106 protein-coding genes and 1 pseudogene are annotated in these 115,343 nt (G+C 57.9%); 53 read left to right on the plus strand and 54 right to left on the minus strand.

Translation table 11 applies throughout. The annotated features are described in order from the left end of the window. Positions 1–61 precede the first annotated feature (61 nt). The 3 genes and pseudogenes from I9184_RS21145 to I9184_RS18180 form a co-directional block, all read right to left on the minus strand. Positions 62–667 (minus strand): TOPRIM nucleotidyl transferase/hydrolase domain-containing protein, encoded by a 606-nt coding sequence (locus tag I9184_RS21145; RefSeq protein ID WP_348539551.1) that lies wholly within the window; start codon positions 665–667, stop codon positions 62–64. Positions 668–835: 168 nt separating this feature from the next. After that, positions 836–1,978, minus strand: a pseudogene (locus tag I9184_RS21150) (ATP-binding protein); the annotation flags it as partial. A gap of 470 nt (positions 1,979–2,448) precedes the next feature. Beyond that, positions 2,449–4,731, minus strand: coding sequence for an adenosylcobalamin-dependent ribonucleoside-diphosphate reductase (locus I9184_RS18180; protein ID WP_209835353.1), 2,283 nt, complete (start codon positions 4,729–4,731; stop codon positions 2,449–2,451). 129 nt (positions 4,732–4,860) lie between these two features. Between I9184_RS18180 and I9184_RS18185 the strand changes: the two genes are divergently transcribed. Continuing rightward, positions 4,861–5,292 (plus strand): DUF1489 domain-containing protein, encoded by a 432-nt coding sequence (locus tag I9184_RS18185; RefSeq protein WP_171119093.1) that lies wholly within the window; start codon positions 4,861–4,863, stop codon positions 5,290–5,292. Positions 5,293–5,390: 98 nt separating this feature from the next. Continuing rightward, on the plus strand, positions 5,391–5,774 hold the full coding sequence (locus tag I9184_RS18190; protein WP_209835354.1) for a hypothetical protein: 384 nt from the start codon (positions 5,391–5,393) through the stop codon (positions 5,772–5,774). Here I9184_RS18190 and hisG read toward each other — a convergent pair. Genes hisG through hisS form a run of 3 tightly spaced genes read right to left on the minus strand, consistent with a single transcriptional unit; the run spans position 5,771 to position 9,042 of the window. Continuing rightward, positions 5,771–6,466 carry an ATP phosphoribosyltransferase gene (hisG, locus tag I9184_RS18195; RefSeq protein ID WP_171637052.1) on the minus strand — a complete coding sequence of 232 codons (696 nt, stop codon included), beginning with the start codon at positions 6,464–6,466 and terminating at the stop codon, positions 5,771–5,773. The two genes, I9184_RS18190 and hisG, sit on opposite strands and share 4 nt — an antisense overlap. Then, positions 6,463–7,551 (minus strand): ATP phosphoribosyltransferase regulatory subunit, encoded by a 1,089-nt coding sequence (locus I9184_RS18200; RefSeq protein WP_209835355.1) that lies wholly within the window; start codon positions 7,549–7,551, stop codon positions 6,463–6,465. The genes hisG and I9184_RS18200 overlap by 4 nt, the downstream gene beginning before the upstream one ends. A gap of 3 nt (positions 7,552–7,554) precedes the next feature. Then, on the minus strand, positions 7,555–9,042 hold the full coding sequence (gene hisS / locus I9184_RS18205; RefSeq protein ID WP_209835356.1) for a histidine--tRNA ligase: 1,488 nt from the start codon (positions 9,040–9,042) through the stop codon (positions 7,555–7,557). 129 nt (positions 9,043–9,171) lie between these two features. Here hisS and I9184_RS18210 point away from each other — a divergent pair, with 129 nt between their 5' ends. After that, on the plus strand, positions 9,172–9,366 hold the full coding sequence (locus I9184_RS18210; protein WP_152460143.1) for a SlyX family protein: 195 nt from the start codon (positions 9,172–9,174) through the stop codon (positions 9,364–9,366). A 293-nt stretch (positions 9,367–9,659) separates the two neighbouring features. Here the strand turns inward: I9184_RS18210 and I9184_RS18215 are convergent, their stop codons facing one another. Continuing rightward, positions 9,660–10,028 (minus strand): DoxX family protein, encoded by a 369-nt coding sequence (locus I9184_RS18215; RefSeq protein ID WP_171637055.1) that lies wholly within the window; start codon positions 10,026–10,028, stop codon positions 9,660–9,662. After that, positions 10,025–11,056, minus strand: coding sequence for an AraC family transcriptional regulator (locus I9184_RS18220; protein WP_209835357.1), 1,032 nt, complete (start codon positions 11,054–11,056; stop codon positions 10,025–10,027). Before I9184_RS18220 ends, I9184_RS18215 begins: the two co-directional genes overlap by 4 nt. 224 nt (positions 11,057–11,280) lie before the next feature. On the opposite strand from I9184_RS18220, the gene I9184_RS18225 reads away from it, so the two are divergent. From I9184_RS18225 to I9184_RS18240, 4 genes are all read left to right on the plus strand, one after another. Beyond that, complete coding sequence (locus I9184_RS18225) at positions 11,281–12,759, plus strand: amidohydrolase family protein (RefSeq protein ID WP_209835358.1); 1,479 nt, start codon at positions 11,281–11,283, stop codon at positions 12,757–12,759. A 71-nt stretch (positions 12,760–12,830) separates the two neighbouring features. After that, positions 12,831–14,189: an amidohydrolase family protein gene (locus tag I9184_RS18230; protein WP_171637059.1), complete on the plus strand. Its 1,359-nt coding sequence runs from the start codon at positions 12,831–12,833 to the stop codon at positions 14,187–14,189. A gap of 90 nt (positions 14,190–14,279) precedes the next feature. Continuing rightward, positions 14,280–15,110: a hypothetical protein gene (locus I9184_RS18235; RefSeq protein WP_171723869.1), complete on the plus strand. Its 831-nt coding sequence runs from the start codon at positions 14,280–14,282 to the stop codon at positions 15,108–15,110. 20 nt (positions 15,111–15,130) lie between these two features. Further along, positions 15,131–16,432, plus strand: coding sequence for an alpha/beta hydrolase (locus I9184_RS18240; protein ID WP_209835359.1), 1,302 nt, complete (start codon positions 15,131–15,133; stop codon positions 16,430–16,432). A 307-nt stretch (positions 16,433–16,739) separates the two neighbouring features. On the opposite strand, the gene I9184_RS18245 is transcribed toward I9184_RS18240, so the two are convergent. Next, a complete protein-coding gene (locus tag I9184_RS18245) occupies positions 16,740–18,578 on the minus strand; it encodes an amidohydrolase (protein WP_209835360.1) in 1,839 nt (612 codons plus the stop codon). Positions 18,579–18,746: 168 nt separating this feature from the next. Beyond that, complete coding sequence (gene dnaE / locus I9184_RS18250; protein ID WP_209835361.1) at positions 18,747–22,247, minus strand: DNA polymerase III subunit alpha; 3,501 nt, start codon at positions 22,245–22,247, stop codon at positions 18,747–18,749. On the opposite strand from dnaE, the gene I9184_RS18255 reads away from it, so the two are divergent. The 8 genes from I9184_RS18255 to I9184_RS18290 all read left to right on the plus strand — a co-directional run bounded on the left by I9184_RS18255 (position 22,246) and on the right by I9184_RS18290 (position 31,975). Continuing rightward, positions 22,246–22,410 (plus strand): hypothetical protein, encoded by a 165-nt coding sequence (locus I9184_RS18255; RefSeq protein ID WP_209835362.1) that lies wholly within the window; start codon positions 22,246–22,248, stop codon positions 22,408–22,410. The genes dnaE and I9184_RS18255 overlap by 2 nt on opposite strands. Positions 22,411–22,590: 180 nt before the next feature. Beyond that, on the plus strand, positions 22,591–23,952 hold the full coding sequence (xdhA, locus tag I9184_RS18260; RefSeq protein ID WP_209835363.1) for a xanthine dehydrogenase small subunit: 1,362 nt from the start codon (positions 22,591–22,593) through the stop codon (positions 23,950–23,952). Continuing rightward, the gene (xdhB, locus tag I9184_RS18265) at positions 23,949–26,351 is read left to right on the plus strand and encodes a xanthine dehydrogenase molybdopterin binding subunit (RefSeq protein WP_209835364.1); all 2,403 of its coding nucleotides are present in this window, start codon (positions 23,949–23,951) and stop codon (positions 26,349–26,351) included. Before xdhA ends, xdhB begins: the two co-directional genes overlap by 4 nt. Then, entirely contained in the window at positions 26,351–27,286 is a 936-nt protein-coding gene (gene xdhC, locus I9184_RS18270; protein WP_209835365.1) for a xanthine dehydrogenase accessory protein XdhC, read from the plus strand. Before xdhB ends, xdhC begins: the two co-directional genes overlap by 1 nt. After that, positions 27,283–28,800, plus strand: coding sequence for an ABC transporter ATP-binding protein (locus I9184_RS18275; RefSeq protein ID WP_171723876.1), 1,518 nt, complete (start codon positions 27,283–27,285; stop codon positions 28,798–28,800). Before xdhC ends, I9184_RS18275 begins: the two co-directional genes overlap by 4 nt. A gap of 63 nt (positions 28,801–28,863) precedes the next feature. After that, a complete protein-coding gene (locus I9184_RS18280; RefSeq protein WP_171637078.1) occupies positions 28,864–29,946 on the plus strand; it encodes an ABC transporter permease in 1,083 nt (360 codons plus the stop codon). Between the two features lie 3 nt (positions 29,947–29,949). Then, a complete protein-coding gene (locus I9184_RS18285; protein WP_171232333.1) occupies positions 29,950–30,870 on the plus strand; it encodes an ABC transporter permease in 921 nt (306 codons plus the stop codon). A 31-nt stretch (positions 30,871–30,901) separates the two neighbouring features. Next, complete coding sequence (locus tag I9184_RS18290) at positions 30,902–31,975, plus strand: BMP family ABC transporter substrate-binding protein (protein ID WP_209835366.1); 1,074 nt, start codon at positions 30,902–30,904, stop codon at positions 31,973–31,975. Between the two features lie 124 nt (positions 31,976–32,099). Here I9184_RS18290 and I9184_RS18295 read toward each other — a convergent pair whose 3' ends face one another. Genes I9184_RS18295 through I9184_RS18305 form a run of 3 tightly spaced genes read right to left on the minus strand, consistent with a single transcriptional unit; the run spans position 32,100 to position 34,152 of the window. Continuing rightward, positions 32,100–32,897, minus strand: coding sequence for a metal ABC transporter permease (locus I9184_RS18295; RefSeq protein WP_171637225.1), 798 nt, complete (start codon positions 32,895–32,897; stop codon positions 32,100–32,102). Next, positions 32,897–33,637 (minus strand): metal ABC transporter ATP-binding protein, encoded by a 741-nt coding sequence (locus tag I9184_RS18300; protein WP_171637082.1) that lies wholly within the window; start codon positions 33,635–33,637, stop codon positions 32,897–32,899. Before I9184_RS18300 ends, I9184_RS18295 begins: the two co-directional genes overlap by 1 nt. 2 nt (positions 33,638–33,639) lie before the next feature. Continuing rightward, positions 33,640–34,152, minus strand: a complete 513-nt coding sequence (locus I9184_RS18305; protein ID WP_171119062.1) for a Fur family transcriptional regulator — start codon at positions 34,150–34,152, stop codon at positions 33,640–33,642. Between the two features lie 57 nt (positions 34,153–34,209). On the opposite strand from I9184_RS18305, the gene I9184_RS18310 reads away from it, so the two are divergent. Continuing rightward, positions 34,210–35,301, plus strand: coding sequence for a zinc ABC transporter substrate-binding protein (locus I9184_RS18310; protein ID WP_209835367.1), 1,092 nt, complete (start codon positions 34,210–34,212; stop codon positions 35,299–35,301). A 254-nt stretch (positions 35,302–35,555) separates the two neighbouring features. Here the strand turns inward: I9184_RS18310 and I9184_RS18315 are convergent, their stop codons facing one another. The 10 genes from I9184_RS18315 to I9184_RS18360 form a co-directional block, all read right to left on the minus strand. Continuing rightward, positions 35,556–36,317 carry a Phenylacetic acid catabolic protein gene (locus tag I9184_RS18315; RefSeq protein ID WP_171637085.1) on the minus strand — a complete coding sequence of 254 codons (762 nt, stop codon included), beginning with the start codon at positions 36,315–36,317 and terminating at the stop codon, positions 35,556–35,558. Positions 36,318–36,330: 13 nt separating this feature from the next. Further along, positions 36,331–37,404 (minus strand): 1,2-phenylacetyl-CoA epoxidase subunit PaaE, encoded by a 1,074-nt coding sequence (paaE, locus tag I9184_RS18320; protein WP_209835368.1) that lies wholly within the window; start codon positions 37,402–37,404, stop codon positions 36,331–36,333. Between the two features lie 13 nt (positions 37,405–37,417). After that, positions 37,418–37,876 (minus strand): 1,2-phenylacetyl-CoA epoxidase subunit PaaD, encoded by a 459-nt coding sequence (gene paaD, locus I9184_RS18325; RefSeq protein ID WP_171118426.1) that lies wholly within the window; start codon positions 37,874–37,876, stop codon positions 37,418–37,420. A 6-nt stretch (positions 37,877–37,882) separates the two neighbouring features. Then, the gene (paaC, locus tag I9184_RS18330; protein ID WP_209835369.1) at positions 37,883–38,641 is read right to left on the minus strand and encodes a 1,2-phenylacetyl-CoA epoxidase subunit PaaC; all 759 of its coding nucleotides are present in this window, start codon (positions 38,639–38,641) and stop codon (positions 37,883–37,885) included. Beyond that, positions 38,641–38,925: a 1,2-phenylacetyl-CoA epoxidase subunit PaaB gene (gene paaB, locus I9184_RS18335; RefSeq protein WP_171118424.1), complete on the minus strand. Its 285-nt coding sequence runs from the start codon at positions 38,923–38,925 to the stop codon at positions 38,641–38,643. The genes paaC and paaB overlap by 1 nt, the downstream gene beginning before the upstream one ends. Positions 38,926–38,948: 23 nt before the next feature. Then, positions 38,949–39,926, minus strand: a complete 978-nt coding sequence (paaA, locus tag I9184_RS18340) for a 1,2-phenylacetyl-CoA epoxidase subunit PaaA (RefSeq protein WP_171118422.1) — start codon at positions 39,924–39,926, stop codon at positions 38,949–38,951. A gap of 15 nt (positions 39,927–39,941) precedes the next feature. Next, positions 39,942–41,144 (minus strand): 3-oxoadipyl-CoA thiolase, encoded by a 1,203-nt coding sequence (gene pcaF, locus I9184_RS18345; RefSeq protein WP_209835370.1) that lies wholly within the window; start codon positions 41,142–41,144, stop codon positions 39,942–39,944. A 234-nt stretch (positions 41,145–41,378) separates the two neighbouring features. After that, entirely contained in the window at positions 41,379–42,194 is an 816-nt protein-coding gene (locus I9184_RS18350; RefSeq protein WP_209835371.1) for a PaaX family transcriptional regulator C-terminal domain-containing protein, read from the minus strand. A gap of 168 nt (positions 42,195–42,362) precedes the next feature. Further along, entirely contained in the window at positions 42,363–43,394 is a 1,032-nt protein-coding gene (locus tag I9184_RS21155) for a sterol desaturase family protein (RefSeq protein WP_209835372.1), read from the minus strand. A gap of 304 nt (positions 43,395–43,698) precedes the next feature. Next, positions 43,699–44,664, minus strand: a complete 966-nt coding sequence (locus I9184_RS18360; protein ID WP_171637095.1) for an NAD(P)-dependent oxidoreductase — start codon at positions 44,662–44,664, stop codon at positions 43,699–43,701. Between the two features lie 132 nt (positions 44,665–44,796). Between I9184_RS18360 and I9184_RS18365 the strand changes: the two genes are divergently transcribed. Further along, positions 44,797–45,672, plus strand: coding sequence for a LysR family transcriptional regulator (locus I9184_RS18365; RefSeq protein WP_171637097.1), 876 nt, complete (start codon positions 44,797–44,799; stop codon positions 45,670–45,672). A 44-nt stretch (positions 45,673–45,716) separates the two neighbouring features. On the opposite strand, the gene I9184_RS18370 is transcribed toward I9184_RS18365, so the two are convergent. Continuing rightward, positions 45,717–46,622, minus strand: a complete 906-nt coding sequence (locus I9184_RS18370) for a LysR family transcriptional regulator (RefSeq protein ID WP_245218210.1) — start codon at positions 46,620–46,622, stop codon at positions 45,717–45,719. A gap of 89 nt (positions 46,623–46,711) precedes the next feature. On the opposite strand from I9184_RS18370, the gene I9184_RS18375 reads away from it, so the two are divergent. The 4 genes from I9184_RS18375 to I9184_RS18390 are packed head-to-tail and all read left to right on the plus strand — an operon-like array spanning position 46,712 to position 52,321. Then, positions 46,712–47,887 carry a pyridoxal phosphate-dependent aminotransferase gene (locus I9184_RS18375; protein ID WP_209835373.1) on the plus strand — a complete coding sequence of 392 codons (1,176 nt, stop codon included), beginning with the start codon at positions 46,712–46,714 and terminating at the stop codon, positions 47,885–47,887. Further along, on the plus strand, positions 47,884–49,086 hold the full coding sequence (locus I9184_RS18380; protein WP_171170247.1) for an acyl-CoA dehydrogenase: 1,203 nt from the start codon (positions 47,884–47,886) through the stop codon (positions 49,084–49,086). Before I9184_RS18375 ends, I9184_RS18380 begins: the two co-directional genes overlap by 4 nt. A gap of 11 nt (positions 49,087–49,097) precedes the next feature. Continuing rightward, the gene (locus tag I9184_RS18385; protein ID WP_209835374.1) at positions 49,098–51,287 is read left to right on the plus strand and encodes a thiamine pyrophosphate-dependent enzyme; all 2,190 of its coding nucleotides are present in this window, start codon (positions 49,098–49,100) and stop codon (positions 51,285–51,287) included. Then, complete coding sequence (locus I9184_RS18390) at positions 51,284–52,321, plus strand: ACP S-malonyltransferase (protein ID WP_209835375.1); 1,038 nt, start codon at positions 51,284–51,286, stop codon at positions 52,319–52,321. Before I9184_RS18385 ends, I9184_RS18390 begins: the two co-directional genes overlap by 4 nt. Positions 52,322–52,419: 98 nt before the next feature. On the opposite strand, the gene I9184_RS18395 is transcribed toward I9184_RS18390, so the two are convergent. Together I9184_RS18395 and I9184_RS18400 are read right to left on the minus strand one after the other, a co-directional pair. After that, complete coding sequence (locus I9184_RS18395) at positions 52,420–53,292, minus strand: amidohydrolase family protein (protein WP_209835376.1); 873 nt, start codon at positions 53,290–53,292, stop codon at positions 52,420–52,422. Next, the gene (locus I9184_RS18400; RefSeq protein WP_348539546.1) at positions 53,289–54,290 is read right to left on the minus strand and encodes a nuclear transport factor 2 family protein; all 1,002 of its coding nucleotides are present in this window, start codon (positions 54,288–54,290) and stop codon (positions 53,289–53,291) included. The genes I9184_RS18395 and I9184_RS18400 overlap by 4 nt, the downstream gene beginning before the upstream one ends. A 164-nt stretch (positions 54,291–54,454) precedes the next feature. Here I9184_RS18400 and ugpC point away from each other — a divergent pair, with 164 nt between their 5' ends. The 15 genes from ugpC to I9184_RS18475 all read left to right on the plus strand — a co-directional run bounded on the left by ugpC (position 54,455) and on the right by I9184_RS18475 (position 69,151). Further along, complete coding sequence (gene ugpC / locus I9184_RS18405) at positions 54,455–55,501, plus strand: sn-glycerol-3-phosphate ABC transporter ATP-binding protein UgpC (RefSeq protein WP_209835377.1); 1,047 nt, start codon at positions 54,455–54,457, stop codon at positions 55,499–55,501. Between the two features lie 75 nt (positions 55,502–55,576). After that, a complete protein-coding gene (locus I9184_RS18410) occupies positions 55,577–56,788 on the plus strand; it encodes an extracellular solute-binding protein (RefSeq protein WP_209835378.1) in 1,212 nt (403 codons plus the stop codon). 66 nt (positions 56,789–56,854) lie between these two features. Then, complete coding sequence (locus tag I9184_RS18415; protein ID WP_152460108.1) at positions 56,855–57,877, plus strand: sugar ABC transporter permease; 1,023 nt, start codon at positions 56,855–56,857, stop codon at positions 57,875–57,877. 1 nt (position 57,878) lies between these two features. Next, positions 57,879–59,033, plus strand: a complete 1,155-nt coding sequence (locus I9184_RS18420; RefSeq protein WP_171637115.1) for a carbohydrate ABC transporter permease — start codon at positions 57,879–57,881, stop codon at positions 59,031–59,033. Between the two features lie 127 nt (positions 59,034–59,160). Continuing rightward, positions 59,161–59,691 (plus strand): ester cyclase, encoded by a 531-nt coding sequence (locus I9184_RS18425; protein WP_171637117.1) that lies wholly within the window; start codon positions 59,161–59,163, stop codon positions 59,689–59,691. Positions 59,692–59,702: 11 nt separating this feature from the next. Then, complete coding sequence (gene hisD / locus I9184_RS18430; protein WP_171170235.1) at positions 59,703–61,034, plus strand: histidinol dehydrogenase; 1,332 nt, start codon at positions 59,703–59,705, stop codon at positions 61,032–61,034. Next, positions 61,031–62,083 (plus strand): ester cyclase, encoded by a 1,053-nt coding sequence (locus I9184_RS18435; RefSeq protein ID WP_209835379.1) that lies wholly within the window; start codon positions 61,031–61,033, stop codon positions 62,081–62,083. Before hisD ends, I9184_RS18435 begins: the two co-directional genes overlap by 4 nt. Then, on the plus strand, positions 62,083–62,847 hold the full coding sequence (locus I9184_RS18440; protein ID WP_171723893.1) for an SDR family oxidoreductase: 765 nt from the start codon (positions 62,083–62,085) through the stop codon (positions 62,845–62,847). Before I9184_RS18435 ends, I9184_RS18440 begins: the two co-directional genes overlap by 1 nt. Further along, on the plus strand, positions 62,847–63,890 hold the full coding sequence (locus I9184_RS18445) for a LacI family DNA-binding transcriptional regulator (protein ID WP_209835380.1): 1,044 nt from the start codon (positions 62,847–62,849) through the stop codon (positions 63,888–63,890). The genes I9184_RS18440 and I9184_RS18445 overlap by 1 nt, the downstream gene beginning before the upstream one ends. Next, the gene (locus I9184_RS18450; protein ID WP_171723894.1) at positions 63,887–64,876 is read left to right on the plus strand and encodes an ester cyclase; all 990 of its coding nucleotides are present in this window, start codon (positions 63,887–63,889) and stop codon (positions 64,874–64,876) included. The genes I9184_RS18445 and I9184_RS18450 overlap by 4 nt, the downstream gene beginning before the upstream one ends. Positions 64,877–65,067: 191 nt before the next feature. Next, the gene (locus tag I9184_RS18455; protein WP_171723895.1) at positions 65,068–66,033 is read left to right on the plus strand and encodes a cupin; all 966 of its coding nucleotides are present in this window, start codon (positions 65,068–65,070) and stop codon (positions 66,031–66,033) included. Beyond that, on the plus strand, positions 66,030–66,632 hold the full coding sequence (locus I9184_RS18460; protein ID WP_171723896.1) for a class I SAM-dependent methyltransferase: 603 nt from the start codon (positions 66,030–66,032) through the stop codon (positions 66,630–66,632). Before I9184_RS18455 ends, I9184_RS18460 begins: the two co-directional genes overlap by 4 nt. Before the next feature lie 10 nt (positions 66,633–66,642). Further along, positions 66,643–67,767 (plus strand): cobalamin-independent methionine synthase II family protein, encoded by a 1,125-nt coding sequence (locus I9184_RS18465; protein WP_209835381.1) that lies wholly within the window; start codon positions 66,643–66,645, stop codon positions 67,765–67,767. Continuing rightward, complete coding sequence (locus I9184_RS18470) at positions 67,764–68,459, plus strand: alpha/beta fold hydrolase (protein WP_171637129.1); 696 nt, start codon at positions 67,764–67,766, stop codon at positions 68,457–68,459. Before I9184_RS18465 ends, I9184_RS18470 begins: the two co-directional genes overlap by 4 nt. Further along, the gene (locus I9184_RS18475; protein ID WP_209835382.1) at positions 68,456–69,151 is read left to right on the plus strand and encodes an RraA family protein; all 696 of its coding nucleotides are present in this window, start codon (positions 68,456–68,458) and stop codon (positions 69,149–69,151) included. The genes I9184_RS18470 and I9184_RS18475 overlap by 4 nt, the downstream gene beginning before the upstream one ends. Positions 69,152–69,431: 280 nt before the next feature. Here the strand turns inward: I9184_RS18475 and I9184_RS18480 are convergent, their stop codons facing one another. Then, positions 69,432–72,893, minus strand: a complete 3,462-nt coding sequence (locus I9184_RS18480; RefSeq protein ID WP_209835383.1) for an indolepyruvate ferredoxin oxidoreductase family protein — start codon at positions 72,891–72,893, stop codon at positions 69,432–69,434. Positions 72,894–73,020: 127 nt separating this feature from the next. On the opposite strand from I9184_RS18480, the gene I9184_RS18485 reads away from it, so the two are divergent. After that, positions 73,021–73,488, plus strand: coding sequence for an Lrp/AsnC family transcriptional regulator (locus I9184_RS18485; protein WP_171637228.1), 468 nt, complete (start codon positions 73,021–73,023; stop codon positions 73,486–73,488). A gap of 459 nt (positions 73,489–73,947) precedes the next feature. Here I9184_RS18485 and I9184_RS18490 read toward each other — a convergent pair whose 3' ends face one another. The 5 genes from I9184_RS18490 to I9184_RS18510 all read right to left on the minus strand — a co-directional run bounded on the left by I9184_RS18490 (position 73,948) and on the right by I9184_RS18510 (position 81,229). Beyond that, on the minus strand, positions 73,948–75,612 hold the full coding sequence (locus I9184_RS18490) for a Na/Pi cotransporter family protein (RefSeq protein WP_171723900.1): 1,665 nt from the start codon (positions 75,610–75,612) through the stop codon (positions 73,948–73,950). Positions 75,613–75,852: 240 nt separating this feature from the next. Beyond that, complete coding sequence (locus I9184_RS18495) at positions 75,853–77,205, minus strand: aspartate aminotransferase family protein (protein ID WP_209835384.1); 1,353 nt, start codon at positions 77,203–77,205, stop codon at positions 75,853–75,855. A 106-nt stretch (positions 77,206–77,311) separates the two neighbouring features. Further along, positions 77,312–78,760: a phosphonoacetaldehyde dehydrogenase gene (gene phnY / locus I9184_RS18500; RefSeq protein WP_209835385.1), complete on the minus strand. Its 1,449-nt coding sequence runs from the start codon at positions 78,758–78,760 to the stop codon at positions 77,312–77,314. A gap of 18 nt (positions 78,761–78,778) precedes the next feature. Beyond that, entirely contained in the window at positions 78,779–80,023 is a 1,245-nt protein-coding gene (gene phnA, locus I9184_RS18505) for a phosphonoacetate hydrolase (protein ID WP_171637143.1), read from the minus strand. 18 nt (positions 80,024–80,041) lie between these two features. Beyond that, a complete protein-coding gene (locus I9184_RS18510; protein WP_209835386.1) occupies positions 80,042–81,229 on the minus strand; it encodes a 2-aminoethylphosphonate--pyruvate transaminase in 1,188 nt (395 codons plus the stop codon). Between the two features lie 120 nt (positions 81,230–81,349). On the opposite strand from I9184_RS18510, the gene I9184_RS18515 reads away from it, so the two are divergent. Continuing rightward, positions 81,350–82,240: a LysR substrate-binding domain-containing protein gene (locus tag I9184_RS18515; protein ID WP_171118368.1), complete on the plus strand. Its 891-nt coding sequence runs from the start codon at positions 81,350–81,352 to the stop codon at positions 82,238–82,240. A 24-nt stretch (positions 82,241–82,264) separates the two neighbouring features. Here the strand turns inward: I9184_RS18515 and I9184_RS18520 are convergent, their stop codons facing one another. From I9184_RS18520 to glyA, 7 genes are all read right to left on the minus strand, one after another. Further along, positions 82,265–84,286: a putative 2-aminoethylphosphonate ABC transporter permease subunit gene (locus tag I9184_RS18520; protein WP_209835387.1), complete on the minus strand. Its 2,022-nt coding sequence runs from the start codon at positions 84,284–84,286 to the stop codon at positions 82,265–82,267. After that, the gene (locus I9184_RS18525; RefSeq protein WP_209835388.1) at positions 84,283–85,398 is read right to left on the minus strand and encodes a putative 2-aminoethylphosphonate ABC transporter ATP-binding protein; all 1,116 of its coding nucleotides are present in this window, start codon (positions 85,396–85,398) and stop codon (positions 84,283–84,285) included. The genes I9184_RS18520 and I9184_RS18525 overlap by 4 nt, the downstream gene beginning before the upstream one ends. 132 nt (positions 85,399–85,530) lie before the next feature. Further along, positions 85,531–86,550: a putative 2-aminoethylphosphonate ABC transporter substrate-binding protein gene (locus I9184_RS18530; RefSeq protein WP_209835389.1), complete on the minus strand. Its 1,020-nt coding sequence runs from the start codon at positions 86,548–86,550 to the stop codon at positions 85,531–85,533. A gap of 269 nt (positions 86,551–86,819) precedes the next feature. Then, positions 86,820–87,659 (minus strand): hypothetical protein, encoded by an 840-nt coding sequence (locus I9184_RS18535; RefSeq protein WP_209835390.1) that lies wholly within the window; start codon positions 87,657–87,659, stop codon positions 86,820–86,822. Further along, the gene (locus tag I9184_RS18540; protein ID WP_210093096.1) at positions 87,656–88,060 is read right to left on the minus strand and encodes an FAD-dependent oxidoreductase; all 405 of its coding nucleotides are present in this window, start codon (positions 88,058–88,060) and stop codon (positions 87,656–87,658) included. The genes I9184_RS18535 and I9184_RS18540 overlap by 4 nt, the downstream gene beginning before the upstream one ends. 57 nt (positions 88,061–88,117) lie before the next feature. Further along, positions 88,118–88,873 (minus strand): DeoR/GlpR family DNA-binding transcription regulator, encoded by a 756-nt coding sequence (locus tag I9184_RS18545; protein WP_209835391.1) that lies wholly within the window; start codon positions 88,871–88,873, stop codon positions 88,118–88,120. 161 nt (positions 88,874–89,034) lie between these two features. Next, entirely contained in the window at positions 89,035–90,300 is a 1,266-nt protein-coding gene (gene glyA, locus I9184_RS18550; protein WP_209835392.1) for a serine hydroxymethyltransferase, read from the minus strand. A 109-nt stretch (positions 90,301–90,409) separates the two neighbouring features. Between glyA and I9184_RS18555 the strand changes: the two genes are divergently transcribed. From I9184_RS18555 to pqqE, 10 genes are all read left to right on the plus strand, one after another. Then, positions 90,410–91,294, plus strand: a complete 885-nt coding sequence (locus tag I9184_RS18555) for a LysR family transcriptional regulator (RefSeq protein ID WP_209835393.1) — start codon at positions 90,410–90,412, stop codon at positions 91,292–91,294. A 220-nt stretch (positions 91,295–91,514) separates the two neighbouring features. After that, the gene (locus tag I9184_RS18560; protein ID WP_209835394.1) at positions 91,515–92,261 is read left to right on the plus strand and encodes an ABC transporter ATP-binding protein; all 747 of its coding nucleotides are present in this window, start codon (positions 91,515–91,517) and stop codon (positions 92,259–92,261) included. Beyond that, on the plus strand, positions 92,258–93,049 hold the full coding sequence (locus I9184_RS18565; protein WP_171363233.1) for an ABC transporter permease: 792 nt from the start codon (positions 92,258–92,260) through the stop codon (positions 93,047–93,049). The genes I9184_RS18560 and I9184_RS18565 overlap by 4 nt, the downstream gene beginning before the upstream one ends. Beyond that, positions 93,046–94,647: a HAMP domain-containing sensor histidine kinase gene (locus I9184_RS18570; RefSeq protein WP_209835395.1), complete on the plus strand. Its 1,602-nt coding sequence runs from the start codon at positions 93,046–93,048 to the stop codon at positions 94,645–94,647. Before I9184_RS18565 ends, I9184_RS18570 begins: the two co-directional genes overlap by 4 nt. A 4-nt stretch (positions 94,648–94,651) precedes the next feature. Beyond that, positions 94,652–95,335 carry a response regulator transcription factor gene (locus I9184_RS18575; RefSeq protein WP_171637164.1) on the plus strand — a complete coding sequence of 228 codons (684 nt, stop codon included), beginning with the start codon at positions 94,652–94,654 and terminating at the stop codon, positions 95,333–95,335. A 102-nt stretch (positions 95,336–95,437) separates the two neighbouring features. Beyond that, complete coding sequence (pqqA, locus tag I9184_RS18580) at positions 95,438–95,539, plus strand: pyrroloquinoline quinone precursor peptide PqqA (protein WP_117873022.1); 102 nt, start codon at positions 95,438–95,440, stop codon at positions 95,537–95,539. A 23-nt stretch (positions 95,540–95,562) separates the two neighbouring features. Continuing rightward, complete coding sequence (gene pqqB / locus I9184_RS18585) at positions 95,563–96,459, plus strand: pyrroloquinoline quinone biosynthesis protein PqqB (RefSeq protein WP_209835396.1); 897 nt, start codon at positions 95,563–95,565, stop codon at positions 96,457–96,459. Continuing rightward, entirely contained in the window at positions 96,456–97,205 is a 750-nt protein-coding gene (pqqC, locus tag I9184_RS18590; protein ID WP_209835397.1) for a pyrroloquinoline-quinone synthase PqqC, read from the plus strand. The genes pqqB and pqqC overlap by 4 nt, the downstream gene beginning before the upstream one ends. Further along, entirely contained in the window at positions 97,205–97,477 is a 273-nt protein-coding gene (gene pqqD, locus I9184_RS18595; RefSeq protein ID WP_171637167.1) for a pyrroloquinoline quinone biosynthesis peptide chaperone PqqD, read from the plus strand. Before pqqC ends, pqqD begins: the two co-directional genes overlap by 1 nt. Then, entirely contained in the window at positions 97,477–98,589 is a 1,113-nt protein-coding gene (gene pqqE / locus I9184_RS18600; protein WP_209835398.1) for a pyrroloquinoline quinone biosynthesis protein PqqE, read from the plus strand. Before pqqD ends, pqqE begins: the two co-directional genes overlap by 1 nt. Before the next feature lie 2 nt (positions 98,590–98,591). Here pqqE and I9184_RS18605 read toward each other — a convergent pair whose 3' ends face one another. The 7 genes from I9184_RS18605 to I9184_RS18635 are packed head-to-tail and all read right to left on the minus strand — an operon-like array spanning position 98,592 to position 103,765. Then, positions 98,592–99,188 (minus strand): ATP-binding cassette domain-containing protein, encoded by a 597-nt coding sequence (locus tag I9184_RS18605; RefSeq protein WP_209835399.1) that lies wholly within the window; start codon positions 99,186–99,188, stop codon positions 98,592–98,594. Then, positions 99,185–99,934, minus strand: coding sequence for an ABC transporter permease (locus I9184_RS18610; RefSeq protein WP_209835400.1), 750 nt, complete (start codon positions 99,932–99,934; stop codon positions 99,185–99,187). Before I9184_RS18610 ends, I9184_RS18605 begins: the two co-directional genes overlap by 4 nt. A 6-nt stretch (positions 99,935–99,940) precedes the next feature. Beyond that, on the minus strand, positions 99,941–100,906 hold the full coding sequence (locus tag I9184_RS18615) for an ABC transporter substrate-binding protein (RefSeq protein WP_209835401.1): 966 nt from the start codon (positions 100,904–100,906) through the stop codon (positions 99,941–99,943). Between the two features lie 20 nt (positions 100,907–100,926). Then, the gene (locus I9184_RS18620) at positions 100,927–101,175 is read right to left on the minus strand and encodes a PepSY domain-containing protein (RefSeq protein WP_171723916.1); all 249 of its coding nucleotides are present in this window, start codon (positions 101,173–101,175) and stop codon (positions 100,927–100,929) included. A 15-nt stretch (positions 101,176–101,190) separates the two neighbouring features. Next, positions 101,191–101,628, minus strand: a complete 438-nt coding sequence (locus tag I9184_RS18625) for a hypothetical protein (protein WP_171170174.1) — start codon at positions 101,626–101,628, stop codon at positions 101,191–101,193. A 19-nt stretch (positions 101,629–101,647) separates the two neighbouring features. Further along, positions 101,648–102,619: a YVTN family beta-propeller repeat protein gene (locus I9184_RS18630; protein WP_171205913.1), complete on the minus strand. Its 972-nt coding sequence runs from the start codon at positions 102,617–102,619 to the stop codon at positions 101,648–101,650. A gap of 12 nt (positions 102,620–102,631) precedes the next feature. Further along, positions 102,632–103,765 carry an ABC transporter substrate-binding protein gene (locus I9184_RS18635; RefSeq protein WP_209835414.1) on the minus strand — a complete coding sequence of 378 codons (1,134 nt, stop codon included), beginning with the start codon at positions 103,763–103,765 and terminating at the stop codon, positions 102,632–102,634. 366 nt (positions 103,766–104,131) lie between these two features. Between I9184_RS18635 and I9184_RS18640 the strand changes: the two genes are divergently transcribed. Genes I9184_RS18640 through I9184_RS18650 form a run of 3 tightly spaced genes read left to right on the plus strand, consistent with a single transcriptional unit; the run spans position 104,132 to position 106,417 of the window. After that, positions 104,132–104,671 carry an SRPBCC family protein gene (locus I9184_RS18640; protein WP_209835402.1) on the plus strand — a complete coding sequence of 180 codons (540 nt, stop codon included), beginning with the start codon at positions 104,132–104,134 and terminating at the stop codon, positions 104,669–104,671. Beyond that, complete coding sequence (locus I9184_RS18645) at positions 104,658–105,602, plus strand: YncE family protein (protein ID WP_348539547.1); 945 nt, start codon at positions 104,658–104,660, stop codon at positions 105,600–105,602. Before I9184_RS18640 ends, I9184_RS18645 begins: the two co-directional genes overlap by 14 nt. Beyond that, positions 105,599–106,417 (plus strand): quinoprotein dehydrogenase-associated SoxYZ-like carrier, encoded by an 819-nt coding sequence (locus tag I9184_RS18650; protein WP_209835403.1) that lies wholly within the window; start codon positions 105,599–105,601, stop codon positions 106,415–106,417. The genes I9184_RS18645 and I9184_RS18650 overlap by 4 nt, the downstream gene beginning before the upstream one ends. 1 nt (position 106,418) lies before the next feature. Here the strand turns inward: I9184_RS18650 and I9184_RS18655 are convergent, their stop codons facing one another. The 7 genes from I9184_RS18655 to I9184_RS18685 form a co-directional block, all read right to left on the minus strand. Further along, positions 106,419–106,973, minus strand: a complete 555-nt coding sequence (locus I9184_RS18655) for a PQQ-dependent catabolism-associated CXXCW motif protein (RefSeq protein WP_209835404.1) — start codon at positions 106,971–106,973, stop codon at positions 106,419–106,421. Then, on the minus strand, positions 106,970–107,812 hold the full coding sequence (locus I9184_RS18660; RefSeq protein ID WP_348539548.1) for a substrate-binding domain-containing protein: 843 nt from the start codon (positions 107,810–107,812) through the stop codon (positions 106,970–106,972). The genes I9184_RS18655 and I9184_RS18660 overlap by 4 nt, the downstream gene beginning before the upstream one ends. After that, positions 107,796–108,299, minus strand: coding sequence for a c-type cytochrome, methanol metabolism-related (locus tag I9184_RS18665; protein WP_171637183.1), 504 nt, complete (start codon positions 108,297–108,299; stop codon positions 107,796–107,798). Before I9184_RS18665 ends, I9184_RS18660 begins: the two co-directional genes overlap by 17 nt. Before the next feature lie 69 nt (positions 108,300–108,368). Further along, on the minus strand, positions 108,369–110,171 hold the full coding sequence (gene xoxF5, locus I9184_RS18670) for a lanthanide-dependent methanol dehydrogenase XoxF5 (protein WP_171637184.1): 1,803 nt from the start codon (positions 110,169–110,171) through the stop codon (positions 108,369–108,371). Positions 110,172–110,305: 134 nt separating this feature from the next. Further along, positions 110,306–110,695 carry a cytochrome c family protein gene (locus tag I9184_RS18675; RefSeq protein ID WP_348539549.1) on the minus strand — a complete coding sequence of 130 codons (390 nt, stop codon included), beginning with the start codon at positions 110,693–110,695 and terminating at the stop codon, positions 110,306–110,308. Between the two features lie 22 nt (positions 110,696–110,717). Next, positions 110,718–111,551, minus strand: a complete 834-nt coding sequence (gene fghA / locus I9184_RS18680; protein WP_216598307.1) for an S-formylglutathione hydrolase — start codon at positions 111,549–111,551, stop codon at positions 110,718–110,720. A 1-nt stretch (position 111,552) separates the two neighbouring features. Continuing rightward, positions 111,553–112,665: an S-(hydroxymethyl)glutathione dehydrogenase/class III alcohol dehydrogenase gene (locus tag I9184_RS18685; RefSeq protein WP_209835406.1), complete on the minus strand. Its 1,113-nt coding sequence runs from the start codon at positions 112,663–112,665 to the stop codon at positions 111,553–111,555. A 165-nt stretch (positions 112,666–112,830) separates the two neighbouring features. Between I9184_RS18685 and I9184_RS18690 the strand changes: the two genes are divergently transcribed. Together I9184_RS18690 and I9184_RS18695 are read left to right on the plus strand one after the other, a co-directional pair. Further along, positions 112,831–113,445 carry a hypothetical protein gene (locus I9184_RS18690; RefSeq protein ID WP_171637189.1) on the plus strand — a complete coding sequence of 205 codons (615 nt, stop codon included), beginning with the start codon at positions 112,831–112,833 and terminating at the stop codon, positions 113,443–113,445. A gap of 30 nt (positions 113,446–113,475) precedes the next feature. Next, on the plus strand, positions 113,476–114,255 hold the full coding sequence (locus I9184_RS18695) for a pentapeptide repeat-containing protein (protein ID WP_171637191.1): 780 nt from the start codon (positions 113,476–113,478) through the stop codon (positions 114,253–114,255). 5 nt (positions 114,256–114,260) lie between these two features. On the opposite strand, the gene I9184_RS18700 is transcribed toward I9184_RS18695, so the two are convergent. Next, positions 114,261–115,292, minus strand: a complete 1,032-nt coding sequence (locus I9184_RS18700) for a quinoprotein relay system zinc metallohydrolase 2 (RefSeq protein WP_209835407.1) — start codon at positions 115,290–115,292, stop codon at positions 114,261–114,263. Positions 115,293–115,343: the final 51 nt, after the last annotated feature.

Genomic DNA, 115,343 nt, shown 5'->3' on the forward strand with positions numbered 1-115,343 from the left:
AAGGCCGGTCATGCACTAACAATCAACTTGGACCACACAAGTGGGGCTGATCACTATCGCATTAACTTTTTTCGCTTGGAAGGTTTGAAACCGTTTGGAGCAAGCTGCCATCGATGATTTTGTCGACCATCGTTCCTAGCCGTTCGAACCTACACCCTTTATCCCAAGCGACCTGCATCATCGCCGCTATGAAAATGGGATTCTTTCGGCAGTCCTTAAGATGACCGGCTGCGCGTCTACCGGCTTCCAAGCACTCTTCTCGTAATGCTCCTAGATCTTCGTCCATCGCATCTTCGATGTTTGTTTTCCATGCAGTAAACCGCTCATTGTAGACATCGTCTTGGGGAAAGGCGTTAGCGGTTTTGTGCCCCACTAGCCCGAAAGCCGTCAGGTTATCTTTGCTATGGCGAGTACGCTTTCCAGCGTCTAGCTCCTGACCGTCGCAATCAAAGACCAGATAGTATGGGATAGAAAACTGCCGCGCGAGCAACTGCAGCATAATAATCGGACTTTTCCCGCCTGCTTCAACGATGTTGCAGCCTCGCCTTTGGAATGTTTTCAACTTATCAGAGAGCGAGAGATACGAATATATGCACGCTTGGTCGGATACGCCCTCTACGAGTACCACGTAGTCGGAGAAGAAAATCTCATTGGTTTTGGGTTGCATCTGAATGCTGAGCTTTGCCCGCAAAGCCTCGATCTTTCGTTCCGCATCATCGAAATGAGTGTTGTATGCTTCGGTGATCGCCTCGATGCTGCCCCCATGCGTTTCCGTGAAACCCTTGTGGTTTTGGGTTTTTCGCAATCCTGTCAGCGAACTTACATCAACAAAATAAGGGCTATGGGTGGTTAGGATGATCTGTGCTTGACCCTTGGAAAGCTGGGAGAGAACCGACGCTAGGTGCCGCGCTTGAGGCGGATGTTGATAGAGCTCTGGCTCTTCACAACCGAGAATAAGCGTCGGTGTTTCATCGCTCGCCGAGCGCAGCAACTCTTGCAAGATCACGAGTAAGAAAGCTCGTTGAAGGCCATGCCCGAACTTACTGACATCCCCCTTGAACCCTTTGTCTTCCAATTGGACGGCGGCACTTGGTTAATTAACAGCAACCGATTTGTCATCTGAACGCCATTTGAGTTCGATACCGGCGTCTGATGTAACACTACCCTTCAACCGCTCGCCAAGCCTGTCTTGGAGGTCGCGTAGGTGGTGCTGTTGCTCCTGAAGCAGTAGGTCGTAGCGTTCCCTGGCATCGGCTCTGATTTTAGCAAGCTCTTCTTCGTAGTTCATTGATGAGCGAACGGTGTGCTGGATCAGTTGCCCAAGATGGGTGTTCTTTCCCTCTTCCGACTCAGTGGATGCGTCCTTGACGGCCGGAACGTAGACCCAAGTAATAAATTGCCTAAATCTGTCCGACCCTTTGCTGACGCCAAAAAACTCATCGGCGCTTCGCAGCACTTCCTTTTCGTTCTCCGGCATTGCTTCTTCGAACTTTCGAAGAGCGGCTTCCATGGCCGCGCCAGAGCTCTCTTTGGGCAGACCTTCGAATTTCCGTCGAAGGGTCTCGTACATCTCTTTTCGTTTGCTGACAGGCGACTTTGGTAAATCAAAGAACTTTGCGAAATCTGGGTTGACGAGCCGCTCCCCCAACATGGTTAGTTGGAAACCGCTCTCTACACTACGATTAACTTGCGCAGTAACTGTCATCGCCCCATGTCGGATGTAATGCTTAAAAACATCTTCTGCGGCCTTTGAAAAGTCGCTGAAAGTTACTGTTATTTCGATTGGCTTCGTAGTGTCCCGATTCCAAAAGTCGTCTTCTGTGAAGTTGCGAATTTCACCAAAGAATACATTTAGTGCATGCAGGAAAGTAGATTTGCCTGAGCTATTAGGGCCGACAAAAACATTGTAGTTTTGGAATTCTATGTCCGAACACTTAATTGAGCGAAAGTTTCTGATCTTTAATCTTTGAATTTGCATTATTATAAACTCTAAAATTTGGGTTGTTCTTCACGTGGGACCGGAGGCTCGTTTTTCTGGTTGCTGGGAGAGACCTTAGCAATCCAACGATCATCGCACTATCGGATTCCGATAGTGCGTAAGCGACTCCACGACTTCAGGCATCAAACACCTATGAGCGGTTTACTGATGCATATTTATCAAGTTGAAGGGCCTGCAAGCTGCCTCAGGCAACCTGCTGTAAGTCTGCTTTGCGTCTGATGGAAACACTCGTCGCACATGCCGCAAACTTTCGCTTTCCGCCCCTCGTATCAAAGCCTGATAATGCCTTCCGCCCAGCGCCATCTCATTCGTCTGTCCCTGTCAGACTTGGGAACGGCCCCGGGAGAAATCCGAGGCCGTTTTCTCATATCACCAGCCAAAATGATCTATTGAAACGTTTAGGTCATGTCGCATGAAACGCCACAACATCAAAGCACCCACCCCCAGCGTCAACCACATTTCGAATGCCCGCAGCTGCGGCAGGTCATGCAGCCCTCAATCATCACCATGTCATACTGGCCGCAGGACGGGCAGGCCCTGCCGCGGGGGGCGTCCATGTTGACCACCTGCGCCTGCGGGTCGGATTTCAGCCCCATCCCTTCGCCTTCGAGGAACCCGATCGCGATCATGTGCTGCTCGATCACGCCGCCGATTGCCGCCAGGATCGAGGGGATGTATTTGCCCTGCACCCAAGCCCCACCGCGCGGGTCGAAGACGGCCTTCAGTTCCTCGACCACGAAAGACACGTCACCACCGCGCCGGAACACGGCCGAGATCATCCTGGTCAGGGCCAGCGTCCAAGCGTAATGCTCCATGTTCTTTGAGTTGATGAAAACCTCGAACGGACGGCGGCGGCCCCCGATGACGATGTCGTTGATGGTCAAATAGATCGCGTGCTCGCTGTCGGGCCATTTCAGCTTGTAGGTCGAACCCTCAAGCGATTGCGGCCGATCCAGCGGTTCGGACATGTAGATGACATCGCCGCCATCCACCTCGTGCGGGGCATCCGCGCTTTCACCCGGCACCTTGTCGTCGCTTTCCGAGACGGTCAGAACCGAGCCGGTCACGTCGTTCGGGCGATAGGTGGTGCAGCCCTTGCAGCCCTGATCCCAGGCCTGCATATACACGTCCTTGAAGGCGTCGAACGAGATGTCCTCGGGGCAGTTGATCGTCTTCGAGATCGAGCTGTCGATCCATTTCTGTGCCGCGGCCTGCATCTTGACGTGCTCGGCCGGGGTCAAGGTCTGGGCGTTCACGAAAAAGTCGGGCAACTCGACATCGCCGAACTTGTCGCGCCACATCTGAACGGCATAGTCCACCACCTCTTCCTCGGTCCGCGAGCCATCCTTCTGCAAAACCTTGCGGGTGTAGGCATAGGCAAAAACAGGCTCGATCCCCGACGACACGTTCCCCGCGTACAGAGAGATCGTCCCAGTGGGCGCGATCGAGGTCAGCAGCGCGTTGCGGATACCGTGTGCACGGATGGCTTCGCGGACATCGTCATCCATCTGCTGCATCGTGCCGCTGGCCAGGTATTTCTCGGCATCGAACAGGGGGAACGCCCCTTTTTCCTTGGCCAAGTCGACCGACGCCAGATACGCGGCGCGGGCGATCGCGTGCAACCAGCGCTCGGTCTGACGCGCCGCCTCGTCGGACCCATAACGCAGGCCCAGCATCAACAGCGCATCCGCCAGTCCGGTCACGCCCAGCCCGATGCGGCGTTTGTCCTGCGCTTCTGCCTCTTGTTCGGCCAGTGGGAATTTTGACACATCAACGACATTGTCCATCATCCGGACAGCCGTGGCGACAAGTTCTTGCAGGGCCTTTTCATTCAAACGGGCTTTTGCCTCAAACGGTTCAACCACCAAACGCGCCAGATTGATCGAACCCAACAGGCAGGCGCCATAGGGCGGCAATGGCTGTTCGCCGCACGGGTTCGTGGCCGCGATGGTTTCAACATAGCTTAGGTTGTTGGCCTGGTTGATCCGGTCGATGAAGATCACGCCCGGTTCGGCATAGTCATAGGTGGCCTGCATGATCTTGTTCCACAGATCACGCGCCTGAACCGTGTGATATACCTTGCCGTCAAAGATCAGATCCCATGAGGCATCGGCCTTGACCGCTTCCATGAACGGATCGGTCACCAGAACCGACATGTTGAACATGCGCAGGCGGGCCGGGTCGGATTTGGCGGTGATGAACTGTTCTAAGTCCGGGTGGTCACAGCGCATGGTCGCCATCATAGCGCCCCGACGCGAGCCCGCCGACATGATCGTGCGGCACATGGCGTCCCAGACATCCATAAAGCTCAACGGCCCCGACGCATCCGCCGCAACGCCTTTCACGTCAGCACCACGCGGGCGGATGGTCGAGAAATCATAGCCGATCCCCCCGCCCTGCTGCATGGTCAGCGCGGCCTCTTTAAGCATGTCGAAAATGCCGCCCATGCTGTCGGGCACCGTACCCATGACAAAACAGTTGAACAGGGTCACCTGACGCGCGGTGCCGGCACCTGCTGTGATCCGCCCGGCAGGCAGGTATTTGAAATCTTCCAGCGCCTCATAGAATTGCTCTTCCCAGTGCCCCGGGTCGTTTTCCACCCGCGCCAGATCACGGGCGATGCGCCGCCAACTGTCTTCAACCGTCTGATCGATGGGGGTGCCATCCGCCTGTTTAAAGCGGTACTTCATATCCCAGATCTGCTCGGCGATGGGGGCGGCAAAGCGGCTCATTGGTGATTCCCTGTGCTGAAAGAGGTATCCAGACTACCTCAAATCACATGCGCACCACAACACCTTGATGACATCTGGAACCAAGCTACAATATAAAGATGATCCTAGGGACGACTCTGTGGGAAAGCTGTGGATAATTACGTAAACCTCATAAAACTGTCCGTTGGTTCGGAAAGCGTCGACACGCTGATGGCCTGGCAGGACAGCTATCGCCAGCGGTTCGCCGATGGCCTGCCACGCCACGTCACCCGCATGTGGCCCAAGCGCGAAGCCGAAATTCTGAACGGCGGATCGATCTATTGGGTCATCAAGGGCGTAATCCAGTGTCGCCAACGGATCCTGCGGCTGGATGAAGTGATCGGAGACGATGGTATCCGCCGCTGTGCCATTGTGCTGGACCCCAAGCTGCACCGCACACAGAACGCCCTGAAACGCCCGTTTCAGGGATGGCGTTATCTCAAGCCTGAAGATACCCCTGCCGATTTGCCGAAAAACCGCGAGCAGGACGATGCCCTACCCGATGATCTGAACCGCGCCCTGGCGGAAATCGGGGTTCTGTAAAGGCCGGCACCAGACCATCCGCAATGTGATGCTTTGAGGATGCCAACAAAATCGCATAGAATATTTACTTGATTTTATTAAGTTAACGAGGGCAATCTATGATGATTGGACAATTTCGAACAATCGTATTGGCGGCTGTATTTGTAGCAGGTGGAACAAGCGTTCTCGCCGCCCCAAAGGATGGAACCTATAGCCTGACCGTGCCGTCCAAAAATCCGTTCCCGGTGTCGGTTACAATTATCGGCGGCAACATTGCAGGCATCACATCCTCAACGCTGCACAATATCAACGGCGCCAGCGTTTCGGGGAACAGCAAAAAGCAATCCATCAGTTTCAACTTCGACAGCGCGAACTGCGGAGGCGGCAACACCGGCACCATGACATTCGACCTGAGAAAGAATGTCGTGTTCAAAAAATGGAAAGGGACGTGCGGGTCAAAACGTTTTGACATCAGCAAATCAGTGACCGCTGCCCCTGATTAAGTTTTGCTCACCCGGTCCATTACTTCCGCAAGCACCCGCTTGTCATCAGGCAAATAACTGGCCACCCGACTGCGCCACAGCGTGGCCTGCGATTGCAGGATCAGACCGTCCGAGAGGATCTTCAGGTGGTTCGCGCGCAGGGTCTCTCCGGTCGAGGTGATGTCGGCAATTGCTTCAGCGGTTTCATTCATCACCGTGCCTTCAGTCGCGCCCTGACTGTCGACCAGCGTGTAATCGGCCACGCCCGCTTCTGTCAGGAATTCCCGAACCAGACGGTGGTACTTGGTGGCGATCCGCAGCCGGTGGCCATGGGTTTTGCGAAACGCAGCTGCTGCCGCGTCCAGATCATCAAGCGTATCGACATCGACCCAACATGCCGGGATTGCGACGATCAGATCAGCCTTGCCGAATCCAAGCTGCGAAACCTCTTCAACCTGCTGTTCCCAGCGCGGCAGTTTCTCGTGCACCAGATCGATCCCGGTGACGCCCAGATGAATCCGCCCCGCCGCCAGTTCACGCGGGATTTCCCCCGCCGACAGCAGGATCAGAGAGACACCGTCGATCCCTTCGACCTTGCCCGCATATTCCCGGTCCGACCCGCTGCGTGACAAGGTGATGCCGCGTTTTTCGAACCACGAGAAGGTCTTTTCCATCAACCGGCCCTTCGAGGGCACACCCAGTTTCAGGCTCATACAGCACCCTCCTCGATCTCCAGCATCAGGTCGGGGCGCAACACGCCGCCGACAGCCGGGATTTCTTCTCCACGGCCCAATTGCCGTGTCAGTGCGTCATAGCGCCCGCCCGTGGCGATCGGAGGCAGATCAGGCCGACCTTCCGCGTAAAACCCAAAAACGAAACCATCGTAATATTCCATTGATGTCCGACCATAGGCGGCCTCGAAATCCAACCGCTCGACATCGACTCCACGTGCTTGCAGTGCAGCCACACGCGCCTCCAGCCGGTCCAGGGCGGGCGTGACCTGCGGCAGATCCACCGCCACGTCGCGCAGCTGTTCCAGCGCAAATGGCATGGTCTCGCGCACATTCAGCAACGTTTCCAGCCCGGCCAGCTCATTGTCGGAAATCGGCGGCGTATCACGGTCTTCGCGCAGGGCTTCAATGCGCGCTGCGATTTCGGCCTTGCGGCGCTTGCCGATCATAGGGGCATCAAAGGCCATCGGATCGGCAGCGTCCAGCAGCGCGGTTCGCCCTTCCGAGGGCGCCTTGCGACCCGCAAACCGATCCAGCAAGATACGGAATCGGCGCGGTCTCCACAGGTGCCGCATAAGAGCGGCCTTGCGGCGCTCGGTCGTACGCAGCCCTTCGACCGCGGCGGTGAGGATACCGATATCCCCGGTTGCCGCACGCAAGGGCAGCCCGCGCAGTTGCAGCGCCATCAGCGAAAACACTTCGGCATCGGCACCAGCGGGATCTTCGCGGTCAAACACCTCATACCCCACCTGAATATACTCGTTCGAGCGGTCCGGGTCGTGTTCCTGACGGCGGAACACCTCACCTGAATAGGTATAGCGCGCTGGCTCGGCCCCGTCCCGCATGTGCATCTGAACAACAGGCAGGGTGAAATCCGGGCGCAGCATCTGCTCGCCCCGCAGCGCGTCCGAGGTGACGTAGGCACGGGCGCGGATATCCTCGCCATAGAGGTCCAGCAACATTTCAGCGGGTTGCAACAGCGGGGTATCCACCACCTGCGCGCCCGCAGCCTCGAACCGGACACGCATCATCGCGGCACGGGCCTGTATCTGGGAACGGTTGGGCATGGGTCAGTCCTGACTGTTCAGAATTTCACGCACTTTCGCGACCAGATCAGCGCGCGATACTTCGAACTGGCTGGGGCGTTCTTTCCATTCCTCCAGCGTGGCGCTTTCGGCGATCTTGGCCCCAAGGATCAGGTCCTTGATCTGCACGATGCCTTTTGCCTTTTCGTCCCCGCCTTCGATCACCGCAACCGGAGAGTTGCGCTTGTCCGCGTATTTCAACTGATTGCCAAAGTTCTTGGGATTGCCCAGATACACCTCGGCCCGGATGCCCGCATTGCGCAGCTCGGCCACCATCGCCTGATAATCAGCCATCCGGTCGCGGTCCATCACGGTGACGACAACGGGGCCTTTGGCCTGGGCGCTGATCCGACCCTTTTCGCGCAGGGCCGCCAGCAGGCGGTCAACACCGATGGAAACGCCGGTCGCGGGCACTTCCTGTCCGGTGAAACGCTTCACCAGATCGTCATAGCGCCCGCCGCCCGATACGGACCCGAACTGCCGCTTGCGGCCTTTCTCGTCAAAGATCTCAAAGGTCAGTTCGGCCTCATAGACCGGCCCGGTATAATAACCCAGACCGCGCACGACCGAGGGATCGATCTGGATGCGATCAGCGCCATAGCCGCCCGCGGCCAGCAACTCGCCGATCTGTTCCAATTCCGAAATGCCTTCGGCGCCGATTTTACTGTCACCCACGGCCGCTCGCAGGTTGGCCAGCGTTCCAGCGGCATCATCGGCTTTGGAGGTCAGGAAGGCGATCACCGGCTCGGCCTGATCGTCGGACAGGCCCACACCGTCGATGAACGCGCCCGAGGCATCCAGCCGGCCCTTGGTCAGCAACTCGCGCACGCCCTGCCCGCCAACTTTGTCGAATTTGTCGATGGTGCGCAGAACGTCGTCCCGCGCTGCCGCGTCTTCACCCAAACCCATCGCTTCGAGCACGCCGTTCAAAACCTTGCGGTTGTTGACCCGGACCAGATAATCGCCGCGTGGAATGCCCACGGTTTCCAGCGTATCCGACAGCATGGCGCAGATTTCGGCGTCCGCAGCCATGCTGGCCGTCCCCACCGTATCCGCATCACACTGATAGAATTGGCGATACCGCCCTGGCCCCGGCTTTTCGTTGCGCCAGACCGGACCCATCGCATAGCGGCGATAGGGCGTGGGCAAATCGTTGCGGTGCTGGGCATAGACCCGGGCCAAAGGTGCTGTCAGATCATAGCGCAGCGCCATCCAATCGCCGTTGCCGCCCTCGTCAAACTCCTGCCACGCAAAGACGCCCTCGTTCGGGCGGTCCACGTCGGGCAGGAACTTGCCCAGCGCCTCGACGGTCTCGACCGCACTGCTTTCAAGTGCGTCGAACCCGTAACGATGATACACGCCCGCAATCGTCCGCAGCATCTCGGTGCGCTGCGTGACTTCCTCGCCGAAATAGTCACGGAACCCTTTCGGCGTGACGGCCTTGGGGCGGGGCTGTTTCTTGGGCTTGGCCATGTGGGGCGTCCTTGGGAGTGTCCTTGTTCCGCGCGCGGTCTATCCCATGGTCCGCATCGGGGCAAGGCGCGCTTTCTCTGGCCTTGGGCCGACTGTGTCGCTATGACCAGCGCAAGACAGGAGTTCCCCATGCAGCATCTGGAAGAAGAGATCGCCCATCTGACCCGTACCGTGGACGAGCTGAACACGGTCGTCACCAGACAACAGTCGGAAATCGACCGGCTGACCCAACGGGTTGAAATGCTGTTGCAGCGCGAAGCAGAACGGGCGCAGGAAGGATCAGGCGGCGTTGTCTTTGGTGACGAACGCCCGCCGCATTATTGAGTGGCCGGGAGGCCGTTTCTTCCGTTTTGTACAGGCGCTTGGGGCTTGGTAGTCCGTTTTGTACGAAACGTCTCAGGGCCGAACCGTCACACTCGGACAGAAACCGCGTTGGGTAACGGCGCCGGGTATGAGTCAGTTGTCAGTAGTGCGGACAAACCCGCCGCCCGGCCCAATGGCGTCAATTGGCGCTTCCGGCGCTTAATTGCTATTTCCATGGACATCCATGAACGGCAGCTTTCTGCATTAAAACCTTCCGAACAGTCTGCTTGGGACAACCAAATAGACCCTGCGGTTCACGTGAAGACCGAACTTATGCTGCTCCAACCGTGCCAAAGCACAGATGCAGAAACAGCCGCGGTTATCATTGCGGGGATTCCGTCTTTCCAGGAGTCAAATATCAGGTGACAGAAGATGGCTCCGACGGATGTTGCCAAAAGTGCTGCTGCTCCGAGCGGACCCAGCCAGGACTGTTGGAACCAGATTGTGACGGCTCCGAACAATTCAATGAGACCCACCAAGAACATGGCCTGCCGATTGAGGCCATAGCTTTCGAACATTGCGAGCTGTGTTTCGAAGATCTTCCTTTGCCAACCCGCAAGTTTGATTGAGCTCGCGAGCAGGAAGAACGCTGACAGGAGCGCAATGACTATCGTTAAGGTCATTCTTCTGGTTCCGTGTAAGAGCGCTTGAAAGCCTGTGGGGACTGACCAGTCCACCTCCGGAACGCCCGTGAGAATGCAGTCGGGTCGGAAAACCCGAGTTGCTGAGCGGTGTCAGTGACCGAGCAGGATTTCACACCCAACAGTTCAATCGCTTTCTCTCGTTTCATGCGTGCAATGACCTTGGATGTTGTCTCGCCACGTTCCGACAGACGCGCATTCAGGGTATTTGGATGCAAACCGACCGTGCGCGCGGCCTCTACCGCTGTAAACGCCGGATCAGCCAGTCGAGACCGGACGATGTCTTCGAACCCGGCCAAAAAATCGAGCGGGGCCGCAAGTTCCATGACTGATGGGTGATACTCGGGGTTGTTCTCCATCATGTCCTCTGAGAGGCGATGGTTCAGCCAGATGGATGGGAAGCGTATCGAAAACCCTCGATCGTCGCAGGGAATGCCAGTGACCCCGTAAAACTGTTTGGGCAAAACGTTAGGGTTGGCCAGTTGCAGTACGATCTCACGCGGATCCCAACGGAAATCGATCACTCGGTGCAGCAAAGAAATCCAGATCCCGATCATGAAGCCATCGGCTTGGGCAGGTGACACTGACGAGCGAAAATGCCGCCGGGCCGCAAAGTAGGCATATTCGTCTTCTACGACCAAGGACTGAGTGACTGCATTTGACTCCTTCGAAACAATCTGGGTGAAGCGTGTGAACAAACCACCCAGAGTAAAGGCTTCTGTAAGTTCCTGCCCTTTTGGTAGGAAGCGCCTGAGATCAACAGACTGGCCGACCCGAGTGCAAAAATCTGTTCCTTCAGCTTCAGATGCGGCATTGAAGGCTGCATATACAGTTTCATGTGAGAGAAATTGCTCAGGTGCGATCATCGTTGCCGCGTCAAAACTCAGATGTGCGAAGACATCATCAGCATCCTGCCCCCGCGCGCGTAACGCCGCGACGACCGGCGCCAGTACTGTTGCCCGCACCAATGGCAGATCAGAGTCTTTTGGTGTTTTGCGATTCCCGAACATATTTGCTCCCTCTACTGGGACTCGTGCCTGCGCCACGGCGTGCTTTCCAGAAAAAAGTTCAATAACCTGACCAAATTCTAACCGAAAAATCTCTAACCTTAGGATACGGTCAAGCATTTTCCAAATGAAGGTGTCATATTCATAAAATGAAATGAACTAGTCGACATCGATCACGCAGCTAGGGATTTGACATGGCAAGATATTGCAAAAGAGTTTTCGCTGCCTTGACATTTGTAACGCTGACGCTGTCCACCTCGACTGCATTTGCTCAGCAGGAAGCGCCATCAGTCACCTTGTTCAAAAACGTGAAAGTTTTTGATGGGAACACCGATGGTCTTCTGGACCTGGATGTTCTTGTTGTCGGCAACAAGATCCACAAGGTCGCCGAAGACATTCCAGAGACCGGTACATGGGAAGTGCAAGCTGGTCCGAGTGGGCCATTGTATTCAGAAATACATAGCGGCAGCAGTGGCTACACTTTCATCATCGAGGGCGAAGAAGGGACGCAGACAGTCGAACTGTCGCCCAATGTCATTGACGGCGGGGGACGCACCTTGATGCCGGGCATGATTGATAGCCATACGCATTTTAACCTTTCTATGGACGGCGGGCGTCCGGGCATGGAAATGGCCAGGTGGGACTATATGGCGGGACATGCCTCGTCTGCCGCATTGGAGTGGTTCTACGATGGCTTCACGACAGTGCGTGATATGGGGGGCATGGCCGACGGATTGCGACGTGTCATCGACAACGGCCTAATGGAAGGACCTCGCATCTACAGCGCTGCCGGGATGATCAGCCAAAGCGCTGGTCACGGTGATCTCTTGTTTGAAAGCCAGACAAGTCCCCAACAGAGTAGCACCTGGCGCAATGGCATATACCACATTGCAAACAGCCCTGATGAAGTTCGAGCAGCCGTTCGCAGGAACTTTAATGCGGGCGCCACCCATATGAAAATCATGATGGCCGGTGGTGTTGCCAGCAACAAAGGTCCCTTTGAGGCCTCTCAATACACCGACGCTGAAATTATCGCCGCAGTAGAAGAAGCTGCAACGCGTGGAACCTATGTTGCAGCGCACCTTTATCTTGATGAAGCCATTCGCCGTGCGCTCGATTTGGGTGTCATGTCGATTGAACATGGACAGTTCCTACAGGAAGACACGGCCATGTTGATGAAGGAAAAAGGTGCCTTCATTTCTCCTTACATTGCAGCCGTCATGAGCGAAGACATCCTGACCCATCCGGTCTATGGCAATCCTTCAACATTTGAGTACGCCAGAACACTTATGATGAAAGAGGGAACAAAAAACTTCGCTGAAGTCATCAAAAAGGTGAAGCCGAACATTGTGTTCTCAATCGACATCGTGAGTACCAATGGCATGGCCGCAAGACACCACCGGGACCATGAGAAATGGATATTCGCAGATACATTTGGCAACTATGAAACACTGAAAGCAATGACGTCCACTGGCGGCAAGCTTGCCGCCTTGACCGGTGGCAGCAACCCTTACCCCGCACCTCTTGGTGTCATCGAGGAAGGCGCATACGCCGACATTCTGCTTGTCGATGGAAATCCGCTTGAGGACATCACTGTTCTGGGCGGAAACCCTTCATGGTTCAACGCAGAACCGCGTCCGCGTGGCATCAAGACCATCAACCTCATCATGAAGGATGGCGTGATCTACAAGAACACTCTGCAATAATCCCTCGGGAGGCGGGGCTTCGGCCCTGCCTTCCATTGTTAAGAGAAAGAGTTGTGATGAAGATCAAAACAATGACTTCCCTGAGAGCAGTACTGGCCTTGTCGCTGACCTGCTCTGCCGCTCTTGCGCAGGACGACGCGCCGCCACGGACCCTGTTCACCAATGTTCATGTCTTTGACGGCATGAACGAGGCGCGGATCGAGAATGCCAGCGTTCTGGTCGAGGCCAACCTTATCAAGCAGGTCTCGGCAGAGACCATCGACGCGCCGGATGCTACGGTTATTGACGGTGGCGGGCGCACACTGATGCCAGGTATGTTGGATATGCACGTTCATATCTCGACCTTCGGGCCCGTGCAAACGCAATCGCGCGACGGGCTGCATCCCTACGCTCATGGTGCGTTGGCCGCAGATCGTGCCGAAGGGATGCTGATGAACGGATTTACCACAGTACGGGATCTGGGTGGTCCGTCAAATTTCATGCGTCTAATCATCGACGAGGGCGTCATGGTGGGGCCTCGCATCTATCCCACGGAAAACTGGATCACCACAACATCCGGTCATGGCGATTTCCGTGAATTGAATGACTCCCACCCGAATATCGCTGGCGGACGGCAACATTTCTACGAAGATTATGTTACGATTATCGCTGACGGGCGGGCGGAAACCCTGCGCGCGGCGCGTGAAGCATTCCGTCGCGGTGCGGTACAGCTCAAACTGTTCACCGGAGGCGGTGTAACAAGTTTGTTTGATCCACTTCATTCGGGCCCTCTTGATGAAGAGGTCCAAGCAGTCGTTGAGGTGGCGGAGCGCTGGGATACCTATGTCGCGTCTCATGCACACACCGCTGCTGCGCTTCAGCAGGCTATCGACAATGGCGTGATGTCGATTGAGCACGCACCCTATCTGACCGATGAGCAGGCCAAGACGATGATTGAAAACGGCATGTTTCTGTCCACTGCGTTTTCGCCAGTGTTTTCAATCTCAGTGGAACAAGCTGAAAAGGCTTATCCACCAGAAAGCTTTGCAAAGTGGAGCGTTATTCGGGACGCATCGGCAAACTTGCTGGAAGTCATGAAAAACAACCCTGACCTGAAAGTGGTTCTTGCATCAGATCATATTCCCCAATGGAATACTGGTCGCGAATATGATGATCGCGCGCTAGATGAGTTCGAGTTTTTCTCAGAAGCTATTGGCAACTTCCGGACACTAAAGTCGTTTACCTCGACAGCCGGAGAACTGAATGCTCTGACCGGCCAGATGAATCCATACCCAGAAGGCCCGTTGGGCGTCATTCAAGAAGGCGCCTATGCAGACCTATTGCTGGTCGATGGCAATCCTCTGGAAAACATCGAGATCATGAAGGATCCGGACACAAATCTAAAAATCATCATGAAGGACGGCGTGATCTACAAGAACACGCTGAACTGAGCGATGGGCGGGATGGTTCACCTCGTCCATCCCGCCCGTTTGTAAAAACCATTAGAGGAACCAAAAAACGGACATAGGAGAAAGAGACCCGTGGCAAGAAAGCTTTTGCAAGCCACACTGATCACAACCTTGCTTTGCGCGGCCGTAGTGAACGCACAGAGCAGTGGTCCGGGGGTTTTCAGTGCGGAAGGAGAAGGAGTGGTTGTGCCAGCCAAAAGCTGGGATGTGTCGGCAGCCGCCGAAAACCAGATCGACACTGTCCACTTTATTGAAGGTCAATTCGTCAAAGAAGGTGATCTACTGGTGACTTTCGACCAGGTCTTCAAGCAATGGGATGCCAAAATCGGTGAGTTGGCTCACCAGCAGGCCGTGGCTGAACTGGAGTTGGCCCAGGCTGACCTGTCCAGAAAGAAGCGGTTGGGCACCAATTCTGTGTCTGAAGTTGAGATTGCGCAAGCTGAAGCGCGTGTCAAAATCGCCGAAGCGACCGTTGAGACAAAGAGGCTCAATGCGGAAAAGGCCAAGGCTATCTCAGATCTCCAGCTCATCCACGCACCGTTCGACGGCCAGATGAGTGCGCCGCGGTTTCGCGATAATGCAAACGTCGTCGCCGACTCGCCCGAAATCGGAACCCTGTATCAACTGGATCCGATCCACGTTCGCGTGGAGGGAACGTACGAGAAGCATCAGGAACGCATCCTCGCGGGCGAAAGCCACGACAGTGTAATGGGCAGCCTGACTCTGGTGCTGGAACTGCCGGGAGGGAGTGAATTTCCACATCACGGACGCCTTATCTCAACGCCGTTTGAATTCGATCCGGAGACAGGGATTGGCTACAGCATCGCCGAATTCCCCAATCCTGAATTCCTATTGCGCCCCGGCATGAAGGTATTGGTCACGTCTTATGAAAACTCGAAATGATCCAAAGAAAGGGATATCAAATGAAAACTTGGACATCTCCGTTTCTGGCTTCAGCTGCATTGGCGGGACTTGCTACGGTTGCCGCTTCTGAAGCAGCAGACCACGGATCGCACTGGAATTTGATGTCTGACGCTTATGCTCGCGTCGGCGAGATTCTGAAATCTGAGGAAGGCACCACTGCCGTCGAGCGCTTGAACGAAGAATTGTCCGCGCTGAAAGAGGCGTGCGATAAGTTGGAAGTGAAAAGTCAGAACGCGCCATGTCACGAAGATGTACGGCGTCTTCTTTCCATTGCGACCTTCAACGCTGACCCCAATGATCCAAATCGAAACAAGACATTTCCAACGCATATTCCCGATTTTGTCAGCCCGGAAATGCGTGAGGTGATGGTTAACTGGACGCCCAATTGGCTCACCAGCAGTTGGGAAGGCTACCCAGACCCAACGGACTACGGTGCATGGCAGTCGTTGCACGATGAATTGATCGATCCGATGGAGGCCGCCGGCAAACAACTTTTAAAGACTTACAACTTGTCGACCGAGGAACGTGAGATAGGTGGTGTTAGAACGGTCATTATCAGTCCGAGCGAAAACCGCCATCCGGGAAAGATACTCATTCATGCACATGGTGGTGCCTTTTACGGAAACACTCCGGAAACAACGTTTGACCGGACAGCACCACTTGCCAATCATATGGGCATCGACATTGCCTCCGTCGATTACAAATTGATGCCAGCCCCCGACTGGGACATTTTGGACCAGCGGGATCAGGTGATCGCCGTTTTTGATGCACTGACCGGAGAGGGCGGTGGCTATAAACCAGAGAACGTCGGAATTTACGGTTGTTCCGCGGGCGGTGGATTGGTGGCAATGGCGACAAATGCCATGTCGCATCGCGGAGGAGCGCTGCCTGGTGCGGCCGTAATGCAAAGCCCGCAGACTGATTTCTCGTTCAATAGCGATTCGACATGGACGCTGCGGTACGACGATCCACGCACTAACGTAGATCACTTGATCGACTCAGTCTGGCCGATGCTGGGAATTACTGAAGAGAAAGCACAAGATCCGCGCTACTCAACTGTGTACGACAATTTCGAGGGGCGAGATTTCCCTCCGACGATGGTACAGACTGGGTCTAAGGAAATTCAGATGAGCGACGGCATACGCATGTACGGAGTCCTGCGTAGTGCGGGCCACGAGGCAATTCTGGATGTTCACGACGCCATGCAACACTGCTTCCACGGTCATTCCGAGACACCGGAATCCGCTGAAGCTGTTCGCCGCGTCGCTGTGTTCCTAGAAGAGCATCTTGGTTCGGAATGAGAAAAATGGATCGCTGAAAGGAGGGGGCGAGTGGCTTGGAGAGACGCTTTGAAGCCGCTCGCCCATATTGAAAAACGTAAGAAAATGGACGTTGTCAAGTCTCAGCGGATCGAGGCCGTTTTCCGCATTCGGGACCTATGATCCGAGCGCCGTGAACAGCCGATGTCCGCCCTTCGCGCTGATGCTGCACAAAATACGCATGCGCACAATGGGCTCATAGCTGCCATCCCGGCGATTGAAGGCAAAGCCCCCGCTTCTCGCTACGGATCCTCGACCGACTACACCCGGTCCAGCTCGATTCCCGAATTCATTCCAACCGGAACATCAGCTGCTGAAGCCACGGCCTCTCCACACCGGTTGCCTGATACATCGCGTGAAGAAAGTTGTGCGCTGACACCGGGTCGCTCATGAAGGGCGAAGAGCGGATTTCGCCCTTCTTCACCTCGTCGCGCGCCTCGTAGATCACCGTGTCTTCCTTGATCGTCGCCATGATCCTGACGGCGTCCAGCGTCTCGGGGTCGATGGCGGTGGGATCTTCGGAGAGGAGCACGAAATCGGCAAGCTTGCCCGCCTCGATCGACCCCTTGTCGTTCTCCTCGAAATGCTGCCAGGCGGGCCAGATCGTCAGCGCCTTGAGCGCGGTCGCGACGTCGACCCGGTGACGGGGGCCAAGAATGTCACCCGATCGCGTGCGCCGGGTCACGGTGGCATCCAGTATGCGCATGCTGTCAGGCAAGGCGACCGGCGCGTCGTGATGCGAGCCGAACATCATGCCCCGCTCGAGCAGCCAACCAGTGGGCGAAATGTTCTCGGCATTGACCGGGCCCACGGTGTGGTCGCGGTGCCAGTCGCCCCAATAGAAGGTGTGCATCGGGAAAAGGGACATGAACACGCCCAGCCGCTTGTAGGCGTCGACCTGGTCCTCGCGCAGGAACTGGCCGTGTATCAGTGCGGGTCGGTTGCCCGGATCGCCATACTTGTCCTGCGCAGCCTGAAGCGCAGCAATGAGCATGTCCGACGCGCCTTCGCCATTGGAATGGGTGATGATCTGGATGCCATTCTCGTAACACCAGTTCACGGCATCCTGCACCTGCTCGATGGTCACCGCCGAGTACCCCTTGTAGCCTGCGGGATAGTCGCCAACCGGGTCATAGTAGGGACGGTCGCGGAGCGCGGTAAAGCCTTGCGGCGAGCCGTCGATCGTCAACTTGCAACCGCCCACGCGAATACCGTTTTCATATTCTTTCGAAACATTGTCGCCGATATAATCCCTGGCTTCCAACACATCGGGATAGGCCACGACGTCAATCGGTATCCTGCCGTCGGCCGCCATGGCCTTCAGCGACTCGACGGCAAACCCCGAGGACCGGCCGTCCTGCCCCGTGGTGTAGCCAAAACGCGCCCAGAGTTTGGACCCGGCAACCGCGAATTCCGCGAAGGCGTCCGGACCGAGTTGCTTCAGGACGGGGACGAGCGTCCCGAAAAACGCGTATTCCTCGAGAACCCCGTTCGGCGCGCCATCGGCTTCCCGCCGAATCTTGCCACCGGCCGGGTCCTGCGTCGATGCATCGTAGCCGACAATCTCAAGCGTCTTCGAGTTCGCCACGCCGAGATGGCCGGACTGGTGGACAATCACGATGGGAAGCTCCTGAGAGATCGCGTCAAGGTCTTCGCGGGTCGGGTGGCGCTTCTCGGCTAGCTGGGCGTTGTCATAGCCGAAGCCGATGATCACTCCGGCCTTCTCGACCGCATCCCTGTTTGCATCGATCCAGTCGCGCAGCGCCTGTTGCAGGCTGGCAATGTCCGTGACCCCGCCGTCCGGCGGCGAAAGAAGGTTCGCCGACAAGGCTTGCAGGCCACCGAAAACCACGTGCCCGTGACTGTCGACAAAGCCCGGCAGCATCGCCCGGCCGTCAAGATCGAACAATTCCGTCGCGTCGCCCCGGTGCGCCATGATATCCGCAAGCGCGCCGACGGCGAGGATACGCCCGTTCTTAACCGCGACGGCCTCGGCGGTCGGCTGCGCATCGTTGATCGTGAGGATCGGTCCGCCAGTATAGATCGTGTCGGCGGCCTCCTGCGCGGTCGCGGCGCTGGTTGACATGGCAAAACCCGCCAGCCAGACAAGATTCAGCAAACGTGACATCAGGAATACCCTCTTAAATACATCGGAAGACAAACAAATGAATAATGGTCGTGTCTATCGTGGCTAAAGCGTATTGCCCGACAGACACGCATTGCAAGATTTTTCGGCCAGCCAGAGGTGTCCGCAAGCCGCCATCCCGGCGACTGAAAGCGAAGCCCCGGCTTCCTGCTACAGTTCCTCGACCGACAGCACCCCGTCCAGCGACTTGATCGCGCCCTTGATCTGCGGGTTGATCGGAAAGTCCTGGCCCAGATCCATCTCGACATCGCCCGGCAACCCCGGCGCCATCAGGCAGAGCTGGATCGGCCCCTTCGAGGCCCCGCGCGCCGCCCCGGCGGCGTCCTCGAGCACCTTGGCGACCGTTGGTACGACCTGCGCTTCGTCAACAAAGATGCGCAACCCGGTTGCTCCGGCTTCGGCCACAAGGGAATCCGCAGGGCCAACCGAGCGGCCCAGCAGCTTGAGCTGATCGGCTTCCATCGTCGCCTCGGCGGTCAGAACCACCTGCGCGCCGGTTTCCAGAAACTCGCGGCACTTCTCCAACGTGTCCGAAAACAGCGTGACCTCATAGGCGCCGGTGGGATCAGACATTTGAACGAAAGCAAAGCGGTTGCCCTTGGCCGATTTCCGCTCCTGCCGCCCGGCGACAACCCCGGCCATCTTGGCGATGAACGGACCAGACCGGGCCTTTTCCGTCACCTCGTCCAGCGTCATCACCTGTTTGCGCTTCAGCGCGGGCATGTAATCGTCCAGCGGATGCCCCGAGAGATAGAAGCCGATGGCCTTGAATTCTTCGCTGAGGCGTTCGGCCGGCAGCCAGTCCGGCGTCGGCGACAGGCGCGGTTCGGGCAGGTCGTCGCCTGCCTCGCCGAACAGAGACACCTGATTGGAGTTTTTCTGTTCATGGATCGCCGCCGAATACTGCACCAGACGGTCAAGGCTTTCGAACACGCGGCGACGGTTCTTGTCGAGCTCATCAAAAGCGCCGGCACGCGCCAGCATTTCCAGCGGACGTTTGCCGACCTTCTTCAGGTCGACCCGGCGGGCGAAGTCAAAGAGGTTGACGAACGGTTTGTCTCCCCTGCCCTGCACCACCAGATTCATCGCCTCGACGCCCACGTTTTTCAGCGCGCCGAGCGCATAGACCAGTTGGCCATCCACCACGTCGAAGGTCGCCAGCGAGCGGTTCACGCAGGGCGGCACGTTGGGCAGGCCCAGCCCCTTGCGGACCTCTTCGAAATACACCGCCAGCTTGTCGGTCAGGTGGATATCGCAGTTCATGACCCCGGCCATGAACTCGACCGGGTGGTTCGCCTTGAGCCAGCCGGTCTGATAGCTGACCACCGCATAGGCCGCCGCGTGGGACTTGTTGAAGCCGTAGTTGGCGAATTTCTCCAAGAGGTCGAACACCTCGGAGGCCTTCTTGGCGTCCACGCCGTTCTTGGCCGCGCCGGCCTCGAATTTCGGGCGTTCGGCGTCCATCGCCTCTTTGATCTTCTTGCCCATCGCGCGGCGCAGCAGGTCGGCGCCGCCAAGGCTGTATCCCGCCATGACCTGCGCGATCTGCATCACCTGCTCCTGATAGACGATGATGCCCTGCGTTTCTTCCAGGATATGATCGATCAGCGGGTGGACCGAGGTGATCTCGCGCTGGCCGTTCTTGACCTCGCAATAGGTGGGGATGTTTTCCATCGGGCCGGGGCGGTAGAGCGCCACAAGCGCCACGATATCCTCGATGCAGGTGGGCTTCATGCGCTTGAGCGCGTCCATCATGCCCGAGCTTTCCACTTGGAACACCGCCACGGTTTTGGCCGCGGAATAAAGCTTGTACGTCGCCTCATCATCCAGCGGGATGGCGTTGATCTGGTTTTCAGCCCCCTCGGCGGGCTCATAAAGTTCGGTGCCATCGGCGGCGATGTGCAATGGGCGCCCGGATTTGAAAATCAGGTCCATCGCGTTCTGGATAACGGTCAGGGTCTTCAGACCCAGAAAGTCGAACTTTACCAGCCCGGCCTGTTCCACCCATTTCATGTTGAACTGGGTCGCGGGCATGTCCGAACGCGGGTCCTGATAGATCGGCACCAGCGCATCCAGAGGACGGTCGCCGATCACCACGCCTGCCGCGTGGGTCGAAGCATTCCGCAACAGCCCCTCGACCTGCTGGCCATAGGTCAGCAGGCGGTCGACCACCTCTTCCTCGCGCGCGGCCTCGCGCAGGCGGGGTTCGTCTTTCAGCGCCTTTTCGATGGAAACAGGTTTCACCCCCTCAACCGGGATCATCTTGGACAGGCGGTCCACCTGCCCATATGGCATTTGAAGCACCCGCCCGATGTCGCGCACTGCGGCCTTGGACAAGAGCGCGCCGAAGGTGATGATCTGACCCACTTTGTCGCGGCCGTATTTCTGCTGCACGTAACGGATCACCTCTTCGCGGCGATCCATGCAGAAGTCGATGTCGAAGTCGGGCATCGAGACCCGTTCGGGGTTCAGGAAGCGTTCGAACAGCAGGCTGTAGCGCAGCGGGTCAAGGTCGGTGATCGTCAGCGCATAGGCCACCAGCGAGCCCGCGCCCGAGCCCCGCCCCGGCCCGACCGGAATGTCGTGATCCTTGGCCCATTGGATGAAATCCGCGACGATCAGAAAGTAGCCGGGGAAACCCATGCTTTCGATGATGCCCAGTTCGAAATCCAGACGTTCCTGGTATTCCTCGGGCGTCACCGCATGCGGGATCACGGCCAGACGTTTCTGCAAGCCCTCATTGGCGATGCGCCGCAGCTCGGCCACCTCGTCATCCGCGAATTTCGGCAGGATCGGGTCGCGTCGATAGGCCATGAACGCGCAGCGTCTGGCGATCTCGACGGTGTTTTCGATGGCCTCGGGCAAGTCGGCGAACAGGGTCGCCATCTCTTGTTGTGACTTGAAGTAGTGCTGCGCCGTCAGACGACGGCGGCCTTCCTGCTGGTCGACATAGGCCCCTTCCGATATGCAGATCAGCGCGTCATGCGCTTCGTACATGTCCGGCGTCGGGAAATAGACGTCATTCGTGGCGACCAGCGGCAGGTTCTTGGCATAGGCCATCTCGACATGGCCGCGTTCTGTCAGGCGCTCGGCCTCGGGTTGGCCATCTTCACCCGGATGGCGCTGAAGCTCGATATAAAACCGGTTGGGGAACATTGCCGCCAGCCGATCGACCAACGCTTCGGCCGCCGGGCGCTGACCCTGTTGCAGCAGCATTCCCACCGGGCCGTCAGGTCCACCGGACAGGCAGATCAACCCTTCAGATCGGTCGGCCAGTTCTTCCAAAGTGACCTGAGGCAGTTGCCCGCCCTTGTCCACGTAGAGACACGTGCTGAGTTTCATCAGGTTTTCGTACCCGGTCTCGGACTGCGCCAGCAGCACCAGAGGCGCGGGCATCTTCGGCTTCTCGCCCGGCTGGGCCTGGACATAGGTCAGATCGACCTGGCACCCCATGATCGGCTGTACCCCGGCGCCGCTTGCGGTGACCGCGAATTCCAGCGCCGAAAACATCGAATTGGTATCCGTCACGGCGACCGCCGGCATTTCCATCTTCTCGCACAGGCCCGGCAGCTTTTTCAGCCGCACGGCGCCTTCCAGAAGGGAATATTCAGTGTGAACGCGGAGGTGGATGAATCGTGGAGAACTGCTCATGACGCCCAAGCTACCCCAGCCGGCTGCGCGGCAAAAGACTGAACCGCGTTGCGTTTGCCGCAAAAAAATCGCCATTGATTATTCGGCTTTTTCAGAAGGTGCTTCGGGATTGACTGGGCGTCGCAATCAAAAACCGCTTTATTTACAAGTGGCTGCCCATTAATCAGAAAAGGCGGTCTCAGGCCGTATACGTCTAATGGTGTATAACAGAGGCGGTTTTTCTTGCCAGACAAGCCGCGCTGTTTCTAACATCTCATGGCAAGCAATTCGCCCGCCACTCTTTCTACGTCGCATCGAAGGAGGGCCACAAGGGCGCAACCGGGTAAGGCGACGGGTTTCTCGAATGAACATCACGTTTCTTCTGAACGGAGAGACAGTGGAGTTGGCTGATATCGATCCGACAGCCACCCTGCTGGATTGGCTGCGCGAAGACCGCGGCCTGACCGGCACCAAGGAAGGCTGCAACGAAGGCGATTGCGGGGCTTGCACCGTGATGGTGACGGATGACGAAGGCGCCAAGGCACTGAACTCGTGCATTCTGTTTCTGCCGCAGCTGCACGGCAAAGCGGTGCGCACGGTTGAAGGCGCCAGCGGCCCGAATGGCGAAGCGCACCCGGTTCAGCAGGCAATGGTTGATCTGCACGGTTCGCAATGCGGCTTCTGCACACCCGGTTTCGTCATGTCGATGGTGGCCGGGCACACGAACGGTGCAACGGACCATGACACTTTGCTAGCAGGCAACCTGTGCCGCTGCACCGGCTATGCGCCGATCATTCGCGCAGCGAAAGCGGCCGAGGAACAGCCCGTTCCGGTTTGGGTCAAAGATAAACCACCTGCAACGATTGCCGCTTCGCGCATGCTGCCAACCTCATCCGACGAATTGGCCGCCGTGTATGCCGAGAACCCGAATGCGACACTGGTCGCTGGTGCGACCGATGTGGGCCTTTGGGTCACCAAGCAACTGCGCGAACTGGACCCGGTGATCTTCCTTAACCGCTGTGATGATTTGAAGAAGATCACGCTCAGCGGTGAAGAAGTCCGCTTTGGCGCAATGGTCGACATGAATCGCATGGGCGCGGCGATGGCCGATCTGCATCCGTCCTATGCCGAGATGATCCGCCGCTATGCCAGCGTTCAGGTCCGCCATGCGGCCACCGTGGGCGGCAATATCGCAAACGGCTCGCCCATCGGGGACAACCCGCCCGCGCTGATCGCGCTGGGGGCGACGCTGCATCTGCGCAAGGGCGACGAGCGGCGGTCGATCCCGCTGGAAGAGTTCTTCATCGACTACGGCAAACAGGATCGGGTTCCGGGCGAGTTTGTGGAAGCCGTCAGCTTCCCGCGCCAGCCAGATCGCCTGAAGGTTTATAAGCTCAGCAAACGGTTCGATCAGGATATTTCGGCCGTCTGCGGCTGTTTCAACATAACCGTTTCGGAGGGCAGCGTCACACAGGCGCGCATCGCCTATGGTGGCATGGCTGCTATCCCGAAACGGGCAACCCATGTCGAGACCGCTTTGGTCGGCAAACCGTGGACGCGCAAGACCGTTGACGCCGCGCTGCCATCCTTTGCCGACGACTTTTCGCCACTCACGGATATGCGCGCCTCGGCCCTGTATCGACTGGAAACCGCCAAGGCGATGCTTCAACGGTATTTCCTGGAAGATCAGGGCGAGATCACCAATGTGCTGGAGGTGTCAGCATGAGTGTGACGCAAGCCCTGCCCCACGACGCCGCCCCTTTGCACGTTTCGGGCGCGGCGCGGTACGTGGATGACATCCCGACACCCAAGGGCACGCTGCACCTGGCCTTTGGCCTGAGCCCGATCGCCAAGGGCAAGATCACCGCAATGGATCTGTCGGCTGTCAAAAACGCCGAGGGTGTCGTGATGGTTATGACGGCAGAGGACCTGCCTTTCGCCAACGATGTCTCGCCCTCGATCCACGATGAGCCGCTGCTGTCGGACGGCACGGTGCACTATATAGGCCAGCCCGTGTTCCTGGTTGTCGCCACCAGCCATCTGGCCGCCCGCAAAGCGGCGCGATTGGGCAAGGTCGACTATGCCGAGGAAACGCCGATCCTGACGATCGCGGACGCCTTGGCCGCCGACAGCCGGTTTGAAGACGGTCCACGCATCTATGCCAAGGGTGATGCGGATGCGGCCATTGCCAGTGCGCCGCATGTGATCGAAGGTTCGTTCGAATTGGGCGGGCAGGAGCATTTCTATCTGGAAGGTCAGGCCGCGCTGGCCGTTCCGAATGAAGGTGCGGATATGCTGGTGCATTCCTCGACCCAGCACCCGACCGAGATTCAGCACAAGGTGGCCGACGCACTGGGTGTTCCGATGCACGCCGTCCGGGTCGAGACCCGCCGCATGGGCGGAGGGTTTGGCGGCAAGGAAAGTCAGGGCAACGCTTTGGCAGTGGCCTGCGCCGTGGCCGCCCGCGCAACCGGCAAGGCCTGCAAGATGCGCTATGACCGAGACGATGACATGATCATCACCGGCAAGCGCCACGCTTTCCGCATTTCGTACAAGGCCGGGTTCGATGAGCATGGCCATATTCAGGGCGTCTCATTCCACCACTATGCGATCTGCGGCTGGGCGCAGGACCTGTCGTTGCCCGTGGCCGACCGGGCGATGCTGCACTCGGACAACGCCTACCTTTTGCCGAACGCCCGGATCGAAAGCCACCGCTTGAAGACCAACACCCAATCTGCCACCGCCTATCGCGGGTTCGGCGGCCCGCAAGGCATGGTCGGCATCGAACGGGTCATGGACCATGCCGCGCATACGCTGGGTTTGGATCCCGTCGAACTGCGCCGCCGGAATTACTATGCACCCGCGCACGCCGTGGCCGAGAGCACACCGACAGAAAAACCACTGGGGCATCCCGATCCGCACGAAGACCTGACCAGCCGCGGCGCCGTTGAAATGGGTGACGCACCGGTGCGTCCTCTGCCTGCCGGCGGCAACACCACACCCTATGGGATGGAGGTCAGCGATTTCGAACTGCACGGCATGACCGAGGCGTTGCTGAAATCCAGCGACTATGCCGCGCGCAAGGCCGCTGTCGCGAAATGGAATGCCGAGAACAGTGTAATCAAAAAGGGCATCGCCTTTTCCCCGGTCAAGTTTGGTATCTCGTTCACGCTGACCCACCTCAATCAGGCGGGTGCGCTGGTGCATGTCTATCAGGACGGATCAGTCCACTTGAATCACGGTGGCACCGAGATGGGCCAGGGCCTGTTCCAGAAGGTCGCACAGGTCGCAGCGTCGCGCTTTGGCATACCGTTGGAGATGGTGAAAATTACCGCAACCGACACGGCGAAAGTACCGAACACGTCTGCGACGGCGGCATCTTCGGGAAGTGACCTGAACGGTATGGCGGTGAAGGCCGCATGCGACACGATCCGTGATCGGATGGCCGCCTATATTGCGGAACGTCATCAGGCCGATCCATCAACGGTCACGTTCTCGGATGGGCATGTCTCGGTCTCAGAAGAGCGCTACACCTTCGCCGAAGCCGCCGCACTGGCCTATCAAGGGCGCGTCAGCCTGTCGGCGACCGGGTTCTACAAGACGCCCAAGATCGAGTGGGACCGGATCGCCGGGCGCGGTCGCCCTTTCTTTTACTTTGCCTACGGCGCTTCCGTTACCGAGGTGGCGGTGGACACTCTGACCGGTGAAAACCGAATTCTGCGAACGGATATCCTGCATGACGCGGGCGCGTCGCTGAATCCGGCTTTGGACATAGGTCAGGTTGAGGGCGGCTATGTACAGGGTGCAGGGTGGCTGACGACCGAAGAGCTGGTCTGGGATGACACGGGCAACCTGCGCACGCACGCGCCTTCGACCTACAAGATTCCGGCCTGCTCGGACCGGCCGGACATCTTCAACGTCAGGCTTTGGGATGGCGAAAACCGCGAGGACACGATCTATCGTTCGAAAGCTGTGGGCGAGCCGCCTTTCATGCTGGGGATCTCGGCCTGGCTGGCGCTGTCGAACGCGGTTGCCGCCTGCGGAGACAGATACCCGGCCCTGAACGCTCCGGCCACGGCCGAAGAGGTTTGGCGCGGGGTCCAGAGGATGAAGGGAGGCACCTGATGGGATTTGACCTTGAGGCTTTGAGGGAGGCGGTCAAAACCCACGGGAAAGTGGTTCGGGTGGTCATCGCCGGGATCAAAGGGTCGTCCCCGCGCGAGGTGGGTGCTGCGATGCTGGTCTGGAAGGACGGGCAAAGCGGAACCATCGGTGGTGGTACGCTGGAATACCAGGCCGCAGAGGCCGCACGATCGCAAACAGTCGCCACGCGCCTGACGCATCACACGCTGGGACCGGACATGGGCCAATGTTGCGGCGGAGCGGTCTCGTTGTTCAGCGAAGTCTATGATCTCAAGAAGGTTGAAAAGCTGGATGATACGATCATTGCACGATCAGCATCCGGTGGTGCCGTGCCTCTTTCGGTCAAGCGAGTGCTGGCGGCAGCACGCAGTCAGGGTATTGCACCCGAAACACGCCTGATCGACGGCTGGATGATCGAACCGGTGCATAAACCGGCACGAAACCTGTGGATCTGGGGCGCAGGTCACGTCGGACGGGCGCTGGTGGATGTTCTGTCCCCCCTGCCCGATCTTGCGATCACTTGGGTCGATACCGGCCCCGAGCGCTTTCCGGACGTGATTCCTGCAGGCGTGACCGATCTGCCAGCGACGAAACCGGTCGAACTTGTGCGACATGCACCGCCCAATGCCGAGCACCTTGTGCTGACTTATTCACACAATCTGGATTTAGAATTGTGCAACAGGCTGCTTTTGCACGATTTCCGCTTTGCGGGACTGATCGGCTCGACTACCAAATGGGCGCGGTTCAGATCGCGGCTGGCGGCTCTTGGGCATCCGCCCGACCGGATAAGCCGGATTACCTGCCCGATTGGTGACCCGTCGCTGGGCAAACACCCGCAGATGATCGCCGTGGGCGTCGCAGCGCAACTGCTGCGCCCGGCCCGGCAGAATGAGTTGAAGAAGGACCTGAGCGCGTGACCACTCCATTGCTGAGCCTGCAAGGGTTGACCAAAGCCTATCCCGGTGTCGTGGCCAATGACCAGGTGTCCTTTGATATCGGTGAGGGCGAAGTTCACGCCTTGTTGGGGGAAAACGGGGCCGGGAAATCCACGTTGGTCAAGATGATCTATGGGCTGGTGAAACCTGACAGTGGCACCATGCTGTTACGCGGTCAGCCCTTTGCGCCGCCTGAACCCCGCGCCGCGCGGGCTGACGGAATTGCGATGGTGTTCCAGCATTTTTCGCTGTTTGACGCGCTGAACGTGGCCGAGAACATCGCCTTGGGGATGGAAAATCCGCCGGCCATGGGTGATCTGGCCTCGCGCATCCGCGAAGTGTCCGAAACCTATGGCCTGCCGCTGGATCCGTTCCGCACTGTCGGCGATCTGTCCGCCGGGGAACGCCAGCGTGTTGAAATTATCCGTTGCCTCCTGCAAGACCCGAAACTGCTGATCATGGACGAACCGACCTCGGTGTTGACCCCGCAGGAGGTCGAGATCCTGTTCGAGACGCTGAACAAGTTGCGGTCCGAAGGCACGTCGATCCTGTATATCTCGCACAAGCTGGAAGAGATACGGACCCTGTGTGATCACGCCACGATCCTGCGTCTGGGCAAGAATGTGGGCGAGTGTGTCCCCTCTGAGACCTCGGCCCGCGACATGGCCGAGCTGATGGTGGGAACGGCCCTGCAAACCCCGGAACGTTCGGAGCGTGAATTTGGCGCAGTGACGCTGGATGTCAGCGGGCTGTCGGTGCCTTCTCCGTCAGAATTCGGTACCGCATTGCGCAACGTTCATTTGACCGTCCGCAAGGGCGAGGTTCTTGGCATTGGCGGCGTTGCGGGCAACGGGCAGGATGAATTGCTGGGCGTTCTGTCCGGCGAAATCCTGACATCTGCCGACGCGATCAAGTTCAACGGTCAGGCGATCGGCAAGCTGGGTCCGACCGCGCGACGCAAACTTGGCGTGTTGACCGCGCCCGAAGAGCGGCTGGGCCATGCCGCCGCCCCGAACATGAGCCTGACCGAAAACGCCCTGTTGACCGGGTCGGTTCGAGAGGGTCTGGAAAGCAACGGCTTTCTGAAATGGGCCGAGACCAAGAGCTTTGCGGAGAAGATCATCGAGATTTTTGACGTCCGGACACCCGGCCCGGACAACGCGGCGCGGTCCTTGTCCGGGGGGAACCTGCAGAAATTCGTGATCGGACGCGAAGTGCTGCAAAACCCGGATGTGCTGGTGGTGAACCAGCCAACCTGGGGCGTGGATGCCGCAGCGGCGGCGGCCATCCGGCAAGCCATTCTCGACCTGGCGGCAAAGGGAACGGCGGTTGTCTGCATCTCTCAGGATCTGGATGAGTTGATGGAAATCTCGGACAGCTTTGCTGCGCTGAACGAGGGCCGCCTGAGTGCACCACGTCCGACAACCGGACTGACAGTGGACGAAATCGGGCTGATGATGGGCGGTGCCCACGGAATGGAGGTGGCGCATGTGTGATCTGTTGGGCCGCCTTCGGCGAGAGTATTTGAGAAAAGATGAAGAAGTCAGGGGAACGAGCTGATGATTGTGCTGGAGAAACGTCCTCAGCCTTCCAGGGTCTGGTCTTATGCGACGCCGTTGATTGCAGTTTTGGCGACGATGTTTTTTGGCGGAGTACTGTTCGCCATACTGGGCAAGAATCCGGTTGAGGCCATCGGCACCATCTTCTGGGAACCTCTTTTTGGTGAATTCGCCTTTTATTACCGCCCGCAGCTGCTGGTGAAAGGCGCTCCGCTGGTGCTTATCGCCATCGGTCTGTCGCTGGGCTTTCGTGCAGGCATCTGGAACATCGGGGCCGAGGGACAGTATATCATGGGCGCCATCTTCGGGGCGGGTGCCGGGCTGGCCTTTTACCCTTTGGACGCCTTCTATATCTTTCCGATCATGGTGATTGCCGGCGCCTTCGGCGGCTGGTTGTGGGCGATGATCCCCGCCTTCCTGAAGGTGCGTTTCGGCACCAACGAAATTCTCGTCTCGTTGATGCTGGTCTACGTGGCCGAGCAGATGCTGGCCTCGGTTTCTCTGGGTTTGCTGAAGAACCCCGAAGGGTTCGGCTTTCCGGGGTCCCGCAATCTGCAATCCTATGACAGTGCGCACAATGCCGAGTTGATCGCAGGTTCCGGCATGCACTGGGGTGTTGTGACCGCGTTGATCGCAGTGATCTTTGCCTATGTCCTGCTGAACCGGCACATGCTGGGCTTTCACATCCGCCTGACCGGTGAAGCACCGCGCGCCGCGAAATTTGCGGGTGTGAACCCGGCCCGGTTGATCCTGTTCTGTCTGGGTTTGTCCGGCGCGCTTGCAGGACTTGCAGGCATGTTCGAGGTTTCCGGCCCTTCAGGCGTGGTCAGCATCGATTTCAACGTGGGCTACGGTTTCACTGCCATCATCGTGGCTTTTTTGGGCCGTCTGCACCCTGTGGGCATTCTGCTGGCCGGTGGACTGATGGCGCTGACCTATATCGGTGGTGAAATCGCGCAGTCTCAGCTGGGCCTGCCTGCCGCTGCCATTCAGGTGTTCCAGGGCATGCTGCTGTTCTTCCTGCTGGCCTTCGACCTATTGACCAACTACCGCATCCGTGCGGCCCGTAACGAGGTGGCGTGACCCATGGACCTTGGTGAAATCAATCCCGTACTTCTGGTCGCTTCACTGATGGTGGCCGCGACCCCCTTGCTGCTTGCCGCGATCGGAGAGCTGGTCGTTGAGAAAGCAGGCGTTCTGAACCTCGGCGTCGAAGGCATGATGATTGTTGGTGCGATCAGCGGCTTCGCGATTTCGGTCGAGACCGGCTCGCCCTGGCTGGGCTTTGTTGCTGCTGCGATCGGCGGCGCTGTTCTATCGCTGCTGTTCGTCTTGCTCACGCAGTTTGCGCTGGCCAATCAGGTGGCCAGTGGTCTGGCACTGACCCTGTTTGGTCTGGGGTTCAGCGCGTTGATGGGGCAAAGCTATGTGGGGATCAAACCCCCCAGTATGGGCGACATCCATATTCCGCTGATCAGCGATATTCCGGTTGTCGGTCCGATCCTGTTTCAACATGACCCGATCCTGTACGTGGGCATCGCAATCACGGCGGCCGTCTGGGCGGTGCTGAAATACACCCGTCTTGGCCTGATCCTGCGGGCAGTCGGTGAAAACCACGATGCCGCGCATGCGCTGGGCTACAAGGTGATCAAGATCCGCATTCTGGCCATCATGTTTGGCGGCGCCTGCGCTGGTCTGGGCGGGGCCTATATCAGCCTGATCCGCGTGCCGCAGTGGACCGAGGGCATGACCGCCGGTGTCGGCTGGATCGCATTGGCCCTTGTTGTCTTTGCAAGCTGGAAGCCGTGGCGTGTCCTGCTGGGTGCCTATTTGTTCGGCGGCATTACCGTGTTGCAGCTTAATTTGCAGGCGGCAGGCGTTGCCATTCCCGTCGAGTATCTGGCAATGTCGCCCTATATCATCACGATCCTTGTGCTTGTGATCCTTTCGGCCGACAAGAGCAGCGCACCTGCCTCGCTGGGCCGGACCTTCCATGCCTCACACTAGGGGCCAACAGTACCAACTTGGGGAGTAACACATGAAATTCACTGCACTTCTGACGAGCGCCGCCATGGCGCTGGGTCTGGCCTCGGGGGCCATGGCCGAAGACAAGACCAAGGTCGGTTTCGTCTATGTCGGCCCGGTCGGCGATGGCGGCTGGACCTATGAACATGACAAGGGCCGGCAGGCCGTTGAAAAAGAGTTCGGCGACAAGGTTGAAACCGTATTCGTTGAATCCGTTCCCGAAGGCCCGGATGCCGAGCGTGTGATGACCCAGATGGCGCTGGAAGGCGCGGATCTGATCTTTACCACCTCGTTTGGCTACATGGACCCGACCATCAACGTGGCCAAGAAATTCCCGGACGTGAAGTTCGAGCACGCAACCGGCTATAAAACCGCCGACAACGTCTCGGTCTACTCGGCCCGTTTCTACGAAGGTCGCGCGGTTCAGGGCCACATCGCCGGTAAAATGACCAAGTCGAACATCATCGGCTATATCGGCTCCTACCCGATCCCCGAGGTGATCCGCGGCATCAACTCGGCCTATATCCACGCCAAGAAGGTGAACCCGGATGTCGAGTTCAAGATCGTCTGGGCCTACACATGGTTCGACCCGGCGAAAGAAGCTGACGCCGCCACTGTTTTGATCGAACAGGGCGCGGACGTAATCCTGCAACACACCGATTCGACAGCGCCGCAAGCAGCAGCGCAAGAAGCCGGCAATGTGATCACCTTCGGTCAGGCGTCGGACATGAGCGAGTACGCACCGCTTCCGCGTGTGTCATCGATCATCGACAACTGGGCCCCCTATTACATCGCGCGGACAAAAGCGGTAATGGACGGGACCTGGACGTCTTCCAACACCTGGGACGGTATCGGAGCAGGAATGGTTGAAATCGGCGAGATTTCGGACGCGGTTCCCGCAGATGTCAAGGAAGAGGCGCTGGCCCTGAAGGCGGCGCTTGCAGATGGCAGCTATCACGCGTTCACCGGTCCGCTGATGAAGCAGGACGGCAGCGACTGGCTGGCTGAAGGCGAAACCGCTGACGACGGCACGCTGGCAGGCATGAACTTCTATGTCGAAGGGCTGGAAGGCGAAATTCCGCAGTAAGCTGTATCGTTAAGGAACGGAAAGGGCCCGCAATCCGTGTGCGGGCCCTTTTTTGTGCTGTGCGCACCTGAAGTGCCGAACAACGAATGAGTTTACCTCGTCAGCGCAATCGAGCTCAGATCCATCACGCCCTGCCCTGCCTTCGCCACCCCACCACGCTGAGACAGGCAAACAAGACTGCGGCGACGCAGACAATCGATGGCCCCGCCGGAGTATCGAACACATAAGCTGCCCGTAACCCCGCAACTGAGGAAATCGCGCCTATTGCTGCCGCTATCAACGCCATTGATTCGGGCGATCGGGCCAGATTTCGTGCCGCTCCCGCGGGAATGATCAGCATCGCCGCAATCAGCAATACCCCCACGACCTTGATCGCAACAGCCACGGTTACCGCCAGAGACAGAGTCAGAATCAACTGTTCCCGCCTCGGGTCGAACCCACTGGCATAGGCCAGTTCCTCATTCAATGTGGCCGTCAAAAGCTGAGCCCATCGCCAAGCGATCAGCGCCACGACAAGCGCCGCGCCGCCCCAGATCACAAGCAGATCCGAACGGGATACCGCAAGAATATCGCCGAACAGATATGCCATCAAATCAATGCGGACGCCGGACAAAAACGAAACGGCGACCAGACCGAAAGCCAAGGCGGAATGCGCCATAACCCCCAGCAGCGTGTCCATCGCATAGCCACGACCCGCCAACAAAGTGACCGTCAGCGCCATAATCAACGCAACAGCCAGCGCACCGGTGAAGATCGACATCTGAAAGGTCAGTGACAGGGCCACGCCCAGAATCGCGGCATGTGCGGTTGCATCACCGAAATACGCCATGCGGCGCCACACTACGAAACATCCAAGAGGTGCCGCCGCAAACGCAACGCCAATACCTGCAAGCGTTGCACGCATCATGAAATCGTCAAGCATCATTCCGCCGCTTCCTGAGGATCTGCATCATGGTCGTGGTGGTGATCATGCTCGTGCCGGTACAGGGCAAGCGCACCGCCTGTTCCCGTTCCGAACAAGGCCCGGTATTCGGGTGCCGAAGCGACCACCGCCGGCGATCCTTCACAGCACACATGGCCGTTCAGACAAATCACCCGGTCCGAGGCGCTCATGACCACGTGCAATTCGTGACTGATCATCAGGATTGCACATCCGGTTTCGCGGCGCACGGCCTCAATCTGCTGATAGAAACTCGCCGATCCGCGCTGGTCCAGCCCCTGGGTTGCCTCATCCAGCAGCAGGAGGTCAGGCTGGTTGATCAACGCCCGCGCCAGCAACACACGCTGAAACTGCCCGCCGGACAGTTGCGACATCTGACGTTTCAACAGATCCGGGACGCCCGCTTTTTCCAATGCCTCGACGCACTGACGGCCGGAGACACGGTCGGTCAGTCGCATGAATCTCTCGACCGAGATTGGCAACGTGGGATCCACGTGCAGTTTCTGCGGCACGTACCCGATCTTCAATCCGGGTTTCAGCGATACATGCCCGGCACTTGGCCTGGTCGCACCGATGATGGCGCGCAACAGGCTGGTTTTGCCCGACCCGTTCGGCCCGACGATGGTGACGATCTCGCCGGGTTCGACAGCCATGTCCACATGGCTGAGAACAATGTTTGAACCATAGCGAACACTGAGATTCTCGACTGAGACGAGCGTCATTTTCAGGCCTTTTCGGTGCAGTCGGGGCAAAGTCCCTCGGCTTCTACAACCGTTCGCTCGATCTCGAAACCCGCTGCGCGCGCAGCGGCACCCAGAACACCTTTGGCCGGCGTGGACTGCGCCTCGGCAACAGCATCGCATTTTCTGCAAATCATGAATGCCGGCGAATGCGACGCGCCGGGATGAGAGCAGGCAACAAATGCATTCAGCCGCTCGATCTTGTGAACGAACCCGTTTTGAACAAGGAAATCAAGCGCCCGATAGGCGACCGGAGGTTGAGACCCGAACCCTTCCTCTCGCAGGCGGTCAAGAATTGCATAGGCACCAAGGGCCCGATGCTCTTGCAGCAGCATTTCCAAGACCTTGCGGCGAACCGGCGTCAGGCGCAGCCCCTCGCCCTTGCAGCGCGCCTCGGCGGATACCAACGCAGTTTTGACGCAACTCTGATGGTCATGTTCCTGAAACCCGACCGGGGCCGCCTCATCGACAGAGACAGGATTCGTATCGCTTGTCATGTTATTTCATATCATGTATTGCCACTCGTAACGTTATAAAATCACACAGAGGGTCTGATGTCCAGAAAGCTTCTTCCAGTTTCGATCACGGTTGCATTGATGGGAGGAACGGCCATCGCGGACGTTCCGAACGTCGCGGTTGATATCGCACCGATCCACTCGCTCGTTTCCCGGGTTATGGACGGCGTCGGAACACCGGCCCTGATCGTCGCACCCGGTGCCTCGCCCCATGAATACAACCTGCGCCCGTCCGAGGCGGCCGCATTGCAGGATGCCGATCTGGTGTTCTGGTTAGGAGAAGACCTAACACCTTGGATGGAAAGTGCCATCGAAACCCTTGCCGACAGTGCGACGGTCACGTCCCTTCTTGACGCGGATGGTACGGTTCTTCTGGAGTTCCGCGAAAGCGCTGTTTTCGAGGCACACGATCATGGCAGCGAAGACGAACATGATCATGATGATGAGCACATCGAAGACGACGGGCACGATCACGATGATCATGAACATAGTCACGACGACCATGCAAAGGATGATGACCACGAGCATGATCACGACGACCACGCCAAGGATGATGATCACGGTCACGAAGAACATGCAGATCACGAAAAGCACGATGAGCATCATGATCACGCGCATGGCGCGCACGACCCACATGCGTGGCTTTCACCGACGAATGCAGAAACCTGGCTGAACCTGATCGCCGCGCAGCTGTCGTCTGCCGACCCGGACAATGCTGGTGCATATTTTTCCAATGCCACAGCCGCGCGCGCTGAAATGGCCGCGCTGTCTGAACAAGTGGCCGAGACGCTTGGACCGGTTCGCGGAGGAAGCTTCGTCGTATTCCACGACGCCTACCAGTATTTCGAGGATGCATTTGACTTTCCGGCCGCAGGTGCGATTTCCATCGCCGACGCCGCGGACCCGAGCCCGGCTCGTATCGCCGAGATTCAAAGCCGTATCCGCGAAGAAGGTATCAAATGCGTTCTCGCCGAGCCGCAGTTCAACCCCGGCATCGTCAAAACCGTGCTGGACGGGACCGAGGCCAAAACGGGCGTAATCGATCCGCTGGGCTCTGATCTGGAACCCGGAGCCGATCTCTACCCGCAAGTCATTCTCAACATGGCGAGAACCTTGGCCGAGTGTCTCTAGCCCTGTTGCAAACCCGGCTCAGGTTGAGAAACTGGCCGGGTTCAACCTTTCAGGAGACGGGGCGGATCAACTCGGCGACCGAAAAAAACGGCAACCTCTTCATGCTCAACGGCGGTGCCAAGGAAACCGGGCACTGCCGCCTTTCCGACCAAGCGTGTTGCGACCAAACAAACCTTCAGGAACACGTCGCAATCACCAACGTGCTTGTCGGATCGCCTCGGAAACTGATTGGTCTCGCGCCTTGAGAAGTTCTTTCAGGAAGGTGATTTCAAACCCAACCTTTTCAGGGCTGCCTCCGCGGCCCGCGTCCACCGTTCCCGTAGGGCAGCGTTGGTGCTGTGGCGCAGGCCAAGTGATCTCAGATGCTCAAATCGTTTCGGGTCATCCTTCCCGAAAGACACCGCTACGCGTGGCCACCAATAGTCCGCTGCGTCTTGCATGTCTTGCGACTCTCCGTTTTCAGCCAGCTTCACGGCACCTTCCAACGCCAGTTCTCCGTGATGCGCCTCGATCGGTGCAATCCGCCGGAAAGCCTCGGCCAGTGGCTGGTAAGAGACCGTCGAGAACTCGGCCAGTTGCTCTGCCACGGCACGGCTCATCAGCAGGTTCATGACGACGGCATCAGTCCAACCGGAAATCGGATAATTGAACACCGCAAGCCGCATGTCATGTTCGCTGCGGGTTGCGCCGATATCCGCTTTTCGATCCAACCGGGCAGTCCACGGGTGATGCGTGGCATAACGATCCGTGTCGGCGCCGAACTCACCCATGATTTTCAGAACCCGGTCCGCATGGTCCGTCTTTTCCAGCACGATCTTCGCCGCCGCGATGCGTTCCTTTATGCCGGGGCCCTGGTTGATGACATCAGCAAAGCCTGCGGCACCTGCGAGTTCGCTGTCCACAAACGTAGCCATCAGTTTCATCAGCTCGGCGCGGTAGCGCGGGGGTACGTTGGTCGGATTGGTCAGCACTCCGCCTGCGGCCAGATAGCTGTCAAGTGTCATGGCGTCGGTCATTGATCCTCTCCCTTTACTGGTCGTAGTCCACGACCACGCGGTCGGTCACCGGGTAAGCCTGACAACTCAGCACGTAACCTTTTTCGACCTCGTAATCTTCCAGCGCGTGGTTGGCGAGCATCTCGACTTCGCCCTCAAGAACACGGCAGCGGCAGGTTGAACAGACCCCGGCCTTGCAGGCGTAAGGTGCATCCATGGCGTTTTCCAGGGCGGCATCCAGAATGGACTGATCCTTCGGCAAGGTGACGGTCTGCGTCGCGCCGTCCAGTGTGATCGAAGCACTGGTCTGGTTTGCCTGCGTGCCTGCGTCAGCCGCGTCTGCCCTGCGCCTGGCCCGACCTGGCTGGGCGCTGGCGAAGAGTTCGAACTTGATCTGGCTGTCCTCAAGACCGTGTTCCCGCAGAGCGGCGGCAATACCCAGCATCATCGGCTCTGGTCCGCAGATGAATGCGGTGTCTGCATTCTTGACATCGATCCAGTGCTTGAACAGCTCGCGGCATTTTTCCTGCGTTACCAGACCGGTGAACAGGTCAATCTCCTGCGCGTCGGTTTCCAGAATGTGGATGACGTTCAGCCGACCCATATAGAGGTTTTTCAGATCCTCAAGTTCCTCACGGAACATGATCGTGTTGATGCCCTTGTTGGCATAGATCAGCGTAAATCGGGATTTGGGTTCGCGGGCCAACGTGGTTTTGAGGATCGACAGAACAGGCGTGATCCCCGATCCGCCGGCGAAGCCAAGGTATTGTTTTTCCGCATCCGCATCGATGGGCACGTGGAAATTGCCCATGGGCGGCATCGCCTGCACGACGTCACCTATGTTGAGCTCTTCATTTGCCCAGCTTGAGAACGCGCCACCCTCGACACGTTTTATGCCAACCTGAAGAACACCGTCATCCTTGCCGGCACAGATGGAGTAGGAGCGGCGCAGTTCTTCACCGTCGAATTCGCGCCGGAACGTCAGGTACTGGCCGGCGGCGAAGTCGAACTGTTCCGCTGCGCCGTTAACGGGTTCAAGCGTAACGACAACCGCATCGCGGATGGTTTTGTGGATGTCGGTGACTTTCAGGTCGTGAAAACGTGCCATCCGGTGCTCCTCCTCAGATGCACTTGAAATAGTCAAAGGGTTCTAGACAGTCCGCGCAGCGCCAATGGGCCTTGCACGGGGTCGAGCCGAACTGGCTGACCTTTTCGACTGCTTTACTGCCGCAATGGGGACAGCGATCCGGGCCGCCCGCGGGTTGCGGCGGCGCAATTCCATAGTCTTCCAGCTTGGCGCGGCCTTTTTCGCTGAGCCAATCGGTGGTCCAGGCGGGTGAAATGCTGGTTTCTATGCGCAGATCCCCGATGCCGTGATCGCGCAGGGCGGTTTCGATATCCATACTGATGATGGATGTCGCCGGGCAACCGGAATACGTTGGCGTGACGGTTACGACCAGCGTGTCAGCGTCCCAGCGCACATCGCGCACAATGCCCAAATCCACGACGGAAATCACCGGGATTTCGGGATCGGGCACGGCATCCAGCCAGCTCCATATCTGGTCAGTCGAGACCCGCATCCGCTTTTACCACTTTGCTCCGGGATAGGCGCGTTGCAGCCATTGCATCTGCGTCAGCAGATGGCCCAGATGTTCGGTATGCATGCGCCCGTTGCGGCCGCCTTTATGGGCAAAACGGCTTTCCGGAATGGTCAGCGTCGCCTGATTGAGGACCCGCTCAACCAGAGCGTCGTATTCCTCTCGCAAATCCGCCGGGTTCGGCGCGATCCCTGCGGCGACCATCTGGGCGTCCACCTCGTCGCTGGCAAACATCTCGCCCACATAGGGCCACAGGTAATCCAGTGCGTCCTGCATCCGTGCATGACTTTCCTCGGTTCCGTCGCCAAGCCCGACAACCGTGTCGCCCGAACGTTCCAGATGGTAGGTCACTTCCTTGCTGGCCTTGGCGGCGATTGCCGCGACCCGCTCGTCCGAGGAAGCCATCAGCCGCCCCAGCATGATCGAGTGCCACGCATCGAACAGGAATTGACGCATCAGCGTACGGCCGAAATCGCCGTTCGGCACCTCGACCAGCAACACGTTGCGGAAATCCCAGGCGTCGCGCAGGAAGGCCAGATCGTCGGCGCTTTTGCCACCATCGGCCTCTCCGGCAAGGCCCAGCCACATCTGGGTCTGACCAATCAGGTCCAGCGCGGTGTTGGCCAGCGCTATGTCTTCTTCCAGAACCGGCGCATGGCCGCACCACTCACTGACACGATGGCCGAGGATCAGGGTGTTGTCCCCCATCCGCAGCAGGAATTGCAGAAATGCCTCGTCCCGGGTCATCACATTGCCCCCACTTCATCGGGAATGTCGAAGAAAGTCGGGTGGCGGTACACTTTGCTTTGGCTTGGTTCATACAGCGGGCCTTTGTCGCTGGGCGACGAAGCCGAGATGTTGTTGGCTTCGACCACCCAGATCGAGACGCCTTCGTTGCGGCGGGTGTAAACATCGCGCGCGTTCTTGATTGCCATTTCCGCGTCAGGGGCATGTAGCGAACCGACATGTCGGTGGCTCATCCCATGCTGACCGCGGATGAAGATTTCCCACAGGGGCCATTCGGTATTCATCGGGTATCCTCCTCAGGGTAAGCTTATTCAGCAGCCAGATTGCCGGCCTGTTTCTTGCGGGCGTGGGCCAACAGCCCGTCACGAACCCACTTGCCGTCGTCCCATGCCTTGTTGCGCGCGGCCAGCCGATCCACGTTGCACGGGCCGTTGCCCTTGATCACGTCAAAGAATTCCGACCAGTCGGGTTCCGTAAAGTCGTAATGCCCCCGCTCTTCGTTCCACTTCAGATCCGGATCAGGGATTGTCAGACCCAGATATTCAGCCTGCGGCACGGTCTGGTCGACGAATTTCTGGCGCAGCTCGTCATTGGTGTTGATCTTGATCTTCCACGCCATCGACTGGGCCGAATGCACCGAGTCCTTGTCGGACGGACCGAACATCATCAGTGACGGGTACCAGAAGCGGTTCATCGCATCCTGCGCCATCTTGCGTTGCTCGGGCGTACCTTCGGCCATCTTGCGAATGGCATCGTAACCCTGACGCTGGTGAAAGCTCTCTTCCTTGCAGATGCGGATCATAGCTCGCGAATACGGCCCGTAGGACGTTCTTTGCAGCGGCACCTGGTTCATGATCGCCGCCCCGTCAACCAGCCACCCGACGGCACCGATATCGGCCCAGTTCAAGGTCGGGTAATTGAAAATCGACGAATATTTCATGCGGCCATCCAGCAGCATCTCGGTCAGTTCATCGCGGCTGACACCCAACGTTTCGGCGGCACAATACAGGTAAAGACCGTGCCCGGCCTCGTCCTGCACCTTGGCGAGAAGGATCGCCTTCCGCTCCAGCGTCGGCGCGCGCGTGATCCAGTTGCCTTCCGGCAATTGGCCCACAATCTCGGAATGAGCGTGCTGTCCAATCTGACGGATCAGCGTCTTGCGATACCCGTGCGGCATCCAGTCCTTTGGCTCGATCTTGATGTCCGCGTCGATCCGCGCCTGGAATTCAGCAAGCTTGTCCGGATCTTCATTCGACGCTTCGGATTCTACCATCTGAGCATACATGTCCCGTCTCCTCCGTTACACGCGTTCAAGTATAAGGGCCGCACCCTGCCCGACACCCACACACATGGTGCACAGGGCATAGCGCCCGCCGGTACGTTTCAATTGATAGGCCGCGGTCAGCACAAGACGCGCACCGCTCATGCCAAGGGGATGGCCCAGCGCTATTGCGCCACCGTTGGGGTTCACGTGGGGCGCGTCGTCGGGAAGACCCAGCTCGCGCAAGGTGGCAAGGCCCTGAGACGCAAACGCCTCGTTCAGTTCGATCACGTCCATCTGATCCACGCTCAGCCCTGCGCGGGCCAACACCTTGCGGCTGGCCGGCACCGGGCCGATGCCCATCACACGTGGCGCAACACCCGCAACCGACATGCCAACCACACGGGCCATCGGGGTCAGGCCGTTCTTGGCTGCTGCGGCCTCATTCGCCATCAGGATCGCCGCCGCGCCATCATTCACACCGGACGCATTTCCCGCCGTCACGGTTTTGTCGGGCCCGTTCACACCTTTCAGACCCGCGAGGTTTTCTGCCGTAGTTCCCGGGCGCGGGTGCTCGTCCGTATCAACGACAATCGGATCACCCTTGCGCTGGGGAACCGAAACCGGGGTGATTTCGTCCTTGAACACCCCAGCCGCATGCGCGGCGGCCCAGCGGGACTGGCTGCGCGCGGCAAAGGCATCCTGGTCTTCCCGGCTGATACCATAATCTTCGGCGACATTGTCGGCCGTTTGCGGCATGGAATCGACGCCGTATGCCTGCTTCATCTTCGGGTTCACGAAACGCCATCCGATCGTGGTGTCGTACACCGCGTTGCTGCGGGTGAACGCCGAACTTGCCTTGGGCATCACGAACGGCGCACGGGACATGCTTTCCACGCCACCCGCAATGGCCAAATCATAGTCGCCCGCCTTGATGCCGCGCGCCGCCATTCCCACGGCATCCATGCCACTGGCACACAGACGGTTCACCGTCGTTCCCGGCACATCAATCGGCAAACCCGCCAACAGCGCCGCCATACGCGCAACGTTTCGGTTGCTCTCGCCCGCCTGATTGGCATCGCCATAGATCACGTCGTCAACACTGGCCCAGTCGACCTGAGGGTTGCGCGCCTTCAATGCCGCCAACGGCAGAGCAGCCAGATCATCTGTGCGGACCGTCGAAAGCGCTCCTCCGTAGCGTCCGATCGGAGTGCGCGTCGCGTCACAAATGAAAGCGTCCATCTTAGAGTACTCCTGTTCCCATGGAACAATATCAACCGTCTGGTCGGTTAATAATTCCTCCCCTGATTCGATGCAAGTCTTATGTTACTCAATCTTCTTGTGTGCCGTACATCTTGTAACATTAAATGTGACTACTGACCAAAGAGGTTTTCTTGACTGCAAAAAAGACGACGCAGCCCTTCTTAACAATGGCAGGACATCCGGCAGCTCACCCGAACTTTGCCCCGCTGTGGGTCAGTCCATCAGCTCGGCTTCCAAGCTCGATAGCGAGGGGCGCGGTAGCCTGTCCAACAAGTGCGAGACAGCTTCTCTGCATGCGGCGCCTTTCCAGTCGTCCGGCAGGAAAACCGGTGGCAGGCTTGGGTGGCGCAGAACGATACGTCGCCAGGCATGCACCACCAGTACGCGCAGAACCGCCGAACGCATCGGGTCGCCCGCCCCCTCTGCGGGCAAAAGCCGCTCAACAACCTGAATGGCATTCCAGAACTGATCATAGGCGGTTTTCAATGGCTCCGGCCCGCAGAGGTCGCGAAGCCAGTTCGGGACGGACATCGTGTCGCTCTCGAAACCCAGAAGCTCTTCAAGATCATCCGGCATCGGCCCGGGCGCCATGGCCGTGGACGCATTCAGCGAGAAGTAATCCCCCGTCAGCATCAGGTCCGACAATTCCTTTCGGGAACTTTCCGAGTTGCTGGCGATGAGGACATGCCAGATATCCGGCATGTTCGGGTCGCGGGAATAGATACGCGGTGCGGCTGCAACGCTTTGACGGCGGCCAAAGCTGGTCAGCCTGTGCACACTGTTCCGACCAACCCGCGTGCTTTCAATCCAGCCTTCCTTGCGCAACCGATGCAACGCAACACGCGTGGCCTCGGCCCTGATCCCCGCCAGACGCGTAAGCGCGGTGATCAGTGATCCACTGATCTGATCTGATCCATCCTGCGCCAGATCGCCGAAAATCGTGACCAGAACAGACCACACCCGCTGGGTGCTTGTCGTGGTCAGCCGGCTGACACAGGTTTCAAACCAGTCTGGAGCGGTATCTTTCATTTGGACAGTATAATCAGGCCCGAGGGAATTGCCATCCGGCCCCGCGCGCCCGGTTTCGTACAGGGCCAGGATTTCGGCAACGGGATCGGTTCAGTCAAGCGTTATCGGGCAAGACAAATGATCGGCCGAGGCAGCGCCAGCTGCGCGCGGCCCGCGTTGCGCGCCGCTCTATTTGGAATGCATGTCACGTTTGCGGTTGCGAGTCCGTTTCGTGGCCTCGTCCGAGCCATCATGATAGGTTCCGAACCACTTGTCCCAGGGCATTTCTGCGTTGCCGTAATTGCATTCGTAATACCGGTGATGCAACTGGTGGAAAAACGCCCCGATCAACAACGCCTGACGGTCTCGCGCCCAGATGGCCTCGTACCCGGAATGAGACGAGGCGGCGCCCAACATCAGCCAATACCCCAGAAAGATCATGTGCACCGGGTTGCTGGGCAGTACCAGCACGATCAGGATGGCACTGAGATACCCCAAGGCCTCGACCGGATGCATCGACATGCCCGACCATGGGCCGGTGTTGACGTTGCGGTGATGTACGGCGTGAACATGTCTGTAGATGAATGGCTGGTGCAGAAACAGATGCACGACGTAGAAATGAAAGCTCTGCCAGATCGCCAGGATCGGAAACAGCAGCACGAACCAGACCGGATGCGCCGTGAAGCTGAGCGTGGCGATATAATTGTTGGCGTACATCCAGCGCAGAAAACACTCCAGCATCGACAGGAACGTCGCGCCAAAGACCATCGAATGGTAGATGTTGTCCCAGGTCTGAAAGCCGAACTTATACAAAGCATTCTTGCGCTTCATGTAAGGCCGTGGGTCGTATTTCAGCAGCTTTCCCTGCCCGTCGACCCCGTAAAACCACATGTGCAGACCACCGGCGACGATCAACAGCAGCACCCAGTTCCGAATGAACACCCATGACATCCAGCCCGGGGCAAACGAAGCCTGCCCGGCATCTACGGGTTGTACCAAGAAGGCCACAAGGAAGGCCAAGGCCAGAAAGATCGAGCGGTCCGAGAACTGAAGCCAGTTCTGCCAAACCCATTTCGCCAGGACGCCGATTTTCGGCGGCCAGTTCCAGTACGGGGCGTATTTCACCGGCAAGTCCGGGTGCCAATGCCATTCGCGGCTCATGGGGCCGGGCTCGGGCGGTGCGTTGGTGGTGTCCTGAGGGTTCGCGTCTTGAATCGTCACGTGATTGTCCTTTCCTGAATAAAGTCACCTTTTTCAGGACCAAGCCGGAGGCGGCTCGTAAGGATATTTGCGGGACGGCCGGCGATACATGATGTGACCTATTCGAGGAACGGGCGGCGGTTATCGTGCACATTGCGCGACCTGCCCCGCCGATCTGGTTTCTTGGGGGCACGAAAAACGGCCAGACGTTTCAGCCGATTTGCTTCAGGCGTGATGCAGGATCCGCCCATGTCGGCGAACGTATCGGCGCAAGATTGATGATCCGCCATGACATAGATCCGTTTCCTGCCCGCCGCGCACCGCCCTATTCGGCGGCCTTCAGGTCAGATCCTTGCGGGATCACTTCGTAACCTGGCTCTTCGGGTTCATCGTCCAGCATTTCCGATGGGAACCCCGGCGCGCGGATATCCAGCCCGGTTTTGTCTTCGAGCCGGCGGATGATGTTGGGGGAAAACTCACGAGGGCCATATTTCTCGATCCCGTCCTTGAAAATCTCGATCATCAGCGGATTGATCTCCAGCGGCACCCCGGCGCGATCCGCCACCTCCTGAAACAGGCCGATATCCTTCAACACCAGGTCCATCGTGAACGAGATATCACGAGATCCGTTTAGGATGACCTGACTTTCGGTTTCATGCACGAAGGATGTTCCCGAACTGATCTTCATTGCCTCATACGCCGTATTCAAATCCATTCCGGCGGCCTTGGCGACCACAAGCGCCTCTGAACAGGTGATCAGGTTTGCAGTGGCCAGATAGTTGGTCAGCACTTTCAGTACCGAAGCAGATCCCAGTTCACCGGTATGAAGGATGCGACGCCCCATCGTGGTCAGAAAGGGCAGAATACGTTCGAACGTGGCGCGATCACATCCGGCAAAAATCGAAATGTTGCCGGTATCCGCCCGATGACACCCGCCCGAGACCGGACAATCGACGGCAGCGCCACCGCGTTCCTTCACCATCGCACCTAGACGCTTGACCTCAGCTTCATCCGTGGTGGACATCTCCATCCAGATTTTGCCCTCGGTCACTTCGGGCAGCATGTCCTGCATCACAGCGTCCGAAGCCGCCGGAGAAGGCAGGCAGGTGATCACCGCATCACAATCCCGCATCAGTTGTGCCGGATTCTCGGCGGCCTTTGCCCCGCGGTCGACGAAACCTGACACCAGGTCAGAGTTCAGATCATGTACGGTCAGATCAACGCCATTGCGCAGCAAACTGCCGCTGAGTTTCCCGCCGACATTTCCAAGGCCGATAAATCCAACTTTCATACCTGCGTTCCCTTTCCGGTGGCCAATCAGAGGACCAGCGCTGTTTTTCCCTGATGAAATCTACGGGCGTTGAATGCAGCGTGTAAAACGAATAAATATCGCCGGTATCCATAAAATTTTTTGGTGCTGGAAATGTCAAAATCGCCCAATCTGGTCTGGCTGCGGTCTTTTGACTGTGCCGCACGGCATATGAGCTTTACTGCTGCGGCAGAAGAGCTTGGCATCACCCAGACGGCCTTGAGCCTGCACGTCCGCTCATTGGAAGCACAGCTGGGCTGCCCTTTGTTCTTTCGTGCCGCACGCAACCTCAGCCTGACAGAGGTCGGGCAGGCGTATGCGTTTTCAGTTCGGCGCGCCTTGGGCGATATCGACCTGTCAACCGCAAGCCTGTTTGGCTCCAGCCACAAGCATGAGCTGGTCGTGCGTGTGCCGATTTCCACGGCCAGCTTGTTCCTTGCCGGCAGATTGCCTGAGTTTTCACGCGCACACCCGGGTGTATCGATCAGGTTGGTTTCAAATATCTGGGCAGAATCCGCGGGCAGGGAAAACGTCGATGTCGAGCTGCGTTTGGGAAACGGGGAATGGAACGACGGGCCGTTCAGCAAGATCTCGGACGAACGTATCGTTCCGGTTGCAGCCGGATCACGAGATCGGAAATGGCCTTCGACGGAACAACTGCTGGTCAAACCCCAGATACAGATTTTGGGATTTCAGGACATGTGGCACCGGTATTTTTCCGCTTTCGGCACAGAGTATTCTCCTGCGGCGTCTTGCTTCACCGTGGACACGACAATTGCCGCCGTGGACATCGTGGCGGAAGGTGGAGGTTACTCAGTAATCCTTGAGCGCTTTGCCAGAACCGCAATCAAGGCCGGAAGGTCCATCGCGATAGTCGGGGACGCCATTCCAATCGAACAAAGCCATTTCCTTGTCGATGGCCAGGGATCGAACGCGAACTCTGCTGCCAAACAGATGTTTGAAACCTGGCTCAAACAGATTTTCGCCTGAGATGTGCCTGTGGGCGATGAATTCGATCTTCTGTATTTGACCAGTTACGCGCGTGCCCGCGTCTGCTTGCTGATCCAGTTTGCAAAAACTTGAACGGCGTCGTTCTTCTGACCTGTTGGCGTCGCGATGTAATAGGCGCTGTTCGACGTGTTGGCGATCTGGCCGATTTCGGTCAGAACGCCGGACGCCAGCTCTTCTTCAATCAAATACGAGGGCAGAATGGCGGCACCCAAACCGACGACGGCGGCCTCGATCAGCATCGAGAACTGGTCAAACCGCATCCCCGGAAAAACCGCCCCCGGATCCAGCCCGAGTTGAGAGTGATAGGTAGACCACAGCTCGGGGCGCGAGGTCAGATGCAAAAGCGGCAGTTCAAAGGTTTGCGCACGGGTGTCCAGCCTGTGACGTCTCAGCAGCGCGGGTGCTGCCGTGACCACCAGATGCTCGGGGAACAACCTGCGCAATTGCGCGCCCGGCCAATCCTCCTGCCCGAAATGGATGGCCAGATCCATACGTCGTTCTTCAAGGCTGAAAGGCGTCGTGTAAGAGTGCAGATCCAGTTCGATTCCGGGATGGCGCGTTTTGAAATCCGGCAGGCGCGGCACCAGCCACCGTGTCGCAAAGGTGGGCAGGACGGCCAGGGTCAAAAGCGACGCACCGTCTCCGGCTGCAATCGCACGGTTGATCGTGCCGCTGAGACGTTCAAGATCACCTGCCAGCTCGTCCCGCAAGGCCCGCCCCGCATTGGAAAGGCGCACTGCGCGTCCAACCCGCCGAAACAACGTAACGCCAATCGCGGCCTCAAGCTCTCGGACCTGACGGCTGATCGCGCTTTGCGTCACGCCAAGCTCTTCGGCCGCCATGGTATAGCTTTCATGGCGCGCGGCGGCTTCGAAACTGCGCATTAGGGCCAGAGATGGCAGTGAGTTGATCCGGGGCATGGAACTCATGAGTTTTAGTCACTGAAAAGATACTCATTGGCGTATTTTTCTCAAGTAACTTTGTGGCTAAAACCGAACTTGATTGCAGAGGAAGGTTCATGGTGTTCCAGCGCGCTGACCGGTTGAACGGTATCGAATTGTCGGAAATCGTCCAGATCTCAGAGGCCGCCGCCCGCCTGCGCGCCCAAGGGCGTAATATTCTGGCGCTGTCAACCGGCGAACCGGACCTGCCGACGCCGCCCCGTGTGGTCGAAGCTGCGCATTCAGCGGCACTGGAGGGCAAAACCAAGTACCCGCCCACTGCCGGTGTGCCTGAACTACGCGCGGAAATTGCCCGACAAGCAGGTGCCGAGATGACCCAGGTCATCGTATCAACAGGCGCGAAACAGGTGATCGCAAATGCGATGCTGGCCAGCCTGAACCCCGGCGACGAGGTCATCATGCCCGCCCCCTATTGGACCAGCTATTCCGATATTGTCCGGATGGCAGGTGGGGTGCCGGTTGTTCTGCCCTGCCCGATGGAACAGGGCTTCAAACTGCTGCCTGAACAATTGCAGGCCGCCATCACACCGCGCACGCGCTGGCTGATGCTGAATTCACCCTCGAACCCGTCGGGCGCGATTTACGCTAAGGCAGAACTTGCGGGGCTGGCAGAAGTGCTGGAGCGCCACTCGCAGGTCTGGGTTCTGGCCGATGAGATTTATCGCCATCTCAGCTTTGCACCTTTCACGTCCGCGGCCGAGGCCGCCCCGGCGCTGACCCATCGCATGTTGATCGTCAACGGTGTGGCCAAGGCGTGGTCGATGACCGGATGGCGCATCGGCTGGGGGATCGGACCGTCCGATCTGATAAGCGCCATGGTCGCTGTTCAGGGTCAGGTCACATCGGGGGCATGCTCGATCTCGCAATGGGCGTCGCTGGCCGCGATCACTTGCGACCCCGAGTTGCTGGAGGAGCGTCGCGCCCTCTTTGCCGCGCGCCGCGATCTGGTCGTCCACTGGTTGAACGCAGTACCCGGGCTGCACTGTTCCACCCCGGACGGGGCGTTTTATGCCTTTCCGTCCTGCACTGGCCTGCTGAAAGAACAAGGCGGGCCATTTGACAGTGACGCGGAATTCTGCACGTGGTTGCTGGAAGATGCCGGCGTTGCCCTGGTGCCCGGCCGTGCCTTTGGGATGCCGGGCCATCTTCGCCTGTCGTTCGCTTATGCTGAAGATACAATTGCAGCGGGCCTTGCGCGTCTCAAAACCGCTGTGGAAAGGAAACTTGCATGAAACCTCAATCCGCCCCGCACCTTGGCCCCTTCACCTGGGACGATCCGTTCCTGCTGGAAGACCAGCTGGCCGAAGACGAACGCATGGTTCGTGATGCCGCACATGCCTACGCGCAGGACAAACTGCTGTCTCGGGTAACTGCCGCGTTTGCTAATGAAGAAACCGACCCGGCCATCTTTCGCGAGATGGGTGAGATGGGTTTGCTGGGAACAACCATTCCCGAGGAATACGGCGGTATTGGGTCCAGCTATGTGACCTATGGTCTTGTCGCGCGCGAGGTCGAACGTGTGGACAGCGGCTATCGTTCGATGATGTCGGTGCAGTCCAGCCTGGTGATGTATCCGATCTACGCATACGGCACCGAAGAGCAGCGCCAGAAATACCTGCCCAAACTGGCAACCGGCGAATTTATCGGCTGCTTCGGGCTGACGGAACCCGATGCCGGTTCGGACCCCGGCTCGATGAAGACTGTCGCGAAGAAAACCGAGGGCGGCTATGTGCTGAACGGGTCGAAAATGTGGATCTCGAACGCCCCGATCGCCGATGTGTTCGTCGTTTGGGCCAAATCCGAAGCGCATGGCGGCAAGATCAAGGGCTTTGTCCTGGACAAGGGAACGGCTGGACTGTCGGCCCCCAAGATCGAAGGCAAGCTGTCTCTGCGCGCCTCGATCACCGGTGAGATCGTGATGAACAATGTCGAGGTCGGCGAGGACGCCCTGCTGCCCAATGTCGAAGGTTTGAAAGGCCCGTTCGGCTGTCTGAACCGTGCGCGTTACGGCATTGCCTGGGGATCGATGGGCGCCGCCGAGGCGTGCTGGCACGCGGCCCGGCAATATGGGCTGGACCGCAAACAGTTTGGTCGTCCGCTGGCGCAGACACAACTGTTCCAGCTGAAGCTTGCCAACATGCAGACCGAAATCACGCTGGGCCTGCAAGCCGCGCTGCGCGTGGGTCGCCTGATGGACGAAGCCCGCGCCGCGCCCGAGATGGTCAGCCTGATCAAACGGAACAATTGCGGCAAGGCGCTTGAGATCGCCCGCCATGCCCGCGACATGCATGGTGGCAACGGGATCAGTCAGGACTTCCACGTGATCCGGCACATGGTGAACCTTGAAACCGTCAACACCTATGAAGGCACCCATGATGTGCATGCCCTGATCCTGGGCCGTGCGCAGACAGGCCTGCAAGCCTTCGCCTAAGGACATCTGACATGGATCGCGCCGCAATCGTGCATGACAATTTCCTGCGCCGTGTTGCGGCGCGGGACTTTCCCGAAGGGCCCGCACCGGCCGGACCGCTGAGCGGTCATGAAGCCGTCGCACTTTACAGGGCGCAATGCCTGAGCCGGGCGCTGGACCGGCAAAGCCGCGCGATGCAGAAGGCGGGTCAGGGGTTCTATACGATCGGGTCATCCGGACATGAGGGCATGGCGGCCGTTGCCGCGGCCCTGCGCCCGACCGATCCGGCGTTTCTGCACTACCGCGATGCGGCCTTTCAGATTGCCCGCTCGGATCAGGTGCCGGGCCAAAGCCCGACATGGGATATTCTGCTGTCCTTTGCCTCGTCTTCCGAGGACCCGATCAGTGGCGGGCGTCACAAGGTTTTGGGATCGAAAGCGCTGTGCATTCCGCCGCAGACCTCGACCATCGCCAGCCATCTGCCGAAGGCGGTCGGCGCGGCATATGCCGTCGCCGCTGCACGGCGTCATCGCCCTGAACATGCAGACATGCCCGAGGATGCCATCGTCTATTGCTCGTTCGGGGATGCCTCGGCCAACCATTCCACCGCACAGGGCGCTTTCAACACGGCGCAGTGGACGTCCTTTCAATCTGTGCCTCTGCCCCTTCTGTTCTGCTGCGAAGACAACGGGATCGGTATCTCGACCAAAACGCCGAAAGGCTGGATCGCGGCCACTTTCGCCAACCGTCCGGGCCTGAAGTATTTCTCGTGCGACGGGTTGGATCTGTTCGACACCTATCGCGTTGCGCAACAGGCGGCCGACTATGTGCGCAGCCGCAGGAAACCTGCTTTCCTACATGTTCGGACTGTTCGCCTGTACGGTCACGCCGGGGCCGATATGCCAACCACCTATATGCCAAAAGCCGAGGTTGAGGCCGAAGAAGCCAACGACCCGCTGCTGCATTCCGTGCGCCTGTTGGATCAGTGCGGCGCGATGAGCCCGGAACAGGCGCTGAGCGTCTACAATGATACCTGCGCCCGGGTCGCCCGCGTGGCCGATCAGGCCATCACACGCCCTCGCCTGCAAAACGCAACAGAGGTGATGGCCAGCCTGATCCCGCCGACACGCCCCTGCGCGCCGACCAACGGCCCAACACCCGAGCGTCGGGCCGAGATTTTCGGCGGCGATCTCAAGGCCCATTCCGAACCGCAGATCATGTCGCGATTGATCAACTGGGCACTGACCGATCTGATGCTGGAACATGGCGAGATCGTCATGATGGGCGAAGATGTCGGGCGCAAGGGCGGCGTTTACGGCGTGACCCAAAAGCTGCAAACACGGTTTGGCCCTGACCGGATGATCGACACGTTGCTGGACGAACAGTCGATCCTGGGCCTGGCGATCGGCATGGCCCAGAACGGGTTCACGCCAATGCCGGAAATCCAGTTTCTGGCCTATCTTCACAATGCCGAGGACCAGCTGCGAGGTGAGGCCGCCACCCTGCCCTTTTTCTCGAACGGTCAATACACCAACCCGATGGTCGTGCGCATTGCCGGACTGGGGTATCAAAAAGGGTTTGGCGGACACTTCCACAATGACAACTCGGTTGCTGTATTGCGCGACATTCCGGGCCTAATCCTGGCCTGCCCGTCGAACGGTGCCGACGCCGCGCGGCTGCTGCGTGAATGCGTGCGCCTCGCGCGTGAAGAACAGCGGCTGGTCGTTTTCCTCGAACCCATCGCCCTCTACCCGATGCGGGACCTGCACGAGGCCGGAGACGGCGGCTGGATGCAAACCTATCCCGACCCTTCTGAAAAGATCGGCTTCGGCGAGGTGGGCGTGGACGGTGACGGCGACGATCTGGCCATCGTCACCTTTGGAAATGGCGTCTATCTCAGCCATCAGGCGCGCACGGCCTTGCAGGCCGACGGGATCAAGACACGGATCATCGATATGCGCTGGTTGTCCCCTTTGCCCAAAGCGGCACTGACACAGGCCGTGACCGGGGCCAAACGCATCCTGATCGTCGACGAAACCCGCCACCATGGCGGCGTGGCCGAAGCTCTGATGGCGCATTTTCATGAAACATGCGATGTGCCGCTGGCCCGTATCACCGCAGAAGACAGCTTTATCGCCACGGGCCCGGCCTATGCTGCGACCATGCCATCGAAGGACAGTATCGAAGCCGCCGCGCGATCCTTGATGGAGGCCGGCACATGAGTTCCGCCAAACAGACTGCCGTCGTCATCTGCCCTGGCCGCGGTACTTACAACAAACCCGAACTGGGTGTCCTGGGCCGGCAATTCAGCGACAAGGCCGTGTTGCGACGCTTTGATGACATGCGGCGCGCGCAGGGGCAAGAAACGCTCAGCGAACTGGACGGTGCGGCCCGATATTCCATTGCCAAGCACACCCGCGGCGACAATGCATCTGCTTTGATCTATGCAGCGACTTTGGGTGATTTCCGCGCCATCAATCCTGACAAAATCGAAGTGGTTGCGGTGACGGGAAATTCGATGGGCTGGTATTCGGCGCTGGCCTGCGGCGGTGCGCTGTCCGCCGAAGGAGGGTTCGAGGTGGTCAACACCATGGGCACTCTGATGCAGGAACACATGATCGGTGGACAACTGATCTATCCTTTCATGGATTCTGACTGGCATCCTGACCAGACCCGCAAGGCAGAGCTGCTTGCCTTGGTGGATGACATTGACCGAACCGATGCAACGTTGACCCTGTCGATTGATCTGGGCGGCATGTTGGTGCTTGCAGGCGACGACGCCGGTTTGGCCGCGTTCGAAAAGGCAGTACCGGTGGTTCAGGAACGTTTTCCCATGCGATTGGCCAACCATGCCGGGTTCCATTCGCATCTTCAGGCTCCGGTCTCGGCGCAGGGCCGCACGAAACTGAGCGCTGGCCTGTTTCGACAACCGGACCTGCCCCTGATCGACGGGCGTGGCCGGATATGGTGGCCCGGAGCTTGCGACCCGAATGCACTTTGGGATTACACTCTGGGCCATCAAGTGACCGAAACTTATGATTTCACCCATGCCATCGCACAGGCCGCGCATGAGTTCGCACCGGATCTTTTCATTGTTACGGGTCCTGGCACCACGCTGGGCGGTGCCGTCGCGCAAAGCCTGATTCTGACCAATTGGTCCGGGCTGTCGGACAAGTCGACATTTCAGTCTCGCCAAGGAAACAGCCCGATTCTGTGTTCGATGGGAATGGTTGATCAAAGGAAACAGGTGACATGAACCTGTGCGCCCACCGGTCAGCCTCAGAGCCGGCGCGCCGAGGTTGCCAAGCCGTTTCAGAAAACCGGTGCAGGTAGTCCGGTTTGTCGTGTCCGGCGCTATTCAATGCGATAGAAACGTTCTGACGTGCCGCGAAAGACGTCGTCCAGCATCGACCCCGGGATGAGCGACGCATGCCGGGAAACGGTTTCCTTGTAGGTCGAGGTAAGGCTGTCGACCGGGAAATTCGATCCGAACATGCAGCGATCGGCACCAAATTGGGACAGGCAGGTTGAAACGATCGGCGAGACGCTTTCAGCATTCCAATCGTGGTCGAACATTCCCAGGCCGGAGAGTTTGCAAAAGACATGTGGCAGGTTTGACAAGGCCGTCAATTCATCTGCCCACCGTCGCAACCCTTGCGGGGTCCGGTCGTATGGCGAACCTGCGTGGCAAAGAGCGATCCGGGTCTCCGGCGCCTGTGCAAGGACATTCGCTGCTTGCCCCATCAGCTCTGGCAGCAGCTGAAGATCAAAGGAAAGACCACGCGCGCCCAGTTGCTTCAGACCAGCCAAGAACTTTGGGTCTTCAAGTAACGCGTTCGTGCCAGTTGAGGCGTCTTCACCCGGAGCGCGGCCAATAATCTGGCGAACGCCGCGAACCGAAGGCAGGGTTTGAAGACTGTCGAGCTGTGCATCCAGATCATCCGAGGTCAGATCGCAGAATGCCACCTGCACCAACGGCCAGTCAGGGAACTGGTCGGCAACGGAGTGTACCCACCGCGCCTCGGCCCAGGGGTCAGCGGCGCCGACCTGAATGTGAACCGAAGCGCCGAACCCCATGGCTTCGGCGTCCGCGCGAAACTCCGGGAGCAAATAGTCCCGCTGGATGGAAGACGGATCGCCGAAAAACCGAACGATACCTTTCTCTGTAAGCCAAGGGTAGTGCACGGCCGAAAGGTCCCACAGGTGGTGATGCGCATCTATCCTCATGATGCTTCAATCCCGGTGGTGCGCGCCAGAATATCCACACCCTGTCCTTTCCAGAAATGCAGCAAGTCGATGAAGATCCAGTTTTCGGCCAGCTTGTCTTCGACGCGGCGATAGATATCGATCACCCTGAATTCGCCGGGTTTTCCGGTGGCTGGCATCCCCATAAAACCACCTGTGGGCGTGGCAGTAAAGTTGGGCCATCCAAAGAAGCCACCGTAATGCCCTTCGGCCAGACGGCAGACATGATTGGTCTTTGACCGGTCCGTGAAGGCAGCGCGAAACGGTCCGGAGTGTTGCCTGGCATACCGTTCGATCGTGTAGGTCGCGCCAATTCCTTCGGGGCCCCACCAGATCATGTCCTGGTGCCACGTGCGCGCCAATTCTTCTTCCAGCGACAGCCCGCTGTCCCAACGGCCCAGATCCGCGATCATCGCATTGATGACCGCCAGCGTTTTTTCTCCTTCGTGTGCGGGCTGCTCATCATGCAGCAAACCATCATGGGACCTTGGTCCGGGCTGCACCAGATGCGCCGCAGTCTGCGGGGGAAACGGATTCTGGCCAGCCTGAACCATCAGGTGCGGGATGTCGAAATACATCGCCGTTTCGACAATTCTGTCACCGGCCACCTTGTAGAACGCGCAATATCGCAGGAACGCCATCTTGCCGGTCGGGCGAATACCCAACCACGGTCGGTCGAACAGCCCCATAAGATGACCCATGGCAACAACCCAAACGTCGGTTTCTTTCCGCAACGCGTTTTGCCCCGCAAACAGAATATCCACTCGGTTCTGCAAATGCGCAAGGCTGCCCTTCAGCGGCTGCCAGAATTGCCGGGCAACCTGTTCGACGCCGTTGATTTCGTTGAACGGGTGAAAGCCGCGCCACCTCGAATCCGAAGCGCAGAATTGGCTCATCACCTTCGGAGTTTCCGTCACTGCGGCGGAGTCCAATGCGGTGTGAAACGCATAGACCAGTTTTTTTTCTGTCTGAAAGTTCACGGTATTTACCATTGTAGTCAAAGTTTTGCGAGCGGCGCGAAGCCAGGTTGAGTCGGATTTCTACGCTATTTTTGCATACGTATGCAAAAAAGTCTTGCCTGATTTGATACATGCGAATTACAGTTTTGCAAACGTATGCAAAACGATTCCTTGCAGGGGGCACCATGGCGGAAATTCAATTGCGGAACGTCGGCAAGCGATGGGGCTCATTCGTTGGGGTTCACAATTTTGACCTGACGATTGCAGATCGTGAGTTTCTGGTGCTGCTCGGCCCATCAGGCTGCGGCAAGACAACCACCATGCGCATGATCGCCGGCCTCGAAGACGTGACGGAAGGCGAAATCCTTGTCGACGGCAAAGTGGTCAATGATCTGGAACCCAAGGACCGCGACGTGGCGATGGTGTTCCAGAGCTACGCTCTGTATCCCAACATGAACGTTTACGAGAACATCCGCTTTCCGCTGAAAGTGCGTGGTATCGACCCGGCGACGCACGACGAAAAGGTGCGCCGCGCCAGCGCCATGGTGGAACTGGACGATTTCCTGCATCGCAAGCCAGCCGAGTTGTCGGGTGGTCAGAGACAGCGTGTGGCACTGGCACGTGCCATCGTGCGCGAACCCAACGTGTTCCTGATGGACGAGCCGTTGTCCAATCTTGACGCCAAGCTGCGGGTTTCCACCCGGGCCCAGATCAAGAACCTGAGCCATGAGCTGGCCGTCACCACCATTTACGTCACCCACGACCAGATCGAGGCCATGACCCTTGCCGACCGCGTTGTCGTGATGAAACAGGGCGTGGTTCAGCAGGTCGGAAGCCCGACCGAAATTTATGACTGTCCCGCGAATACTTTTGTCGCCAGTTTCATCGGTTCACCTGCCATGAATTTGATGGACGGCGACGTGGCGAGCGGAATATTCCGCGCCGAACATGTCGAAATTGCGGTGGATGCACCGGATGGCCCAATGACACTGGGTTTCAGGGCCGAAGATGCCAGCCTTGCCGATGGCAAAGGTCAGATCACCGCTCCGATCTATACGCTGGAACTACTGGGCGACGCGACCATGATCTCGGTTCGGGTCGGCGGAGCTCTGGTTTCGGTGAAAGCAGACAAAGCATTCCGCGCCGAGATTGGCGAAATGGTCTCGTTCTCGGTGCCGACGGAAATCTGTCACCTCTTCGAAGCTGGAAGCGGTGCGCGGATCGGGGGCTAACCCCACAAACGGCCCGCAAGGGCATAACACCGGTCCGGACGTCGACGACGGACCGATCCTGACAGGGAGAAACCTATGAAACTCAAGACGATCCTCATGGCCGGTGCCATGTCCATCGCCGCCACCGGCGCGTGGGCAGATTGCGCCTTTGAAAACGAAGTGCCGCTAAAATCGCTGTCCGCCGGTTTTGAAGCCTGGAAGGCGGTCACCGATGCGATGGCAGAATGCGGCAATTTCAGCGCATCGCTGGATCAGGAATTCCGCGAAAAGCAGCCCGAAGCATTTGCTGCGGATCCCGCGCTTTATCAGATCGGCGGTGTTTCAAACGCGACCCTGGTGCCGTTGCTGAACGCAGGCACGATCCGTCCGCTGGATGATCTGGTCGAAAAATACGGCCAGGACCTGCTGCCCAACCAGTTGATCAAGGTTGATGGCAAGACCATGGCCATTGCGATGATGGTGAATGCGCAGCACCTGATGTATCGCGATGATGTTCTGGCTGAACTGGGCATCGAAGAACCAAAAACCTATGATGACGTCCTGGCCGCAGCTGCCAAGATCAAAGAAGCCGGTGTCATGGATTATCCGATCGGGGGAACGTTCAAGACCGGTTGGAACCTCGGCCAGGAATTCGTCAACATGTACCTTGGCGAAGGCGGCTCGTTCTTTGGCGACGGCAACGTTCCAACGATCAACAACGAGCAGGGCGTCGCTGCGCTGGAAACACTGAAAGCCATGACCGATTACATGGATCCGGAATATCTGGTTTCCGACTCGACATACGTTCAGCAACAATTCCAGCAGGGCAAGATCGCCATGGCAAACCTTTGGGCCAGCCGTGCCGCCGCGATGAATGATGAGGCCGAAAGCCAGGTCGTCGGCAAAGTCACCATGGCAGCCGCTCCTATGGGTTCGGCAGTACCGGCAACCACTATCTGGTGGGATGGCATCGTTCTTGCTTCGAACATGAGCGACGAAGAGGCCGACGCCGCATTCCGCGTCGCGCTTGAGGGCATGGACGGCGAAATGGTCAGCGCAAACAACGACGTCGCTGTTTGGCTGAGCCCTGCCTATTCAGCGGGTGCTTTGGCGGCAGGAGCAGCCGCTTCGGCTGAAGCGGGCGCAAAGGCGTACCCGGCATCTGGTCCGATGGGCATCATGCACACCGCCCTGGGCAACGGTCTGGCCGACTACCTGACCGGCGCCAAGGATGCTCAGACGACGCTGGCGGATATCGAGGCAGATTACATCACTGCCGCGAAAGAAGCCGGTCTGATCAGCAACTGATCCTCCCGTGGGAGGGCTACGGCCCTCCCGCCCCTTCCCTTCGAGAGTCATGAGAAAGGCAGAGCCATGAATTTCCGGACATTTGCCGCATTTGTCGGCCCCTCTGTCTTTATGATGCTTCTCTTTATCGCGTTTCCTCTGGTCAGCGTGTTCAAGCAGAGTTTTTACGTGACACAGCCGATCTATGAGACGGTCGAAAAGGAAACCTGCACGCCCGGTTTCCTGACGCAGACCTGCGTGACCGAGATGGTTTCGCAGCCAAAGCTCGACGAACATGGCGAGGTCATTACCCAAACCCAATATGTCGGCTTGCAAAGCTATCGCAACGTATTGGAGCCTGAACGCGCATGGCGCGCCATAAGCGACGGCAGTTGGCATGTGCTGTCTACGATCAACTTCTGGAAGGCGCTTCGGTTCACCCTGACCTTCACATTGATCACTCTGCCGCTTGTGGTCGGGTGCGGGCTTGGGATCGCAATACTGATCAACAACGCGGCGCGGTCCATCCGCGGCCCGGTGATCTTTGTGTCCCTGCTGCCCTTCATCATCACGCCGGTGATCGGAGTACTGTCGATCAACTGGCTGTTCCGGGGCGACGGCATCCTGACCGCAATGATGGAATGGTGGCTGAACCGGGACATCGCCCTGTTCGCCCAAGCCTGGACCATCGAAATACTGATGATGCTCTACCGCGTCTGGCACGTGGCACCCTTTGCCGCAATCGTCTTCTACGCCGGGCTGCAAACGGTCAATCAGGACAGTCTTGAAAGTGCCGTGATTGACGGTGCGACCCGTTGGCAGCGCCTGAAATACATCGTCATTCCACACCTGATGCCGCTGATCATTTTCGTGTCGATGATCCACCTGATGGACAGCTACCGCGTGTTCGAAGAGATCGTCGGTTTTTCGAGCCAGGGCTACGTCATCTCGCTACAGTGGCTGACCTTCGATTATCTGACGCCTGATCAGGCCGGCAACCGGTCGATCAGCCGGGCGTCCGCCAACTCGATGCTGACCATGATCGGTGTCGTCATCCTGCTTATCCTGCCGCTGCGCCGTACGTGGCGCGACCATAAAGGAGGTCACTGACATGTCCTCGCGTGCGCTTCGCCAGCCCTTCAGCCTGCGGTTGACCTCGAACATCTTCCTTGCGCTCTGGTGCCTGATCGCGGCCTTTCCGATCTTCTGGATCGTGGTCATGAGCTTTAAGTCACCCGTCGATGCGTTCGACAGCAACGCGCTGAACGTGATCTTCGGGCCGGCCACGCTGAGCGTCGGAAAGGGCTTGTCGCTGCTGGATATCATTCTGGGCATCGCGGTTATCTGGGGCACGATCTTCGCTGCCACCAAAACACTGCCTTCGATGATAAAGTCCTACACCAAGCCCGGTCAGGAATGGTTCGGCTGGCTGATCGGTGTTCTGGTCTTGCTGGTGGGTTTCCTGCTGGTGTTCTTCGTGGTCCTGCCTGCAATCCTGAACGTGTTGAACCCGCTGTTTGGCCCACTGGGACGGGATGTGCTTGGTCTGACGACCGAGCATTACAAAACCGTCTGGATCGACCGGGGCTTTTCAAACAACTTCAAGAACTCGCTGATCGTAACGACGGGCGTGGTGACGGTGTCGCTGACCGTGGGCACATTGGCGGGCTACGGTCTGGCGCGGTCAGGATCAACTTTGGCCTTCTGGATCCTGATCGTCGCACTGGTGTTCCGGGCATTGCCCCATTCGGTTCTGGTAGCAGGCTATCTGCCGGTGTTCATCAACTCGGCCGAATGGCTCAGCCCAATCTTGGGTGAAAACGCACCAACCTTGTACGGCAAGCCTTTTGCGGTGATCGCTGTTCTGGTTGCGATCAATCAACCCTTCACGATCTGGATGTTGCGCTCGTTCTTCCAGAACATCCCGGCCGAGCTGGATGAGGCCGCCCGCGTGGATGGGTGTAGCCACTTTCAGGCCTTCCGCCGTGTCATCATGCCGGTGATGTGGCCAGGTGTGATCACTACGGGGCTGTTCAGCTTCTTGCTGGCGTACAACGATTTTCTGGTCACCGCGCTGCTGCTTGATGCGCAGAACCAGACCATGGTTCCCGCCATCGTCGGCATGTTCAATCGCGAGACGACGACAACCGATCAGGTCGTTGCGGTTGCCGCTGCCGTGTCGATCACCGCGCCTCTGATCTTCCTTGTGCTGATTTTCCAGCGCCAGATTGTCAGCGGTCTGACAGCCGGGGCAGTGAAAGGCTGATGAGCAAGAACGCCCGACATAGCGCCATGTCGCGCCACCCGGCGCTGAACAGGATGCCGAGGGACTTTCTGAGCATTGGGGCCGCACGTCCCAATCCCTCCCTTCGGCAACCTCAAAGGATAGAAAAATGAAAGGTTCCCGTCCCGAACAAGCGGTTCTGACCCGCGAAACGGACATGAGCAAGACGGAAGACACGCGCCGCGTGATCGAAACGATGGTTGATGGTCTGAATGATCACCGCATTGATGACATCGGTGAATTCTTCGCCGAAGGTTTTCGCTGGATGGGCAATCAGGGCTGCGGCACCAAGACCGGCCTGCAGGAATTTCAGGATAACTGGCAGCGCCCGTTTCAAGCCGCGTTTTCGGATAAGGTCTGCGTTGACGAAGCGCGCCTTTACATGGGTGAATGGGCCGCCGCCTTCGGCCGCCAGGAAGCCACGCATTCCGGCGAATTTCTGGGCATTGCCCCCACAGGCAAGCGTGTCGAAATCAGGTACATGGACTTCTGGAAAGTGGTCGACGGCAAAATTGTCGACAACTGGGTGAATGTCGACTTTGCCCACGTTGCGGCTCAGCTGGGCGTGGACCTGTTCAACGGCGAAGGCTGGGAAGCATTTGACCGCGGCGAGAAGACTCCGCCACGGCCGGAAAACTGAGGATTGGAAAGATGGCAATCGAGTATCTTAAACGCGGCAAATCCGATGCGGATCGGGCGGAAGATGATGCCAAGACCCGCGCCGTGGTTGAAGCGACGCTGAAAGACATCGAAACCCGTGGGGATGCCGCGGTGCGAGAGTTGAGTGAGAAGTTCGACAACTACTCACCTGCCTCGTTCCGCCTGAGCCAGCAGGAAATTGATGACCTGATCGGGCAATTGTCCGATCGTGAGCTGGCCGATATCAAATTCGCGCAGGAACAGGTGCGCAACTTTGCGCAGGCGCAGCGGGATTCAATGCTGGACATCGAGGTCGAAACCCTGCCCGGTGTCATCCTGGGGCATAAGAACATCCCGGTGCAATCCGTGGGTTGCTATGTTCCGGGCGGCAAATTCCCGATGGTCGCCTCGGCGCATATGTCGGTGGCGACCGCTTCGGTCGCCGGTGTTCCGCGCATCATCGCCTGCACGCCCCCGTTTCAGGGCAAACCCAATGCAGCGGTAATTGCCGCCATGCACTTGGGTGGCGCGCATGAGATATATGTCATGGGCGGCATTCAGGCCATCGGGGCCATGGCATTGGGCACCGAAACAATCGATCCGGTTCACATGCTTGTTGGCCCCGGAAACGCCTTTGTCGCGGAAGCCAAACGTCAGTTGTTCGGTCGTGTCGGGATCGATCTTTTTGCAGGGCCGACCGAAACGATGGTCATTGCCGACGAGACCGCCGCAGATGCGGAGCTGTGCGCAACCGATCTGCTGGGGCAGGCCGAGCATGGATACAACAGCCCCTGCGTTCTGCTGACCAACTCACGCAATCTGGCCAATGACACCTTGGCCGAGGTCGACCGGCTGCTGGGCATCCTTCCAACCGCGGATACCGCGAAGGTGTCGTGGGACGAATATGGTGAGGTGATCGTTTGCGACACCTATGACGAGATGTTGCAGGTTGCCGATGACATTGCCTCGGAACATGTGCAGGTGATGACTGACCGCGACGACTGGTTCCTTGAGAACATGACCTGCTATGGGGCGTTGTTCCTTGGGCCGCGCACCAATGTTTCGAACGGGGACAAGGTGATTGGCACAAACCACACGCTGCCCACCAAGAAGGCCGGGCGTTACACGGGTGGTCTTTGGGTTGGCAAATACCTGAAGACGCACAGCTATCAAAAAGTTCTGACGGATGAGGCCGCGACACTGATCGGCGAGTATGGCTCGCGCCTGTGCATGCTCGAAGGGTTCGTTGGCCACGCGGAACAGTGCAACGTTCGCGTGCGCCGATATGGCGGAATCAATGTGCCCTACGGTGCGCCCGCCCCTTACCGGGACGCTGCTGAATGAGTGACAAACACACACATCACAAGGCCCTGATCGAACCGCTCAGGGCTGCGATGTACGATTTCAATGAGGCAGGCGTACGACAGGCTTTGGCGGAGGTCACGTCACCGGATGCCGTGTTCCGTCTGTGTCATCCCTTTGGGGACAGCGTCGGCAGTGATGATTTCTATGACACTGGCTACAAAGACTTGCTGGCGGCCTGGCCCGATCTTGAACGGCGGGACTATATCGTCATGGCCGGCCCGGACGAGTTTGGCGCAGATTGGGTCGGGTGTGGCGGCTATTACACCGGTGTTTTCACCGGCCCCTGGCTGGACATCCCGCCGACGGGTCATCAAGTCACGATGCGGTTTCATGAATTCTTCCGCATCGAAAACGGCAAGATCGTCGAGATGCAGGCCCTGTGGGACATCCCCGAAGTCATGATGCAGGCGAATGCCTGGCCGATGGCGCCAAGTCTGGGCCGTGAATGGCACGTCCCAGGCCCCGCCACCCAGGACGGGTTTGTCCCCGGCCCTTATGATGAAACCAAGGGAAAACAGACCTGCCAGCATATCATCGACATGCTTGATCATCTCAAGAAACACCCGTCTCAAGGCGGCCCCGAAGTGATGGAGATGGAACGGTTCTGGCACCCGCGCATGAACTGGTACGGTCCTTCGGGCATCGGCACCGGGCGCGGGTTTGCGGGGTTCCGCAACTGGCATCAGATCCCGTTCCTGAACGGTATGCCGGATCGCGGGCAGTTCGTGGACGACATCACCTATCACTTCTTCGGTGACGGGGAATATGCAGCTGTGACGGGCTGGCCCAACATGATCCAGACCGTCACAGACGATGGTTGGATGGGCATCGCTCCGTCAGGCAAGAAGATCACCATGCGCAGCCTCGATTTCTGGCGTTTGGAAAACGGCAGGATCCGGGAAAACTGGGTGCTCGTTGATTTGCTGGATGCGTACCGGCAGCTTGGCGTTGACGTCTTTGCCCGTCTGCGTGAATTCAATAAAGCCCGAAATATGGGTCGTATTGAAATACCGGATGGAATGAGCTGATGACTAAACTGCCGCGCACCCCTTCATTTTCTCTGAATGGAAAAACCGCCCTTGTGACCGGAGCCTCCTCTGGTATCGGGCAAGGATGCGCGGTAGCGCTGGCCGAGGCGGGTGCACATGTAGTTTGCGCGGCCAGAGGAGCGGATCGGTTGAATGAGACAGTTTCCGCTCTGAAAGAGAAGGGATGGTCAGCCGAAGCGCTTGTGATGGATCAGGGTGATTTGGACGCCCTGAAACAGCTTTTCGATCACCGCGCCTTCGATATCGTGGTGAATTCGGCGGGCGTGGCGCGCCACAGCCCGGCTATCGAGACAACACCCGATGACTTTGATGTTGTCACCAACGTCAATTTGCGTTCGGCCTACTTCTTGTCGGCCTACGCCGCCCGCGCTTTGATCAAGGCAGGAAAGCCGGGTTCGATCATCCATATATCCAGCCAGATGGGGCATGTTGGCGGGGTTGATCGGGCGCTTTATTGCGCGACCAAGCATGGGTTGGAAGGCATGGTCAAATCCATGGCCATCGAATGGGGCAAACAGGGCATTCGGATCAATACGGTCTGTCCGACTTTCATCCGAACGCCGTTGACCCAGTCCACATTCGACAATCCTGAACGTGCCGCGTGGATCATGGAGAAGATCAAACTGGATCGCGTGGGCGAAGTCGAAGACATCATGGGCGCGGTACGCTATCTCGCCTCGGACGCCTCGGCACTGGTTACCGGCACCTCAATGTTGATTGACGGAGGTTGGACGGCAGACTGATGGCTGAGAAAGTAACATCCCTCCAGGTTGCCCAATTGGCCGGCGTTAGCCAGTCTGCCGTTAGCCGCGTCTTCACGCCCGGTGCCTCGGTCAGCAAAAAGACCGAAGAAAAAGTGCGCAAGGCTGCGTCTGAACTGGGCTATCGCCCCAACGTGCTGGCACGCGCGATGGTGTCCGGCAAAAGCAGGATCATCGGTTTGGTGGTCGCCTATCTGGACAATTACTTCTACCCCGAGGCGCTCGAGAAACTGTCCAATGCCTTGCAGGAACAGGGCTATCACGTTCTGATTTTCATGGCCTCCAGAACCGCTGGAAACATAGACGACGTGATGGAGGAAATCCTTGATTATCAAGTCGATGGCGTCGTTCTGGCATCCGTTGCGATGTCTTCAGACATTGCCACCCGGTGCCAGCAGGCGGGTGTGCCGGTGGTTTTGTTCAACCGCAGCCAGGACCTCGACGGGATCACATCTGTTACTTCTGACAACTATGCCGGTGGTCGCAAAGTTGCGGAATTTCTGATCACCGCCGGGCACAGTCGTATCGCCTACATTGCCGGTTGGCCGGGTGCCTCAACCCAGCGGGACCGCGAGGCCGGATTCCGCGCCGCGCTCAACGATGCGGGCCAGGAATTGTATGCGCACGACATCGGAGATTTTCACACCGAGAAAGCGCGTTTAGCTGCCCGCCGGATGTTTGATGTCGAACCGCAGAAACGACCTGACGCCGTGTTTGTCGCCAATGATCACATGGCGCTTGCGGTCATGGACGTCATTCGGTTCGAGTTGGGATTGCGCGTGCCCGAAGACGTGTCTGTCGTTGGTTACGATGACGTCCCTCAGGCCGGATGGCTTGCCTACAACCTTACGACCATTCGCCAGCGGGCAAATTTGATGGTTGCTGAGACCGTTGATGCCCTGCTGGATCATATCGAAAACCCGACAGCTGCTTCGGCACGCAAAGTCGCCATTGATGGGCCGCTGATCGTGCGCACATCGGCACGTCTGCCCAAAGGCTGGACACCTCAAAGGATGAATTCATGAAAGGTTTCGATCCCAAGTTCCGGGATTTCCCCGACTATATCATCGGCATCACCAAAGAGATCTGGGAAGATCGGGGTATCGCCACGCTGCATGAGTATTACAGCGAAGACATTGTGGTACGCTCACCCGGTTCGGTGGTGTTGGGCAATCAGAATGTGATCGGCGCGACCATGGCAACGCTAGCCGAGTTTCCGGACCGGCAGCTGCTAGGCGAAGACGTGATCTGGTCCGGCACACCGGAAGAGGGCATGTTGAGCTCTCATCGGATCATTTCAACGGCCACGCATTTGGCCGAGGGTGTCTATGGCAAGCCCACCGGCACCAAGCTGCGTTACCGGATTCTTGCGGATTGTCACGCCATCGACAATCAGATCAACGATGAATGGCTGATCCGCGATCAGGGCGCGATAGTGCGCCAGATGGGCTGGGACCCTAAAGAATACGCCGCTGATCTGATTGCCCGGGAAGGCGGCAAAGAGAACTGCGTCAAACCTCTGACACCCGAAATTGATCAGCCTGGACCATACAAAGGCCATGGGAATGACAATGAATGGGGGCAGCGCTACGCCGACATTCTGACGCGGATCATGAACGCAGATATGGGCGTGATCGGTTCAGAATATGACCGCGCTGTTCAGTCAGAATATGTGGGTGGTGTAACCGGGCATGGCTGGCAGGCCATCGACCGCTTCTGGATGGGACTGCGGGCGAGTTTTCCGAATGCGGAATTCAAGATCGAGCATCAGATCGGGCGAGATGACCCTGATATGCCTCCGCGTGCGGCAATTCGCTGGAGCCTTTGGGGCAAGCATGACGGCTGGGGCGTGTTTGGCGCGCCGACTGGTGCGCAGGTTTATGTCCTCGGGATCAGCCACGCTGAATTCGGCGCACTTGTTGCGGGGCAGCCGCAGTTGCGCCGTGAATACACCCTGTTCGATGAAACCTCGGTCTGGAAGCAGATCCTGTTGCAGAACGGCGAGGTCTGAGTGGGCCGCCCGGTCTCATATCGCATCCTGTCGGGCGGTCTGTCCGAGCCCCGGACCGTTCGGCTTTTCCATATGTACCGTCAAAGCCTGAGGGCGCGGCGACTGAACCTGCGCCCGCCCGGAAAGTAAGGGCCTGTCCTACTTGGGCACACGAGCTTTCTTTCCAAAAACGCTGAATCGGATCGTACGTCATGACAAAATCATCCATCCCTTCCCGCATCGTCCGCTATGGCGAGCTTCAACCCTGTAAAACCGCTTTTATCGATGCCCATACTCCCGGCAGCGATCAGAAAGAGAACTTCACGATAATCGGCGGCGGCGTCTCGGAATCTCCGGACCAGCATGTCCACATCACTGACAAGATCGGCTTCAACATCGGAGCGGCAGGGCAGCCGCCGAAATGCCGCAACTCACTGCACAGCCACACCACCGCCGAGGTCTTTTTCGTTGCCAAGGGTCGTTGGCGGTTTTTCTGGGGCCGCTATGGTACGGCCGGGGAATTCATCGCCGAGGAAGGAGACATCTTCAACATTCCAACGGGTATTTTCCGGGGCTTTGAGAATGTCGGCCAGGATTACGGAATGATCATGTCGATCCTGGGCGGAGACGATGCGGGTGGCGGCGTCACCTGGGCGCCTCAAGTGATCGAAGATGCGCAGGCACACGGTCTGATGCTGGGCGACAATGGCGTTCTGTACGACTCCAAACTGGGCCAGGAACTGCCCCACAATGTCCGCCCGATGCCTGTGCTGACCGAAGAACAGCTGAAAAGCTATCCCGAAGTTCCAATCGAGGATGTGGTGGGCAGATACGTTGCGCGGTATTGGGATCTGATGGCGTTGTCGGCCAATAAGCCCGCAAAGGTGATTGGCGAAAACGCGTTGATCAAGGACAAACCCGGATTCGAGGTCGATTTTCTGGGGCGCGGATCCGCAGTGACCCAACCGATCGCTGCCGAGAAACCAGTGGTTCTGATGCCGGCCAGCGGTCACTGGCGTGTTTCGATTGACGGGTACGAGACCACGATCTCGGTAGGCGACACGGCCTTGGTTCTTCCCCGCGAAACCTATGGTATTCAGCCATCCATGACCGGACAGGCGGGCCTGTACCGCATCACCGCAACCGATGACCCGGCAGGAGCGACCTGGACAGGATGAACGCGGACCCGAATGACACCCACGCCGTTTATGAACGGCAGGCAACCGAGTATGACAGGCGCCGTTCCAAGGCCCTGTTCGAAGCGCGCTGGTTGGCGCGCTTCACGGCCAGCCTGAAGCCGGGTGACCGCGTATTGGACCTGGGCTGTGGCTCGGGCGACCCCATCGCACGTTGGTTCATGGCCGAAGGGTTTGACGTCACGGGTATCGATTTTTCCGACGCCATGCTTGCCATAGCCCGCGACCGTTGGCCCGATGGCGACTGGCGCAACGCGGATATGCGGAATTTTGAACTGGATCAGCAGTTCGACGGCATCATTGCCTGGAACAGCTTTTTCCACCTGACGGCGGACGAGCAGAAAGACTGTATCGCCCGGATGGCGCGCCATTTGCGACCCAAGGGAATGCTCATGCTGACCGTCGGACCTCGTGCCGGAGAGGTCAGCGGCACAGTGGGATCAGAGCTTGTCTACCACGCGTCGCTGTCCCCGGCCGGTTACGCCGGGTGTCTTGAGAAAAACGGGCTGCAAATGACCGGATACCTGGCCGAAGACCCAGAAGCCCAAAGCCACACGATCCTGATGGCACGAAAAATTTAAGGAGGTCCCCATGACCGTAAAAACAACACATGTTGGCTCTCTGCCCCGAACGCAGGATGTCGTGGATTTTATTTTTGCCCGCGAAAACGGCGAACCTTATGACACAGGCGCCTTTGATACCTGCATGGCCAACGCCGTGGCCGAAACGGTGCGCAAACAGGTCGAAGCCGGTGTAGATATCGTCAGCGACGGCGAAACTTCGAAAATCTCCTATGCGACCTATGTCAAAGATCGCTACACCGGGTTTTCGGGCGACAGCCCTCGTAACGCGCCGGCAGACTTGAAGATGTTCCCCGGCTTTCTGCAAAGACTGGCCGATGACGGCGGTACGCCACAATACGCAAGGCCGATGTGCACGGGTGAGGTGCGATCAAAAGGGCAGGGCGAGTTGCAAAAGGACATCGCCAATCTCAAGGCGGCCATGGCTCGACACGGGGCCGAGCGCGGCTTCATGAATGCCGCGTCTCCCGGAGTGATCTCGTTGTTTTTGCAGAATGATTTCTACCCTACGCGTGAGGCTTATCTGGCAGCGTTGGCCGACGCGATGAAGGACGAATACGAAACCATCGTCGCCGCCGGGTTGGACCTGCAACTGGATTGCCCCGATCTTGCCCTGTCACGCCACATGCTGTTCACCGACCTGTCGGATGAGGCGTTCATCAAGATTGCCGACATGCATGTCGAGGCCCTGAACCACGCGCTTCAGAACGTCCCGCAGGATCGGGTACGGGTACATATTTGCTGGGGCAACTACGAAGGCCCTCATTGCTGCGACATCGCCATGGACAAGGTCTTCAGTACCCTGATGGCGACCAAGTCGCGCTATGTCCTGTTCGAAACATCCAATCCGCGGCATGCCCATGAATGGACTGTCTTCCGGGACCGCAAGACCGAGATTCCCGATGACAAGGTTCTGGTGCCCGGCGTGGTCGACACCACGACCAATTTCGTCGAACATCCCGAACTTGTGGCCCAACGGATTGACCGGTTCACGGAAATCGTGGGACCGGACCGGGTGATCGCGGGCAGCGATTGCGGCTTTGGCACTTTTGCGGGTTTCGGCGCCGTCGATCCCCAGATCGCCTATGCCAAGCTGGCGGCGTTGTCCGAAGGGGCAAAGCTGGCTTCGGCATGAAACCTCTGATCCTGTTGCCGGGCATGATGTGTGATGCCCGGCTTTTTGGCCCCCAGATCAATGCTCTGTCGGGCAGAATGCCCGTGATGACCTTTCCGTTGTCTCATCACGACAGCATAGAGGCCATGGCCCAGGATATCCTTGGAAATGCGCCGCCGGTTTTCGCGCTGGCCGGGCTGTCCATGGGGGGTATCGTGGCGATGGAGGTCACGCGCCAAGCTCCCGAACGTGTTTCGCGTCTGGCCTTGCTTGACACCAATCCACTGGCGGAAAAGCCAGAGGTAAAAGCGCGTCGTACGCCGCAGATGTCCGCCGTTCGCAAGGGTCAGCTGAGGACCGTGATGCGTGACGAGATGAAGCCCGGTTATCTGGCTGACGGACCGAACCGGGGGGCGATTCTGGATCTGTGCATGGCAATGGCCACCGACCTGGGCCCAGACGTTTTCATACGTCAGTCCAAGGCACTTATGAACCGACCGGACCAAAGCGAGACACTGACGGCCTATGCCGGAAGGGCTCTGGTTTTGTGCGGGCATGAAGACCGGCTTTGCCCAGTTGAACGCCACCGACTTATGCATGACCTGTTGCCACGAAGCGCGCTTGAGATCATCGGCGACGCGGGCCATCTCCCGACATTGGAACAACCTGAAAAAACAACAGCGGCGCTGTCCCGCTGGCTGGAGGACACATGACACCGTCCCTTTTGTCTTTGCTTCGCAAAGTCGATACGCCAACTGTCTGCAATGCCATCGAGGTGGCACAGGGCAGGCGCGGGTTCGACAGGTTCACACGTGGCACCATGCTAAGCTCGGCCCCCGAAGGGCGTGCCATCGTCGGCTATGCGCGCACCGCCAAAATTGCTGCGGTCAATCCCCCGACCGAGCCGCCCGAAGTCATCAAAGCCCGACGTATGGCCTATTACAGGTACATGGCCGAGGCACCCGGCCCTTCAATCGCCGTGATCGAGGATCTGGATTATCCCGATTGCATCGGCGCATATTGGGGTGAGATCAATACGACGGTTCACAAGGGTTTCGGCATGTCTGGCGCTCTGACCAACGGTGTCATGCGGGATCTCGGGGATTTGCCTTCAGGGTTCCCGGTTGTCGCTGGTTCCATCGGCCCGAGCCATGGTTTCGTCCACGTCCGCGAGATTGACACTCAGGTTTCGATTTTTGGTCTGACAGTTGACCCCGGTGATCTGGTTCACGCCGATCGTCATGGTGCATTGGTCATACCGAATGATGTCGTTGATCAATTGGAAGGTGCCATCCAAAAACTTTTGGCGACAGAACGTATTGTTCTGGACGCAGCCCGCGAGCCCGCGTTTGATTTCGAAGCATTCGAAACCGCCTGGGCCGCCTTTGAAAAAGCAAGGGTCTGATCGCAGGGGTCGGAAACAATGAAAGCCGGCTGGGTGAAAAGCACTTACAAGTCCTTTGCTCGTCAACCCAGAGCAAGACGGCCTCTGCCAACGCAATGCCCGTGACGAAGTGTTACCCACATCCGTCTGTCCGGTGGCCGCGTCGCGCCGCTGCTGGTGACGCCCGAACGCAAACCGGACCGTTTCAGATAGAAGTCCATTACACCGGAGTGTAAGGGGGTTCAGATCCGTTCAGCCCCGTGTACAATCCGCGTTTCCAGACAGGTTCCGGAAAGAACAATCAAACCTTGTGAAAAGCGGCGCCCTGCGCATCCCTTCGCTGTTCTCCGATCACGTTCAGCATGGCATCTACATCTGCACGTACGGCTTGTGTTGCCGCTTCGCGCACCGGGCCAAAACCGCGGATATCCAGCGGGGCTGACAGGATTTTCAGGCAGGTTTCCGCCTCCAGCTCGGGGCTGACTTCTTCGATGCGATCCAAGACAGCCAGAAACCAGGCCAGGGTTTCGTTTTCAAGCTTGCGGTCCCTTGAAAACCGGAATGGATCAAGCCAGCCGCCGCGAAGCCTGCGTGCACGCGAAAGGAGCCTCAGAACGGGGGTCATCCAACCACCATAGCTTCGCTTGCGCGGTCGCCCGCGTGCATCCTTGCGACCGCTCAGAACCGGTGGCGCGAGGTGGTACTTGATCCGAAAATCCCCTTCGAACTCGGACCGCAGTTGTTTCTCGAATTGTTGCGATGTCAGCAACCGAGCAACCTCGTATTCGTCCTTGATTGCCATGAGGCGAAACAGGGATTTTGCCGCAAGCGAAAGCGCTTCCTCGCGTATCTGGTCAGGCAGTGCTGCGGACAGACGGGCCAGGCGATCCCGGTACTTTTGCGCATAACCGTCATCGTGATAGGTCGCCAATTCATCGGACCGGTAATCGATTATCTGCTGCGATGTTTCTTGCGAAAAGCTCTTCTCCTTCGGATTCAGCATCTGTGGGTTTGCAGCGATCACCCGCCCCAGATCAAAGGCCATTATGTTGGCCTCGATCGCGGTTCCATTGAGCTTGATCGCCTGTTTGATTGCAACCTCACTGATTGGAATGTTCCCCAGCTGCCACGCGACACCAAACAGCAAGGTATTGGCAAAGACCGAATCCCCCAGCAAATCCACAGCCAACTGGTTTGCATCCAACGCGAAGACATTTTCTTCGCCGACGGTCCGGCGTATCAGCGCTTCTCGTTCGTCGACCTGGAGCTGGGCATCGCGGTGCAAAACAAGGTCGCCTGTTGGCATTTCCGCACGGTTCAGTACGACCTTTGTGCCCTTGCGATAGTGAACCGAGGCTTTGGGCGCCGAAGACACGACCACGTCACACCCGATGACGGTGTCGGCGCTATTGGCCTCAATTCGGACCTGATTGATTTCTTCGGGCGTGCGGGCAATGCGAACATAGCCGACAACCGTACCGAATTTCTGGGCGAACCCGGTGAAATCCAGCACGCTGACGCCTTTGCCTTCCAAATGCGCCGCCATCGTCAGAACGGCGCCCACCGTTACGACACCGGTGCCGCCGACCCCACCGACCAAAAGATCGTACGGCGCGTGCAGGTCAGGAAGCTGCGGGTCGGGAACCTTGGCAAGAAGCGACGGGATATCCAGTTTCTGCCTGGGTTCCTTTCGCCGCACCGCCCCTTCCACCGTAATGAAACTGGGGCAAAACCCGTTCAGGCAGGAAAAGTCCTTGTTGCACGAGTTCAGGTTGACCTTTCGCTTGCGGCCCAATGGGGTTTCCAATGGTTCAATACTCAGACAGTTGCTTTCGACCGAGCAATCGCCGCAGCCTTCGCACACCGCGGGGTTGATGAAAGCAAACCGCTTGGGGTCTTCTGTTTTGCCACGCTTGCGGCGACGACGTTTCTCGGTGGCGCAGGTCTGCTCGTAGATTAAAACCGTCACACCTTGGATGTCACGCAACTCACGCTGCACCGCATCCATCTCTTCCCGGGGGTGAAAGCTCGTTCGTGCCGGAAAATCGCTGGAATCGAATTTCGTAATGTCGTCTGAAACCAACGCGATCCGGTCCACACCTTCTGCGCGACAGGTCTGGGCGATCCCGGAAACGCTGATAGGGCCATCAACAGGCTGCCCCCCCGTCATTGCCACTGCGTCATTGTAAAGGATCTTGTAGGTGATGTTCGTACCCGCCGCCACGGCCTGGCGAATGGCAAGCGACCCGGAATGATACCAAGTGCCCTCGCCAAGGTTTTGAAAGATATGTTTGTTGCCATTGAATTTCGAGGCAACAACATGCGGCACACCTTCCCCACCCATCTGCGCATAACCGACCGTGTTGCGGTTCATCCAACTTGCCATCACGTGACAGCCGATTCCTGACGCAGCCATGCTTCCATCGGGGACTTTGGTGGATGTGTTGTGGGGACAACCCGAGCAAAAATACGGAGCCCTGACCGCACCCGGAACATTCAGGACGGATGGCGGTTCGTCCGTCAGCGCCTTCGCCTTTTCAAGGAAACCCTCTTCCGGGAAAAAACGGTCGAGTCGCTCTGCAACGACTGGGATCAGGTTCAACGGGCTCAACTCTCCGGTCCAGGGAATCAACGGATCGCCCGCTGCGCGGTGTTTTCCGACCATCTTTTCGGGTTTGTCCCCCGGCCAGTCATAGAAATATTCCTTGAACTGGCTTTCGATGATCCCGCGTTTTTCCTCGACGACCAGCACCTCTTTTTTACCACGGACGAAAGACAGCGCATCGCGCCGCGCCAAAGGCCAAACCATCCCGACCTTGTAGATGTCGATGCCCAAACGGCGGCATCCGCTTTCGTCGAGCCCCAGAAGGCGCAGCACTTCCATCAGGTCCAGATGGCTTTTGCCCGTTGTGACAATCCCGAATGGGGCATCCTTGATGTCATAGATGCGCCGGTCGATCGGGTTCGCCTCGACAAAAGCCTCGACTGCCCGCAACTTGTGTTCGATCCGCGTCTCGATGGCCGGGCTTGGCAAATCGGCGCTGCGCACGTGCAAGCCGCCCGGCGGCAGATCTATTTCCGGCAAGGTAAATTTACGGTCCGGCTTCAACCGCACGGATTGCCCGCTTTCCACGGTTTCCGAAATCGCCTTGAACCCGACCCAGGTGCCCGAGTATCGGCTCAGCGCGATCCCGTATTCACCGAACTCCAGGTATTCAGCCACGTTGGCCGGGTTCAGCGTTGGCATGAACCAGGTCATGAAGGCGACGTCGGACTGATGCGGCATTGAAGAAGACACGCAGCCATGATCGTCACCCGCGACAACCAGTACCCCGCCCTTCGGCGACGAGCCATAGGCATTGCCATGGCGCAACGCGTCCCCTGAACGGTCAACTCCGGGGCCCTTCCCGTACCACATCGAAAACACGCCCTCGACCTCACAATCGGGATCAAGCGAGGCCTGCTGGGCACCAAGAACCGCTGTTGCGCCGAGGTCTTCGTTTACGGCCGGCATGAATGTGATCCTGGCCGCCTCGGTTTCCTCTTTCGCTCGCCACAGCTCCAGATCCAACCCACCAAGAGGAGACCCCCGATATCCGGAAATGAACCCGGCCGTGTTGTTTCCTGCTGCTGCGTCCCTGCGGGCCTGGTCTAACATGATGCGCACCAGAGCTTGCGTTCCCGTCAGGAAAACACGACCCTTTGAGGCTTTGTATCGGTCCGAAAGGGCGTAAGTATCGAATTTCAGGGACTGGTCAGTCATGAACACCTCGCCTTTTTTGGATATTTTACCGGAAATTTTTGAAGAATCTGTTCTGTCTTCCCGACGTTTCCTAGAATTCTTGAAAAATCATCTCTTCTTTTGTCGCAATTTGGGGTATTTTTCTCGGATGCTTCTCGACTCACGTGACTGCCAACTTCTCGCGCTGCTTCAAAAGGACTGTCGCATCTCAAATGCTGACCTTGCACAACGGGTGGGCATGTCATCCTCTGCTTGCTGGCGTCGTGTCCGTGTGTTTGAAGAGGCCGGCCTGATTTCGCAGTACCGTGCCGAATTGTCGCCTGAACACGCCGGGCTTTCGTTTCAGGCCCTGGTGCATGTTCATCTGACCCGGCACAATCCGGAACATCTTGAACGGTTCATTGCAGCGATCGAGAAGCGCCCTGAAGTCATGGAATGCTACGCAACGACCGGGCAGGCAGATTACCACATGCGGGTGATCTGCAAGGATATCGGGGCTTACAACGTTTTTCTTGAAGAATTCCTGTTTCGCCTGCCGGCGGTGGAAAGCGCGCAAACAAATGTCGTTCTGCGCGAAATCAAACGCAGCAACGCCCTGCCCATTCCTTCCTGTTGAGATCGGTTCCCGGGTGGGGCTTTCCGGCTGGTATCGGCTTTGTTGCAAAGCTTTGAACGCACCAAGCGAAAGATCCACTCGAACCCGTTCCCAAGCTACGATTTGGCCCGCCAAACTCCACGGAATTGATGTTCATAGAATTTTTCACGCATCAGGTCTGGGAGCGCCCCCAAAAACCGTCGCGCAATTCAGCTTCAAGGCAGGTAAAACGTGGTTGCCTTTTCGACCGCAACCTTTTGGATTCCGCCTTCTGCGCCGCCCTCTGGGCGGAAGCTTCCATCGACGCCGAACAGCCGCAAAACCGAATTTCGAAACTGAAGCCATTTTTTTGCTTCGCGTTTCGATTTTCCTGTTTTCTTTTCCCGTGCTTGCATCGAGTCCGGCTCCTGTTCGCTGCCGTCATCCCGAGTGTAGCATCGTTCCTTTGCTTTTTCAGATTTTTATCAGAGAACCTTACGACTATTTCGCAATTTCGTCGATCAGCCGCGTCTCGAGAAGCTGGCCATTCTGGTACAGCACCGGGTAAGCAATAGATGCGATATGGCTGTTGAACTCCCGGAACGCCCGCAACGTCTCAAGATGAATATCACTGGTTTCGAAGCTTTCCCGTGACCCGTGCTGCAATCGGCGCAGATGTCGTTTTCGGCTTTCACGTTCCACCCGCTTGATTTCGGTCTTCTCAAGGCTCAGCAGGCGCGCGCTTTCCAGATCGTCTGAAATAAGCACGTTTGATGCCAGCTTCATGTTGGCCAGAATGCCCTCGTGCATCTGAACGAGTTCCGACCAGCCTTCCTGCGAGAAACTCGAGCCTTTGGCCCGCATTTCACCCGCCAACACGGTCAAACGCTTGGCCACGACATCACCGGCCGTCTCCAGCCGGATAGCGAACTCCATCAGGTCGCGTGCGGATTTTTCATCCTTTTTTTCATATACATCCGGTGGAATCGCCGAAACGAATGCCCTGATCCCGGACAGGCAATTGTTCACGTCCTCGTCGATGGCCTGTACCGCTCGAATCTGTTGTTTGTCGCCACTGCGATACAATTCCAGGCAAGGCCGGAACATGGTTTCGACAAGGTCGCTCATCCGCAGCAGCTCACGTTTGAGGCTTGGTAGGGCCTGGCTGGGATTTGCCACATTGCCTATGTCCAATGCGCTGGCCGGTCGTGCCGGTTGCGGAACCAGTTCCTTCTTCTGATCCGGCAAAAACCTTTCGAACAGAACTTTCAATCTCCCGCAAAATGGCAAGGCCAGAAGCAGCAGTGACAGGTTGAACAAAACATGCACATTGACCAGCATCTGCCCGCCTTGCGGGTCTCCTAACAACCCGGTCCGCAAAGCCATGTTGGCGGCAAACAAACTCACCAAAGCCCAACTGCCACGCAATGCCAGGTTGGCATATGGAATGCGCCGGGACTGGACTGGCATGGCGCGGGTGAGCCAGACCGGAATGAAGGCAGAGCCGAAATTCGCGCCAAACACCAAAGACATCCCGGCGGCGAACGGGATCGCTCCGATCTGCACAAGGGTGACACACATGAGGATGGCCGCCACCGAAGAATGCATGATGAAAGCCAAGGCGCCCCCGACCAGAAACGCGGTGATATAATCGCGCGCCAGATAATCCGCCACCGCGGGCAGAAACGCGCTGTCCCGAATGGGATCCATTGCCTCGCGAAGGAACCGAAGCGAGATCAGGATAAAGGCCACGCCCATCAGGATGCGCCCCATTTGCCGGGTTTTTTTGGCGTCGGTCTTTACGAACAGATACCCCCCAACCGCCAACAGCATCGGAACAAGCCAGTCCAGCCGGAACGAAAGAATCTGGATGATCAGCGCCGACCCCAGATCGCCGCCAAGCACAATCGCAAGGCCGGCAGGAAAACTGAGCATTCCACTGGCCGCAAACCCCGAGGTCAACAGAGCAACAGCCGCCGAGCTTTGCAACACGACCGCCATCGTCAACCCAACCACCGAGGCCTGAAGGTAGCTGCGTTGTTGGGTCATTACCCGCTGGAAAGACGCCCCATAGCTGCGCTCGATCCCGGTTCGCACCATACGAACCGCGTAAAGCAGCAGCATCGTCGCCCCGGCAAGGCTGATAAGGAAGCTGACAATTGCCATACTCTACCCCGTTATTCTTTTTGGCCCAGCTTGTCGCGGCGCATTGAATTATTCATGTTACCGGCCGCGATCGGGAAGGGATACATCCCATTTTGGCCTACAAGGCGTAAACTCCTGTGAGCTTCACCGCAAGCACTTGACCGCGCTTTGACGGAACATCCGTCACTTATGAACTTGGCCAAGGGCCCCCGGAAGGGCGCGGCCCCTGATCCTATTGTGACACGAGATCGGTAAGGGGCGTCAACTCTCGGCCTTGATTGCAGCAATTACGATATCGATTGCGCGGTCCAGTTCCAAACGCGAGATCGTCAGCGGCGGTGACAGTGTCAGAACGCACCCCTGGCTGATCTTATAGCTCAGACCGGCCTCGAGACAGGCATAATAGATCCGTTCGGCGCACGCGTTCCCCGGTGTTTTGTCGGCGCGATCATCGACGATTTCGATCCCGAACATCAGGCCCCTTCCCCGGATGTCTCCGACAATCGGAACGTTCTGAAGTTCATCCATCAAGCGACCAATGGCATGTTCACCCAGTTCGGCTGACCGGCGAACCAGGCCTTCGTCTTCGATGATCTGAATTGTCGTCAAAGCGGCACGGGCGGTGACCGGGTTTTTTTCGTGCGTGTAATGCCCGATGGCAAAATCTCCGCAGACATCTAGTTGCTTACGGGCGACACAGGCGGCAATAGGCAGGATGCCGCCGCCAAGCGCCTTCCCAAGTGTCACGATGTCCGGGATGATCTCGTCATGTTCAAAGGCGAACATCCTGCCCGTCTTGCCAAGACCCGTCGGGATTTCATCCATGATCAACAGCGCCCCGTGACGGTTGCATGCCTCGCGCACCGTCTTCCAGAACCCCGGCGGAGGGACATAGGGCACGGCACGCATCGGTTCCGCAATGACTGCCGCCACATCTCCTTCGCGCTCGAGGACATATTCGACCATTTTCGCACAAGCCAGCCCGCAGGTTTCGGGGCCCGCATGATTGTACGGGCATCGATAGCAGGCAAAGGGGGCGACATGTTCGGTACCGGACAAAAGGGGCCCCGCAATGTGACTGCGAAAGGTCGCCTCTCCGCCGACACTTGCGGCGCCGAAACCCGCGCCATGGAAGGCATCCCAGAAGCTGATTGTTTTGAAACGACCGGTGGCGGCACGCGCGATCCTGAGGGCAACCTCGTTGGCGTCGGATCCGCCAGTGGTAAAGAGCATTTTGCCCAGATCACCAGGCACGATCTCTGCCAGTTTTTCAGCCAGCTCCACCGCCGAATCATTGGTAAAGCGGCGGGGCGCAAAGGGCAGATCGTCAAGCTGTGCCTTTATGGCGGCTACCAAGCGGGGATGGCCATACCCGATGTGGTGTACCGAGTTGCCGTGGAAATCCATGTACCGGCGGCCCTCGATATCTTCGATCCAGAGCCCTTCGGCCTTTGCAATGGTGCTGACGCAGGGTGAGGACAGAGATTGATGCAGGAAAACGTTCGCATCGCGTTTGAGCAATGGCGATGATTTCGGCCCCGTCGATTTTTGCAGCCACGCCTTGCGCGCCTCGGACGTGTTTGATTCCCCTTCAGTGTGGACAATTTGTGGCATCGCCGCTCCTCTTTGCCGTCATCAAAAGATGCGGACCCCGCAAGGCCCGCCAGTACCAGGGAGGAACTGTGTTGCCCTTTCCGCAAAAGGAGTAAGGGCAACAGACTCAGTTAGGCCACGGCAGCGAATAGGTTTTGACGTTGGTGAAAAACTTCATCGCTTCGATGACGCCTTCCTTCACCCCGTTTCCACTGTCCTTGATGCCGCCAAAGGGCGACATTTCAATGCGGTAACCCGGCTGTTCCCAGATGTTGCAGGTGCCGACGTTCAACCCGTTGATGAAGGCAATCGCCCGGTTCAGATCATTGGTGCAGACACCCGAAGACAGGCCGAACTCGGTTCCGTTTGAAATTGCCATCACCTCTTCGTCGTTGTCCGGCACACGAACGATCGGCACGATGGGACCAAAGGTTTCCTCCATCACCAGCTCGCTGTCATGGGGAACCTTGTCGACGACGATTGGCGGCAGCAGCGCCCCCTGACGACCGGGGTGGTACAGAATTTCAGCACCCTCTTTTTCCGCCTGAAAAACGCGGTTTTCAAAAATTTCGGCGGCCTTGTCATGGATCACGCATCCCAATTCGGTTTCCGGGTCTTGCGGATCGCCGAACTTGATCTTCTTGGCCTTTTCAAGAACCAGCGGCACGAATGTATCGGCCACACTTTCCTGCACGAGAATGCGCTTGACCGCCGTACACCGCTGGCCGGAATTTCCGGTAGCCCCCGCCACCGCAATGGCTGCCGCCTTGTCCAGATCGGCCTCACTCAGGTCATTCAGAACGATCAGAGGGTCGTTGCCGCCAAGTTCCAGCGCCTGACGCTTGTAGACGCCCTTTTCGGCGATCATCTTGCCCACGGGCACACCGCCGGTGAAGGTGATGATATCGATGTGTTCATTGGTGATCATTTCGTCGCCAATGTCACCGGGCCAACCTGTCACGACCTGGAACATCTCGGGCGGCAATCCGGCCTCATAGAGAATGTCAGCCAGTGTCAATGCGGTCAGCGGCGTCAGCTCGGTCGGTTTGCAAACCATGCAATTGTTGGTGGCAATCGACGGCGCGATCTTGTGGCTGACCATGTTCAGCGGGTGATTGAACGGCGTGATCGCGCTGATTGCCTTCACCGGTTCTCGGGTGGTGAAAATCTTGCGGGCCTTGCCATTGTGGGTCAGGTCGCAGGAGAAGATCTCACCATCATCCTTCAGTGCCTCGGCCGCCGCGAATTGATACACGTCCTGCGCGCGCTTGGTTTCGTAGATCGCATGCTGGTGACAGATCCCCAACTCCAGCGTCAGCCATTTCGCAAGATAATCGCGCTTTTCGCCGATCAGCTCGCCTGCCCGTTGCAGGATCTGGCTGCGCTCGTATCGGGTCAGCTTGGGTTTGTAATTCGCCGCGATCTCAAACGCCCGGCGCGCATGTTCGGCTGTACCGGCTGGTACGTGACCCACAACCTCGTTTGTGTACGGGTAGAGAACGGGAACGGTGTCATCGGTAAAGACTATTTCGCCGCCGATCCGCATTCCCTCGTTGCGTACTTCGATTTTCGACATGGTCTGATCTTTCATAGCTTACTGGGCCGCCGCTGTTGTTGCGTAGAAGAAGGCATCGAAATTGCGCAGCACGGGTTGGTTTGGCAGGTCGATGACACGGTTCACGATGAAGGGAACTTCCTGCTCGGTCAAACCACCATGGCTGCGCAACGGCTCTTTGAGTGCTGCCAGATCGTGGCGATGCTCGGACGTGCCGATGCAGATGTTTTCACCGGAAACCATCACGATGTCGCCAATGCGGTCGCCCGGCAATTCGAATTGCTCGATCGCCTCGGCCTTGGTCAGCACATGAGTGATGCCGCTGGTCGCCTTGAGCTTGCTGATGATGTCGTCCTGGTCTGCTCCGTCAGGCAAATAAGCGGTTGCAAAAGATCCCAACGCGCCATGATGCACGACGTAAGGATCGGTAATCGGAAGAATGACCCGCGCCGCATCCTTGCCCAGCCATTCGTCCATCAGGTCTTGCACGTACACCACCGAGGGGGATCCATCCGCCAAATGCTTTGGCTTCATGCCGTGATCCGCGGTCACCACGATGGCCGCACCCAATTCATCCAGTTCGCCAAGATACCGGTCGAACATGGCATAGAAATCGAGTGCGCCTTTTTGATCGGGTGCAAACTTGTGCTGGATATAGTCGGTCGTCGACAAATACATCACGTCGGGCTTGAACTCTTTCAGCAGCTTGACGCCAGCGGCAAAGACAAATTCGGAAAGCTCTGCCGAGTAGACCTCGGGGACGTCCATGCCCAGCCATTCGCTGGCGTTGTCGATGCCATGTTCCGCCAGCGTCGTTTCACCCGACCGTTCGGAAGAAAACGCAACCGCCCTGCCCTCGTCAAATTTCAGCCCGGCCCCCAACAGCGCGCGCAGCTTGTCCTTGGCGGTTACCATCGCCACGCGGAAACCTGCGTCGTAGAATTGGGAAAAAATGGTCGGCGCACGCAGGAAGCGGACATCATTCATCATCACTTCCTCACCGCTGTCGGGGTCGATGAGGTAGTTGCCGCAGATGCCATGCACGATCGGAGGGCGCCCGGTGGCAATCGAAAGATTGTTGGGGTTGGTGAAGGACGGGATAACGGAATGGGCCAGTCGGTCCGTGCCCTCTTCGCGTATCCGCTTGAGATTGGGCATCAGCCCTTTCGCAATCGCGACATCAAGGTATTCGGGCTCGCATCCATCAAGGCAGATGGCAATGGCAGGCACCTTCGGCGTCGGATAGACGCGCTCATTTGCTTCGACAGGGGTTTGAATGGTCATCTGTATTTTCCTTGATGTTTAAGCGGCCAGCTTGGCGCGTTCTTCCAGTGCCCGAAGAGGAGGAGCGGCGTTTGTCACGCCCATTTCTTCCAGGGATTCCTTTGCTGCGCGCACGACATTGCGCATGACGTCTTCGTCCATCTGACCGATGCATCCGACGCGGAAACTGTCGACGACGGTCAGCTTGCCCGGGTAAATAATGAACCCTTTGTCCTTCATCAGGTTGTAGAACTGATCGAATACGAATTTCTCATCGGCGGGGCAGAAGAACGTGACGATGATCGGGCTGAGCCAACGATTGTCCAACAGCGTTTCGAAACCCAGTTCACGCATGCCCGCAACCATGACGTCCCGGTTGCGGGTGTAACGTGCGCCGCGGCCGGCAACACCGCCTTCAGCGGCATGCGCCCGAAGCGCTTCGATGAAGGCGGCGACCACGTGCGTCGGCGGGGTAAAGCGCCACTGACCGGTCTTGTTCATGTGCGCCCATTGGGCGTGCACATCCAGAGACAGGGAATGACTGTTACCCTTTGCGGCTTCCAGCTCGTTCTTGCGCGCCACAATGAAGCCAAAGCCAGGAACGCCCTCGATGCACTTGTTGGCCGAAGACACCATGGCTTCATATCGAATATCCGAGGGCCTGAGCTCGATCGCGCCAAAGGCAGACATCGAGTCGATCAACAGCTTGCGACCGGCTGCATATGTGGCCTCGGATATTTCCTCGACGGGGTTCAAGATACCCGAACTGGTTTCGCAGTGAATGGCAACAACATGCGTGATGGCCGGGTCATCCGCGAGAATGCGCGCAACCTCGTCGCCCCGTGGCGGCAGGTAATCGCCCTTGTCCAGCACGATATGGTCCCGGCCCAGATACTGTAGCGTCTGCGCAGAACGTTGCCCATAGGCGCCATTGGCCAGTACCAGCGCCTTTCCTTCCGGCGGAATAAAAGACGCCAGCATTGCTTCGACCGAGAAGGAGCCGCTGCCTTGCATTGGCACACAATCGAAGGCGTCGGCTCCTTCACCAAGCAGGTCCAGCAGGCTTGACCGCAGCTCTTTTGTCATGGCGCGAAAGTCGTCGTCCCAGCTGCCCCAGTCCTTCAGCATGGCCTCTTTTACGGCATAGGACGTTGTCAAAGGACCGGGTGTCAAAAGGTATGGTTCGCCGAGGCGCGGTTGCTCGATTTTTGGATGGGATGGCGTCATTACCGGGCTCCAGAACAGCGTTTTCACAAACACCATTGCAGCAACGGTTGCTATATGTGAAATTGCAAATATCAATCTAATTATAAGTGCAGCCTATGCACAAATCATTGGGGACCGGTGATGCGGCACAGCCAGCTCAAAGCCTTTCATTACGTGGCCAAACATGGCGGGTTTTCCCGCGCAGCCGAGGCGCTTTTTCTGACGCAGCCGGCGATTTCCGAACAGGTTCGAAAGCTGGAACAGGATCACGATCTGTTGTTGTTTCAGCGCGAACGAAAACGCGTGAACCTCACCCCCGAAGGCGAACAGCTTTACCGGTTCACAAAGCAGTATTTTGAGATCGAGGATCAGATCGAGGACTACCTTTCGGAAACCAAGGCCGCAATCGACGGGGAATTGCGGATCATCGCCGATTCAGCGCATCACATGACGTCTTTCCTGGGGTCGTTTCAAAAGAAGTACCCCAAAATCACCATCACCGTGCGGTCCGGAAACACCGAAGAAATTTTGGAAGAACTTCGGTCGTACAATGCCGAGATTGGTGTTGTCGGCAGCCTGTCCCCCGGCAAGGACATGGATGTGTTGAATCTGGGGTCCACTGAAATCGTGGCCTTTGCCGCCCAAGGCGTTCTTTTGGCATCCAAACCTTCGCTTTCTTTGGAAGAACTGGCCGATCTGCCGCTGGTTTTCAGAGAGCACGGGTCAAAAACACGTCAGAAATTGGAAGAAGAAGCCGAAAGGCGCGGTATCACGTTGAATCCTGCAATCGTTGCGGAAGGACGCGAGGCCGTGCGCGAGCTTGTGGCCTCGGGGGCAGGCATCGGGTTTGTCTCTCAGGCAGAGTATGGGCATGATGATCGGTTGCGACAAATCAAGCTCAAGGACGTGAAGTTGCAAATGGGAGAAAGCATGATTTCGCTGTCGCAACGGCGCAACGTAAAGATCATCCGGGCCTTCATGGACTTTGCCCAACGCGCGCTGGAAGAAAAAAGCCCCCCCGCCGATACCTGACCGGCGGGGGCACGGTTCCTTTGGCTACCGGCTTCGCCAAGCCTGAGTGCGCTTGAGGATGCCTTTTGAAGCAATCAGGTGAACGATCCGGGCAGCGGCGTTGGTGTAAAAGATCATCATGCCCATCGCCGCCGCAGGCGCGATATCCCCGGCATCATCCATGTTCAGCACCGCGATGGACGCAAGCGTCGTTTTGGGAGAATAGAGGAATACCACTGCCGACACGGTCGTCATCGCATTGACGAACAGATAGATTGAGATGTCCAACACCGCTGGCAGACAAACCGGAACCGTTACCCGTGCAAACAGCTTCATTGTCGGCTGTTTGAGCGAGGCAGACACTGACTCAAATTCTCTGTCCATTTGCTTGAGCGCGGTGACGGCCGTCAGGTGCGATACGGTGTAGAAATGCGTCACAGTGCAAATCACCAAAATCGCCATCGTGCCGTAAATCCCGTTCAGCGGATTGGACGGGTTGTTGAAGAAGAAGATGTAGGACAGCCCCAATACCATTCCCGGGATCGCCATGGGTAGCATCGCGAACATCTGGAAAATCGACCGGCCGGTTCTGAACCCGTTTGATTTTTCAACCAGATAGGCCCCGAAGAACACAACCGTCGTGCCGATGACTGCCGTCAGCAACGCCAGTTTGATCGAGTTGAAATACGACCCCCAGCCGCCGCCGTCCATTCTGTTGAACTGATAGTTCTTGAGGCTCAGACTCAGGTCGTAGGGCCAGAACTTGATCAGCGCCGCAAACTGACACACAGCCAGAAGACCAACGATGAACAGGCCGATCAGGCTGCAATAGATCAGGAATATGCGGTCAGCTTTCGGGTTTGGCGTCGCCTGATATGGCACGGAACGCGCCGAAAGCAGCGCAACCTGCTTGGACTGAACCATCCGGTCGATGGCAAAAGCCAGAATGGCCGGAATGACCAGAACCACAGAGACCACGGCGCCCATTTCAAAGTTCTGCTGGCCGATCACCTGTTTGTAGATATCCACAGCAAGCACGTTGAATTGACCACCGATGACCTTTGGCAATCCGAAATCAGTGATCACCAGGTTGAACACGACAAAGGCCGCCGAGATCAGGCCATAGCGGGCCCCGGGGATGGTTACGGTCCAGAAGGTCCGCCATGGCGTCGACCGCAAGCTGGCCGCAGCTTCATACAGGCGCGCGTCAGATATCGCGAGCGCGGTCGATATGATCAGAAACGCGTGCGGAAAGGTAAAGAAAACCGATCCGATCACGATGCCTATGGGGCCGTAAATGCTGGCACCGAACAGCAACTCCTTGATCATGCCCTGATTGCCGAACAGATAGACCAACGCGATGCCCGGCAAGAGCGACGGAACCAGGATCGGTGCCATCGCGATAAGGCGAAAAACACCCTTGAACCGCATGCAGCTTCGGTTCAGCGCATAGGCGAACCAAAACGCCAGTGTCACCGTCACAATGGTGCTGACGACCGAGATCCAAAGCGAGTTCTTGATCGAATTGAACAGTGCCGGTGTCGAGAAGTAGTTGATGAAATTGTCCAACCCTCGCGACTGGACCGGCCGCATTTGCACCCGGCGGAACGTGTTGGAATCAAGCTCGACCCAATCGGCGCCTTCATTCAATGTCGATCCGACCAGAAAGCGCCCGGTATCCGTCGTGTTGCGGATCTTGTACATCACCGGGCTGCGAAAGCTGAAATCAGGAAAAAATCCGGTTACCGGCAAGCGCCCGTCCGAACCCGTCACCAGGTCAGAGTCGGAATAGACCCCCAATTGCCTGTTCAACTCGTCTGCCGACAGGATCGTTCCGTCGAAGACGCCTGCGTCGTCACTTACCTGAAACTCGTACTGGGACAGCTCGACCCGATAGGTCGAAAACGACTTGGACAGCATCGTGTAAAGCGGCAACGCCAATGTCACGACCAGATACAGCGCGATCACCATCATGCTGCCGCGCATCAGGATATCATCACGGCTGAGCTTGGGCTTGATGTCCGGCCCGACAGGCAGGCTGTCCTGATTGGTAGAAACCGAGCTCATGCCTTGGCCTCCGGCGCTTCAAACGCCATAAGGCGGTTCTCGGGAAGCTCAATCACCACGCTGCGCCCCTCTTCCAGTTCCAGACGACGCACGGCATTGATCGAGAAATCCGCGATCAGTTCCGATGATCCGAACTTCTCGTTGTTCAAGCGGCAGCGCCAGAACGAACCCAGGAACTCCATCTCATCCAGCGTCACCTCTATGCAGTTCCGATTGCCGCCCGTGTCGAGATAACCAGCTTCATGAGGGATGATGTCTTCGGGTCGAATGGCCGCGATGATCGGGGTTCCATCGTTGAACTTGTGGCTGAGGCAGGCAAAGGTCTTTTCACCGACGCTCAAACGTCCGCCTTTGGTGACCTGTGACCGGATCTGGTTCATTTCACCGATAAAATCGGCAACGAACAGATTGGCCGGATCCCGGTAGATTTCGGTAGGAGGCCCCACCTGTTCGATCACTCCGTGATTCATGACCACGATCCGGTCTGCCATGGCCAGCGCTTCTTCCTGATCGTGGGTCACCATCACGGTGGTCACACCCAGCTTGCGCTGCAACTCCTTGATCTCGTGCCGCAGATGAACACGCACTTTGGCGTCCAGCGCCGACAGGGGTTCGTCCAGCAGCAAAAGTCCGGGGTTGGTCGCAATGGCACGCGCCAGCGCAATTCGTTGCTGCTGACCACCTGACAATTGCGCCGGATATTTCTTGCCCTGATCCGGCAGACCAACCAGGGTCAAGAGTTCGTTTACGCGAATAGCGATATCCGATTTGCTGCGGCCGGTGTTTTCAAGGCCAAAAGCGATGTTCTTTTCAATCGTCAGATTTGGGAACAACGCGTAGGACTGAAACACGATCCCGAAATCACGCTCGGACGGGGGCAGATTGGACACGTCCTTGCCATCCTGCATGACCGTACCCTTGGTCTGCAAATCCAATCCGGCGATTGCCCGCAAAAGAGTGGTCTTGCCGCACCCGGACGGGCCGAGGAAACAGACAAACTCGCCCTCGTTGATTTCCAAAGAGATGTCCTTGAGCGCCAGAAAGCTTCCGAACGCTTTCCACAAATTCTGGATGCTGAGATACAGTTCACCGGGTGGTGTTTTCTGAAGCACGGGAGAAGTCCTCACATCTGCACCTCGGGCGCGGCCGGTCCTGGCCGGTTGAAACCGGGTGAGTAAGTTGTTTTTCGGGGAACAAGAGACTGGTGTGCAGGAGAGGCACGAAAACCTCTCCTGCCAATGGGGTTACTTCGCTTCCGACTTTCCGTCATAGCGAGACTGCCATTCCTTCAGGATTGCCGCGCGATTGTTGGCGGCAAACTCAAAATCATTTTCGATCATTGCATCCAGAAGACCCTCTGGGAAGTGCTCAACCGGTTTTGCAACGCCCGGATAGGCGACAACTGCATAGCCGGTGTTGTACATCTCGTTGGCTTCCTTGGTGACGGTGAAATCCACCAGCTTTTGCGCGGCCTCCAAATTGGCGGTGCCAGCAACAATTGCGGTGGCTTCCATGTCCCATCCGACGCCCTCGGAAGGCACGATGATCTCAAGCGGCGCGCCGTCGGCTTTGGACTTTGCCCCGCGGAACGCAAAGGAAATGCCAATCGGGATTTCGCCTGCTGCGGCCAGTTTGCAGGGTTTTGAACCTGAATGGGTGTACCGCGCGATATTCTCGTGCAGCGCATCCATGTATTCCCAACCACCTTCTTCACCGAACATCTGCAACCAGCTGGACACGTCAAGGAAACCGGTGCCCGATGAGTTCGGATTGGGCATGATCACCTGATCTTTGTACATCGGATCGGTGAGATCCTTCCAGGATGTCGGCGGGGTCAACCCGGCCTTTTCGGCCTCGACGGTATTGTAGCAGACGGATGCAACCCAGGCGTCCATGCCGACCCAGGCAGGAGGGTTGTCGCCATCAACAAATTTTTTGTCCAGCTTTTCCACACCGTCCGGCGCATAAGGCTCCAACATACCTTCTGATTTCAGCAGCAGCAGCGACGTGGCGGCCAGGCCCCAAACAACGTCTGCCTGCGGATTATCACGTTCTGCCAGCAATTTCGCCGTAATGATCCCGGTCGAGTCGCGAACCCAATTGATCTTGATATCAGGGTGGCTTTGATTGAACGTCTCGGCATACCGGGCCAAGTCTTCCGCCTCGACTGCGGTATAAACTGTAAGTTCCGTTTCCGATGCCGCCGCCGTCGCCGTCAGCGCACCGATAGTCAGAGCTGCGAGAAGTGATGCTTTGTGTTTCATTGTGATCCTCTGTTGGTAATTATGTTGTTTTCGCCATTCTTGCGCGGCGTTAGAACTCGATTATTGTGCACCGATTGTTTGACAGCAGTTTGACAGATAAAAACGCCAATAAAAATCGATTATATCTTCGATGTCATAAGCATCTCCTATAGATGAAATCCGCTCGCCCCGGAAGATCAGCGCGGAACTGGCCATGACGATCAACAGATCATCAAGGCATGTCAAAGGAGCTTAATTCTCAAAACTTTCCCGCGGCGGCGCAAGAACGCTCAACGTGTCATCGCAAGGAGTCCGATCCCGATCGCGACAATAGTCGCTGCAAGAAGCCTGTTGGATTTCGGCCCTTCGCCGAACCACATCACACCAATAAGCGATGCAAAGATAACCGAACTTTCCCTAAGCGCGGATACAACGCCCAAGGGCGCGACCGTCTTCGCATACAGCACCAGCCCATACGCCACGCCAGAGATGACGCCGCCTGTCAGACCCGCCCAGACATAACGCCTAGGCAGTGCGACGAAACGCTGCCATCTGGTTGCGAAGATAAATACGGCGACAAAAATTTCCGCAACGAACAATGCCGCAATGTATCCCAGTATATTCCCGGACAGCCGGATACCAATGCCGTCCACAATCGAATAGGACGCTATCATCAGGCCCGTGCCAAACGACGCCGCCACGGCGACCCAGCTTGTGTTTTGGCCCAGCCCGACCAGGGACAGGCACCCAATCCCAGCCGAGATGCAGACAATGCCGACCCACGCGATCGGCGGCAGAAACTCACCCGCGAAAAGAATGGCACCCACCGTGACCAGGATTGGCGTCATCCCGCGTGAGATCGGGTACACCACCGACAGATCCCCATGTTTGTACGCGGTGTTGAGAAACCAATAGTACCCCCAGTGGATCAGGGTCGAGCCGATGATGAAGGGGAACGCCGCCCAAACCGGCAAGCCGATAAAAGGCAACGCAATCAGCGCAGGCACGGCGTGGCCAAGCGCCACCAACCCCAAAACAACCGCTTTGTCGGGCGCGCCTTTGACAACCGCATTCCAGAGCGCGTGCAACACAGCTGCGGTCAATACGATGAGAACTGCCTGTAGTGTCATTGTGGCCCGACGATATGAGCTGAATATTTGTCTTGCGTCAGATTTCGACTTTCAGCGCGCTTGTTTGCGCGCGCATGCAGTGACTTGACCAAAGCTTGATCTGTATCGCGGCAGCAACGGTTTAGGGGGCTCAATCCCGCTGGGCAATGCGACCCCGGCGAGGGGCGGATCAGGTTGGTCATCGCGGGTTGGTTGCACAACGGACCAACCAGACCAGCCACATGCCATGTGGTGCCACGGCTTGGTTGCCCCTGCTCAATAAGCACCACTTCACGTTGCCACTTTCCGGTCAGATGATACGCAACCGTGCAGCCAATGATGATGCCTCCGACAATAACATGCTGCGCTGTGCGAAAGTTTGGTGTCAGCCATCGGGTCGCTCCGTACTCAGGGATTCGGATTTCCCTTCACCCTATTTGTACTTTGCAAAATTTGGCAATTGCTTTCCTGTATTTGCGTTATGCTTTCACAATATCCACGGGTTGGCTTTGCAGCGCGCCAGCTATGCTGTTTGGCAACTCCTCATCCACAACCAGAGTCGCTTTCACCGGCAGAGGTTTCATCACAATCGGACCAACCACGTCGAACTTGCTGCTATCAGCCAGGATCAGCGGCCGCTGCGCCCGTCGCATCATCATATGACGCAGGTTGGCGCCTTCCAGTGAGAAATCCGTAAACAATGCCCGAGAGCTCACACCGCCGACCCCGATCAACGCATATTCCGTATTGTATCGCGACAGGTGGTCGAGCGTGTCCAAACCCAATGTGACATTCTCTGAAAAATCCAGCCGTCCGCCCAGCAGCGTGACTTCGGCGGCCGCCGACGCCAGCACAGATGCAATCGTCAAATCATTGGTATATATTGTAAGGTTTTGTCGCACAGCAGCCAGAGCCTGCGCCGCCGCCACTGTCGTTGACCCGCTGTCGATTATCACGCTGGCCCCGTCCGGTATCACGCTTGCCACATAGACTCCAATCCGTTCCTTGCCTTGCGGGTTGGTTTGAGCCCGGTCGGCCATCGGAGGTTCCCGCCTGCGAACACTGGTCGCACCGCCCCGCACCTGATGAAGCTTGTTCTCCAGTGCCAACTGTTCAATATCCTTGCGCACGGTTTCCCGTGACACACCAAGCCGTTCCGTCAGCGAACGGATCGAGACCGCTGGCTGGCGCGAGACTTCTTCCAGTATGATGGCGTGGCGTTCAGGTGCGAGCATTGGCCGGCCCTTTGGTTTTAGACCGCACGAATATGCCAAAATTTGCAAACATGGTACAGCCCAAACACCCAATCAGGCATGCGTTGCCATGGCGCAGCGGTGACGCGCTCACACCAATGGTCCAAAGCGGTCAATGGACCCTGCCACCGGGCACGCAGTGACTACGCTGGATAGATGGGGAACGATTTGCACAACGTTGCGACCGAGGCTTTGCAGCGCGGAATTGTCGCGTCGGTATCACCCGTGGCCTCAGCTTCGATCAAATCCGCAATCACGTTTGCCAACTGGTCGAACGCGGCCTCTTTCATGCCGCGGGTCGTTGCCGCGCTCACGCCCAGGCGCAATCCAACCCATTCTGACGGTCGCGTGCTGTCATTGGGGATCGCGTTTTTGTTGGTCGTGATATTGGCCTTTTCCAGAACGGCCTCGGCGCGTTTGCCTGTGATACCCTTGGAGCTGAGATCCACGAGCACCAGATGCGTGTCAGTACCACCGGACACGATACGCAACCCCCGGGACTGCAAGGTTTCTGCAAGTTTGGCGGCGTTGGCTTTGACCTGCGCTCCGTAGTCCTTGAACTCATCCGTAAGCGCTTCGGCAAGGCAAACCGCTTTGGCCGCCAGAACCTGGCTGTGGATCGAACCCTGAACGCCGGGGAAAACCGCAGATTGCAGCCTCTTGAACCAGTCCTCGTTGTTGGTGAGGATCAGCCCGCCACGAGGACCACGCAGTGTTTTTGTCGTGGTGCACGTCACAATGTCCGCATGCGGAAAAGGCGAAGGATGCACGCCCGCGGCGACCAGTCCGGCAATATGGGCCATGTCCACATGAAAATGCGCACCAACCTTCCTGGCGATTTGCCCCATGCGCCCGAAGTCGATTTCCCGTGGATAGGCAGACCCACCCGCGATCAGCAGCTTTGGCCGGATTTCCTCGGCCAGTTTTTCCAGCGCATCGCAGTCAATGACCTCGGATTCGGCATCGACACCATAATGATGCGGTTCGAACCAGCGACCCGACAGGTTGGCCTTCAGGCCGTGACTCAGATGACCGCCGGCAGCCAGATCCAGCGACAAAACCCTGTCGCCAGGCTTAAGCAGCAGAAAGAAAACAGCAAGGTTCGCCTGGCTGCCGGAATGGGGCTGAACATTGGCATAGTCGCATCCGAACAGTTCCCTGGCGCGGTCAATTGCCGCCTGCTCGACGACGTCGACAAACTGACCGCCCCCGTGGAACCGGTTTCCCGGATACCCTTCAAGCGTCTTGTTGGTCATCTCATGCCCGAGAGCATCCAGCACCGCACGGCTGACGATATTTTCGGACGCGATCAGCTCAATTTGGTCCTGCTGGCGCTTTTTCTCGTTTGCAAGTGCTTCTGCGACGACGGGGTCGGTCATCCCGACTGGGTTTTCAAAGTGCCGCGACATCTTGGCTCCTCCGATGCGATTGCGATTTCTCCAAAATTCCAGAGTTCCACTGGCCGAAGCAAATCAGTATTGCTATTTATTTGCCGCAGAAAAACTAAGGCTTAAATGGATGTCACTTTCCCCTCGTCGCCCGAAAGGCCCACATCTCAATGCTTTACGAGCATTCGAAGCGGCGGCTCGGCTTGGAAGTTTTGCCGCTGCGGCAGACGAGCTATCCGTTACACCGGGCGCGATAACTCAGCACGTCAAGGCCCTTGAAGCCTGGGCCGGCACCCAACTTTTTGTCCGAAATGCCCGCGGGGTCGAGATGACGGCGCTTGCCGAAGAGCTTTTGCCCGGGTTCACCCAGGCGTTTGATCAATTGGGAATGGCCGTGCAGGAACTTCGAACCAAGGCCCTGCCGCGCAAGGTCAAGGTCGCCGCGCTGCCGTCGATCGCGCAATTGTGGCTGGCGCCCAGACTTGGAACGCTCAGGCAAATTGCCCCGGATTTGTCCGTGTCAGTTGTGGCCCTTGAAACGCCGCCAAACCTTGCGCGTGAACCATTTGACATGACCTTGTTCTTTTCCGGTGAACCGATCGGCGCCAACGAAATCGAAATAGCCGAAGATGTGATTTTCCCGGTTTGCGCCCCCTCGGTCGCGGACAGATTGAAATCTGTTTCAGATCTTTCAAAGGAAACCCTTCTCCATGACGGGGCATGGGCAAATGATTGGGACAATTGGCTGAACAGCCAACCAGATGGCGCACGTGTACCGAAGACGGGAACCGTGCACTCGTTGTATTCTGTCGCGCTGGAAGAGGCGCGTCATGGCGGTGGCGTGTTGATGGCGCACGAAGTTCTGGTTCAGAACTTGCTGGACAATGGCGATCTGGTTCGCCCGTTTTCGGCCTCGTTGAAGCTTCCTCGCGCAATGGTGGCCAAATTCACACCCTCTTTCAGCAGATCCCCCGTACTCAAAGAGTTCAGATCGTTTTTGCTGAACGCAAACTGAAAAGCGGTGCCCGCAAAACGGGGTGTTCGCGCCGATCAGGCCCGCCTTCCCCTGACAGTCTCGGCTGGCCAAATTTGGCGACGAATCCTTCGGGCGATACCATCAAATCCGTGAAGCTTCACATACTTAAGTCGTGGTCCGGCATCGGACTGGAAGGTTGAGAAACGCGCCCCGACGATGCAAGCTGCTGTCAAGAACCATGGTTCGGGACGGAGGAAGAATGTCAGACGCGCGCCCCTCGGCGGAAACCGATCCTGGTCTCGCCGTACGCGACCTGAGCTTTAATTATGGCGCCAAGGCGGCTTTGGATGCTGTCTCTTTTGACGTGTCGGCGGGGATGTTCTGTGGTCTGCTCGGTCCGAATGGGGCCGGAAAATCTACACTGGTGTCGCTGCTCACGCGATTGCTTGTGGCGCCGGACGGTGAAATCACGGTCGCGGGCCATGATCTGCGCCAATCCCCACGCAAGGCGCTGGCAAAGCTTGGCGTGGTCTTTCAGCAACCGACACTGGATCTGGGTTTGACGGTGCGCCAGAACATGGCCTATTTCGCAGCTCTGCATGGGTTGTCGCGATCCGAAGTCCCCGGCCGTATCGATGCGGCGCTGGATCGGCTGAACATGCGCGACCGCGCCGGGGAACGAGTGCGCGATCTCAATGGTGGCCATCGCCGCCGGATGGAACTGGCGCGTGCCCTGCTGCACGAACCTTCGGTGTTGCTGTTGGACGAACCGACCGTTGGGCTTGATGCCGCGGCTCGGCACGCGATAACCGACCATGTGCACGACCTGGCGGAACAGGGGCTGTGCGTCTTGTGGGCCACGCATCTGACAGATGAAATGCGCGACGACGACCAGCTTCTGGTTCTGCATCGCGGTCAGATTCTTGCCAGTGGGCAGGTGGGCCGCCTGCGGGGGGATCAAACACTGTCCGATTGGTTCCTGTCCCGAACCGAGGTCCCGACATGAACGGATTCCTGGGAGTCGCCCGCGCCATCATCGGACGCGAGTTTCTGCGTTTCATCCATCAACGCGAACGATTTCTGGCAGCCCTGGTCCGGCCAATGGTTTGGCTTTTGATCTTCGCAGCAGGGTTTCGCGCGGCCCTCGGCCTGTCGATCATTCCACCCTACCAGACCTATATCACTTACGAGACCTATATCGTCCCCGGCCTGTGTGCGATGGTTCTGTTGTTCAATGGGATGCAAAGCTCGCTCAGCCTTGTCTACGACCGCGAGATGGGCTCGATGCGCCTTCTGCTGACCAGCTCGTTCCCGCGCTGGTGGCTTTTGTTCTGCCGTCTGCTGGGATCAACGGCGATATCCATCCTGCAAGTCTATACGTTTCTCGCATTGGCCGCTGTGTTCGGCATTGTCCTGCCGTTACCCGGTTATGTCGCGGTTTTGCCGGGGCTGGTTCTGGGTGGTCTGATGCTGGGCGCGCTGGGGCTGGTGCTGTCCAGTTTCATTAAGCAGCTGGAGAATTTTGCCGGGGTGATGAACTTTGTCATCTTCCCGATGTTCTTCCTGTCCTCCGCCCTTTATCCGCTGTGGAAAATGGCTGAAAGCTCGCCATTGCTGCGGGATATCTGTGCGCTGAATCCTTTCACGCATGTGGTCGAGTTGATCCGGTTTCTGCTTTACTTGCAGATCAACTGGGGGGCCCTGCTGTGGGTTCTGGCGTCAACCGCGATACTGAGCGCGATCGCCGTTTGGGGGTACGACCCGGCCCGGGGCCTGATGAGGCGGAAATCATGACGGCCGCGCCACAAACCGCAAAGCGGAGTCTGCTTCTGAAAACACGCTTGGGCCTTGGGGCCGTCGTGCTTGGATCAGGCACCCTGCTGGCGGCCGCAATCCTTTACTTCGGGATGCAGACCGTCGCCAGCCGCCTGGAAACGGCACTGGCATCGGAAACCCGCATGGCACGATATGCTGCTCTGTCGACCCAGGCGGCCACATTTCTTGTGATCGCAACCGAGTCGATACAGACCGGCCAAACGGTCGAGTCTCGACTCGATCGCCTTTCGCCGATCCAAGACCAAATTGGGGCAACGTTTCTGAACCTTCGTTCCGATGTGGAAGATGCCGTTGCCGCGGTTCAATCCCTGGGGCTGGACGAACAATCGCGATACGGAACCCAATCCCTGGGTCTGGCCAGAATGGAGGCGCTGCTGGCCAGCACGCTGGAAGGGCTAGCCGACGCAGACGCCGATCAGGCCCAGCTCCGCGCCTATGTCGACTCGTTTGCGTCGGCGTTTGATCCCCTTCTCAGCCAGGCGGTGAATACCGAGGTACTGTTTCGAAACTCCGTCATGGCGGGAATCGAAAGGACCCGCTGGGTTCTGACCTGGGCGGCACTGGCACTGGCACTGTTCGCCTTGCTCAGCACGGCGTGGTTCTATTTTGGCCTGGTGCGACCGCAGTTCTCTCGTCTGGATCGGCTGCGCAACGCGGCGGTTCAGGTCGGCCGATCCGAATTCACAATTTCGCTGCCTCAAACCCGCAATGATGAGATCGGCCAGTTATATGGCGAGACCAACCGCATGGCCGCTGCATTGAGAAAACGCCAGGCCGAGGTTGACGCAGAATGGGCCCGGTTGAACGAGACCATTGCCCAGCGAACCCGCGAACTGAGCGCTGCAAATGAATCCCTGTCCAAGATCGACGAAAACCGGCGCCGCTTTTTTGCTGATGTCAGTCACGAACTGCGCACACCGCTGACGGTCATCATGATGGAAGCTCAGATAGGCCAGAGGGATAACCAAACCGCGCCAGAGGCGTTGGCAACAATCGAAAGCAGCGCCGCAAAACTGAACCAGAGAATCGATGATTTGCTGCGCGTCGCCCGTTCCGAAACCGGTGAGCTGGCTCTGGAACCAACCAACGTTGCACTATGCGATCTGATGCAAACAGTTGTGAGCGACATTCAACCTGAAATCGACGGCGCCGACATGCAGCTTGAAACGGGCGACTTCCCGGATTGTTCGTTGCACTGTGACCTGAACTGGATTCGTCAGGTCCTGCTCAGTCTGATACGCAATGCGATCCGACATGCGCGGGACGGGAAGGCGTTGTTGCTGTCCGGTCAATCGGTTGATGGTGGCGTTCAAATACAGCTGACCGATAACGGCCCCGGAATTCCCGCCGGCGCCCAAACCCGGATCTTCGAGCGGTTTGTACAAGGAGGGGCAGCAAACAGTCAGGGTTTCGGTGTCGGGCTGGCACTGGCCAGGTGGGTTATAGAGGCCCATGAAGGAACCATTTCGGTGGCAAGCCCGGTTCCGCGTGAAGACGCCTTGGGATCAAATGCCGGTACAAATGTCTGCATTCGACTACCACTGGCGGAGGCATAGAAAAATGGTCTCCAGACTGCTGATCATAGATGACGACCCCAGAATCACGTCGGCCCTTGTCCGGGGCCTGTCGCTGCACGGCTACTCAGCCGAGGCTGAAAACCGCGCCGACCAAGGGTTGGAGCGGTTGAAAAGCGGTGTATTCTCGGGCGCGATTGTCGATGTCATGCTGGGAACCGACAGTGGTATCGAACTGGTCCGGGCCGCGCGTCTTGCCGGGGTCGGAATCCCGATATTGATGTTGTCTGCCCTTTCCGATGTCGATCATCGTGCCGCCGGGCTTGAAGCCGGGGCCGATGATTACGTCATTAAGCCGTTCAGCTTTGATGAGCTTGTCGCCCGGTTGCAGGTACAGGAACAACGCGTGCTGTCTCAGCGCCCGGACCCCGCGCGCCTGTCGTCGCGGGACAGAACACTTTCGATCCGCGAGACACGCATTGCGCTCACCGAACGTGAATTCGAACTGCTCACACTGCTCAACAGCAAGGCCGGATCGCCAATATCCCGAGGAGAACTGTTTGACACGCTCTGGTCACAGGACGGGTCCAGTAACGAAAACGTGGTGGACGTCTACATCGGATATCTGAGAAAGAAATTGGGGTCGGATGATTTTGGATTTGAAATCAAAACCATACGCAATCAAGGCTTCTGCCTTCAGGGAACTGCTCCACTGTCAGATGACGCCTGAGTACCGACCAAAGTCTAAATCCTTCTTATGAATTAAGAGTCGCACGGGCGCATGAGACCTGCCACATTGCTCGCAAGCACATTCTAGGAGGAGGACCCTGATATGGCTTGGAACAGACCTGTTATTCGCGAAATCGAATGCGGCATGGAAATCAACATGTACGGCCCCGATCATGACGATGAGCGCGGTGGCGGCCTGATTTGATCAGCTGCAAGCGCCAACATTAAATGACGTTGCGCGCAATAATACTTGGGGCCGCTGCTGGCGGCGGCCTTCCGCAATGGAATTGCGGATGTGAAAACTGCAATCTGGCCCGAAGCGGACATATCCCGGCGCAGACGCAATCATCACTCGCGGTCTCACCCGATGGCCAGAACTGGGCCATCCTGAACGCGTCTCCGGATATTCGAACGCAGATCGGCAATACGCCTGTCCTGTATCCGTCCGGGTTGCGAGAGGTGCCGATTCAATCGGTGCTGGTGACAAATGGTGACATCGACCATGTGGCCGGCTTGCTGACGCTGCGCGAGATGCAGCCATTCACGCTGTTTGCAACCCAGAGCATTCAGGACGTCATCGCGCAGAACCCGATTTTCGACGCCTTGAACGCCTCGGTCGTGACTCGCGCGCCGATCTCGTTGAATCAGACGTTCGATCTGGTTCCCGGCTTGCAGGCAACATTGTTTTCGGTGCCCGGCAAAGTGCCTCTGTATCTGGAAGGGGAACATGTCGAAACCGAATTGGTTGGCGAACAAACCGTCGGAGTGGCGCTGAGCGCGCAGGGGAAGACGGCATATTACATACCGGGCTGTGCCGCATTGACGCCCGAGCTGCGCGCCCGACTTGACGAGGCCGATCTTTTGTTTTTCGACGGCACGCTTTGGCACGACACGGAAATGGTGCAGGCCGGGTTGGGTCAGAAAACGGGCAAGCGCATGGGCCATATGTCGATGGACGGCCCCGATGGATCGATCGCTGGTTTCGCCGATATGAAAATCGGCCGGAAAGTGTTCATCCACATGAACAACACCAATCCGGTTCTGCGCCCCGACAGCGCCGAGAACGCCCGGGCAAGGGCGAAAGGCTGGACGATAGGCCAGGATGGCATGGAGATAACGCTATGACCCAAAGCCACAAAGAGTTCGAGGCCCGACTTCGTCGGATCGGAGCCGAGCGTTACCACGACCTTCATCCGTTTCATCATCGCCTGCACGGTGGTCAATGCACGCCTGACGAAGTGCGGGCTTGGGTGATCAACCGCTACTATTATCAGCATTCCATCCCGATGAAGGACGCCGCCTTCATGTCGCGTGTAGAAGATCCTGCGCTGCGCCGAGCCTGGCGGTCGCGGATCGAAGATCATGACGGCACGGAAGACAACGAAGGTGGTATCCGGCGCTGGTTGCGACTGGCCGAAGCCGTCGGTTTGGATCCGGACTATGTCGCCTCATGCGACGGCGTATTGCCTGCCACCAGATTTGCGGTGGACGCTTACGTGCGATACGTCCGCGAAAAGTCGTTGCTGGAAGCGGTTGCGGCCTCACTCACTGAATTGTTTGCTCCCAAGATTCATGCCAACAGGATCGAAGGCCTGCTTCGGCATTACGATTTTGCGGATGACAGCTCGCTTGCCTATTTCCGCAACCGCCTGAAAGAAGCCCCCAAGGATGTGGCCTTTGGTCTGGCATGGGTATTGGATCATGCCGACACCGCTGAAAAACAGGACGCGGCAGCCAAGGCACTGATATTCAAAACCGATGTCCTCTGGTCGCAGCTGGATGCCCTGTGGGGCGCCTATGTCGAACCTGCCCGAATTCCTCCGGGGGCATGGAAGCCGGACACCGGTTTACGGATGCGGCAGGCGTCGTAATGTTGGCGCAGGAGGTCCCCTTGCTACCGCGTGGTGTCCGCATCCATTTCGATTCCGTGCGAGAACAATGGGTTCTGCTGGCACCTGAACGGGCCGTGACGTTGGATCAGATCGGACATGCGATTCTGAGCGAAGTTGACGGCCAACGCAGCTTTGGTCAGATCACCGCGAGACTGTCCAGGAAATACAACGCCCCGGAAGAACAGATTGTCGAAGACAGCTCGGGGTTTCTGGATGCCCTTCGGGCCCGTCGCTTTCTGGATGTCATCTGATGCAGGTAAAACCCCCTCCCCCCATTGCCATGCTGGCCGAGCTGACGCACAGATGTCCGTTGTCCTGCCCTTATTGCTCCAACCCAGTCGAAATGGCCAAACTCGACAATGAGATGGATACCGAAACCTGGGCACGTATTTTCAGAGAAGCGGCGGCGCTTGGTGTCTTGCAATTGCATCTGTCCGGTGGCGAACCCGCATCCCGCCGCGATCTGGTTGCGCTGGTCAATGCCGCGCGTGAGGCCGGGTTGTACACCAACCTGATCACGTCGGCGATCGGCCTGTCCGAGCGACGCCTGTATGAGCTGGACGAAGTCGGCCTGGACCATATCCAGCTTTCTCTTCAGGGCACCGACGCCGCGATGGCGGATAAGGTAGGCGGCTATCGCGGCGGGTTTGACCGCAAGATGAAAACGGTCGAATGGATCAAGAAGATCGGGTTTCCGCTGACCCTGAACTTCGTGCTGCACCGTCACAACGCCCACCAACTGCCGCGGGCGCTGGAACTGGCACAGGAGATGGGTGCCCGGCGGATCGAAGTTGCAACAGTGCAGTTCCACGGCTGGGCCTTGCGGAACAGGGATGCGTTGATGCCGACGCGGGAACAGGCGCAACAGGTGACGCGACAGGTGGCCGAGGCCAGGAAAGACCTCAAGGGGCAACTGGTCATCGATTATGTTCCAGCAGACTATCACGACGACTACCCCAAGCGATGCATGGGCGGCTGGGGGACAACCGGGCTGAACGTGGCGCCAGACGGTCAGGTTCTGCCCTGCCATGCGGCTCAGTCCATCCCGCATCTGACATTTGACCGGGTACAGGACAAACCGCTTGCGGATATCTGGTTCCATGGCAGCGCGTTCAATGCCTATCGCGGAACGGATTGGATGTCGGACCCGTGCAAAACCTGCGAACGCAAAACCATTGATTTTGGTGGCTGCCGCTGTCAGGCCATGGCCGTTATCGGAGACGCAAGCGCCACTGATCCGGTTTGCATCAAATCACCCCACCATCAGACCCTGCAAAACCAGGCAAACGAACATGCCGCCAAATCGGATGCACCCTTCACATATCGTACCGCACCCGGTGCGGCGAGAGAGCCTGCGGAATGACCCTAACCAAGAACCGCACCGCTGGGCCCGGGTACCAGGGTCAGGATCCGGTCGGAAAGCCGCCGTGCTTCGGGTTTGGAATGCGTCACGAACAGGGTCGCCGGGCGATGCCGCGTGATGAGGTCCTCGGTCAGAGTCAGCATCGTCTCGGCCGTTTCGGTATCCAGTGATACAAAAGGCTCGTCCATAATCAGAAATTCAGGCTGCCCGGCAAAGGCGCGCGCCAGAGAAAGCCGGCGCTGCTGACCCAATGACAATTGACCGGGAAACAAATCCCCCTTTCCGTCCAGGCCGACGTCTGACAGCGCGGCGTCAATGTCAGCCTGCGACAGGTCACCATGGATCAGGGCGAGATTATCGAAAGCCGAACGCCATGGCAGCAAAGTGGGTTCCTGAAACACAATGGCAAGCCGATCCGGCCGCACGATCTGGCCTTCGAAATCCGGGTCAATGCCTGCCACCAATCGCAGCAGCGTCGTCTTTCCGATGCCCGATGGTCCGGTCAGCGCGACCGTTTCCCCAGCGGCGATGTCAAATGCAATGGGGCCCAGAACGGCGTGGTGTTCAAAGCGCTTCCTTTGGATGTCAATTCTGATCATGCAGTTCTCCACCGTCGAGCATTGCGCTCCAAAGGTTGAAGAACCAGCCATTCGACAACCAGCATGACAGCAATGAACGAAAACGCGTAGACCAGCACCATTGCCACATCGAACAGCTGAAAAAACAAATGGATCTGAAACCCGACACCGGATGAGCGCCCAAGAAACTCGACCACGAGGACGATTTTCCAGATCAGAGAAAGCCCGGACCGTGCGGCAGCTGCGATAAACGGGGCAAGCTGCGGCAGGATCACATGGCGCTGTCGCCTTTGCCACGGCATCCGGTAGACCCGTGCCAACGCATCCAGATCCGGGCTCAGCGCCCGGCCGCCCTCTCGGAGGATCGTTGCGACATTGGGGATTTTGTTCAGCGTAACCGCCGTGATCGCCGCAGCCTCGGTCAATCCGATCCAGAGGTAGCACAGCACGATCAGAACCAGCGCGGGCAGGTTCAGGAAGACAACCAGCCATGGATCAAGCCAGCGGTTCAGCGCATCCGACCGCCCCATGGCCAGGCCAATGATCGTTCCCAATGTCATTGCCAGCACGAAAGCCCAGATCACGCGTGACAGGGTCGCGCCAAGGCTGCGCAGCAACTCTCCTGACGCAAGCTCTTGATGAAATCTGGGGACCAGGTCCCAGGGTTGCGGCAGTATCTGAGGGTCTGCGGTCAGCGACGCCGCAACAATCCACAAGGCCACAAGGCCTGCGATAGACAAAAGCGGCGTGAGGCGCGCATTTTGCATCTGATCCTATTCCACGTCAGCAAAAAGACCCTGCGGCACAGTCGTCGCAGCGCCCACCAGTTCAGCCCCGCCCAATTCGGTCATAAGTTCCAGCATCCTGTTGGCCGCGACCGCATCTACCGGGCGGCGATCGGGAATACCGGCGATCCAATCGAGCTTGAGTTGTTCAAATTGTGCATCGGACTTGACGTTCATGCGCGGTCTGATCGCCTCCCATGCCTCGGGCGAATTGGCCAGCAGGTCCTTGGCGTCGCGGCTGGCGGCAAACAGGCTTTGCGCAAGGTCGGGGTGTTCGTTCAAAAAACTCTCTTTCAGGTAATAGCCCAACAAAGGCGTATTGGTGTCGAGCCCCAAGGCCTGCCCGGCATCCTCAACCGAGATCAGTTCTTTCATGCCGGACGCTTTCATCTTGGCCAGGAAATGCCAGAAATTGATCGCCCCGGCATAATCGCCGTTCAAAGCAGATTTGAAGATCAGAGGCGGCGCACCGAACACCTGTTCGGTGTCGGCTTTCAAGTCCATCCCGTATTCCTTTGCTGCATAGGCGCGCAGGATCAGCCAGGATTTATCCAGCGGTCCACCCGCGATGCCGATCTTGCCGCCCGCCAAGTCCTTCAAACTGGTTGCCGGGCTGTCAGCGGGCACAACCACCCCGCCCACGGCTTTGGAATAAGGGATGAACACATAGTCCTTGCCGGCAGCCCTTTGACGCGCAACCCAAATCCAGTCGGCAACCGCCAAATCAGCCTCATCCCCCTCGACCGCGATACGCGTTGCGCCATTGTCGGCAAACGGTTGAACATCAAGGACAAAGCCATGTTTCCGATCCAGACCGTTCCGGCGAATGGTCTCAAGCTCCCAATTCACCGTTCCGATCTTGAGTACGGCCGCGCGAATGGTCGGCAGGGTCTCGGCGGCGAAAGCCCCCGAACTGAGTGCAAATGCAAGGCCCGCGGCAAGAAGTTTGAACATGACCCGATCCCGTTTAATCGCTATTCCGCCTTTCGGCTGATTTCATTCAAGTCTTTGTCCAGTTTGATGTCGAACTGGTTGCCGCCCTTGCAGATGACATCGTCCAGATCGTAACCATCATCTTCAACCTCGATGTCATCCGGGTCCATCTGACACTCGACAGAGACAAGATAGGCCTCGATCTTTGCCACCGTTTCGGCGTCAATGTCGTCGGCGAAAACCGGGGCCGCCAGAAGCCCGACGGTTATCAACATTCCAAATCTTTTCATGACGTTATCTCTCCGTTACTGAATACTCACCGTAATGCGTTGCGTGTCACCGGTGGAACCGGGGATGCGAATTTCATGACTGCCGGGTTTGATCGCGATAAACGACAATTCGGCGACGCCGGCCTTGTCAAACTCGATGCTGTCCACCGCCATAGGACGGATCTCGATCTTGTTGATCACGATCTCATTCATCCAGATCGCGCGAAAGAAAGACGGCCCCTCGATGGCCAATTCCGCCGAACCGTCAGCGGTGATCTCAAGCTTGTAATACGCGCCGGATTGCAGAACCACGTCCTCACCCAACGGTTGCCCCGAAGCAAGCGTCAGCTTGATGGTTTCCCCGCGGTTGCATTTCGCCAGAAGCCCGGCAAATCCCAGATCATCGCAAAGAGGTGCCGCCGATATCGGCCCACCGAGCGCCGCGACCATGGCCGCGATCATAAGTTTCTTCATTCCTGTCCCTCCCAGAACTTCAGTCAATGGTCACCACACCCCAGGGCTGTTGCCCGACCTGCACCGATTTGATCGCCTTTTCAGAGGCGACATCGATGATGGTGATGTCGTTTGAATTGCCATTCGTGGTCAGCAGATATTTTTCGTCCGGTGTGAAGTCCAACTGCCAGACCCGCTGCCCCACCAAGATATAGTCCAGCACTTCAAGACTTTGCGCGTCAACGACGGCAACCCGGTTTGCGGGCCCCAAAGCAACGAACAGGCGTTTGCCATCCGATGTCACCTTGGCACCGACAGGCTGCAACCATTCCGGCTGCACGCCCGCTACTTCGAAGCTGATCTTGCCGACAACCGTCGGCGTTCCGTCTTCTGCAATATCCATGACCGTGACGGTTCCGCCGATTTCCGATGTCACGAACAGGCGCTTTCCATCCGCTGTATACTGGGCATAGCGCGGGCGCTGGTCGACCAGGACATTATGCTTGATAGAATAATCCTCGGTGGAAATGAAATGCGCCATGTTGGTGGTCTCGGACGTATTGACCACGAACTTGGCGTCGGGGCTGATCCCCATGCCCTCGGGCTCGACGCCGACCGGAACCTCGGCCAGAATGGTGCGGGTTTCAGTGTCCGTGACCGTCACCAGGTTGTCGTCCTCATTGGCGATATAGAGCCGCTTGCCCGAGGGTTCGAGAATGAAAAGCTCGGGGTCCGGACCAGAGGGCAAACTGGGAAGTTCCTCATAGGTCTCTGTATCAAATACTCGGATAATATTGTCATCCGAGGCACAGACATACAGCGTGCCGCCATCCGGACTGACGGTGATCCCGCGCGGTCGGTTGCCGCCTGGAAATTCGGTGATCACCTCCCAGGTTTCGGTATCAACCACGGTAATCGTATTGCCCCGCTCGTTCGAGACAAAAGCCTTGCCCGCAAACACGGGACCCGCGGTCAGCGCAGCACAGGCAACAGTCAACAAAAGTCGTTTCATCAATACCTCCGGTTACTCAAATGCGCGACAGCTGGATTCCGCCCGATCCAATCCCATCGTATCGAGCGGTGAGACCTGGTGCAGAAACCCCTCTTGCGGACTGACGCTGACAGTGATCGACCCGTCATACAGAAGGATCGGCTGACGCAACTGCCCGTTCCATTCGCGGAATGTCACTTTCTGTCCTTTGAATGCGGCAAGCTCAAACTCGTCCGACAGAGCATAATCCCGAACACCTTCGGGCTCTGCCGTACTGGCGCGGGTCACGGCCTCGCCGATCACGCGCAGTGCAAGCCAGGTGTTGTAGTCTTCGGGGCGGACATAACGGCCTGTCAGATCCTCGAAACGGGTCTGGAACTGGGTCGCGCCCCATGCCTCATGCGCGCCGTGAAACGTCGTCGGACGCAAGCCGCCTGACCCCATCACCGGGCGCGGAGTCCAAAGGTGATAGGACAGATAGCGCGCGAAATAATCAGTTTCGTCTGCGGCAATCACAACGTCATGGTCTCGCGCATCTTGCGTGTCCAATGGCAATTGGCGCTGAACAAGGACATGACCGGAATCCGTTCTACGAGATCCCCCGGTATCCGCAAAGGTTCGATCTTCTGCAATCTTCGCGCCAAACTTTTTGGCTGCGCGGCGATACACGTCTGCAAGCTGGACATCCTCGGGGTTGGATCCGGCCAACAGGAACCAGTCGCCCCATTTCTTCCAGACGGCAAACTGTGCAACCGCATCGGCCTTCATGGCGCGGGACGGGGCGATATGAAGCAGGTTGCCCCGGCAGTTTGCGTTGCGAAGATCGACATCAGGTGCAGACACGTTGAAAACAAGCGCCCCGGACTCTGCCGCCTTGTCCGTCAGGCGCAACATGTCAGGCGCTTTGGCCAAAAGGACGATCAGGCGCACGCCTCCGGCAAGGATCTGGTCCATTGCGGCATCAGCTTCTTCCGGCGGAACGGCCATCGTGATGGTCTCGTAGGTATGTCCCAGAAATCCGCCCGTGGTTCCGTTATCCTCATCCCCAAGCGCGGCACCGGCAAACCCCAGGTCGTCCGGTTTCAGATCATATCGCGAGATCGGCAGAAGCGACGGATAGTCGATTCGCAGCACCGCAGCCTTCACATCCAGCGCCGCGGCGGTCATCGCGGATGCACACCAAAGAAGCGCCGCAAGCAGCGGCAGCAGGCGAGTATTCAAGATGTCCTCCCGTTGCCTGAAAGTCAGAGTTCAGATTGAAACACCCGGAGCATAGCGCCCCGAAAAACGGAACCGATACTTTTGGCCGTGTTGTAAAACAAAGCCTATCAGCTTCATCATTGAGCTCGATTCTTATTTTATAAGAATGCGCGTATATGGTTGATCTTGCTGCGGTTTCCCGCGACACCCGCCGATTTTTCAGGGGATGTGACGGGTGACTGGCGAGGTGCGCCCGGCCGTCAGGTCTGACAGAAGAAACGCCGCGAGCGCGCAGCGTCAGCCAACGCTCTGCGCATTCAGGGAGGACATGGAATGCATCGACGATTTCTTCTTGCCGCAACCGCCGCTCTGCTGGTTCCGGGTCTGGTTTGGGCCCACGGGCCGACCCGGCAGAAAGTCACGCTGACTGCCGAGGTCGCAGCCTCACCAGAGGAAGTCTGGGCCGTTGTCGGGAACTTTGATGACATGTCGTGGCATCCGGCTGTTTTTGCGACCGAAGGAAACGGCGGCAACGAGGTCGATGCGACCCGATTGCTGACACTTGGCCAGGAAGGCGGTCCGACGATCAATGAAATTCTGTACAAGTACAGCGCGGAAAAAATGAGCTACTCCTACCGGATCAGCGAGGTCGCGGTAGAGGTGCTGCCTGTCACCAACTATTCGTCGCATCTGACGGTAAAACCGCGCGACGGAGGTGGTTCGATCATCGAATGGCGCGGTGCCTTCTATCGCGGGTATCCAAACAACGATCCTCCGGCCGAGTTGAATGACGAAGCCGCCATTGCCGCCGTGACCGGCGTCTATCGGGCAGGTCTCGACGCGTTGATCGAGCGGTTCGGTGCGGCAAGTTAGCCAACTGCTGATGTTGTTTTTGGCGCTCTCTGGCAGCCCGACACTGGCACAGACAGCATTCATCACCTGTCAGAACGGTGAGGAACTAAGCCGGATGGATCTTGCGCGGATGCAGGAAACGGCCCGCTGGCCCCTTCCTGGCAAGCCTGCGGGTGTGGCGGTTGGTCTGGATGAGACGCTGTTCACCGTGTCCCCGGACAGCAAGATGGTCAGGCGTTTGTCTGCCGAGACCGGTGAAACGATCGCACAAGTTACGCTTGAAGGGGGGCCGATTGGAATCGCACTGGATCAGGATCGCGGGCGGGTTTTCGTCTCGGACTGGTACAACGCCCGACTGTGGGTGCTGGACAGTGAAACTCTGAAAGTTCAATCCGAGTTGCCCACCGGAGCCGCCCCGGCGGGTATTGCGATGTCGAAAGACGGGCGTTTTCTGGCGTCGGCCGACAAGGACGCGGACCAGGTGTCGGTTTTCGATGCCGACACTCTTCAGCCTCTGCACCGCAGCCCGGTTGGATCACGCCCCTTCGGGCTGCGTTTTGACCCGGATGGGCGTCTGTTCGTCGGCAATGTCGGCAACAATGATGTCAGCGTGGTCGATGCGGAAACTGGCGCCGTTCTCGCAACGGTCCCGGTCGGGGAACGCCCTTACAGCATCGCCTTCGCCCACGGCCGGGCGTTCGTCACGAACCAATATGCCAATACGCTCAGCGTCATATCTCTGGAGACGCTCGAACATGAGGGCGTGGTTGATGTTGGAGAATACCCCGAAGGCATTGATGCGACGGCGGGCGAAGATCTTCTGGTCATCGCAAACTGGTTCGACAACACCGTCAGCATCGTGGACCCGCAGGCACTGTCGGTGGTAGAAACTATGGAAACCTGTGATGGGCCCCGTGCCTTTGGCAGGTTCCTGCAAGGAGGACGACCATGAAAGTTTCTCATCTGATTGCAGTCCTGTTCTGTGTGCTGGCGGCTCCGGTTTGGGCATCCAACGAGGCATGGGAAAATGTCCGAGCGATGTTGTATGGCGACCGACTGATGCAAAACGGAGATGCGTTCATCGCGATTGATGCCCCCTATCGCACGCCCGATGATGCGCGGGCTCAACTGGCGGCTCAGGTTGCGGCCCCTCGGGGAACGAAAGTGGCCAAGGTGACGTTGGTGCTGGACGAAAACCCGATGCCGGTTTCTGCCGTGTTCGAGTTGGAAGAACCATTGCCGGGTTTCTACTTCGACGTGACCATGCGCGTGAACGGCCCGACCCCGATGCATGTCATCGCCGAAACCACGGATGGCCGCCTTTGGGTATCGGAAACTTTCGTCAAAACCTCGGGCCTTGGCGCTTGCGCGGCACCTCCCGGAACTGATCCGGAACTGGCGTTGGCAAACCTTGGAACGATGGAGGCCGAACTGGTGGGCCGCGTCCCTGCGTTGAACACGCGGGCACGATTGTCCAGCCTGGGGGCGAACCGGGCCAACAAGATGGATCTGAACATTGATCACCCGTCGCATTCCGGAATGCAGATGGATCAGATTTCCCTGCTGTTCATCCCGATGCGATATGTAGAGACCGTGGATATCGATCTTGATGGCGCGGGGTATGTCCAGATGACGGGGTCGATTTCACTGTCCGAAAACCCAAGGGTCGGGATTTCCGTTCCAAGCAGGGCGCAAGCGGTTGACGTGACCATGACGGATACGGACGGCACGGTCAGTCACTTACACAAAAAACTGGCGGGTTTTTAGATCAGCCGCCTCCGGCAACGGGCTGGCCCGGGGCTGGCTTTACCCGTTCCAGCGGATAGCCCCACAAGGCCCAGCCGTCGGTACCTTCCGGGAACCAATAGACTTTGGTGTATCCCCATTCGATTGCGCGTCGGGCGGCATTCCAGCTCATCCAGCAATCTTCCAGACAAAAGAACACGAGACCGTGGTCGATATCGCCATCGGTGCTGGCTTCTAGACCGGTACGAAAATAGTCTGTCGTAACATCGGCAATTGCGCCGTAGCCGACATTGGGCAACCACAGTGATCCCGGAATGCTGTCGCGCGGCTTGTCGCGCCAGATCGTGCCTTCAGGCAGATTAGCCGGTTTGGGCGGCTGCGGCAAAACGTCGATGAACGCGACGCTTTGTTCCTGCCATAGGCCGTACGCCTCTTCCGGGCCGATGACCGTCCCGCCGGTTATCTGATCCGGCACCGGCGCGCGGTAGTGGTCCATGCGATAATCACTTGGTTCGGGTACTGTCTGCGCTATTGCGGCAGTCGAGATCAACGCAATTGCCACCGTTGCCCGCATCATTGCGACAGGTCCAGAACCTCTGTCCCCAGATCATTCACCAAGGGAACACCGGCCTCGGCCAATAACGAATTGATCTCGCCCTGGTTACGCCGGATCAGGGAATTCAGCTGTCTTTGCCATACCTTCTCACCCTGCCGCACGCCCATGGTGATGCGATAGAACAGGCGCGGTGGCAGCTCTTCCTTGACCAGCGGGATCACCTTGAAATCAGGATAGTCTGCCTTGACCAGTGGTCCGCCCAGCGGACCCCAAAGAATGGCCGCATCAATCTCACCTGTTTGCAGGTCATCCAGCATGTCGATGGCCGGGCTTTCCACACGTCGGTCAACGAAGAGGTTATAAGGCTTGGCTTGCCCGATCAGCCCGTTCCGCGCCATATGAGCCGCGGGTGGTGTACCCGCCACGATCCCGATCCGTTTCCCTTTGAGCAGGGGAGCGTTCAGCCTGTTCACCTGGACCAGATCACTGTCCATCGGCACGATCAGCGCATAGGCGGACGTGTAGTAGTGGTTGGTGTTCTGCACCAGCTCATGACCTTGCGCATAACCGATCACCACATCGCAACGTTTAGCGGCCAGCGTGTTCCGTATGAAGCCCGTCGCCTGCGGAAACCAGACATATTGCACGGGCAATTCCAGCTTTGCGGCAATCAATTCGGCCAGTTTGTTTTCAAATCCCGATCCATCCTCGGATGACATGGGATAGTTGGCTGGATCCGCACAGACGCGAAAAGCCGTTCTTGAAACCAGGTCAGACGTCTGCGCCGACACGGGCACTGCCTGACAAAGCCAGACGCAAAGTCCGAAAATCGGCAGGCAGGCCTTAGCCCATACACGCATCTTCATCCTCGCGGATCACGTCGGATTTCGCCTCTTTCTTGGGCGGGCGGCCACGCGGGATCGCGCCCGATCCATGAGCCTTCAAGTATACATAGATGTCATCCAGAAAGCACATCACATTCGGGTTGTCGCCAAATCCCGGCATTACCGAGTTTTCAGCGGCGTTCACCACTTGGCGGCCATTGGTGACGACATCAACGAAGTCGTAATAATCCATTTCCAACGCAGACTCTTTTAGAGCCGGCGCATAGGTCGAGCCCTCGCCATCCGGGCCGTGACAGACATGGCATTCCGCGTGATAGCGCCGGAAGCCCGAAAATGTCATCCAGTCCACGGTTCCATCCTCGGCCACGTTGAATGTCGGGATATCGTCTTCGGTGTAATACCGTCCATCTTCGGAATACGCGACTGCCAGATTGTCAGCGATCGCGGCAACAGGAAGGCACAATGCAAGAATTGAAGCCAGAAGACGTACAGAATGGTTCATGGAACGCTCGTTTCTTTTCAAGTGAATACCGGCGCGGCCCGATTGAACCGCGCCGGCCAGATCTTTGGCTTAGTTCGGCAATGCGAACACGGTCAGCTGACCGCCCAGCGCGGTATAGTCGCTGAGTGCGGCATAGCCACCCACGGCGCCCAGACCGTCATTCGGGTTGGTCAAACCAGCCGCCAGACCGATACCGGCCCAGCCACCGACACCGGACAGGATGCCGATATACTGCTTGCCACCTTGCTCGTACGTCATCACGTTGCCGATGATGCCAGAGGGCGTTTTGAACTTGTACAGTTCTTCACCTGTTTCTGCATGAACAGCCTTCAGATACCCTTCGAGCGTTCCATAGAAGACAACGTCACCCGCTGTCGCCAGCGCACCCGACCAGACCGAGAACTGCTCTGGCAGTGACCACTTGATGCTTCCATCAGTGTTGTCCCAGGCAATGAAGTTGCCCATGCCACCATGGCTGTCTGGTGCCGGATACATCGCCAGAGTTGCACCCACATAGGGCTGACCAGCGGTATAGGACACGCGGAACGGCTCATAATCCATGCAGACATGGTTGGTTGGCACATACATCAACTGAGTCTTCGGCGAATAGGCCGCAGGCTGTTGGTCCTTGGTGCCCAAAGCCGCCGGGCAGATACCGGTCGAGTTCACGTCCTCGCCGTTCTGTTCCGTCGAATACTGCGCAACCACGGCCGGGCGGCCATAGGTTTCGCTGTTGGGATCCATGTCGACGCCAGTTGTCCAGTTCACAACCGGGTCGAATTTTTCGGCCACCAGCAGCTCACCCGTCACGCGGTCCATGGTGTAACCAAGACCGTTGCGGTCGAAATGGGTCAGCAGTTTGCGCTGCTCGCCATCAATTTCCTGTTCCGTAAGGATCATTTCATTGATGCCGTCATAGTCCCATTCGTCATGCGGCGTCATCTGGTAGAACCATCTTGCCACGCCGGTGTCGATGTCACGCGCCATGATGGTCATCGACCAGCGGTTGTCGCCCGGACGCTGCGCCGGGTTCCAGGTCGACGGGTTCCCGGTGCCATAGTACATCAGGTTCTCGTCCAGATCCGCGGAATACCAGCCCCATGTGGTGCCGCCGCCGATCTTCCACTGATCGCCTTCCCAGGTGTTTGTACCCGAGTCCGCGCCAACCGGCTTACCCAGATGGGTGGTCTTTTCCGGATCAACAAGAATGTCCGAATCCGGCCCCATGGAATAGGCCCGCCAGACCTGCTCGCCCGAGTTCATATCATAGGCCGTAACAGACCCGCGCACACCGAATTCGCCACCCGAGATACCGACGATGACCTTGTCCTTGATTGGCAACACCGTGGCCGTGTTGGTTTCACCAATCGCCGGGTCGCCATTCTGGACTTCCCAGACGACATCGCCGGACTTGGCATCAAGCGCCACAACCTTGGTGTCGGCCTGATGCAGGAAGATCTTGCCATCCGCATAAGCCACACCGCGGTTCACCGTGTCACAGCACATGACCGGAATCACGTCCGGATCCTGCTTGGGCTCATACTTCCAGACGATTTTGCCCTCATTTGCCAGATCCAGAGCATAGACAATGTTCGGGAACGGCGTGTGGACATACATCATGTCACCAATCACCAGCGGTGAACCCTCGTGCCCGCGCAGAACACCGGTCGAGAAGGTCCACGCCACTTGCAGATCACCTACATTGTCTGCGTTGATCTGATCCAGTTCGGAATAGCGCTGATTTTTGTAGTCACCCGTCTGGATCGCCCATTGTTTTGCGTTCTCCATCTGGGCAACCAGGTCGTCATTTGCATAGGCCGTGGTGGCCAGTGCAATGGCAATCCCGGAGGTCCAAAGCGATAGATTTTTCATTCAATCTCCTCCCTTTCGTGCAGCGATCTCTCTCTGCATTGCAACACCTCACCCAGGTCGGATTACGGTGTCTGTTGATGCTCGCCCCGACCGACGGTTTTCCGGTCGCTTAGGTGGGAGAGCAATGCGATCTCCTACGACCCGCTGTCCTCAAAGGTCGCAAGATATGCTATGATGTTGGCCCGATCGTCCTCTTTTCGCAGCCCGGCGAAGGTCATCTTGATCCCCTTCGCGTAGTCGCGCGGTTTCGTCAGAAACGCGTCCAGTTCTTTGGGTGTCCAAACCAGCCCTTCTTCGGACAGCGAAATCAACACCGGTGAATAGCCAAATCCTTCTACGGTTGCGGCCTGACGTCCAACAATGCCGTTCAGCATCGGCCCCACCTTGTTTTCAGCCCCCTCGCCCACCGCATGGCAGGCCTTGCACTTGCGAAAGACTTTCTCACCCGCTTCGGGGTCGCCTTCGGCACTTGCGAAGGCGGGGGAAAGCATGAGGCAGGTTGCTGCGAATACCGTTCTGATCACTATCAATCTTTCCTTGCTATTTTCATTGGCTGAGACGTTCCGCGTGCCATTCGACATGGTCGCGCGCAAAACTGTTCACGAAGAAATACGAATGGTCATACCCTTCCTGAATTCTGATCTGTCCGGGCTGGCGGCGCTTTGCCATCATGTTGGCCAACGCTTCGGGTTTGAGCAGATCAAGGAACTGATCATCCGCGCCCTGATCAATCAGCAGGTCACCTTTCCAGCCGTGCTCTTCCAGCAGCAGGGTGGCGTCATGCGCGACCCAGGTGTTTTCGTCGTCACCCAGATAGCTGCTGAGCTGTTTACGGCCCCAATCCGACCGCGTCGGGTGCGCAATCGGCGCAAATGCCGAAAGAGACCCGAATTTGTCGGAGTTGCGTATCGCGATCGTAATCGCACCGTGCCCACCCATGGAATGGCCCGTGATCCCGTGACGATCCTGCACAGGGAAATTCTTTAGTACGATGTCGCGCAGTTCGTCGACGATGTAGTCATACATCCTGAAATGGGCCCGCCACGGGTCCCGGGTGGCGTTCACGTAAAACCCGGCCCCCTGCCCCAGATCATAGGCGTCATCATCGGCAACATTGTCACCACGCGGGGACGTATCGGGAAACACAACCGCAACACCGTAATCCGCGGCCGCCTCCTGAAATCCGCCTTTGGTCATCGCGTTTTCATGGGTGCAGGTCAGGCCGGACAAGTACCACAACACCGGCACCGGGCCGGATTTGGCCTGAGGCGGCAGGTAGACGGCAAAGGTCATCTCGCAATCACAGGTCTCGGACGCGTGGGAGTACACGGTCTGCTCCCCTCCGAAACTGCGGTTTTGCGAGATGGTTTTCAAACCCATGTCAGTACTCCACGACCGCGCGGATCGATTTACCCTGGTGCATCAGGTCAAAGCCGTGGTTGATTTCATCAAGCGTCAGCTTGTGCGTGATCATGGGGTCGATCTCGATCTTCCCGGCCATGTACCAATCCACGATCTTCGGAACATCCGTCCGGCCCTTGGCACCGCCGAACGCGGTTCCGCGCCATGACCGGCCGGTGACCAGCTGGAACGGACGCGTTGAAATCTCGGCGCCAGCGGGTGCCACACCGATGATGATGCTTTCACCCCAACCTTTGTGTGCGCATTCCAAAGCGGTCCGCATCACGCCGACATTGCCAGTCGCATCAAAGGTATAATCCGCACCGCCGCCGGTCAGTTCGACCAGATGCGCCACGATATCACCGCTGACGTTCGAGGGGTTCACGAAATCGGTCATACCGAAATGAGTCGCCATTTCGGCCTTGCCGTCATTCAGGTCGACACCAACGATCTGATCACAGCCCGCCATGCGACAGCCCTGAATGACGTTCAGGCCGATCCCGCCCAGACCAAAGACCACGCAACGCGAACCAATTTCGACCTTGGCGGTGTTGATAACGGCCCCGATGCCGGTGGTCACGCCGCAGCCGATGTAACAAATCTTGTCAAACGGCGCATCCTTGCGCACCTTGGCCAGCGCAATCTCGGGCACCACGGTGTGATTGGCAAAAGTCGAACAGCCCATGTAGTGGTGGATCGGTGTGCCATCCAACATGCTGAACCGGGTCGTTCCATCCGGCAACAGACCGGCACCCTGAGTCGCCCGCACTTTCTGACACAGGTTTGTCTTGGGGTTCAGGCAATATTCGCATTCGCGGCACTCGGGTGTGTACAGCGGTATCACGTGATCGCCGACGGTTAGGCTGGTAACGCCTTCCCCGATCTCCAGAACAACCCCGGCACCCTCATGGCCCAAAATTGCAGGGAAAATCCCTTCGGGGTCATCTCCGGAACGGGTAAACTCATCCGTATGACATAGACCGGTCGCCTTGACCTCGATCAGGACTTCACCTGCTTTCGGGCCGTCCAGCTCAACCTCCATGATTTCCAGAGGTTGGCCTGCCGCCACAGCAACCGCCGCGCGTGTTCTCATCTCCGTCTGTCCTCCCATGGCACCGGAATCAACCGCAGTCCGGCAGCTTGGGTCGAGTATGGGGGCGAGCACCACGTGCAAACAATTAAGACAATGGTGTGTATTGGGTTGAATGGACTTCGCGCGCACATTTCATGCATGATGTCCGCGTGGAGGAAAGCTGTGATGTCAAACGGCAAGCTGATTGTTTTGGCGCTGGCCTGTCTGGGTGCGGCTGGCCCTGGCTTGGCTGCGGATTTCTCCGATCCAACATGGCCGTGCATTCAGCGCAAGGTCGAGGACCTTTCGCTGGGCCTCATGTGGCCGTATCAGGTTGTTGACGGCGAAACCGCTAAAAACACTGCCGACATCGACGAAATCGCCGGGCTGTTGGCCCTGAGGCGGATCGAACTGGAAGACCTTCGGCCCCAGGTTGCAGAGTTCGCCGCGCGGTACAATGGGGATCCGGATATTCTGGGTCAGGTGTTCCAGCGCGTCTTTGACACCTTGTCCAAAAGGCGCAAGCACATCATCGCGGGGATCGGAGAGTTTTCGCTCAAGCAGATCGATCTGGCCGAAAAGATTGATCTGGCCAGGGTGGAAATGGACCAAGCCCTGTCTTCCGACCCGCCCGACCATGACCGCGTTGACGCCCTGGAAGAGCAGCTGGATTGGGATCAGCTTATCTATTCTGACCGTCAACGCTCGATCACCTATCTGTGTGAAACGCCGCAAATCATCGAGCGGCGCCTGTTCGCGATTTCGCAAATGCTGCAACAATTGACCTCAGACCAGGGTTGACGCAGCGCCCTCGGGGGCAAGGAGGGACACATGAAACACGTATTGATCATCTTTCTGACGCTGTCGCCCCTCTCGGCCCTGGGCCAGTCCCCGCTCAGCGGCGTTGACATGACCCTGCCCAAAATGACCCAAGCGCAAATGACCCGCGCCGATGTCGTGGCCCAGCTTGCGGCTGCAACGGCCGACGCCCCTGCCGATTTCACCCGGGTCTGGCTGAACAATCTCGACTTGTCCGGGTTGGATTTCAGCAACGCAATCCTGCGGGCGACGTCATTGAACGGCACCAATTTGTCGGGATCCACTCTGGACGGCGCGATTCTTAGCCAATCCTGGATGATCGGCGCCAACCTTTCAGGCGCATCTCTTGTCGGGGCCGAGCTGTTCCAGACTCAGCTCAGCCGGGCGGATCTGAGCGATACGGATTTCACAAACGCCAGAACAGCCGCCGATTTCACCAAGGCCAATCTGAACCGGGCGGTATTCAAAGGGGCGGATTTTTCGGCCGACATGCGCAACCAATCCATGGGGCTTATGCGCGGTGTTCTGTCCTCGGCTCGTGGATCGGACGTGGATTTCACTGATGCGCAAATGTCCCGCGCCGATCTGGAATTTGCCAAATTGCCTAACGCCAATTTCACCAATGCCGATTTGTCGATGGCCACATTGGGCGGGGCTGACCTGACAGGAGCCACTTTGTCCGGTGCCGATTTTACGAACGCCGATTTGACGGCAACGCGGCTGACTGATGTTCAAGGCGCAGATCAGGCCAATCTGAACGAAGCGAAAAACGTGGATCGGGCCATTCGCTGACCGGGCTATTCCCATTCGAGTTCAGTGAATGCGACCGTTGCATTGCGCGGGTTGTAGGTGTCAAACAAGTCCCAGTGCACTGCTTCTTCCTGAGCGATCGTTTCAACCGCATCCCCCAACCGCTGGCCACTGTCGATTGCTTTGCGTGTGTCGCTTTCCAGCACGTTCAAATAGCGCATCATATCCTCGGCCCCTTCAGGCCACGCCAGGATCGGCCCACCATGGCCCGGTACGATTTGGGTGACCTCAAGCCCGGTCAACTGTTTCAAGACGCGTTGCCAGCCTATCAGTTGACCATCCAATGCCGGGGTGTGCCGGTGAAATACAAGATCGCCGGTGAACATGACGCCGGTGTTTGCATCCATCACGGTCAAGTCATTCCCGGTATGTGCCCGGGGCCAGGCCCGCAGGATCAGTTTGCGCCCACCCAGATCAATCTCGTGCGTGGTTTCGACGGCGATGTCGACGGAAATCGGCCCAATGCCCACATAGGCGCTTTCGCCGATCGCGGCGCTCAGGCTTTCGACATAGTTGCCCAACCGGTCCAGCAACGCTCTCTCCAGCCCCACATGGCCAACAACCTGCGCACCTGAAAGGGCCAAAGGCTCTGTACCCAATGTGTGATCGGGATGCATGTGAGTCAAAATTACGTGACTGACTGGCTTGTCCGTCTCGGCCCGAATGGCCCGCCAGACAGCCTCGCCTATCCATGGTGCCGTTCCCGTGTCAATCACTGCGACACTCTCCTGGCCAATGACAAACCCGATATTGGACACGTCGCCCAGATTGTCCGCGTCGGGTTCCGCTATCAAGCCGCGATGCACGAACAGACCCGGCGCAGCTTCTTCAAATTCCAGAGCCAGGCCAATGGGTTGGCAATAAGGCGCGCCGCTGCGCCGATCGGACAGCGGCGGAGGAGTTGATTTCAGCTTCTGCTCGCATTCAGCCTGGGATCGGGCTTCGTAACCCGGCAAAAGTTGTTCTCTGCAAGGCTCTGCCGCGACCTGCGCGCATAGCAAAATTACGGCTTCAAACATGGCAGCCCTCCGACCGGAACATTGGCATAGATCTCTGCCCGAACCACCGCG

Source organism: Ruegeria sp. HKCCE3926, assembly GCF_017872515.1.
In the GTDB taxonomy this organism is placed as follows: Bacteria; Pseudomonadota; Alphaproteobacteria; order Rhodobacterales; family Rhodobacteraceae; genus Ruegeria.

Bases quoted from the DNA above. Each gene is read 5' to 3' on its own strand.
- I9184_RS18530 (WP_209835389.1), bottom strand. From the start codon at position 86,550: ATGAAACACAAAGCATCACTTCTCGCAGCTCTGACTATCGGTGCGCTG.
- dnaE (WP_209835361.1), bottom strand. From the start codon at position 22,247: ATGAGCAGTTCTCCACGATTCATCCACCTCCGCGTTCACACTGAATAT.
- I9184_RS18665 (WP_171637183.1), bottom strand. From the start codon at position 108,299: ATGAACCATTCTGTACGTCTTCTGGCTTCAATTCTTGCATTGTGCCTT.
- I9184_RS18210 (WP_152460143.1), top strand. From the start codon at position 9,172: ATGCAGCATCTGGAAGAAGAGATCGCCCATCTGACCCGTACCGTGGAC.
- I9184_RS18180 (WP_209835353.1), bottom strand. From the start codon at position 4,731: ATGAGCCGCTTTGCCGCCCCCATCGCCGAGCAGATCTGGGATATGAAG.
- phnA (WP_171637143.1), bottom strand. From the start codon at position 80,023: ATGACCATTCAAACCCCTGTCGAAGCAAATGAGCGCGTCTATCCGACG.
- I9184_RS18415 (WP_152460108.1), top strand. From the start codon at position 56,855: ATGAATTTCCGGACATTTGCCGCATTTGTCGGCCCCTCTGTCTTTATG.
- I9184_RS18420 (WP_171637115.1), top strand. From the start codon at position 57,879: ATGTCCTCGCGTGCGCTTCGCCAGCCCTTCAGCCTGCGGTTGACCTCG.
- I9184_RS18295 (WP_171637225.1), bottom strand. From the start codon at position 32,897: ATGCTTGACGATTTCATGATGCGTGCAACGCTTGCAGGTATTGGCGTT.
- I9184_RS18455 (WP_171723895.1), top strand. From the start codon at position 65,068: ATGACAAAATCATCCATCCCTTCCCGCATCGTCCGCTATGGCGAGCTT.
- I9184_RS18515 (WP_171118368.1), top strand. From the start codon at position 81,350: ATGCGGCACAGCCAGCTCAAAGCCTTTCATTACGTGGCCAAACATGGC.
- I9184_RS18290 (WP_209835366.1), top strand. From the start codon at position 30,902: ATGAAATTCACTGCACTTCTGACGAGCGCCGCCATGGCGCTGGGTCTG.
- glyA (WP_209835392.1), bottom strand. From the start codon at position 90,300: ATGTCGCGGCACTTTGAAAACCCAGTCGGGATGACCGACCCCGTCGTC.
- I9184_RS18395 (WP_209835376.1), bottom strand. From the start codon at position 53,292: ATGAGGATAGATGCGCATCACCACCTGTGGGACCTTTCGGCCGTGCAC.
- I9184_RS18560 (WP_209835394.1), top strand. From the start codon at position 91,515: ATGTCAGACGCGCGCCCCTCGGCGGAAACCGATCCTGGTCTCGCCGTA.
- paaB (WP_171118424.1), bottom strand. From the start codon at position 38,925: ATGAATACCGAATGGCCCCTGTGGGAAATCTTCATCCGCGGTCAGCAT.
- paaC (WP_209835369.1), bottom strand. From the start codon at position 38,641: ATGACCCGGGACGAGGCATTTCTGCAATTCCTGCTGCGGATGGGGGAC.
- ugpC (WP_209835377.1), top strand. From the start codon at position 54,455: ATGGCGGAAATTCAATTGCGGAACGTCGGCAAGCGATGGGGCTCATTC.
- paaE (WP_209835368.1), bottom strand. From the start codon at position 37,404: ATGGCACGTTTTCACGACCTGAAAGTCACCGACATCCACAAAACCATC.
- I9184_RS18435 (WP_209835379.1), top strand. From the start codon at position 61,031: ATGAGTGACAAACACACACATCACAAGGCCCTGATCGAACCGCTCAGG.
- I9184_RS18685 (WP_209835406.1), bottom strand. From the start codon at position 112,665: ATGAGAACACGCGCGGCGGTTGCTGTGGCGGCAGGCCAACCTCTGGAA.
- I9184_RS18610 (WP_209835400.1), bottom strand. From the start codon at position 99,934: ATGCAAAATGCGCGCCTCACGCCGCTTTTGTCTATCGCAGGCCTTGTG.
- I9184_RS18650 (WP_209835403.1), top strand. From the start codon at position 105,599: ATGAAAGTTTCTCATCTGATTGCAGTCCTGTTCTGTGTGCTGGCGGCT.
- I9184_RS18410 (WP_209835378.1), top strand. From the start codon at position 55,577: ATGAAACTCAAGACGATCCTCATGGCCGGTGCCATGTCCATCGCCGCC.
- I9184_RS18575 (WP_171637164.1), top strand. From the start codon at position 94,652: ATGGTCTCCAGACTGCTGATCATAGATGACGACCCCAGAATCACGTCG.
- pqqE (WP_209835398.1), top strand. From the start codon at position 97,477: ATGCAGGTAAAACCCCCTCCCCCCATTGCCATGCTGGCCGAGCTGACG.
- I9184_RS18570 (WP_209835395.1), top strand. From the start codon at position 93,046: ATGACGGCCGCGCCACAAACCGCAAAGCGGAGTCTGCTTCTGAAAACA.
- I9184_RS18310 (WP_209835367.1), top strand. From the start codon at position 34,210: ATGTCCAGAAAGCTTCTTCCAGTTTCGATCACGGTTGCATTGATGGGA.
- I9184_RS18480 (WP_209835383.1), bottom strand. From the start codon at position 72,893: ATGACTGACCAGTCCCTGAAATTCGATACTTACGCCCTTTCGGACCGA.
- hisD (WP_171170235.1), top strand. From the start codon at position 59,703: ATGGCAATCGAGTATCTTAAACGCGGCAAATCCGATGCGGATCGGGCG.
- I9184_RS18385 (WP_209835374.1), top strand. From the start codon at position 49,098: ATGGATCGCGCCGCAATCGTGCATGACAATTTCCTGCGCCGTGTTGCG.
- xoxF5 (WP_171637184.1), bottom strand. From the start codon at position 110,171: ATGAAAAATCTATCGCTTTGGACCTCCGGGATTGCCATTGCACTGGCC.
- I9184_RS18350 (WP_209835371.1), bottom strand. From the start codon at position 42,194: ATGAAAGATACCGCTCCAGACTGGTTTGAAACCTGTGTCAGCCGGCTG.
- pqqA (WP_117873022.1), top strand. From the start codon at position 95,438: ATGGCTTGGAACAGACCTGTTATTCGCGAAATCGAATGCGGCATGGAA.
- fghA (WP_216598307.1), bottom strand. From the start codon at position 111,551: ATGGGTTTGAAAACCATCTCGCAAAACCGCAGTTTCGGAGGGGAGCAG.
- paaA (WP_171118422.1), bottom strand. From the start codon at position 39,926: ATGTATGCTCAGATGGTAGAATCCGAAGCGTCGAATGAAGATCCGGAC.
- I9184_RS18565 (WP_171363233.1), top strand. From the start codon at position 92,258: ATGAACGGATTCCTGGGAGTCGCCCGCGCCATCATCGGACGCGAGTTT.
- xdhC (WP_209835365.1), top strand. From the start codon at position 26,351: ATGGGATTTGACCTTGAGGCTTTGAGGGAGGCGGTCAAAACCCACGGG.
- I9184_RS18615 (WP_209835401.1), bottom strand. From the start codon at position 100,906: ATGTTCAAACTTCTTGCCGCGGGCCTTGCATTTGCACTCAGTTCGGGG.
- I9184_RS18495 (WP_209835384.1), bottom strand. From the start codon at position 77,205: ATGCCACAAATTGTCCACACTGAAGGGGAATCAAACACGTCCGAGGCG.
- I9184_RS18625 (WP_171170174.1), bottom strand. From the start codon at position 101,628: ATGAAGAAACTTATGATCGCGGCCATGGTCGCGGCGCTCGGTGGGCCG.
- I9184_RS18475 (WP_209835382.1), top strand. From the start codon at position 68,456: ATGACACCGTCCCTTTTGTCTTTGCTTCGCAAAGTCGATACGCCAACT.
- I9184_RS21145 (WP_348539551.1), bottom strand. From the start codon at position 667: ATGCAACCCAAAACCAATGAGATTTTCTTCTCCGACTACGTGGTACTC.
- I9184_RS18640 (WP_209835402.1), top strand. From the start codon at position 104,132: ATGCATCGACGATTTCTTCTTGCCGCAACCGCCGCTCTGCTGGTTCCG.
- I9184_RS18555 (WP_209835393.1), top strand. From the start codon at position 90,410: ATGTCACTTTCCCCTCGTCGCCCGAAAGGCCCACATCTCAATGCTTTA.
- I9184_RS18470 (WP_171637129.1), top strand. From the start codon at position 67,764: ATGAAACCTCTGATCCTGTTGCCGGGCATGATGTGTGATGCCCGGCTT.
- pqqB (WP_209835396.1), top strand. From the start codon at position 95,563: ATGACGTTGCGCGCAATAATACTTGGGGCCGCTGCTGGCGGCGGCCTT.
- I9184_RS18695 (WP_171637191.1), top strand. From the start codon at position 113,476: ATGAAACACGTATTGATCATCTTTCTGACGCTGTCGCCCCTCTCGGCC.
- I9184_RS18425 (WP_171637117.1), top strand. From the start codon at position 59,161: ATGAAAGGTTCCCGTCCCGAACAAGCGGTTCTGACCCGCGAAACGGAC.
- I9184_RS18305 (WP_171119062.1), bottom strand. From the start codon at position 34,152: ATGACAAGCGATACGAATCCTGTCTCTGTCGATGAGGCGGCCCCGGTC.
- I9184_RS18690 (WP_171637189.1), top strand. From the start codon at position 112,831: ATGTCAAACGGCAAGCTGATTGTTTTGGCGCTGGCCTGTCTGGGTGCG.
- I9184_RS18660 (WP_348539548.1), bottom strand. From the start codon at position 107,812: ATGCGTGTATGGGCTAAGGCCTGCCTGCCGATTTTCGGACTTTGCGTC.
- I9184_RS18200 (WP_209835355.1), bottom strand. From the start codon at position 7,551: ATGCCCAACCGTTCCCAGATACAGGCCCGTGCCGCGATGATGCGTGTC.
- I9184_RS18510 (WP_209835386.1), bottom strand. From the start codon at position 81,229: ATGACGCCATCCCATCCAAAAATCGAGCAACCGCGCCTCGGCGAACCA.
- xdhB (WP_209835364.1), top strand. From the start codon at position 23,949: ATGAGTGTGACGCAAGCCCTGCCCCACGACGCCGCCCCTTTGCACGTT.
- I9184_RS18220 (WP_209835357.1), bottom strand. From the start codon at position 11,056: ATGTTCGGGAATCGCAAAACACCAAAAGACTCTGATCTGCCATTGGTG.
- I9184_RS18655 (WP_209835404.1), bottom strand. From the start codon at position 106,973: ATGATGCGGGCAACGGTGGCAATTGCGTTGATCTCGACTGCCGCAATA.
- I9184_RS18465 (WP_209835381.1), top strand. From the start codon at position 66,643: ATGACCGTAAAAACAACACATGTTGGCTCTCTGCCCCGAACGCAGGAT.
- I9184_RS18545 (WP_209835391.1), bottom strand. From the start codon at position 88,873: ATGCTCGCACCTGAACGCCACGCCATCATACTGGAAGAAGTCTCGCGC.
- I9184_RS18375 (WP_209835373.1), top strand. From the start codon at position 46,712: ATGGTGTTCCAGCGCGCTGACCGGTTGAACGGTATCGAATTGTCGGAA.
- I9184_RS18300 (WP_171637082.1), bottom strand. From the start codon at position 33,637: ATGACGCTCGTCTCAGTCGAGAATCTCAGTGTTCGCTATGGTTCAAAC.
- I9184_RS18365 (WP_171637097.1), top strand. From the start codon at position 44,797: ATGTCAAAATCGCCCAATCTGGTCTGGCTGCGGTCTTTTGACTGTGCC.
- xdhA (WP_209835363.1), top strand. From the start codon at position 22,591: ATGAACATCACGTTTCTTCTGAACGGAGAGACAGTGGAGTTGGCTGAT.
- pcaF (WP_209835370.1), bottom strand. From the start codon at position 41,144: ATGGACGCTTTCATTTGTGACGCGACGCGCACTCCGATCGGACGCTAC.
- paaD (WP_171118426.1), bottom strand. From the start codon at position 37,876: ATGCGGGTCTCGACTGACCAGATATGGAGCTGGCTGGATGCCGTGCCC.
- I9184_RS18380 (WP_171170247.1), top strand. From the start codon at position 47,884: ATGAAACCTCAATCCGCCCCGCACCTTGGCCCCTTCACCTGGGACGAT.
- I9184_RS18605 (WP_209835399.1), bottom strand. From the start codon at position 99,188: ATGATCAGAATTGACATCCAAAGGAAGCGCTTTGAACACCACGCCGTT.
- I9184_RS18230 (WP_171637059.1), top strand. From the start codon at position 12,831: ATGACTTCCCTGAGAGCAGTACTGGCCTTGTCGCTGACCTGCTCTGCC.
- I9184_RS18390 (WP_209835375.1), top strand. From the start codon at position 51,284: ATGAGTTCCGCCAAACAGACTGCCGTCGTCATCTGCCCTGGCCGCGGT.
- I9184_RS18450 (WP_171723894.1), top strand. From the start codon at position 63,887: ATGAAAGGTTTCGATCCCAAGTTCCGGGATTTCCCCGACTATATCATC.
- I9184_RS18460 (WP_171723896.1), top strand. From the start codon at position 66,030: ATGAACGCGGACCCGAATGACACCCACGCCGTTTATGAACGGCAGGCA.
- I9184_RS18490 (WP_171723900.1), bottom strand. From the start codon at position 75,612: ATGGCAATTGTCAGCTTCCTTATCAGCCTTGCCGGGGCGACGATGCTG.
- I9184_RS18245 (WP_209835360.1), bottom strand. From the start codon at position 18,578: ATGTCACGTTTGCTGAATCTTGTCTGGCTGGCGGGTTTTGCCATGTCA.
- I9184_RS18255 (WP_209835362.1), top strand. From the start codon at position 22,246: ATGACGCCCAAGCTACCCCAGCCGGCTGCGCGGCAAAAGACTGAACCG.
- hisS (WP_209835356.1), bottom strand. From the start codon at position 9,042: ATGGCCAAGCCCAAGAAACAGCCCCGCCCCAAGGCCGTCACGCCGAAA.
- I9184_RS18285 (WP_171232333.1), top strand. From the start codon at position 29,950: ATGGACCTTGGTGAAATCAATCCCGTACTTCTGGTCGCTTCACTGATG.
- I9184_RS18240 (WP_209835359.1), top strand. From the start codon at position 15,131: ATGAAAACTTGGACATCTCCGTTTCTGGCTTCAGCTGCATTGGCGGGA.
- I9184_RS18190 (WP_209835354.1), top strand. From the start codon at position 5,391: ATGATGATTGGACAATTTCGAACAATCGTATTGGCGGCTGTATTTGTA.
- pqqC (WP_209835397.1), top strand. From the start codon at position 96,456: ATGACCCAAAGCCACAAAGAGTTCGAGGCCCGACTTCGTCGGATCGGA.
- I9184_RS18520 (WP_209835387.1), bottom strand. From the start codon at position 84,286: ATGAGCTCGGTTTCTACCAATCAGGACAGCCTGCCTGTCGGGCCGGAC.
- I9184_RS18315 (WP_171637085.1), bottom strand. From the start codon at position 36,317: ATGACCGACGCCATGACACTTGACAGCTATCTGGCCGCAGGCGGAGTG.
- hisG (WP_171637052.1), bottom strand. From the start codon at position 6,466: ATGAGCCTGAAACTGGGTGTGCCCTCGAAGGGCCGGTTGATGGAAAAG.
- phnY (WP_209835385.1), bottom strand. From the start codon at position 78,760: ATGTCGAAAATCGAAGTACGCAACGAGGGAATGCGGATCGGCGGCGAA.
- I9184_RS18440 (WP_171723893.1), top strand. From the start codon at position 62,083: ATGACTAAACTGCCGCGCACCCCTTCATTTTCTCTGAATGGAAAAACC.
- I9184_RS18215 (WP_171637055.1), bottom strand. From the start codon at position 10,028: ATGACCTTAACGATAGTCATTGCGCTCCTGTCAGCGTTCTTCCTGCTC.
- I9184_RS18280 (WP_171637078.1), top strand. From the start codon at position 28,864: ATGATTGTGCTGGAGAAACGTCCTCAGCCTTCCAGGGTCTGGTCTTAT.
- I9184_RS18445 (WP_209835380.1), top strand. From the start codon at position 62,847: ATGGCTGAGAAAGTAACATCCCTCCAGGTTGCCCAATTGGCCGGCGTT.
- I9184_RS18635 (WP_209835414.1), bottom strand. From the start codon at position 103,765: ATGACCGCCGCGGCGCTGGATGTGAAGGCTGCGGTGCTGCGAATCGAC.
- I9184_RS18360 (WP_171637095.1), bottom strand. From the start codon at position 44,664: ATGAAAGTTGGATTTATCGGCCTTGGAAATGTCGGCGGGAAACTCAGC.
- pqqD (WP_171637167.1), top strand. From the start codon at position 97,205: ATGTTGGCGCAGGAGGTCCCCTTGCTACCGCGTGGTGTCCGCATCCAT.
- I9184_RS18620 (WP_171723916.1), bottom strand. From the start codon at position 101,175: ATGAAAAGATTTGGAATGTTGATAACCGTCGGGCTTCTGGCGGCCCCG.
- I9184_RS18370 (WP_245218210.1), bottom strand. From the start codon at position 46,622: ATGAGTTCCATGCCCCGGATCAACTCACTGCCATCTCTGGCCCTAATG.
- I9184_RS18535 (WP_209835390.1), bottom strand. From the start codon at position 87,659: ATGACACTACAGGCAGTTCTCATCGTATTGACCGCAGCTGTGTTGCAC.
- I9184_RS18630 (WP_171205913.1), bottom strand. From the start codon at position 102,619: ATGAAACGACTTTTGTTGACTGTTGCCTGTGCTGCGCTGACCGCGGGT.
- I9184_RS18700 (WP_209835407.1), bottom strand. From the start codon at position 115,292: ATGTTTGAAGCCGTAATTTTGCTATGCGCGCAGGTCGCGGCAGAGCCT.
- I9184_RS18485 (WP_171637228.1), top strand. From the start codon at position 73,021: ATGCTTCTCGACTCACGTGACTGCCAACTTCTCGCGCTGCTTCAAAAG.